Below are 115,343 nucleotides of genomic sequence, written 5' to 3'. Positions count from 1 at the left end.
ACTTTGCTGAAAACGGCGTTCACCTTAAAATCACCGAAGAAGATAAGCGGATTTTGAAGAAACACACGATGGATTATCTGGCGATTTCCTACTATTATTCGCAAATGGTAGACTCTTCGAAAAATGATATGAATCTGTTATCACTGACGCCGAATCCGAACCTTAAGGCGAACCCATGGGGCTGGGCGGTCGATCCATTAGGCTTGTACAATTCCTTGTCACAATATTGGGATCGCTACCACAAGTCGATTATTATCGCTGAAAACGGCTTTGGGATGTATGACAAGCTAGAAGACGGTAAGGTGCATGATGATTACCGCATTTCCTATCTGTCCGAGCATATTGCACAGATGAAACACGCAATGTATGACGGGGTAGATGTGATTGCCTATTGTGCATGGGGACCCATCGATATCATCAGCTGCTCTTCCGCTCAAATGGAAAAACGCTACGGCTTCATCTATGTCGATTTAGACAATGAAGGCAACGGCTCTGGCAAACGGATTAAAAAGGACAGCTTTGACTGGTACAAAGAAGTCATTGCCACTAATGGTGAGAAGCTATAAAATCTGGAAAAGTTGGTCCTCGTGATCAACTTTTCTTGGGGGTGAAAATGTGCTGACGGAAAAGGAACAGGAGCTAGTGGATTTTCTGAGCAAAAAGCAGGCTAAGTGGGTCACTTCCAAGGAGCTGGCTGAATATTGCCAGTGCACGACACGAACGATTCGTAATCGGGCAGCCAAGATTAACCAGCAACAGCCAGACCTGATAGTAACGAGTCATTTAGGCTATCAAATCAATCCAGAGGTCAAGCTGACGAAAGAGGGTGTCGAGGATCGCAAGTCCCGGATTTTTTTGGAGCTGTTGAAGCACTCATCTCAGGGGGTGGATGTCTACGACTTGGCTGATAAACTGTTCATCTCTGAATCAACGTTAAAAAACGATATTCAACAGCTGAAAAAAGAGATCACCAATGATGCCATCCAGATCGTCTTTGAACAGGATTTGGTCAAATTAACCGGACCAGAGCGGGCCAAACGCCGCTATTTGATTTCGCTACTGTACAACGAGAGTGATTTGCAAGAGAAACTAAAAAGCAGCATCCAGCAGATGATCGGCTATATTTCACTGGCTGAGTTGCAGCAGACCATCCAGCAGGTATTGGCAGCTCACGCGATACAGATTAATCAGTATTCTTTGAACAATATTGTCCTGCACTATGCGATTAGTATCGAACGCATTCGTCAAGGACACAGTTTAAACAAAGGACCCACTGTCTCCAAGCTTCAGGGAGAAAAGGAGTTTTTGCTAGCAGAGGAAATTAGTGATGCCTTGGCAGACCAATACGATATTCACTTTTCACAAGCCGAGCTGGAGCAATTATCTTTACTCTTTATCGGCATGCAAAATGAGACCCTAACCAACCAAAAAAATCAGGATCTGGCTGCTTTTGTTGATCCTAAAATTATTACTAACTTGCACGATGTTTTAGCAGAGGTTGAGCAGACGTACTTAGTTGAACTGCATGAGGAGGCCTTTTTCAACAAATTGGCGATTCACGTGCAAAGTCTCTATTACCGCTCTCATTATGAATCCTTTACTCGTAATAGCAGTTTGTTAGATATCAAGACCGCCTATCCCTTGACCTATGATTTGGCTGTCTACATTTCTTCGCGAATTCAAGAACGCTTGGCTATTTGGTTTAACGACGATGAAATATCATTTATTGCGTTGCATATTGGTGCTTTTCTGGAAACCAAGAAGCAGGATCGCAGCCAGTTCTTGATACGTTTGGTGGTCAATGATTATCATGACATTGGCGAGACCTTGAAAGAACAGCTGCAAGAAAAGTTTGGCGAGGGTGTCACTATCGTAATGGATCAAAGACAGGCTGCAGACCTAGGAGCTTGTGACCTACTGCTGACAACTGATCGTAAAATCGCTTCTGATCATGCCGGCTCAGTCTTCATTCATCCTTTTTTAACTGCCAAGGATTTGAAAAAGATCGAAAAGCGGATGGAGGCCTTGAAGTCGCAACGGGAGAAGCAGCAGATGTACCAGTCGATTGACTCTTTCATTTTACCAGAACTATTTTTCAATCAGATTGATCCCTCGGCTTTATCACCGGAAGAAATTCGCCAGCAGCTTTGCCAGCGTATGGTGGATCAAGGGTTCGTAGAAGAGTCTTTTCTGCAGCAGGTGGAAAAACGGGAAAAAATGTCACCTACCAGTTTTCCTTCTGGGATTGCTGTGCCCCATTCAGTGGAATTGGAAGCACAACGTAGCGGCGTGGCGATTATGACTCTGCAGGAGCCTTTAATGTGGGCCAATTATCCGATTAAGCTGGTAGCCTTTATTGCCATTAACAAGGAAGAAGCTAATGCCTTCAATGATTTCTTTGAGAAATTTATTGAGATTGTCTCGGAACCAATCAATACAAAACAGCTAAGTATGAGTGAGAATCACGCAGAATTTATCGGAAAGTTGAGAACAATGGTGGAAGCCGATGAGTAAGGTGAGACGGATTATCCAGGTATGTATCGGCACGATGCTGATGGGAATTGGGATTCAAGTGATTGTCACTGCTAATTGTGGAATGGATTCGGTGAGTACGCTGATTGTCGGATTGATGCAGCATACAGCACTGCCTTTTGGTCGTTGGAGTCAGATTATCAGTTTGATATTTTTAGGGATCAGCTTTTTGTATAGCCGGAAAATGCTGGGGATTGGCAGTGTGATTAATACCTTGTTAGTCGGTGAGACAATTCGCTGGGTCGAGCCGGTTATTCAACCGATTCACTGGCTGCAGGATCAGCTGATCGCCTCATTTTTCGGTTTTGTCGTGATGGCTCTTGGCACGGCGCTGTATCTATCCGCAGATTTAGGTTCAGGACCTTTAGAAGGGATGATGTTTTGTGTTTGTAATTTGTTAAAGATTTCACTGCAGCGGGGAAGAGTCCTATTGGATTTCTTGATTGTTTTAGCTGGTGTCTTGTTAGGCAGCTTTATTGGCTGGGGCACGTTGTTTGCCGTCTTTTTGTTGGGGCCGATGATTCAATTGTTTCTGAGTCTAGGCTCGAAAGTTAATCTAAAAATGAACGCAGGCGAACTGTCTTGAGCAGTTCGTCTGTTGGTGGTTCTATTGATTGTAATTGGCTCTTCCATTATCGAATACCGAAAAAAACAGACGAGCAGCCTTCTTAACTTGAAGGTGACTCGTCTGTTAGCATTTATTTACTGTTTGTAATCGAAGCAGGTCACAATGATCTCTTTCAATTCACTGATTAGTGGTTCTTTAGGGTTAGCAGTTGTACATTGGTCTTCGTACGCCAATTCAGCCATGCGGTCTACAGTTGAGTCTAAGACTTCCTGTGTTACGCCTTGTGCTTTCAGATTCATGTCGATGCCTACGCGTACTCCTAGATCGTAAACCGCTGAAATCAATGCTTCAACCAATTCAGCCGTTGTATTACCTTTCAGGCCTAAGAACTTCGCAATGTCAGCGTAGTCAGTATCTGCCCGGAAGAAGTCGTATTTAGGGAACATCGCATGTTTTTGTGGATCTTTGGCATTGTAACGGATGATATGCGGCAATAAAATTGCGTTGGTCCGTCCGTGAGGAATGCCATATTCTCCACCAATCTTATGGGCGACTGAGTGACAAATTCCCAAGAAGGCATTGGCAAACGCCATCCCTGCCATAGCAGATGCGTTGTGCATTTTTTCTCTAGCTTCTGGATCAGCCGTTTTCACGGATGTTTCCAAGTAGTCAAAGACGATCTTGATCGCTTGCAAGCTTAGTCCACGCGTGTAGTCAGATGCCATTACAGATACATAAGACTCAATTGCGTGAGTTAATACATCCATACCAGTATCCGCTGTAATAGAAGCCGGAACAGTTACAACGAATTGTGGGTCAATGATTGCCACATCCGGAGTTAACGCATAATCAGCCAATGGATATTTCACGTGTGTTTCACTGTCGGTGATAACGGCGAATGGTGTAACTTCAGCACCTGTACCAGAAGTGGTTGGGATACAAACCAGATGTGATTTCTCAGGTTTTTGAATACCGTATGTCCGTTTGCGGATATCCAAGAATTTTTGTTTCGCGCCAAAGAAGGAAGTATCTGGGTGCTCGTAGAACATCCACATTCCCTTAGCCGCATCCATTGCCGAACCACCACCGAGACCGATGATTGTATCTGGTTGGAAGTCAACGATGCGTTCTAAACCTTTATAAACAGTATTAGTAGAAGGGTTCGGTTCAACATCTGAGAAGACTTCCACTTTCACGTCGTTGCTGCGGCGATTTAAGACTTCAGTCACGATATCAGCATAACCGAATTGAACCATACCTGGGTCACAGACGATCATTACCCGTGAAACATTTTCCATCTTTGTTAGGTATAATAGTGAGTTCTTTTCAAAGAAAACTTTCGGTGGTAATCTAAACCATTGCATATTTTTTCTCCGTTTCGCGATTGTTTTGACGTTCAACAAATCAAGGGCAGACACGTTATGAGAAACTGAATTCTTACCGTATGATCCACAACCAAGTGTTAATGATGGAACTAATTCGTTGTAGATATCCCCAATACCACCTTCAGAAGATGGGGTATTTACTAAGATACGGCAAGCCTTCATGCGCATACCAAATTGTAATTGTAAATCTTCATCCTCAGAATGAATCACCGCTGTATGGCCTAAACCACCTAAGTCTAACATTGCTTCACATAAGTCAAAGCCATGTTCGGTGCTAGTGGATTTCACCATTGCTAAGACTGGTGATAGTTTTTCACGAGATAAAGGATAATCTGGCCCAACACCGTCTAATTCAGCAATTAACATCTTCGTACCTGCTGGCACTTTAATCCCTGCTTGTTCCGCAATTGCAATTGCTGAGAAACCAACAATCGCTGGATTTACCGCATATTTTCCTTCGTTCATCACCACAGCTTCTAGTTTGCTAAGCTCTGATTTTTTCACGATATAGGCTTGATGTGCTTCAAATTCTTTTTTCACTTCTTCGTAGACTTCTTTATCAACAATTACGGCTTGTTCAGAAGCACAAATCATGCCGCTGTCGAAGGTTTTAGATAAGAACAAATCATTGACTGCGCGCTTAATCATCGCTGTCTTTTCAATATAAGCGGGTACGTTACCTGGTCCTACTCCTAAAGCAGGTTTACCAGTAGAGTAAGCGGATTTCACCATCGCGCCGCCACCAGTCGCAAGGACGATTGCTACACCTGGGTGATTCATCAAGCCTTGGGTTGCATCTAAGGATGGCTGTTCAATCCATTGGATACAGTTTTCCGGTGCGCCCGCTGCTACTGCTGCGTCACGAACAATGCGTGCCGCTTCTGCAGAACATTTTTGTGCAGATGGATGGAAGGCGAAAATAATTGGATTACGTGTTTTGATAGCAATTAAGGATTTGAAAACGGTGGTTGAAGTTGGATTGGTCGTAGGTGTTACCCCGCAAATGACGCCGACTGGCTCTGCCACTTGAATTAAGTGTCTTTGCTTGTCTTCGTGAACAACGCCTACGGTTTTGTCGTGTTTGATATTGTTCCAAATGTACTCTGAAGCATACATGTTTTTGATCGCTTTATCTTCGACGATCCCGCGACCTGTTTCTTCAACAGCCATTTTTGCCAATAACATATGTTTGTCTAATGCTGCCATGGCCATTTCATGAACAATGTGATCGACTTGCTCTTGATCGAAGCTCAACATAGTCTTTAATGCGGCGTTACCCTTTGATGCCAAGTCGTCGATCATTTGTTCCACGTTGATTGTTTCTTTCTTAGCCTTTTCCGTTGATTTAACCATTTGTTTCCTCCTACTTAATATTTTATACAAGCTAATCATAGGGTAAAATAAATGCTTTGTAAACGCTTTCTGAATATATTTTTCTTTTCACAATCGAGTTGAATTTATGAAATAACAGCCAAAAACCCATCTTTTTGTAATCGTTTTCTTATGTATCCCCGTTGAAACGAGCAATAGCAAGGCTTGTTGAGACTTGCTACGCGAGTCTTTGAGTTAAGATAATGAAAATGAGAATTGCTCTCATACAATATTTTTGAATTTCGTCCAAGTTTATGAAAAAGGTAACAAGCTGTTCGATTTAAACTTAATGGTATTTATTAAAATTTAAATGAATCGTTCTTTAGGTTTTACGACAGGGTCTTGAAGAGATGCATAAAAGGTAAACGAGAAGTAAAGAGTGTGATAGAAAGTTGCAAAACCACCTTAAAACCAGTATGATGATACATGTTGTAAATCCATACATATCAAGGAAAGTAGGAAGATAAATGACACAACCTGCGATTTCTTATCGTTTAATAAAAAAAGAAAAACACACTGGGGCACGCCTTGGTGAAATTATTACACCTCATGGCACATTTCCGACGCCCATGTTTATGCCGGTAGGTACATTAGCGACTGTTAAAACAATGTCGCCAGAGGAATTAAAGGAAATGGGTGCTGGTATTATTTTGAGTAATACCTACCATCTATGGCTGCGCCCAGGCGAAGACCTAGTGGCAGAAGCAGGCGGCTTGCACAAATTCATGAACTGGGATCAACCGATTCTAACCGATTCTGGCGGTTTCCAAGTATTCTCTTTAGCCGATATGCGTAATATCGTGGAAGAAGGGGTACATTTTAAAAACCATTTAAATGGATCGAAAATGTTCTTGTCTCCGGAAAAAGCGATTGATATTCAAAATAAATTAGGCTCGGACATCATGATGAGCTTTGACGAATGCCCACCATTTGATGAAAGCTACGATTATGTAAAAAAATCAGTGGAACGTACGTCTCGTTGGGCAGAGCGGGGCTTGAAGGCACATGCTAATCCGGATACGCAGGGTTTATTTGGAATCATTCAAGGGGCTGGCTTTGAAGATTTACGCCGTCAAAGTGCCAAAGATCTTGTCAGCATGGATTTCCCAGGCTACTCTATCGGTGGTTTATCTGTTGGTGAACCTAAGTCTGAAATGAACCGAGTGCTGGAATTCACTACGCCGTTAATTCCAGAAAACAAACCACGTTACTTAATGGGTGTTGGTGCAGCAGATTCTCTAATTGATGGTGTTATTCGCGGTGTTGACATGTTTGACTGCGTCTTGCCAACTCGCATCGCTCGTAACGGTACTACTATGACCTCACAAGGTCGTTTGGTTGTTAAAAATGCCAAATTTGCTCGTGACTTCCGTCCATTGGATGAAAATTGCGATTGCTACACTTGCCGCAACTACAGCCGTGCGTATATTCGTCACTTGATTCACTGTGACGAAACATTTGGGATTCGTTTGACTTCTTATCATAACCTGTACTTCTTGATCAATTTAATGAAGCAAGTTCGTCAGGCAATTATGGATGACAATCTATTGGACTTCCGTGAAGCATTCTTTGAAGCCTATGGTTTTAACAAAGAAAACGCAAAAAGTTTTTAAAAATTGATGTAAACTACTAGTTTAAGTTTGTTATCTTTGTTACAGTAGCTAGTGACTATTAGAATGTGAGGGGAATAAAACATGGGAAACTTTCCAATGATTATCTTGTTGGTGGTTATGATCGGTATGTTCTTTATGATGAACCGTGGCCAAAAGAAAGAACAACAAAAACGTCAAAACTTGTTAGATTCAATGAAGCCAGGTGATAGTGTGGTTACTATCGGCGGTTTACATGGTGTGGTATCTGAAATGAACAGTGCTGAGAAGACAGTAACCTTAGACTGTGAAGGGATTTTCTTGGTCTTTGACCGTGCGTCTATTCGTACAGTAAAGCCAGCAACTCCAGTGAATCCAGCACCCGTTGAAGAAGCTGAAGTAGTAGAACCAGAAATGATTGATCCAGAACCAACTGAAAAAGAAGACTAATTTGTTGATTTTATAAGCAACGAGTAGGCGTAAAAGCCCACTTGCTGCTTATTTTTTTCACCATTTATGGAGGTTGATCAGCTAATGTTGTGAAACATTGAATTAAATAAGACTTGCCATTTTAGTAGAAATATGCTCTCGCCATTTTTGGTAAATGCCACAAAATAGCGCTAAACAGGCACATATGTCAAAGAATAAAAAGGTGTGAAAAAAATCACAAAAAAGTATTTACAAACTCTTGCACCTGTTGTATGATGTGAATGTGAATAAATTAACAAATAATTTTAGGTTATTAGGAGGACTCACATGGCAAAAGCAGTTGAGAAAGAAACAAAGGACACGATCAATGTTGAGCAAATGATCGATGACATGGCAACGAAAGCCAATGTAGCTTTAGATGCAATGGCAGATTTCGACCAAGAAAAAGTTGACCATATCGTTCATGAAATGGCAATGGCAGCCCTAGACAAACACATGATGTTGGCAAAAATGGCAGTTGAAGAAACTGGCCGTGGGATTGTCGAAGATAAAGCAATCAAAAATATGTATGCTTCAGAGTACATCTGGAACAGCATCAAACATGACAAAACTGTTGGTATTATCGGCGAAGACAAACAAAAAGGTTTGATCGAAGTTGCTGGACCTGTCGGTGTTATCTGTGGGGTTGTACCTACAACTAACCCAACTTCAACAACTATTTTTAAAGCGATGATTGCTTTAAAAACAGCAAACCCAATTGTATTCTCATTCCATCCATCTGCACAAAAATGTTCAGTGGAAGCTGCACGTATCGTTCGTGACGCTGCGATTGCTGCTGGAGCTCCTGAAAACTGTATCCAATGGATTGAAACACCATCAATTGAAGCAACTCAAGGCTTGATGAATCACCCAGGCGTTGCGATTGTTTTAGCAACTGGTGGACCAGGCATGGTTAAATCTGCTTACTCTACTGGTAAACCTGCGCTAGGTGTAGGTGCTGGTAATGCGCCTGCTTATATTGAAAAAACAGCGAAAATCAAACGTGCAGTTAACGACTTGTTCGTGTCTAAAACGTTCGATAACGGTATGATTTGTGCCTCTGAACAAGGAATCATCGTTGATAAAGAAATTTACGACGAAGTGAAACGCGAATTCGAAGCACACCAAGCATATGTTGTGAAGAAAAATGAATTGCAAAAATTAGAAGATGCTGTAATGAATGAAGGCAAATATGCAGTAAATCCTGCAATTGTTGGACATTCAGCAATGGATATCGCACAACGTGCTGGCATCCAAGTTCCAGAAGGCACAAAAATGCTGATTGCGGAACTAGATGGCGTTGGCGCAGATTACCCATTATCTCGCGAAAAACTTTCTCCAGTTTTAGCAATGGTTAAAGCAAACAGTCAAGCAGAAGCACTAGATATGTGTCAAGGCATGTTAGAGCTAGGTGGTCTAGGACATACTGCAGTTATCCATACTGAAGATGAAGACTTGCAAGTGAAATTTGGTTTGCGTATGAAAGCTTGCCGTATCTTAGTAAACACTCCTTCTGCTGAAGGTGGTATTGGTGATATCTACAATGAAATGATCCCATCATTGACACTTGGTTGTGGTTCATACGGTAAGAACTCTGTATCTAAGAACGTATCTGCTATTAACTTAATCAATGTTAAAACTATAGCGAAACGGAGAAATAATATGCAATGGTTTAAATTACCACCAAAAATCTTCTTTGAAAAGAACTCTTTATTGTACCTAACTAAAATGCAAAACGTTGAACGCGTTATGTTGGTTTGTGACCCAGGTATGGTTCAATTCGGCTACGCTGACATCGTTCGCGAAGTATTAGGTCGTCGTAAAAATGATGTGAAAGTAGAAGTGTTCTCAGATGTTGAGCCTAACCCTTCAACTAACACAGTTTACAAAGGTCTAGAAATGTTTAACGATTTCCAACCAGATACAGTTATCGCACTAGGCGGCGGTTCTGCAATGGATGCGGCTAAGGGCATGTGGATGTTCTTTGAACACCCAGATACTTCATTCTTTGGCGCAAAACAAAAATTCTTGGATATCCGCAAACGTACGTACAAGATTGCTGATCCTAAGAAAACCCAATTTGTATGTATCCCAACTACTTCTGGTACTGGTTCTGAGGTTACACCGTTTGCCGTTATCACTGATAGCGACACACACGTGAAATACCCATTAGCAGACTACGCATTGACGCCAGATGTAGCAATTGTTGACCCTCAATTTGTTATGACAGTACCACCTTCAGTAACTGCTGATACTGGTATGGACGTATTAACTCACGCAATCGAGTCTTATGTATCTGTAATGGCATCTGACTACACGCGTGGATTGAGCTTGCAAGCAATCAAGATCGTCTTTGAAAATCTTGAAAAATCAGTTAAAACAGCTGATCCAGAAGCTCGGGAAAAAATGCATAACGCATCTGCAATGGCAGGTATGGCGTTTGCCAATGCATTCTTAGGAATTTGTCACTCAATCGCTCATAAGATCGGTGGAGAATACGGCATTCCTCACGGACGTACGAACGCAATTCTATTGACTCATATCATCCGTTACAATGCCAAAGATCCACAAAAACATGCAATGTTCCCTAAATATGACTACTTCCGTGCTGATACAGATTACGCTGACATCGCGAAGTTCTTAGGTCTTAAAGGTAACACAACTGCAGAATTAGTGGATGCATTGATCAAAGCGGTTTACGACTTAGGTACAACAGTTGGTATCGATATGAACTTGAAAGCACAAGGTGTGACTCAAGAAACATTAGATTCAACAGTGGATCGTATGGCTGAATTAGCTTACGAAGACCAATGTACAACTGCTAACCCTAAAGAACCATTAATCAGCGAGCTGAAAGAAATCATCGTGACAGCTTACGATTACAAAGCATAATAAAGTCAGTAAGAAACCGGTCTGAAAAATCAGATCGGTTTCTTTATTTTTTTAAAATTTGATCGCTTCGATTGTCCTAGGACACAAAAAAAGATAGACTGGTGTTAAGAGAAGAAAAGAGGGACAGACGCCAGTGGAAAAGCTAACGCGGGAGATTCGAGAACTCAGCCAAACAAATGCCGAACTAACTTCATTAGGCGAGTTTTTAACCAGTCAAAAACAATTAATGAACAAAAAAGCTGCGCAAATTTTTATCTTAGATTTGCGGGATTATGTAGAAGCAATAGAAGTCGTTACTCAATTAGTGCCAGTGGCCGATGCTGAGGAGCGCGATCCTAGGAAAATCAATAGCTTGCTTACACGAGAATATGAGTTGATTAAGCTAATTCAACGAGATTTCAATCGATTATTGAAAGCGCAGGGTGAAGAGGTACAGCTTTTTGAACGAAATGAAGAAGAAATTAAAGAGCTGGTCCAAAAGTTAGACAAGCTGCACATTTTGAATCAATTTCTTTTACATGATAACTTAGTTTTTCAAGGAATGATTAACACGAAAGAAGCTGCGGGCAACGTGCGTGTAGGAGCAAAAAAGAAAACATTGTGGCAGAAATTGCTACGCAGATAGTATAGTGGTAGGCGTGAATTAAAACGAAGTGAGGGAAAAAATGAAAACAATTGGGTTGTTAGGCGGTATGAGCTGGGAAAGTACGGTAACTTACTATACATTAATCAATCAAGGGATTAATCAGAAGCTAGGTGGGCTGCATTCAGCTAAAATTTTGCTAGCAAGTGTTGAGTTTCAAGAAATTGAAACTTGTCAAGCGCAGGGAGATTGGGAGAAAAGCGGTGAAATTTTAACTGAATATGCGAAAGGATTAGAAGTGGCTGGTGCCGACTTTTTATTGATTTGTACCAATACCATGCACAAGGTGGCACCGCAGATACAGGCGCAGCTAAGTATTCCTATACTGCACATTGCTGATGCAACTATTGAACGGCTGCAGCAAGAGGGGATCACCAAGGTTGGTCTATTAGGTACCAAGTACACGATGACGCAGGAGTTTTATAAAGAACGAATTATTAAACAGGGGATTACAGTCTTAATTCCTGATAAAGAAGATGTCGAGGTGGTTAATAGCATCATCTTTGATGAACTATGCTTAGGTGAGATCAAGGAAGCTTCGAAAGAGCAGTATATAGCGGTGATCGAGAAGCTGCAGGCAGCCGGTGCCCAAGGGATTATTCTTGGCTGTACGGAGATTGGCTTGCTAATCCAGCAGTCAGATGTGAAATTGCCATTATTTGATACCACCGAGATTCATTCTGCGGTAGCGGTGGAAAAAGCTTTAGATGAATAAAAGAGGAAAAACCAATGCTTTGATGAAGCAGCGGTTTTTCCTCTTTTTGAATGGTAAGATTATTACAACTAAAGCGAAAACTGGAAGAAACTTGAAGAGTACTAAGTAAGGACCAGTCAAAATTAGCGCCTACGATCGCTGTATTTTTTGGCAATTTAGCCTAATTTTAATGCTTCAAGCTGAACGAATTTGTTTAGCGTATCGCTAATTTTTGTAAATCAATGCCTCGTAGTTCTGCCCATTCTTTAGGCTTACCAGTGATGATTAGTTGGTTTTTTTGGACATCCTTAGTCGTTGCTTTGCCGGTTAAAGCATACAGCAGTCGCAACTGAGCTTTCCAGTCTTCCACCAGCTCGATCGTTGCGTCGACACCATCAGACATCAGTGTGTTCAGGAGGGTTCCAGAGATTCCTACAGCGTTGGCGCCTAAGCTGATTGCCTTGAAAATATCAAAGGCATTGCGGATGCCGCCCGAAGCCAATAATGTAAGGTCGTTTACAAAAGGTTGTGCTTCCAATAAAGAAATCACAGTTGACTGGCCCCAGTTGTCCAAATAAGATAGCTCATGGTGTTTTCGGCGTGAATTTTCAATTTGGGTAAAGCTGGTACCACCGCGACCGGAGACATCCACCGCTTGGACTCCTAAGTCTATTAGTTTTTGAATCGTCTCATGAGCCATCCCAAAGCCAACTTCCTTCACAATCACCGGTACATCCACTGCTTGAATTGTTGTGCGAATATTGTCTTCCCAAAGTTCAAAGTCATGTTCTCCTTCAGGCATGACCAGTTCTTGGGGCACATTAATATGAATTTGAAAGGCATCCGCCTGCAGTAAATCGATCATTTTTTTGGCATCCGTTGCCGAACGACCAGCGCCCATATTCGCAAGAATCAATCCATCTGGGTTTGTTTCTCGGACAATCGTATATGAATCAGCCACTGACGGATCTTTCAAGGCCGCCGACACTGAACCAGTTGCCATCATTAAGCCAGTTGCTTTGGCAACCATCGCCAACTGCTGGTTAAAGATTTTGGTTTTTTCGCTGCCGCCAGTCATGGCATTAATATAAAAGGGTACCTCTAGCTTAAGTCCTAAAATAGAAGTCGATAAATCAATCTGGTCATCGGAAATCGACACTAACGATTGATGAACGAAGGAGACAGCATCAAAATCGTTTTCTTTTGGTTCGTTTTGCTGTGCTTTGGCTAACAGCAGATGTTCATCTTTGCGATTCATTAATTGATTTCCTCCGTATAATGATAGACGTGTAATGGCAGTGGGGTGATTCCTGCTTTTTCCCAAGAGCTCATTAAAGGTAAAATGCCTGCGCGTTTATCAACAATCACGATTCCGCAATCGCCACCGCCAGCACCTGAAGATTTTGCTGCGCCTTCATATTTTTCTGCCAAGTCATTTAAGATCTTCAGTTGTTGTGTTTCAATTGATACATTGCTAAAAGTAGTCAGCTGATTTAAGAGCGCTCGATTTCTGCGAATCATCGCTTGAATTTCAGCAATGTTTTCCTGTTTGAAGCCGTCAATCATTTGATCGACACAGGCTTTGCTGTCGGCTAAGAATTTTTCGTAGGCGGCCGCTTTTTCTTCTCGTGACTGGTGTACTTGATCCACCAAATCAGAAGTGGAAGCAGGGCTGCCAGTCCAACCGATCAATAAACGCAAATCGTCTGGCGCCTTTAAAGATTCGATCCGCAGACTAGGCCAATCGCTTTCGATGATGGTAGCTAAATTTTCCTGCTCCAACTTTTCCAGCAGCCAGTCATGGTCAAAAGTAGAAAAGGCAATCCAGCCACCATAACAGCTAGCTGCAATATCGCCACATGATCCGTTGCCTTGGACATTCAAGTGAGCTAATGTGGCTAGTTTGAACAGCTCCAACTGAGTTAGCTGCAAATTGTAAAAAGCATTCAAAGCCTTTACGGTAGCTACTGTAACGGCACCGCTGGAACCTAAGCCGTATTTGCGACCGTTGGAATTATCCAATTCACTGGTAACCTTCAAATCGAAGAAAGCCAGTTTTTCCCCTTTTTCCTGAGCATAGCGTTCGGTAAAATGAATAGCTGCTAAGATGTAATGAAAGGGATTATCTCGTATATTTAAGACCAATTCGTTGTTTTGACGCGTCCAACGAACCGGCATATCACTGTATTGAGCCGATTGGATACTGCCGCTTTTTTTAGCAGTTTCAATCGAGACATTAATAAACTGGTCAATTGCTACAATAATGGCGGGATGACCAGCTTCAACTACGGCGTATTCGCCGGCGATATATAATTTGCCAGGAGCTGAAACTTCAATCATGCGTCTTCTTCCTTCATCATTATTTTGATCCCAGGACCCGCATGAGCGGTGATCAATTGTTCGGATGAAAAATAGTCCTGTAATTGCTTAACTAAAGCTACTTCATGTTTTCGTTCCACCAGAATTTTAACATTTGGGCCAGCATCCATGGTGAAGTAACAAGGCAAACCTTCATTACGGAGTTGCCGTACTAAATTCATTGCCCGCATACTCTCAGCTGACCAATAAGTAAAGGGAGGAACTGCTGCTAATGTCGTACCGTGCATTTTTAGAGCGCTGGCTTCGGTAACTTCCCCTAACGCTTGAAAATCTTTTGCTTGGATGGCTGCCCGTGCTTTCGCTAAATCTTGCGGTACAGTTGCTAACCAACCATCATAAAAGGCAGAGGTCTCGACAGTTCGTTGCATGCCATCACGGCTGGAAACATCTTTTTGATGATCGTTTACGACAACAAATACCATGCTTAAGTCTTCTTCAAAGCCGTCTGAAGTGATCGGGACTGCATAAGAGGTTTCATCTGAATCGCCTTTTACCCATTCTGCAAAACCACCATAGACACTGCGACTGGCTGATCCAGATCCACGTCGTGCGAGACGCGATAGTTCTCGTTTATCTAAAGGCAAACCTAAAGCGGCACTAGCTGCACCTGCTAAGGCTGCCAGACCGCTCGCTGAAGAAGCCAGACCAGCTGCTGTCGGGACAAAATTTTGACTGACCACTTTGGCAAATAGCTGACTTTGTGCTCTATTGCGAATTAGATCCAAAAAACGACTAACTTTAGCTGTCGCCTTTTGGTCTTGTAATTGCTGATCTAAGTAAAATTGATCCTCGGTGTATTCCGAAGAAAAAGTAACAGATGTTTCGGTGTAAAAAGCATCCAGTGTTAATGACAAACTATTATTCATTGGTAAGATCAGCTCTTGATCAGCTTTTCCCCAATATTTAATCAATGCGATGTTGGTGTACGCTCGCGCGTGACCCTTATACATGTGCATATACCCCTAACCCTTCGATCCACGTATCTTGTGCACCTGCATCTAGTAAAATCTGCTGCAAGCGCCGACCGCTTTCTTCATTTTCTGCTAATGCAATCATGCACCCGCCACGACCGCCACCAGTCAACTTCGCACCCAACGCGTGATTGATTAAGGCAGTTTCAATTAAGTGGTCCAAGGCATAATTACTTGTTCCTAATGCTTGTAAATGTTCCTGTGCTTGGTTCATGCAAGAACCGAGCATTTCTGGTTGATTCAATAAAATAGCCTGCTGCGCCTGCTTAGTTAATTGTCCTAGCTGACGAATTCGTCGCCCGGTTTCTAGTCGATCCGTATCCATTAAATGGGCCACGTCTTTTACGGCTTTGCGGGTTTGCCCCTTGTGACCAGTATCGGCCACCACTAAAAAGGCGTCCATGTTCAATTGGAAAGGTTGAAAATCCAAGCCTTTTTGATACAGCAGCGGTTCGGTTCCGCTAATCGTTGCAGCATCAATGCCGCTAGGATTACCGTGTGCTACTTTTTCCGCTTGATTTACAAATAATAAGATATCTTCTTGATTTGCAGGTAATTCCAGCCAGTCAAAAAATGCTCGTGTAATCGACACAGCAACGGCCGCACTGGACCCCATCCCTCGTTCAGCCGGAACTGTACTTTCAATTGTTACGTAAAATGGCTTCGAAATGGCAAATTGGCGAATCAGCTGCCATAGCAAAACAGTCACATTTTTCATCGAGTGAGGAGCTTTGGTTAATGGACCATGATAGAAGCTCGATTCAATCCATGATTCATTTCCTTGATGAAAGTGGACGGTAGTAGTGATACCAGTGCCGGAAAAAGGAAAAGCGATCGCCGGTTCACCGTAAACGACAGCATGTTCTCCCATTAAGATGATCTTTCCGCTGGCATGTCCTTGACCAATGGTTTTCATTCGAAAAACTCCTTTTTTACCCTAAAAAAGATTTGACCCTCTGTATTAATCTCTTCCATTTTACTCAGAGTAAACAAACAAGTAAATGAATCCGTCGAAAAGTTTTATAAATTCAACTTTTTTTTAAACATTCATTGACATGTATTACGATGTGTGAGTGAAGCTTTTTTTGTTGACGACACTAGATATTGGGGGTATATTAATGAATGTTGAAAAAAAGTACCACATTTTGTATAAAGTGAGTTGGAGGTAAATGAGTGTGATTGTATTAGCAGGTACCATTGGAGCTGGAAAATCCAGCTTGACTGCGATGTTATCCGAACATCTAGGCAGCCAAGCTTTTTATGAATCAATTGAAGATAACGAGGTATTGCCATTATTTTATGCGAATCCTGAGCAGTATGCCTTTTTACTGCAAATTTATTTTCTAAATAAACGATTTGAAAGTATAAAAAAAGCAATGCAAGATGACAACAACGTGTTAGATCGTTCAATTTATGAAGATTCACTGTTGTTTCATTTGAATGCCGATTTAGGTCGAGCAACTGACACCGAAGTAAAAGTTTATGATGAATTATTAGGCAACATGATGGAAGAATTGCCTTATGCGGCCCACAAGAAACATCCGGATTTATTGGTTCATATCAAAGTTTCTTTTGAAACAATGCTGGATCGAATCGAAAAACGTGGTCGGGAGTATGAACAATTAAGCTTTGATCCAACCCTTTATGATTATTACAAAGAGTTGAATTACCGCTATGATCAATGGTACGAAGACTACAACGAAAGCCCCAAGATTCAAATCGACGGAGACAAACTAAACTTTGTCGAAGATGCCGAAGCACGGGATATTGTACTGCAACTGATTGATGAAAAAATCGCAGAAGTGCAGGCAATTTCAGTGATCTAATTTCGATAATAAAATAGAAGCTCAAAATGCTCGGATAGTATGAGTATTTTGAGCTTTTTGTTTTCAACATGTTTAGGCCATGAATTTTTTCAGCCTTTTTTGTGCAAACTATTTTTGTCTCATTTATAATAGAGATGATAAGGAGGAGAATGCATGGAAGCGCAACAAATATTTAACCAAGGACTGTGTACTTGGATCAATATTGATTCACAGGAACCACAGGAAATTGCCCATCTAAAAGAAACATATCAAATTAGCGATGAAATGCTGACGTACTCTCTGGATAAGAACGAACGTGCTCGGGTAGAATACGACCCGTTGGATCAGGCATTGCTGGTCATCTATAATGTCGCACATTTAGAAAAGATTGATAATCACTACGAAACCAGTCCGATGGCGTTTATTTTGAAGGATCATCATATCTTTACCTTCATTTCTGATAAAACCGAGTATGTAGTTGAGCTAATGAACAATGTGCTAAAGCGCGATTCTCAGCAAAGCACTGCTAGTCTGCTTTTCCATACGCTTTTTTTGGTATCTGACTATTATTTTCCTAATATTGAAGAAGTAAACAGTCAGCGGATTCGGTTGAATAAAAGGCTGCGGGAAAAAACGACCAACAAGAACTTGTTGGAGCTTTCAGATTTGGAGATTGGATTGGTTTATCTTGTAACTGCTACGAAACAAAATGTAGTTCTGTTAGAGCAGATTAAAGCACAGGGCTTATTTTCCAGTTTTACCGACAAGGAAAAAGAAGAACTGGATGATGCCTTGATTGAAGCCAAGCAGGCGGTGGAAATGACACAGCTAGCCAGCGAGATTTTGGATCAGCTTTCCGGTACGTATAACAACCTGTTGAACAATAACCTAAATGATACCATGAAGATTTTGACAATTTGGTCCTTGCTGCTGACGATTCCCACTATTGTGACCGGCTTCTTTGGGATGAATATGCCACTGCCCTTTGAACATTCCGAAGTAGGCTGGATTATTTCGTTGTTTATCAGTCTAGGCTTATCTGTTTGGCTGATCGTGGTGCTTTGGAGAAGAATACGCTAAAAAACCGAGTAGCTGCCTACTCGGTTTCTTTGTCGAAATTTTCATGTAAATCGAACTTTTGATTGTAAAATTTCAAGCCAGTGGTCATCACCCACGCCGCTGCCAATCCCAATAGGCTGCCTAAAACGATTCCTAAGAAGCGGTACTGAATCAGTGAATACAAATATTGCTGCCGTACCAACATGGAAAGCATCAAAGCCATCGGTGTGGTGAAAAATTGGGCAATCGCATAATTGCGCTTAACGAAAAATTCCACGGTTACAAACAAGGCAGTAATCACCAGCAAGGTTTGAAAAACAGTTAAAGGTAGATTCAGCAGTCCGGCTGCAATAACTAGCCCCACCATTGTGCCAAAAATCCGCTGAATATTGCGATGCATCATCGCCCGCAGGTTATCTCCTTGTAGAATAGCTGCACAAGACACCACTAGCCAATAAGGATTCTTCAGCTGGAGTCCCATACTCAAATAAACCGCAAAGAACAAGACACTACTATAGAATAGACTGTCAATAATCACAGCTGGATCATCGTTCAGTCGTTCCTTTAAGCTTCGTTTGGGTTCAATCAATGGTGTCCGTTTATCGAAGAAATGAAGTAGTACGCCCACGGCAACTGCAATACTTACACCAATTAAGAAGTATACGCTCATGACCGGAATTCTATGTAGTGGGATCTGGGTGCTGGCTCCCATAGCAGAAACCATGACGATAAAAAAAGCACCGGGCTTGGCTATGCCGTATAACCGGAAGAAAAGACGGCCGATTAAGCCGACCAAGGCCACAAATAAAGGAGCAGTCCAATGCCAATGGGTAGAAAGCATACCGACAAGGTTGCCGACAGTTAGGAAAGTACCAATTAAGCTTAAGCGAATCAGCAGTTGCTTCAAAGGTAAAGGTTGGTAGTACAAAAAGGTGAAAATCCCTAGCGATCCGAAGCTAGCAATGGCAAGCTGGTCGGTAAAGTAGCCAATAAACAGGACGCTAAGCATACTAAGTCCAGCTCCAATCAGCCGTATGTAGGAATCTTTTGCTTGGTTGTAATGAATCAATTCTCGAAAAAATGGATGTTCCATTCGATCACTTCTTTCTATTTGTATCTATTCAGTTTTACAGGAACATTTTTAGACTTATTCAGTCTTCCTGAGTTAGCTTAGCATAAAAAAGTAAAGAAAACCAAGCGATGTTTTCTGAAAACCAGTATTTTTATAAAAAATGTTTGACTTCTACAGTAATTTTCTGTATACTATAAAAGTTGAGAAATGAAAGCAGAAGCACCCGCTTCTCGCCTTAGTTGATAGATATCACTGGGCTAGATAGTTAATGACTTGTCTATTAGATAAGTACGGCTAAGTTGCGGGTTCATTACGAACTCGTTTTTTTTGTGCCAACTGCGGCTTTTATTTTCTCTCAAAAATCATGGAGGTGAATGACCATAGCAAAGGATATGATGGTTAACGACGGCATTCGTGCTCACGAAGTACGATTGATCGGACAAGATGGCGAACAATTAGGTGTGAAGTCTAAAGCAGAAGCGTTAAGAATTGCTGAACAAGCAAACCTTGATGTTGTTCTTGTAGCTCCCGGTGCTAAACCACCAGTAGCGAAAATTATGGACCACGGTAAGTATCGTTTTGAGATGCAAAAGAAAAATCGTGAAGCTCGTAAAAAGCAAAAAGTTATTAACATTAAAGAAGTCCGCTTAAGCCCGACAATCGACATCAATGACTTTAATACCAAACTTCGTAATGCACGTAAATTCCTAGAAAAAGGCGATAAAGTGAAAGCTTCTATCCGTTTCAAGGGCCGTGCCATTACCCACAAAGAGATTGGTCAGAAAGTTCTTAATCGTTTAGCTGAGGAAACAGATGATATTGCAACTGTTGAACAGAAAGCGAAGATGGACGGACGTAGCATGTTCTTAGTGCTTGCACCGAAAGAGAAGAAAGACTAATAGTCAGCAAAATATTTTGAGGATGCTTGTTCAACTTTTACATTTCATGTAGTTGAACAGTAGGCCAAATGAAATGTAGGAGGAAATTAAAATGCCAAAACAAAAAACACACCGCGGATTAGCAAAACGCGTTAAACGTACTGGTGGTGGCGGATTGAAACGCTTCCGTGCCTTTACAAGTCACCGTTTCCACGGAAAAACTAAAAAACAACGTCGTCAATTGCGTAAAGCACGTATGGTGTCATCAGGCGATTACAAACGTATCCGTCAACAATTAGCTCGCATGAAATAATTGCAGCACCTAGCTTTACAACATTTATTTTAAAATTCAACAGAAACATTAGGAGGAAATATACATGGCACGTGTTAAAGGTGGAACAGTAACTCGTAAACGTCGTAAAAAGACATTAAAACTAGCTAAAGGTTACTACGGTTCTAAACACACTCTATTTAAAACAGCTAAAGAACAAGTAATGAATTCATACAACTACGCATATCGCGATCGTCGTCAGAAAAAACGCGACTTCCGCAAATTGTGGATTGCACGAATCAACGCTGCTGCTCGTATGAACGGTTTAAGCTACTCAAAATTAATGCATGGCTTGAAACTTGCTGGAATCGAAATCAACCGCAAAATGTTAGCTGACTTAGCAGTTAACGATGCGACTGCTTTCACAGCTCTTGCTGACCAAGCGAAAGATTCATTAGCAAAATAGTCTTTCAAAACTTTCATCCCCGCTCAAGTGAGCGGGGATTTTTTGTGTTCGTCTCAAAATACCAGTATAAGTTATCCTTAAATTAACCTTTGAGGTAAATATTAGTATTGTTAGATACTGCAAATAGAGGTATAATTAATTAACCTAAGAGGTAAAGCAGAGGTGGAGACTACTGGAAATTGATTACAAGAACAATAAGTTAAAACGGCAGTGCACTGAGTATTCGGTTTCAGTTCGTGAATTTGGCAAAGATATGGCCACTAAAATTGCTATGAGAATTAATGAAATCGAAGCGGCTGATTCAGTGGAGATGCTGGTACAGTTTTCAATTGGTCGTTGCCATGCTTTGAAAGGTAACCGTAGCGGAGAATTCGCTATGGATCTAGTCCATCCTCATCGTTTAGTTTTCGAAAAGAAAGATGAAACATTGCAAATTGTGCGAATTACATCTATTGAAGACTATCATTAAGGAGGTATTTAGAATGTTGAACAGTAAGAATAATATAGCGATTCCTCCTGGAGCTACAATCAAAGAACAGCTTGAGTATCGAGGAATGGCTCAAAAAGAGTTTGCCGTACGCATGGATATGAGTGAAAAACACATTAGCCGCTTAATAAATGGAAAAGTTGAATTAACATCGGATGTCGCACTGAGATTAGAAAGTGTCTTGGGAGTTCCAGCGAAATTTTGGATTAATTTGGAAGCAAAGTACCGAGAGCAGATCACGCGTGTTGAGGCTGATCTTGAAGCAGAGCAGGAGATAGAAACTGCAGCAAAATTTCCCTATAGCAAATTAGCTTCTTTAGGCTGGGTTCCCAAGACTAGAAGCCCACAGGAAAAAGTGCTTAATTTAAGAGCCTTTTTTGAAGTTGCGAAGCTAACAGCTATTGATAAATTATGTATTCCTGGCATCGCCTATCGAAAAACAGGTGAAAATTCTGTCAGCAACTATTCTTTGGCTGCCTGGGGACAAAAGGCTCGATTGGAAGGTAGAAAAGTTGAAACAGCGCCTATCAATATCGCTAGACTGGAAGCATTCATCCCGCAGATTAGATCTTTCACTGTCTTAGATCCGGCCTTATTTTATGAGGAACTAGTCAGTACGTTAGCTGACTGTGGGATTTCTTTAGTAATATTGCCGCATATTGATGGATCTTTTTTGCACGGTGCATCTTTTGTTGATGGTAAAAAGATTATACTGGGCTTGACTGTTCGTGGAAAAGACGCTGATAAGTTTTGGTTTAGTTTATTTCACGAGTTATTTCATATAATTGATGGACATATAAATCTTCCTGGATATTGTACTCAAGAGGAGGAAGCTGCAGCAGACTTATATGCCACTAATGTTTTGATTGATCCTAAAGAGTTTGAAAAATTCATTGAGGAATCTGATTTTAGCAAAACTAGTATTGTTCATTTTTCTGAAAAAATAGAGATTCTACCAGGAATTGTTTTAGGAAGACTGCAAAAGGAAAATTATGTAAAATACAATCAATACCATGAACTAAAGGTGAAATACGAGATAGCATAATAACTTTTATAAACTTTCATCCCCACTCACTTGAGCGGGGATTTTTTGTATTCTTTTCAAAAGGCTAAGTTAAAAATTGAACAAGAAAGCGTTGACACGTAAAATGGATGATGCTATTATCTTGTTGTAAGTAAGGAAAAAAACTAAGGATGACATCGTAGTCATTTTTAGAGTTATGTGACTGGTCATGCAGGCAGAACTCAGATTGTATACTAAACGTACCGAAAACATCGGTTTGTTTAGTATGTAATCTGAGTTTTTTTTCTGGAAAGGAGTAACTGATGAAAGTAGTCAAAATTTTAAATAATAATATCGCAATAGTTGATAAGGGTGGACATGAATCAATTGTTTACTCACCAGGAATCGCTTTTAAGAAAAAAGCTGGCCAGCGAATCAGTGATTCCGAAGTCGAGAAGACGTACGTCTTGGATTCGAAAGACCGCCTGGAGCATTTCAGCTATTTATTGACGAATTCAGATGACCAAACGATCCATTTGCTAAATGACGTCGTAGCCTATGGAGAATTTGTCACAAAACAAAAAGCCAATGATTATTTGTATTTAGCACTGCTTGATCATCTTACTTTTGCGATTAAACGGGGAGAGAAGGAGCAGTTTATACGTAGTCCGTTAACTTGGGAGGTTCAAAAATTTTATCCTAAGTTTTACGATATCGGCTTGTATGCGATGAAATTAATGCGTAAAACCTTCGACATCGACTTTCCTGACGAGGAAGCCGTTTCGATTGCCTTACACTTTGTCAATATACAAGAAAGTCAGTCATTGCTGGATGAGACACTGGAAAGCATGGAAATATTGCGAGATATTTTGAATATTATCAAGTATCATTTCAATATTTCCTTAGACGAAACATCGATGAATTATATGCGTTTAGTCACTCATTTACAATATTTTATCGAGCGGTTAAGAAAACATGAGGTTTACAGTCAAGATAGTGCTGGACTGTATGACCAAGTAAAGCTTCTATATCCTGAAGCATTCAAAGCAACAGAAAAAATTGATATTTATGTAAAAGGTCGCTTTAATCAATATTTGACTAAAGACGAGTATACCTATTTGATGATCCACATTAATCGTGTAACCGAGAGAAAGGACGAAAAAACATGAAATACCAAGCATTTAACCAACAGATCATTGAGTTAGTTGGTGGAAAAGAGAATATCCAAGCAGTTGTTCACTGCATGACTAGGCTGCGTTTTACATTAAAAGATCGCTCAAAAGCCCAAACGGAAGCGTTGAAAGAAATGGACGGGGTCATTGATGTGGTAAGTAATCAAGTGGCTTACCAAGTGATTGTAGGAACTCATGTAAATGATGTTTATAAAGAATTAGTTAGTATGATTGGGCTGAATCCAGAAAATCAAATAACTGAAAAGAAAGAAAAGAAGAATTTTGTTAAATCTGCTTTAGACGTCGTATCAGAATCGATGACGCCTATCCTCGAACCAATTATCTGTGCGGGATTATTGGCAGCAGTTCTATCAATTGTTTCGTTGACAGGAATTATTTCGCCTGAAAGCTCTACTTATATTATTTTCGATACTTTAAGAGGAGCTGTATTTTATTTCTTACCAATATTTATGGCGATGAGCTGTGCCAAACGTTTGGGAGCAAATCCATATCTGGCAGTGGCTTTAGCAGTAACGATTTTGTCGGATTCGATTAATGGTGCTTCGGGACTGACGATGTTTGGTATTCCATTACCAGAAATTACTTACTCAAATAGTTTTATTCCAATCCTATTTGCTGTTTGGGTAATGGGGTATGTGACCAAATTTGTAAAAGGAATCGTTCCTAGTTCTATGCAATTGTTTCTAACACCAGTATTGGTAATGATTGTAATGCTGCCAGCGACCTTATTAGTTTTTGGCCCGTTAGGTTTTTATCTAGGTGAAGGAATCATCGGCGTGTTCAACTGGTTATTGAATACAGTAGGCAGCTGGTTTGTAATGATGCTATACTCTGCTTTGCAGCCGTTCTTGATTATGCTGGGTGCTGGAAACTTCATCATGCCAGTCGTAGCTTCCTTGATTGCTTCTAACGGATACGATCCTGCCTTTATCACATCATGTACGATTTCTGATATTGCCGTAGGTGGCGCTATGTTAGGTTACTTCTTGCGTACCAAGAACAATAAGCAAAAGCAGTTGTTTGGTACAGTGACTGTGTCTGCGATTTTAGGAATTACTGAACCGGCGATTTATGGGGTGTTTGTCAAATATCGTCGACCGTTCGTAGCTGTAATGATCGGCGGTGGCTTGGGTGGTTTGTTTGCCGGAATTACTGGGGTAAAAGCTTACTCAGTTGCTTGGGGATTGTTTGGACTACCATCTTATATTGGTGAAGGTGACTTTGCCAACCTGTGGTTCATGGTCGCAGCCGTAGCTATTAGTTTCCTTGGTGCGGCAATCGCAGCCTACATGCTAGGGGTGCCAGCAGAAGATGGGGAATCTGTTCAAGAAGTCAAAGAAGTCGACGGAGAAAACAGCAAAATTAGTTTACGATCAATCCCGTTAAAAAGTGTCGTTAAAGGGCAATTAATTCAGTTGTCTGAACTAGATGATAAAGCCTTCTCAAGTGGTGCTTTAGGAAAAGGTGTGGGGATTGTTCCAGAATCAAACGATATTTATTCACCGGTCGATGGTGAGATTACGGTTGTCTTCCCAACCAAACATGCAATTGGAATCAAAGGAAAAAATAATGAAGAAGTTCTGATCCATATTGGGATTAATACGGTAGAATTAGACGGAGCTGGTTTTGACATCTTAGTCGCAGCTGGTGACAAAGTGAGTGCGGGCCAAAAAATAGGAACAGTCGATTTTGCCAGTGTAAAAGAAGCAGGTTACGATCCGACAACAATTGTAGTGGTAACCAATACCAACGAATATTTGGATGTTATTCCTGAAGCCAACAAAGCCGTTTGTGACAGTGATTTAGCTATGAATATCATATTTGAATAGAAACTGAGGTAGAGTATGAAATTAGACGATAATTTTTTATGGGGCGGCAGTATTGCTGCCCATCAATGTGAGGGTGCTTTTCAAGAAGGCGGCAAAGGAATCGGCATCATGGATTTGGTTACTGTGGGAGCATATGGCAAGCCGCGGGAAATTCATCAGCACATGCAAGAAAACAGCCGTTATCCTTCTCATCAAGGGATTGATTTTTACCATCGCTTTAAAGAAGATATTGCATTATTTGCGGAAATGGGATTTAAAGCGTTAAGGATTTCCATCGACTGGTCAAGAATCTATCCAATGGGGGATGAAGCAGAGCCTAACCAAGAGGGTCTAGATTTTTATACTGCTGTGGTAGATGAACTTTTAACGTATGGTATTGAACCAATTGTGACCTTGTATCATTTTGAAATGCCGATTCATTTAGTGACTAAGTACGGTTCGTGGAAGAATCGTAAAGTGGTGGATTTTTATCTGAAATTCTGTGAGACGATGTTTCAAGCATTAAAAGGCAAAGTGAAATATTGGGTGACTTTTAACGAGATGAACCATATTGATCCCCAAACGGAAGCCAGTGACATATTCACTTATATTATTGCTGGCTTGAAGTATTCAGAAATTGAGGATAAAAAGCAGACTTTGGCCGTGATTGGCTACAATATGACCGTTGCTAGTTGTTTAGCAGTAGAAGTGGCTCATCAAGTAGACCCCAACAATCTAGTAGGTTGTGTATTTGGTATTGAACCGGTTTATCCAGTAGATTGTAATCCAGAGAATGTCTTGAGAGCATTCCAGCAAATGGATCGTGATTTTTATCAAATCGATGCCATGTGTAACGGCGAATTTCCTAAGTACAAACTGCAGGAATACCAAGTGATGGGGATTGATTTAACAATTGATGAAGCCGATCAAGCAGCCTTTCGAAATGGCAAATTGGATTTTATCGGAATGAACTACTATGCTTCTTCCGTGGCTGAGTACGAAGGAGCCGAAGATGGCGCCAGCGCTTTATTTGGCGGCCTGCAAAATCCATTCCTGAAAACTAGTAAATGGGGCTGGACGATTGATCCAATCGGCTTGCGCTATCTGCTAAACTACACCTATCGAAAATACGGTTTACCAATCATTATTACAGAAAATGGCTTAGGCGCTGTCGATGAAATCGGTCAAGACGGTCAGATTCATGATGATTACCGGATTGATTATTTAAAAGACCATATTATTGAATTGAAAAAAGCAGTAGAAATTGATCAAGTAGACTGTTTTGGTTACCTATCTTGGGGACCTATCGACTTAGTCAGTGCTACTACTGGCCAAATGAGCAAACGCTATGGCTTTATTCATGTTGATTTAGATGATGAAGGGAAAGGAACTCTTGATCGAAAAAGAAAAGATTCCTTTAACTGGTATCAACAAACGATTAATGAAAATGCTGAAAAATTGGTTTAGAAACCTGTCCCCACTCACTTGAGCGGGGATTTTTTTGTTCATCTATCAAAAATACTGATAACCATGTATCAATAAAAGCTATTATCCAGCAAAAATTTGGCGTGATACAATGTCTTCAATATAAACCTACTATTATATAGAAGAAAAGAGGCGTAGTATGGCAAAAATTGTGAATAATATTCTAGAATTAACTGGAAATACCCCGATTGTAAAATTGAATCATGTCGTGCCGGAAGGAGCCGCTGAGATCTATGCGAAACTGGAATTTTTTAATCCGGCAGGTTCGGTTAAAGACCGTATTGCTCTAGCAATGATCGAGCAAGCCGAAAAAGATGGGCAATTAAAACCCGGTGGAACAATTGTCGAACCAACTTCTGGAAACACAGGTGTGGGCTTAGCTTTTGTGGGAGCCGCTAAAGGATATCATGTAGTGATCGTTTTACCGGATACTTTTTCCATTGAACGCCGCAAGCTGATCCAAGCCTATGGTGCAGAGCTAGTATTGACGCCAGGAGCGGATGGAATGAAAGGGGCTATTGCTAAAGCAAAATCTCTAGCTGAAGAGAATAATTGGTTCTTGCCGCTACAGTTCGATAATGCAGCGAATCCTGCAGTTCATGCAGCCACTACTGGAAAAGAAATCATTGGTGCTTTTGAATCAGAACCTGTGGATGCTTTTGTTGCGGGGGTTGGTACGGGTGGAACGATTACCGGTGCGGGTGCAGCACTCAAAGAAGTTTATCCTGAAATTGGCATTTTTGCCGTCGAGTCGGCTGAATCACCGGTTTTATCTGGTGGTGATCCTAGTCCTCATAAAATTCAAGGCATTTCAGCTGGTTTTATTCCAAGTGTATTGGATACAGACATCTACCAGGAAATCGTTCAAGTATCTAGTGAGGACGCCATCCAAACAGCTCGAACTGTGGGACAAAAAGAAGGGATTTTAGTCGGGATTTCCAGTGGTGCGGCAATTTATGGTGCGATTGAAATAGCGAAACGATTAGGGGCAGGAAAAAAAGTAGTCGTTGTCGTACCAGATAATGGTGAACGTTACCTATCTACGGTTCTTTACGACTTTCCAACTGAATAAAAAAATGCGATGAAAAGAAAAGTACAGTTAAACAATGCAAACAGAGAGCTCTGGTACGCTGGAAAGGAGCAGCATCATTTAATTGGAAAATGGTCTTTGAGCAAGGACAGATGAGAGCAATCAAGTTTGTCACGGGAGTGCCCGTTAGTGCACCTTGGAATGCGCTTTAAGCAAGTTCCAGCAGAGGTTATTGTAGTGATGCAATAATGAAGTTAGGTGGTAACATGGAAGCAAAGCTTTCGTCCTAAGTGTAATGTATACATTTGGGACGAAAGCTTTTTTATTTACCAAAAATTGGAGGATGAAGAAAATGAAAAAAAGAGTTTGGGTAGTATTAGCAGCAATTGTAACGTTAGGTTTGGCTGGTTGTAGTGAAGGCAATAGTACAGAAAACTCAGAAACTTTAGTGGTAGGAACGATGCCTACGCCCCATGGGGAAATCCTAGAACATGTAAAGCCGTTGTTAGCTGAAGAAGGAATAAACTTGGAAATTACCAATTTTGATGACTAAATTTTACCAAATAAAGCCTTAGCTGCAGGGGAAGTGGATGCGAACTATTTCCAACACGTGCCGTTTCTTAATGAAGCAATTGCCGAAAATGATTATGATTTTACTAGTTTAGGTGCAATTCATGTCGAGCCGATGGGACTATATTCTAAGAAAATCCAAGACATGAAAGAATTGTCTGATGGTGCGACAATTATCACATCTAACTCAATACCAGACTGGGGAAGAATCCTGACCATTTTGCAAGACGCTCAGTTGATTACTTTGAAAGAAGGTGTCGATCCAGAAGTAGCGACCTTTGAAGATATCGATCAAAATCCAAAGAATCTGAAATTCAATCACTCGATTGATCCAGCACTTTTAGCAACTACTTATAACAACGAAGAAGGAGATCTAGTAGCGATCAATGCCAATTTTGCTTATGGGATCGGTCTAAATCCAGTGAAGGATGCCCTGTTGTTAGAAGCAGATAACTCGCCTTATGGCAATATCATCGCCGTTCGTTCAGAAGACGCTGAAGATGCCCGAGTGCAAAAGCTAGTAGAAGTTTTACATGAAAAGGAAGTACAAGACTGGATTTTAGAAAAGTGGGACGGTTCTGTGAAGCCAGTAGCAAAATAGCGGAGTGGCACAATGTTTCTTACCGAGACAAAATAGTGCTAAAATTTCTCGAATTATAAACGATTCAGCTGAAATAACTAGTTTAATCCTTAAATCACTAAAAATAACCGACGTTTACGCTGCATAAACGTCGGTTATTTTTATTTTTTTGATCGTTTATGTGCTCATTTTGCTGTTCATGAACAAAGCTTAGATTAGTTTATTTATTATTTTATAATATTTTTGGGAAGTTATGATTTTAGAGTAAAAGGAGGAGGACGTAAATGTGAAAAAGAATAGGATAAAAGTTCTTTCCATGATTGTGCTCATCCTCAGCACTTATTTAATAGGAATTTTTAGTGTAATGCCTGAAAAAGTCTCTGCAGCTGATTCGTTAGATGAATATGTGATTATTAAAAATTTTCGTGCAGAGAAGCATCCAGATGGTGGAACAGAATTAGCAATTTTGGAGGAAATGAAACTTAGCTTTAAATTTGAAATTGATCTGGTGAAAATGGGAGAGAATACACCTAATCTAGGGGACCAATTTAGGGTTAGTATACCTAGTGAAGATTATTTTGATTACTATGATAAAGTAGGAACTCTAAAAAATGAGCAAGGAATATCCGTCTTTAACTATGAAGTAATAGGGAATGAAATAATCTTTACAGTAGCAGAAGGAGGAGACGGAGCCTCAGATTTTCTTAGAGGGGAAATTGAATTAACGGCAAGAGCAAAACGTGCAGGTGAGAAAATTGATAATGGTCAAGGCGGTACAATAACCATCACACCGCCACCAATTCCGCCTGATAATACTACTGGGAACGACGAATACAAAGATTCTGACAAAGACTTTCATAAAGATGGCCGACCAACAGGTACCAATAAAATGTCTTGGTCTGCCAGAGTTAATTATGACAAGTATGGCATCGCGTTCGACGATTTTGGGAAAGATCCCAGTACTGCCGAAGTAGTGGATAGAGAAAATGGTCTTTTAGTAGATCACCTTACAGAAGGTACGCATTTCACTCCAGAATCACTTTATGTAACTGTACCAGTATACATTATTACCTACCCTGAAGAGAAGCCAGCAGGTAGTGGTGATTTTACACCAAAACGAATGGGCGATCGTCAAATAGGAGCCAATTACTTTCTGGATGGTGCTCCCCTAGATCCAATACCGCAAGAAATTCCTTTTTTTGACTTCATTATCGAAGCTGAAGGTGGAAAAAATCCAGATCGCGCGCAGTTTCTACTGTTGGAACAAGAAGAGAACGAGACCTATGAAGCATTTAAAACGAGAGTTCAAAATCACCCCGAGGATTATGGGCGTAGAGCCTACGGAGTCTATAAACATGAAGATAATACCGAAACGGTTCTGATTGCGTTTGGCACCCTGCCAGGAAATAAGTTCTATTACGAAGACTTGAGAGAAACTTATGCAGGCCATCCTAATGCTGATATTCATCTAGCGATTGAACTAGATGCAACGCTGACTCCAAGTCAAAGGACGGATCTTCATAGATTCTACAGCAAGGATGGTCCTTCTAAAGGTGCAATCATGGCGTATGACATTGGTTTTATTGTAGATGTGGATGTACCAGCATATGGTGATGGTTGGTATCACAATGACATAACGTTTGAATTCGATGGCAAGGAGCAACAAGAAGCAGGTGCCGATGTTGATTTTAGAGCTAACTGGGGAGAGGCGGAAGCAGGATTTCTAAACACCAAGAAAATCGTAGAAGGTGAAGAAAACACTGAATTAGCAGAGCCCAGAATCTTTAAGTTCAATATCGTTGATAAAGTCGGAAACATAGTTGCTTATGGTAGAACGGAAGAAGAAGTTACCGTAAAAGGCAAGCCATTCAATACAAAGTTTTACAAAGACGAGAATTATATGCAGCCAATAAATAATATAGATAAAGATTCTCCCGATCATTGGAGTAGTATATTGACGGAGAATGAATGGTACTACATTAAAGAAGTTGATTTAGATGGCTATGAAGTAAGTATTTTGAACTCTAAGGGCGAACAGACCGACCGAATACAATATGTTAAAGGGAAAGAACAGCGTTGGAATTTTGTAGTTAGAAACATCGAGCCATTTAGAGTGGAAGCAGTAAAGAAAATTGTTGGCGAAGGTAAGTTATCCGGTAAAAAGGAATTCAAGTTTGAACTGAGAGACAATCGAACGAACCCACCAACGGTAGCTGCTTATGGAAAAACGACGGTTACGGATAAAAATGTTGAGACGCCAATTAAGTTTTATCTTGATCAAGATTGTACAAAAGAAATTACTAATTGGAAAAAGATGGAAGTTGACGGTCAAGAGCGAACGATATTAGAGAACGGTATCGCTTATGAATTGGTAGAAATAGACGATCAAGGTTATGAAGTTACTTACTCGAATAAAGAACTTCCAAATGGGAGCTACGTTTCGGGAGCTACTGTTACAGCAAATCATACAGATGGCGGAAAGATCGCTTTTCTAGTCGAAAACAAAGACACCTTCCACTTTGGAGCCAATAAAAAAATCGAAGGTACAGGTGATTTGCCAGAAGCGCTAACGTTCGAATTTGAGTTGAAAGATGTTGCAACAGGCAGCATAGTGGCCTATGGCAAAGTAGATGTCGGTGCAAAAGGTACAGATGCGCCCATCGAATTTTTCACCTCAGCAGATTACGCTGCTGCCAATAAAATTACCGACTGGACGGCTGTACTAACTGAAGGAAAGAAATACCGCCTAGAAGAAACCGAGACACACAACTATGCTCCAATTTATTCAGGCGGCAGTGGGGCAGATAAAAATGAATTTACTGTTTCATTTAACAATGATCCGGCAATCACAATTAATACAGAGAATCGAGATACGCTGGATTTCCGTGCTACTAAAGAAGTAACAGGCGAGGGTGTTTTCAAAGAGGAGACCTTCAAATTTGAGCTGCTAGACGGCGAAGATGTAGTCGCGCATGGACGTGCCGAAGTTACTGAGAAAAATTCGGAAGTCGAGATTGACTTCTATACCGATCCAGAGAATGTAGCTACTAAAATCACCGATTGGACTAAGGTTTTGACAGCTGGAAAAACTTATACGTTGAAGGAAGTCGACGATTCCGGTTATGCAGTTTCCTATACCAATCAGGATAGTGAATCAACTAATCAATTTGTTGCTGAGTACACCACTGGAAAAGTTTTCAAGATCAAAGTAACTAATAAACGAGATAAGGTTCCGTTGCCACAAACAGGTGGCGAAGGTTATCAGCAGCAACTCATGCTTGCCAGTGGAATTCTCCTCTTGATTATCTTGACTGCGGGAATTCTCGAATACCGTCGCAGAAAGGTAGGTGCTTAAATTGAAAAAAACATCTATCTTCATGGCAGGACTAGCCATGCTTCTGATGATTGTTGGGCAATGTATTTTTCCTAGCAACGCTTCAGCTGCTGAGATGCAAACTGTTTATCTCCATAAGCAGGTAACCAAAGGTGAAATAACTACAGAAGCAGCAACCGAAGTGAACCAGAACATGTTAACAGAAAAACAAGGGGTTAACGGAGTCGAGTTTACAGTTATTGATATTACTCAGTATGTCCGCAACCATTCTTCGTTTAATGATGCGTTAGAAGAAGCGAAATCGTTAACGAAAGCGGACATAGCGGGGCTTAACCTTGGTGGCTTAGTTCCAGACTATGCAGGGATGATGGTCGCAGCCAAAGGAACAACGCAACGAATGGCTGTACCTGATGCACAAGGACAAACAACCGATATGGATGGTGTTTTGAAATTAAGTCTGGCAAAAAGAACAGCAAATTACGATGCCAGCTACCTAGTTATTGAAACAAACTCTATTGAGTCAGCAAGAGCTAGTGATAATTTGATTTTCCATTTTCCAACTGAGAATGAAGAAGAGGTTATTCATGTCTATTCGAAAAACGATACGACGCTTGAGTTACCTTCGATTGAAAAAACGTTAGCAGAAGATCACCAAGATTTTGCTTATGAAGAATCCATCAATTATGAAGTCAAGGTAAAAGTACCGACACTAATAAGCATGTATCAATCTTTTCAAGTAGTGGATGTGCCTGACCCAGCGTTAACTGTTGATTTAGACTCGTTACAAGTAACTGCCGAAGGAACAACCGTGGCTTCTTCTTGGTATCAAATTGAATCAAAAGATAATGGGTTTGTTCTAAACTTCATTCCTAGCCGACTTGCTCCTTTGAATGGGAAAGAGTTGAAAATTACTTACCGATTAAAACTGTTAGAAGGTGCTTTGCCTGATACGCCATTTTACAACAAGGTGTACCTAAGATATCACAATTCCATTCAGGATGGAGAGCTAGAAAGTACTTCACGTGAAATACTGACAGGCGGCTATCGATTTATCAAAGTCGATGCAAGTAATCAGGATCAACCATTGAAGGATGCGTCATTTGTAATCAAAAATGAGGATGACGAGTACCTCACCACCGATTATGCTTGGAAACAGACCGATACACCAAATGATCAAGAACTATTTAGAATCACCTCTAACCAAGAGGGGACTTTTGAGATAAAAGGATTGGCTTATGGCACTTATTATTTAGAAGAGGTAGTTGCACCAAGCGGCTATCGACTGTTGAATGAGTCAGTCAGTTTCAAAGTTGAAAAAAACACGTATCTAGCAGGAGAACAGCCTGCACCGATGCTGGAGGTTCTAAATAGTAAACTTCCAAACACTGGAACCCCTACACCGGGAACGCCTAAGACAAATGTTGTGAAGACCACGCCAACATCAAAAGTTTCTAGAACGTTACCAACTACGGGAGAACAAGTATCTATCAAAGGAGTGATCGCAGGGAGTCTTATTGTACTATTCGTTCTTATACTTGTTTGGTTTAGGAGAAACAGACAACAAAAAAATACATGATAATGGAGGAGAGAAAAAATAATGAAAAAGAAAATAATGTTGTTTATAGCAACGATTGTAATGGTATTACCGTTAGCGTTAGGATTGGGATCGTCGTTAAAATCAGAAGCGGCTACAGATGGGAATATTGATATCATTTTGCACAAAAAACGTTTCAGCAGTGATCCATCATTAGTTCAGAATACAGGGGAAAGAATCCCGACAATGGATACACAGCCAGGATTTGGTGGCGTAACATTCAATGTTTATGATGCAACAGAAGCATTTTATACAGCATTAAATGGTGGTAGCTCAATGGAAGATGCGTTGACTGCTGTAAAAAACGCTGACTATTCTTCAGCAACAGTAGCAAAAACAGGCGTAACTGCAACAACTGGTTCAGTCGGGGATGTAACATTAGAAAATCTTCCTGCTAAATCAGGTGGAAAAAATGCAGTTTATGTTATTGTCGAAACTGAAATGGCTGGTGTAACAAAAGCTGATAATATGGTAGTCGCATTACCAGTAAAAAACGTAGCTGAAACAGCCGATCTTACTGAAATCCATTTATATCCGAAAAACGTGGTAGCTACAGCTGGCATTGAAGTAGAAAAAGTTTCTAATTTAGACAATGCAACTAAATTGGAAGGTGTAATATTTAATATTCACCGAGGCGGTAAATACAATGAGCCAGGTACAGAATACTTAAGTGGCTTTGACGCTTCTGGAACACCTACATGGTCTACAGTAGCAAGTGAAGCTCACCCATTCGACACAGATGAAAATGGTAAATTTAAAGAAGAACGTTTATTGTACGGCACCTATTATTTAACCGAAATATCATCAGTATCTGGTTATGTGATTCAAAATGGCGCAGTTAACAAACCATTTACTTTGAGCGCTGCTAACACATCTGTATCATTTACCGGCGACGATAATGCCATCAGAAATGATAAACTCGAAGTTACAAAGACTAATACTGGTGGATCAGTAAATGTTGGCGATAAGATCGACTATAAAGTAACATCACAGATTCCAGATGGTATTAGAGACGAAATTGATACTGATGCAGATGGTGTGAATGATGCTCCACGTTATACCAAATATGTGATAACAGATACTCATGGAGTGCACTTGAAATTAGGCAATTTTGCTATAACAGATGGAGCAACACCACCTTTAACGTCACCAGAACATTACACTCTTGATTCAACGAATGTTCCTGGGCAATTTACTGTGACTTTTACACCAGACGGAATTAAAAGATTGACTCCAGGTGCTACTTTGACAATGACTTACCAAATGGAACTATTAAAATCAGTAGCTCCCGGTGAAGAAGTAAACAATACGGCGAAAATCGAAACAGACCATGACACTGACGAAGGTCCTGGTAGCAAAGTCTACACTGGTGGTTATAACTTCATCAAGGTAGATGGTTCAAATGATAAAGCAGCTTTAAAGGGTGCTGAATTCGTTGTCCGCGATGGCAGCGATAAAGCTACTGCGAAATATCTAGTTATAGGTACAAATGGCGAAGTATCTTGGACAACAGTTGCAGATGATGCAACGCCATTTACTTCAAATGAAGATGGTTATGTAACAGTGAGAGGCTTGGCAGATGGCATTTACTACTTACAAGAAACTAAAACACCAACTGACAAGTATGTATTGCTAGAAGAAATGACAAAATTTGAAGTTACTCAAAATTCTTTCAACACAACTAATCCTTTAGCAAATGTTCCTGGAACTACTGAACTTGGAAAACCAGCTGAAGTAATAAACTTACAAGAAGGTAGTCTTCCTTCAACTGGGGGCACTGGTATTTATGTAATGGTAGCTCTTGGATTGGCAGTAATGTCAATTGCTGGCGTATGGTATGTACGTTCACAACGTAAAGAAGCATAATTTATAATTAAATAAACAAGAAGCTTAAGCTTCGATAAGGCAGTAGCGAAGGCAAGCACCATTCGTTACTGCCTTTCTTATTTACTTAAATAAAGAGAAACGAGGAAAGATATGATGGCAAATTCTAAAAAAAAGAAAGAAAAGAAACCTAATTCACTGGCGGTTATGATACAGCGGATCATTATGCTGCTAGTCTTTCTTTTTGGTCTTTCCTTGTTGCTCTATCCTTTCGTCAGCCAAGGCATTGTTGATTACTTGGATCAAAGAACAGTGCAAAAGTATCAGCGGGAAGCCTCTGAGAAAAACGAAGCTGAGATCCAAAAGCTGCAACAAGAAATGGAAGCTCGTAATGAAAAAGCCCGCAAAGAAAATAATCCTGGTGCAGATGGGGAAGCATTTTCAGAAGAACGACGCCAGAAAGAAAAAAAGGCTAAACCGACACTTTCTTACGTGGAAGAACATACAGCAGGAACGATTATTATTCCTGAGATCGATGTAAAACTACCCGTATATGACATAACCAATGATTTCTTTCTATCTAAAGGCGCAACTATTCTTGATGGCACCTCGTCATTAACGGGAGGACCAAGCACTCATTCGGTCATATCTTCCCATCGGGGATTAAAAAAAGCTAAACTGTTTACTGATTTATCTAAACTGAAGGTAAAGGATCAATTTTTCATTGAGGTATTGAATGATACACATGCGTATGAAGTAGATCAAGTGAAGGTGATTGAGCCCACCGAAACGAAGGACCTGTTGATAGTAGACGGGATGGATTACGTCACACTTCTCACCTGCACACCGTATGGGATTAATTCTCACCGCTTATTGGTAAGAGGTCATCGGATACCTTACGTTGAAAGCATGAAAAAAGAAATAGAAAAAGTGGACAAGAATAAAACACGCAATTTTATTTTGCTTGTTACAGGTATCGTTTTAGGAATTCTAGGACTCCTGTATACAATCCATCAAATTATTCGCTTAGGAATGATTGGTCGAAGAAAGTACAAGCTTTCCTTCTATTTAAAAGATATGCAGAATCAACCACTGAAAAATATAACTGTTGAGCTGTTAGGTAAGCGTGGAAAGAATCCAGTCATCCTTGATGGAGAAAAAGTAGTGGCTGTTTCTGATGAAGAGGGGAAAGTCGAGTTTCCACTCCTTTACGGAAAAGTTTACACGTTAGGCGTTATGGATAAAAAACATTTACGGTTTGCCCGTACTAGGGTCAAGCGCATAAAAGACAATTCATTTATTCTAAAGAAACTAATAAAAGGAAGCATCATAGATAAGCATGAAGTAAAGATCCCAGGAGACTTAATAAAATGAAGAATATGTTTAGCAAGCTAGACAGTAAAAAATTCAAACAATGGATGACGAGCAAAAAAGGAAAGTGCATTTTTGTCGGTACTTTCCTTATCATCGGCTGTTTGCTTTTTTTTCGCCCACAATGGGTTTTAAAAGTAAATGGACAAGCTATAACAACAGAAGAATACACTTTTTTTCAGGAAATGTATCCTCTGCTAAGTGAAGAAGAGCTGCAAGCTCGGATTGTTGAAGACAAGGTACAGCTGCAAGAAGCGAAAAAGCTCAAGCTGGAAGTCGTTGATAATCACAAAACGTTAATGAAAGAATTGGAAACGATTAATAAAGAAAACAAAGAAAAGATCAAAAATCAAGAAGTAGTTTACGGACTGAGAGAATACGATCCAGAAACTTTTTACGCCTACTCGTTAAGTAATACCATTAACAAAGTGAAGGAAACAATGCGTAAAGAAATTACTAATAAATCAGTTAAAAACTATTACGAAGAAAATGAAGAGCAGTTTAAAAGTGTCGATTCCAAAGAAATCTACCAAATCCAAGCACCAAAAGAAACCTTGGAAACATTAATGCAAAGTGAATTGAACTTAGAACAACTGGATTCAATCGAAGGGGTTGCCTACAAAGCAATGCCGATCAACGAATCAACGATGAGGGATTGGATTAAGTATCGAAACGAAGAGCTAGGCAGTGTAATGGACCTGTCTGCAAAATCATGGAGTACTATTTTCAGCAGTGAAACTAAAGATTGGGTCTATTACTGCACGGAAACCAAAGAAGGCGAGCTGCAGCCTTTAACTGACGTGGAAGAAAGTATCCGCATTCAGCTGGAAAAAGATTACTACCAAGCGCAATTAACAAAATGGGTGCAAGGAGCAAAAATTGAGCGAAAGGAGTAAAGATGGGGATATGAAAAATAGGGTAATACTATCAATAGTAGGGATATTGTTATTACTTTTTCCACTAATTATCGGACCGTTTCAACAACCTGTGTATGCAGCGGGGATGGTTTATTACGTTGATGCTAATAATGGCGATGATGAGAATCCCGGAACTTCACCGAGTAGTCCGTGGAAAACATTGGATAAACTAGAACAAACAAAATTCCAACCAGGCGACACCATTCGTCTACATGAAGACAGTGTCTTTTCAGATACTTTGTTTTTAGAGGGCCAGGTGAACGGGGAAGGTTCAGAGGATGCCTCGATTATTTTAGAAAGTTACGGGGAAAATGGTGGTAGAGCTACGATAAATGGTGAAGGCAAAGGCTATGTCGAACAAATGGAAGACATGGGAAAGGAATATTACTCGGCAGTAACCTTGTACAATGCCAGCAATTGGACAATTCGAGATTTGGCAATTACGAATCATGGGGATTACGATATGCCTGAGGCGGGCACGCCCAAAACACCGGAAGGTCGGATTGGTGTGTACGTTTTAGCCAAAAATAATGGACTGACTAAAAATATTCATTTAGATAATTTAAAAGTAACTGATGTGAATGGCAGTACTCAAGCCAAAGACTTTGGAAATGGAGGCATCTATTTTACCGTTGGAGGTACAACAGAAGGTGAAATTACGCGCTTTGACAATATTTCAGTAACCAATTGTCATGTAGAAGACGTTACACGAACGGGTATATCTGTAGGGTGTACCGTTTACGAAGGGCTGATGACTGACGAAAGTTTACCAACCACGATTGAACCTGATATGATTCAAAAGTATGGTCATACCAATGTACGGATTGAAAACAACTATGTAAAGGATACCGGCGGAGATGGCATCGTTCCCTTTGATGCGTACAAACCGTTGATTCAGTACAATGTGATAGACGGAGCCAGTAAAAGCCACGAAGATCCTCGCTTAAGTCAGATACCTAAGAATGAATATTGGCAAGTGAATGCGGGAATTTGGCCTTGGTTATGTTATTATCCAACGTTTCAATTTAACGAAGTTGCAAATACAGTCGATAATTATGATGGTGAAGCCTTAGATAGTGATTCAGGAACCGGGACTATCTATCAGTATAACTATACCCATGATAATGAGGGTGGATTTGTGATGATTTGTTCGAACAAGAATTTCGATACGGTTGTTCGTTACAATATCAGTCAAAATGATCGCAAGCATCTGTTCTTGGCATCCAATAATTTAGATCCAAACTACACTCCTAAACCAGAGGAACACGGTATCTCCGAAGAAGAGGTAGCAAAGGTTTACAATAATACGATGTATACAGGTCCGGGGCTAAATGTAACGGTTATGAGTCAAGAAGAACCGGGACAAGTCAGAATGAAAAATAATATTTTCTATAATGAAGGAGATAATGTGACTCCATACTGGCAACCGGCTAACTATGGGGTAGCACATACCGCGACAGTCAAATACGACCATAATTTATATTACGGGTATACCAATGTACCGAATAACGAGGAAAATCCGATTATCGTTAAAAATCCAAATGTGGAATTAACAGGAGCGATTAATAACAATGGTCTTCCTGAACAACCCCCGCATGAGCGACCAGTGAAAGAAGAAGAGTTGGTGGATAAACAAGTAATGGCAGCACCTGGTAACGGTGGTATCGGATTAGCTAGTGTTTCCGGCTATCAGTTAGTAGAAAATTCACCTGCAATTAATCAGGGGATCAGTATTGCTGACAACGGTGGACGTGATTATTTTGGTAATATTTTGTCAGATGGGTACCTAGATATCGGCGCCCATGAATATAGTGGTGAAACACCACCGTTACCGAGTGAGAGTAGTACCTCTTCCACAAGCTCAGGCAAACCAGAAGAAAGCAGTACCTCTTCAACAAGTTCAAGCAAACCGGAAGAAAGCAGCACTTCTTCCACAAGTTCAAGCAAACCAGAAGAAAGCAGTACTTCTTCCACAAGCTCAAGCAAACCAGAGGAAAGTAGTACTTCTTCAACAAGCACAAGCAAGCCAGAGGAAAGTAGTACTTCTTCAACAAGCACAAGCAAGCCAGAGGAAAGCAGCACTTCTTCAACTAGCTCAAGCAAGCCAGAGGAAAGCAGCACTTCTTCCACAAGCTCAAGCAAACCAGAAGAAAGCAGTACCTCTTCCACAAGCACAAGCAAGCCAGAAGAAAGCAGCACTTCTTCCACAAGTTCAAGCAAACCAGAGGAAAGCAGTACTTCTTCCACAAGCACAAGCAAACCAGAAGAAAGCAGTACTTCTTCCACAAGCTCAAGCAAACCAGAGGAAAGTAGTACTTCTTCAACAAGCACAAGCAAGCCAGAGGAAAGTAGTACTTCTTCAACAAGCACAAGCAAGCCAGAGGAAAGCAGCACTTCTTCAACTAGCTCAAGCAAGCCAGAGGAAAGCAGCACTTCTTCCACAAGCTCAAGCAAACCAGAAGAAAGCAGTACCTCTTCCACAAGCACAAGCAAGCCAGAAGAAAGCAGCACTTCTTCCACAAGTTCAAGCAAACCAGAGGAAAGCAGTACTTCTTCCACAAGCACAAGCAAGCCAGAGGAAAGCAGCACTTCTTCCACAAGCACAAGCAAACCGGAAGAAAGCAGTACTTCTTCAACAAGCTCAAGCAAACCAGAGGAAAGTAGTACTTCTTCAACAAGCACAAGCAAACCAGAGGAAAGCAGCACCTCTTCCACTAGTTCAAGCAAACCAGAGGAAAGCAGCACTTCTTCGACAAGCACAAGCAAACCAGAAGAAAGCAGTACTTCTTCAACAAGCACAAGCAAACCAGAGGAAAGCAGTACCTCTTCCACAAGCACAAGCAAGCCAGAAGAAAGCAGCACTTCTTCAACAAGCACAAGCAAGCCAGAGGAAAGCAGTACCTCTTCCACAAGTTCAAGCAAACCAGAGGAAAGCAGCACTTCTTCCACAAGCACAAGCAAACCGGAAGAAAGCAGTACTTCTTCAACAAGCTCAAGCAAACCAGAGGAAAGTAGTACTTCTTCAACAAGCACAAGCAAACCAGAGGAAAGCAGCACCTCTTCCACTAGTTCAAGCAAACCAGAGGAAAGCAGCACTTCTTCGACAAGCACAAGCAAACCAGAAGAAAGCAGTACTTCTTCAACAAGCACAAGCAAACCAGAGGAAAGCAGTACCTCTTCCACAAGCACAAGCAAGCCAGAAGAAAGCAGCACTTCTTCAACAAGCACAAGCAAGCCAGAGGAAAGCAGTACCTCTTCCACAAGTTCAAGCAAACCAGAGGAAAGCAGCACTTCTTCAACAAGCACAAGCAAGCCAGAGGAAAGCAGCACTTCTTCGACAAGCACAAGCAAACCAGAAGAAAGCAGTACTTCTTCAACAAGCACAAGCAAACCAGAGGAAAGCAGTACCTCTTCCACAAGCACAAGCAAGCCAGAAGAAAGCAGCACTTCTTCGACAAGCACAAGCAAGCCAGAAGAAAGCAGCACTTCTTCGACAAGCACAAGCAAGCCAGAAGAAAGCAGCACTTCTTCGACAAGCACAAGCAAGCCAGAGGAAAACAGTACCTCTTCGACAAGCACAAGCAAGCCAGAGGAAAACAGTACCTCTTCGACAAGCACAAGCAAGCCAGAGGAAAACAGCACTTCTTCGACAAGCACAAGCAAGCCAGAAGAAAGCAGCACTTCTTCGACAAGCACAAGCAAGCCAGAAGAAAGCAGCACTTCTTCGACAAGCACAAGCAAGCCAGAAGAAAGCAGCACTTCTTCGACAAGCACAAGCAAGCCAGAAGAAAGCAGCACTTCTTCGACAAGCACAAGCAAGCCAGAGGAAAACAGTACCTCTTCGACAAGCACAAGCAAGCCAGAGGAAAACAGTACCTCTTCGACAAGCACAAGCAAGCCAGAAGAAAGCAGCACTTCTTCGACAAGCACAAGCAAGCCAGAGGAAAACAGTACCTCTTCCACAAGCTCAAGTGAGCCAGAAAAAAGTAATTCTTCAAGTACTGATGTTGAAAATAACAGTTCCAAAGATCAAGTACCAGGTTATCCTAGCGGAAGTTCCGCAGGAGGACCAAACCGACCAAACGGATCAGCAATTGGAGGTCCTAATAGGAATCAAACTAACCAAAACGTAGGAAAAGTACAGACAACTAACAAACAATTACCGAAAACCGGAAACGATGTAAATAGTTTCTTTGTTTGGTTAGGCTTCCTATTGCTGGGTATTAGTGTGTTTATAATGAAAAAAGCAAATAAGGTCAAAATGTAAAATGTGTTTTTTTAATAGCTTAATATGGTATGTACAAACGAACCCCTGCTCAATTTGAGCAGGGTTTTTTTATGTGCCTTGCTTAAGTGTTTTGGATTAATTTTATCAAAAAACCAGATAAACATTATTTGTTGCGTTAAAAAATCTACTATAAAAAAGCTTTATTCAGGAAAAAAAATAATTTTGCAGTCAAAAGAAAGCAGATTTTTTGCCAAAATTTAAGGAAGCGTCTAAGCTGTAAGTAAGCATGCATGTTATCAAAAGTGATGAATTGATAAGAAATGAAACAAAACCGGTTTGTAAATAATTTAGCAAGTGGACTTTTCTGATCAGAAGTTATTGCTGGCAAATGTACAACTGCAGGGTTAGTTCAATAGTTAATGAATTGTTAGAATTTGTAAGTAGTGTTTTATATTGAAGAAAGTGAGTGATAAATATGATTTGGTCATTAATAGTAGGTGGCGTAATTGGAGCAATTGCCGGAGCTATCACTAGTAAAGGAGCTTCAATGGGCATCATCGCAAATGTAGTAGCTGGATTAGTAGGTGCGTGGTTAGGGCAAGCCTTATTTGGGACATGGGGACCTGCTCTAGCGGGAATGGCAATTGTCCCATCGATTATTGGTGCAGTTATTTTAGTAGCCATTGTTTCCTTCTTATTTGGAAGAAACAGATAAGCTTAGTACAAAATTAAATCAGCACGATTACTCAGAGGAGGAATTTTAGGATGTTTTTGCATAAAAAAGAGTTACAGTTTGAGGCAAAACCCGACAAACCAAATCCCATGATTGCCAAATATTTACAAGAATTAATTGGCGGGCAATATGGAGAAATGAGTGTAGCGATGCAATATCTTTTCCAAGGTTGGAGCTGTCGCGGCGAAGAGAAATATAAAGACATGCTAATGGATATTGCTACAGAAGAAATCGGACACGTGGAAATGCTGGCAACTATGGTAGCTCGTCTGTTAGAAGGAGCACCTGTGGAAGACCAAGAAGAAGCAATGAAAAAAGATCCAGCAATCGGAGCAATGATTGCTGGGATGAATCCGCAACAGGCAATCGTAGCTGGGTTGGGACCACGTCCGGCAGATAGTGTTGGCAATCCTTGGAGCGGTGCGTATATTATCGCTAGTGGAAATTTGCTGGCTGATTTTCGTGCCAATCTAAATGCAGAATCACAAGGACGTCTGCAAGTAGCTCGCATTTATGAAATGATTGATGATAAAGGCGTAAAAGATCTTTTGGCAGTCTTATTAGCTCGCGATAGTTATCATCAAAATTTATGGGCAAGTGCGGTCAAAGAACTAGAAGAAAAAGAAGGATCAATTTTAGTCCCTAGTACGTTCCCACGGGAAAAAGAAAGAATGGACATCGCCTATGATTTCTATAATTTCTCTGAGGGTGAAGAAAGTAAAAAAGGCCCATGGGCAAAAGGTGAAGCTTTAGATGGCGAAGGTGAGTACCAATACCACGAAGAGCCAAAAGTGGAAGGGAAAGCACCAAAATTATCTGAAGTGACACCTAGAATGTACGGTACACCGAAAAAATAGAAAAAAAGGCACGAAAATCTGAGCAATTGTTCAAATTCTCGTGCCTTTTTTTTAGAAATTATCTGGTCATCAGAAAGCTGTCATGAAGCAACTGTAGGATCTTATTCTTTTCGACGGTTCCGTCAAGTTTAATTGTTACCCAGTGCTCTTTGTTCATATGATAAGCAGGGAGATAACCATCCAGGTGTTTTAACATAGCAACTAACTCTGGTGGAGCCTTAGCCACTAAAATGTCTACTTTCCCTGTTCCTTTCAAGCCTAGCTGATTGTAATTCACCGACATCACCAAGCCATACCACTTGTTGTTTCTTTTATGACGCAGAACAGCATATTCAGGAAACTTTTCAAAGAGATAGTCAGCCGTCGTGTTAAAGGTAGTAAACGCGTAACTCAAAATCTCTTCTTTTAAAGACATTTAATTACTCCTTTCGATAACTCTAATAGGGGGGCTACAAAAGTTGATTCAGAACATGAGCGATCCCGTCTTCATTATGGGATAGCGTGATTTGATCTGCCGCAGTTTTTAATTCTGGTACGGCATTTTCCATTGCAACGCCAATTCCAGCATAATGGATTAATGAGATGTCATTGTGTCCATCACCAAAAGCAATAACATTCTCTGCCGAAATACCCAAGGGGCTTAAAACAGTATCTAAAGCTTTGGCTTTATCAATCCCTTGAGCAGTGAACTCAAAATAAAAATCAGCAGTAAAGACACAATTTAATGAGTCTTTAAATGGCGCCATCATATGCTGGTGATTGTCCAATAAATAGTCGGGTTCGCCAGCTGTAAGTATTTTACTGATGTCGCTGTCTAAAAAAGCTGCTAGATCATCCATCTCGCACAATTTATAATTGCCGCCGCGAGATTCGTATTCAATGATGTTGATCTTGCTTCCTTTATAAGTAATATCACAGTCATATACGTTGTTAACATACATATAGTCATCTTTATCAATCATTACTTTTACGTCAAATTTTTTCATATGTTCAAGTACGGCTTTACCTTCTTCTAAGGTCATGGATTGGTTGAATAGCTCGTTCTTTGTCTGGCAGTCGATCACCTTCGCACCATTGTAAGATACAAGCAAACCGTTGTATTTTTCCATTTCTAGTTGTTTTGCAAAAGCTAGCATACTGGCTGTTGGGCGACCTGAAGCTAGAATCACTGTGATTCCTCTTTCTTGAGCCTGCATTAAGGCTCTCTTTGTTGCAGGAGTAATTTCTTTTTGATCATTTAGTAAAGTGCCATCGATATCTAGAACAATTGCTTGAATCGTCATGGGTAGTTCTCCTTTTTGCTAAAAGTATAACAAGTAGAAAGAAGAAAATAATAGAAAAAATCTATTTTGAGAAAAGTTTTTCAAAGAGTCTGAGAACAAGCAGAAACCTGAAAAAATTATCTCAATTCCTTATTCATTTTTTGATAGTTTTTGAGTTTGAAGTCGATATTTTTTTCATAGTTGTGATTGAAATAGACAGCGTATAAGGTATCAAACAACATTAATAACGACATCCTAGTGGAAAACGAAGAGACTTTATCATAATGATTTTCAATGGACGCCATAAATAGCTTGTAAGTAGCATGTTTTGCCAAAGGATTGTCTTGAGTAGAGGTAATCAAAATAATGGGTACTTGATTCTCATAAAGGATTTTGACGACAGCATTAAGTGTTTGTCCTCTACCACCGTACGATACGACAATTGCTGCATGGTCTTGCGTACTGTTAGCTGCAGAAAGTCGTTGAATGTAATCCTCTTCAGGAACATTGACCAGTATACCGATTTCCTGCATTTGGAATTTAAAGTTCTGGGCAAAGAAAAGATTGGCAGAAGCCGCATAGATATCAATAGTTTTGGCTTTTAATAATACTTGGCTCACGGTTGCTAAGATATCGGGATCGGAAAAGCGAAGAGTCTCATCAATTGTATGTTGATAGGTTCTACCCAAACTTTCTGTAATTTGAAAAGGCGTGTCTGATTCTAAAATGGGGTAGTCATAGTCAATTTCTTCAAACGATTCAGTATCCCTTAAGGTGGAAGCTAGCTCTAATTTCATTTCACCCATACCATTGAGGTCCAGTTTATTAATTAAGCGATAAACGGTAGCCACCGATACAAAAGCGGCAGCAGCAAGTTCTTTAGGCTTATAGGAAAGTGTCTTTTTAGGGTTTGCTGATATGTAGTCTGCCAAAGCTTTTTCGTTAGTAGTTAAATCTTTGAGCTCAGTTATTCTTGTAAAAAAACTCATCGTTTATTCCCTCCTAATGAGCGATTGTTGAAACATCATTTTTAACAAGTATAGCACGTACTAGTTACGATTTTTATAGAAGCTAAATCTAATGATTAGTCAAATTGAAATGTTTGAATATTCAGTCGATTATGATCCAATACATTCCTTTTCTGAAATTTAACTTTAAACTAGAAAAGCTGCCTTTAAAATTACGGGCTTAGGAGGTGAAAGTTGTTTGTACCGTGCTAAATTTAATACAATTAATAATAAAAAAATGATCATCGGAAAAGGTGCAAACAAAGTACGAGTATGAAAAATATTCACAAAGTTGTTCAGAATTATGGATGGAAGTTGGAAGTGAGTTGGTATCCTTTTGAAGGCGGGTATTTCGTTTATGTAACCCCTTATAAAAGTCAGCCTAGCGACTTCACTGGATTGACTCATTTGCCCAATACTTTGTCATTAGAAGCAAAACAAATGCATCAGTTTATTCAAAAAGAAGGTGCTTGGTTACCAGTTGTGTATGCGGAAACATTAGATGAAGGTGTTCGTAAGCTAGAAAAGAAATTAGAAGGTGTCATTACTAAAGAGTGGCTGGATCATGTCCAACAGGCGTACGATGATATACTGATTCTCTTCAAGAAATCATCAGAAGCTCGTAACAGTATGCAAAAGAAAAATCTTTAGATTAAAACTATATTCTAAAAGACTTGTTAGTAATCGTCTCTTTAGAGGATTGCTAACAAGTCTTTTTCAAAGTGCATTTGCTTAGTCCAGCACCCCATGTTCTGACTCTTGGTATTGGATTAACTTTGGCAACATTACAAGTTGGCAATACTTGGTATCAGTTCATATATGATTATTCAATGATAGCTACAAGGATCCGTACACGAAAACTTTTCAAAAGATGACTGAAAAGTTTTGTCTTATTCAATTATTAATCAAATTAAGCTTTTATTTATTAATATTCTAGGTTTCTCCTTGAATTCTTAGTAGTTGCGTAATTTTTGCGATCTATAGTAGGTACATAAGCAATTTATGTATCTTAGTACAGCTTAAGTTAGTTTATACTTTTGTGGTAAGCGAGCGCGATTGCTGCTATCTGTTTATTCAAATAGAGAGGAAGGGTTTTATGAAACATATTATGTTAAGTTCGAGTCTGCTTGCAACTATCTTTTTCTTTTGGTTAATTCGTAAAGAGATGCACCACGAATTAGCCATATGTGCAATCGATCAGGGAAAAAAGAATCGCTATTATCCGGATTAGTTTTATGAAATGATAATGCCAATAGTTTTCTTTTATAGCAAAAACCGAAATTGACCAATGGTCGATTTCGGTTTTTTGAATACTAATGAAAGTAGTATTTTTAGCGTTATAAAAGCTATTAAAATAATGTTAGGAAACTAGGCTATATAAAACAATTAGCCTAATCCAAAGTTGAGTCGATTTTTTGAAGGCTTTATTGGTAGCAAGACAAAATAATATGAACTGGACAGTCATTTTTTTATAGATAAAAAGTTATCATTTTTAAAATAATTGATTTTTTTCAAGCGTTTAATATACTAATTACATAGAATGTGTCGCTTTTTGAGATGTGTAAGAGGTTTCGATGAGATTGGATAAATTTTTTTTGTTTATTATATTATTTATTTCTTTTAGATGTAACTAGTTGGCAAAAGTATCTATATTCTCCAGTATATTAACTTTTTAGTTTAGACATCTATTTTCTTTGAAGGAAGAAAAACAAGAACGATTGCTCATTGGATAATCAGAAAATAGCTAGATAAAAGATCATTTTCTTAAATGTAAATATCACATTCTTATAATTATTCTATTTTATTAAAGTTTGATTGTCAATTAGAATTCTAAAAAATATTCTTTTATCGATAGTTTTTTTGAAAAATGAGCTTTATGTCTAAAAAAATATGAAAGTACATGGCAGGCGGATAATCGTTTATTTTTTATTCGCCGTCAATTAAGCCGTCAAAATATAAAAGGAGAGAGATCACTTATGGCTCGCAGAGGAGAAAATATTTACAAACGAAAAGATGGACGTTGGGAAGGTCGCTACATAAAAGGACGAACACCAGAAGGGAAAATTCGATATGGCTATGTATATGATCGTTTTTTCAAAAAGTTAAGAAAAAAATTATTATACTATAAAGCACTCTATGCAAATCAAAGTTTAAGAGCAGACTCATTCGAAGGCACCTTGAAAGAATGGCTGAACCAGTGGTTTAAAGAATTGGAAAGTGAACCCATAAAACTAGCTACTCAAGCTAGTTATCAATACAAACTTGAACACTATGTTATACCTTATTTAGGAAACAAAAAATTGGCACAGTTAAACCAAGAAGACATACAACTATTAATTAAGCAATTAAAGCAAAGAAAGTTGTCTATTTCTTCAATTCGTTTAGTCTTACAAATTTTCAAAAGATCACTCCGAGAAGCGGTAGATCTGACTTGGTTAAAAAATTTATTCGATAGTCTTAGATTGCCTAAAGTAGCAAGAAATAAAGTCGCTGCGTTGCCTAAAAAGGAACAAAAAAAAGTTGAACATTCTCTTTTAGAAAAAAAGGTCGAGTTACCAGTGATGATTGCATTAAATACAGGTATGCGGATCGGAGAAATATGCGCATTAAAATGGGAAGACATTGATTTTTCAACGAAAGAAATCGCAGTCAAGCGTACATTACAAAGAATTCCAATCAAAGGGGGTTCATGTAAAACAAAAGTTATCGAAGGATCAGTTAAAAGTGAATCCTCACTACGAGTAATCCCAATTAATCCGACTCTTTTTGCTTTACTGAAAAAAGCAGCTATAGCTAAAAATAGTCCCTATGTTATTGGCAGGAAGCAGCACTATATTGAACCTAGAACATTAAGTTATCAGTTCAAAAAATTCATGAAAAACATGGAACTAAGTAACATTCACTTTCATCAATTACGGCATACCTTTGCGACACGCTTGTTGGAAATAGGAGCAGATGTGGCAACAGTTAGCGCATTATTAGGGCATCGGTCTGCGAAAATGACGTTGGATATTTATGTAGATTCAACGATTGAACAAAGGAAAAAGTGGATTAACGCATTGAGTAAATAATTTAAAAAAAAGAGATATATCCGAAAAAAATCAGCAACAGAAATATGCAAGCGCTTACTTTTTTAGGTAGGCTTTTTTTATTCCCCACTTGTTTCAGTCTTTAAAAATTTTAAGCCGTCACTGTCGCCGTCAAAATCAGAAATTAAGCCCATTATATGAATAGTAGATAAGTTTTTTCTTGGACTTCTTCCTTCAAAGAAAATTGAGTAGCAATATGAACGATAAAGCAGCGTTGCATAGGCGGTCGCTGCTCTAGAGTAGGGGGTGTATATTTTTTGAAGAAAGAAGTTCAGCACTTGATTAAGAAGGCAAGTGTGACCAAAAAACTAAATATTACTTTATGTCTATGGATGCTAGCAGGTTCTAGCATGCCACTTTTTCAAAATTCTGCCTTTGCCGAGACAGAGTCTAGTTCCCAAGCAGAAAATGCTTCGTTGTCAACAATTCAAAGCAATGTCGTAGAAAATGAATTACCTAATTATAACCAATCCGCAGGAATAAAGGAAGAAAAGCCAACTTCTACCACTGAGAAAAGCGAAGAGTCCACATCATTTGTACCTGCAAATAGTGAACCAGATAGGACAACTGAAGAACCAGAAAAGAAAACGCGTGGCTTGACTAGAGCGGCTGCTGACAAGATAACTATCGTTGATACAGGAATTGTTTTAACTAACGACGGAAAATACTTATTAATGGACAACCCAGAAGACTATGTCTCAAACATTTATAACCCTGCAACCGATGTTAAAGAAGAGGGCGAATATGATGCTGACACGATTATTGAAATAGCTAATATAAAAGAATATGGACTAAACCGGTTGTATTCTGAACGTAATCCTTCGGGAAATAATAAAATCCAACAAATTAGAGTAGCTGATGGAACGTTCAGTGAACTAACTATTTTGAGTGATTCAGCTTTGGATATCCAGACTGACTTAGATTATGGGATTAACGTTACTAAACTAATTATTGGTGAATTTGAAGAGCTTGTTTGGAATCCGGTAGATCTGAAAGTCCGCTCGGCGAATATTGGTATTTATACTCGAAATGGAACACGTAATGTTACTGGTAATGTGGATACAGCAGCAAGCCAAGCAGGCATCAGTATAACCAAAGAACAGCCGCCTGCACGGGAAAACTATACAGAAATGGTAGCATTTTACAAAAAACTTGAACTTGAAGATAGCTATGGAGCTTATGAAGCGGAATCAGGTACGAGAATACTCGCTGAAGGCACAAGTTCAACAGGATCAGGAGCAATATTTTACAATTATGAATTAAAAGGTTCAGAATTGATTGCCAAAGCCGGCGATAAGGGGTACGGAATTTTTTCTGGAGAAATGGGGATAGTTGCAAGAAGCGTAGCAGATAGTCACGGGCAAGAAGAGGAGCAATTTTTTGAAGCTCAGTTAAGCGGTACAAGTTCAAGTGGGATTGGTTTATTTGCGGATGGAGTCATTTCAAACTATGGCGGAAAAATTAGTGGAGTTTCCAATACCTCAAATGGAATAGAGGCGCACATGTATGATTCTCATAACGTTTCATATAATGTGAATCATTATCCTTCTGAACTAAGCGGATCAACAAATGCTGGCTTTGGCATTCTCATGAGATATGTTAGTGAGTATAACGGGAGCCTAGAAACGACTCCTGGAGGTATGGAATTGACCTCGGGGAAAGTTGAAGGGCAGTCAGCAGATGGTACAGGTATTTTTTCTGGACAAATTTCTGTAAATGAAAATAGTCAAGAAATTAATATAAGTGGAGCTGCTGCAAGTGGACAAGGGATAGTAACAGGAGCGATGTTTGTTTATTCTTATCAACAGCCGAAACCAAAAGTCTCTATAAGTGGAACTTCAACAGGTGAGTCAGATCGAACGCTTACGACTATTTTAGGGTTGTTAAACTCGGAAGGGACTGAACCAATTGACAAAACACCTGTTTCAGCAGGTATAGTGGCTGTCGGAGGAATTCAAGATGAGGGCCATGATATTTATCTGAGAGGGACAGCTCCGATTGATATTGATGGATCTTACGGAATATACACCCTTGATGGTGTAGAATCAGGGATCCATATTAAAGGTGAAAAAAACGCGGTAATTGAGGCTGAAGGCGATTATGGTATTTATTCTAGCATCTTTAACGTCTCACTTGAACATCCTCTTACAGATATTGAGGGGCTACTAACTATGAATGTGGACGCTCGTTCAGTAGGAGTAAAAACTGAACGTGAATTTTCGGTGTCTAGTAGCCTTGAAGCTGGAACCAATCAAGATTCTAGAATAGACATAAAAGCTTCAGAAGGAAATGGAGTAGATTCCCCAGCTGGTATTAAACTATCATTTATGCAATATAGTGGTGCGGGAATTTATAAAGTACCAGTCAATATTACTGCAGGAAATACAGCAGTAAATACAGCGTTTGATATTGGTTCTAGCTATTATCCTAATGGGATAGAAATTGAAGGGATAGAACTGACAATTTTAGGTGCAAATGTCGGTATCAATGGGAAAAACCACACTAACTACAGTTTCAGAAACAGTAGTTTATCAATTAGCACTGTTAATAATGGAATGGTACTTGAAGCATTAGAAGGTGAAGGGTATATCACTTTTTCAGGAGTTTCTGCAAAAATCGATAGTGGCGAGTATGGATTAAAAATAAAGGCTCTTGAGACATACTTCGACTCGAGTAGCTCACCTGGAGAAACAAGGATTGATGTAACCGCAGAACAATATCCAATTTGGTTGGTTAGCAATGTCGAAGTTAGAAATTCAGAAAAATATGATGAAACAACCTGGGATTCTTACTATGAAGATTTTTTGATTATTGCAACCTCGAAAAGTATTCAGCCAGACAAAGAAAATCATCCATCTTTTTATGTTCAAGATCATGCGATTAATATCGATGGCTATCCGGAAAAAATAAAAATTATCGAAAACTATGAAGCACCAGTATTAACACCATTTAATGCAACACCATCAACACCTTATTCAATCGTGAATAATTTTAATGTAGAGGAGTATGGAAATTACAATTGGGAAGCACTAAGAACGGATACTAATGCACCAGTAGTGATTAATACTAGCCAAATTGCTCAGAATAAATTATTTACAGAAGATCAGGAATACGAGGAAGCAAAACTAACTGCTAAACGTACGAGTCACTTGGCGGATGAACGAATTTTTACTGACGTAGCTAATGTTCAAAATGCTGATCAAATTTTGCATGAAATCAATATGATTGTCCGGCGTGAACAGCAGTATCGAGTTACTTATGAACCAAATGGTGCGGACGGTGGCAACGTACCAATAGATGCAACTCTTTATACGCAAGGGGAATCCGTAAATGTAGCACCTCAGGGTAATTTAAGTAAAACCGATCATCGTTTTATTGGGTGGTTGAACAGTGTAGACCATCAAATCTATCAAAATCCGTTTCTCCCAAGCTCACCAGCTACGTATACGATGGGGCAGTCGGATGTTGTATTCACGGCACAATGGCAATCTGATAGTGTAGTGGAAGAATTGGAGCTGCTGACAAGTCAAATACCAGACAACATAAAATTTGGAAGTCACGAAATCCAACATGGAGCAGATAAAGTTTATTATGCAACAAACAGCGGAGATGATACAGAGAACGCTTCAGCCACCGATTTGACAACCGGAATAATCGGTGTGAAAGACACACGTCTGTCCACAGAGGGGTGGCGTTTAACAATCCAGCAAAAGGAACAATTCAAAACGACGAACAATCAATTGCTGGCAGGAACACAATTAGTGCTTGATGTCGGAATTCCAGATGTTAGTCAAATTACTAGTGGTTCTCCAACTGGGGTGAGTAATCAAGAAGTTGCTTTGACGCCGGGACAATCGCAAGAATTGCTGAGAGCAACCAATGGCCAAGGCAAAGGAATCGTTGAATTGCCAATTAGAAAGTTCGTATTGAAAGTGCCAGGTGCAACTAAAAAATATACCAGTGAATACACAACTCAGATTGAGTGGTTAGTGTCTAATGTACCTTAAACAGCGGAGAGGAGAATTACAAATGAAAAAGTGGCTGCCGAGAGTGTTTGCCTGCCTATTCTTAAGCATATTTGTACTTCTGAATGTTACCTCTGTCGGGTACGCTGCTCAAGAAACGGAAGAGAATAAAAACAGTATGACTGGTAATGTTGGTTTCTATGAGGAAGAGACAACTTCGATTACGAATGAAGATTCTAAGGGCTCGGATCAATCGCCTATATCAAGAGGAGAAACCAAAGATAATCGTAGACTTCCACAAACCGGAAGTATTTTAAAATGGTCCACTGTCGGTTTAGGTCTAGGTGTACTTGCATTTTGTATCATGCTTTATCTAACTAAGTTAGTAAGACATTTAATGTTTTATTATAAAAAAAAATAAGGGAGAGAAAATTATGAAGAAAAGAACATTAGGTTATGTATGCGGAGTTGCGGGAATTTCATTATTAACACTTAGCATAGGTGCGCAATCAGCAAGTGCTGCCCCAACTGCAACGAAAACCACGAATGGAACCATTACGTACACTGAGGGTGGTGTAGTTATCGATGGGGCTAAATTGCCAGATGACTTGAACTTCGGTTCTCATGCAATTCGTAATGATATCGCACAAACTTTCTATGCAACTGATGATGGAACTGATACTGAAAATGCGAATGCTTCAAATTTAACTACTGGAACAGTTGAAGTCACAGATAACCGTAATGCAACAACACATGGTTGGACAGTAAATGTTCAGCAAACAGGACAATTTGCGAATGGATCAAATGTATTAACGGGTTCAGTATTAAGTATGTATGGTGACCCAACCACAGCAATGACACAAGCCGGAGGTGCTAATGGGTTTAATTCTGGTAAATTAGACGTTGCTGTCGGAGCAGATACTGCGGTATTATCAGCACGAACTACTGATACAAATGCAAAACATGTTAGTCTAGATTTAAGCAAATTCAGCTTGATGGTACCAGCAAATGCGCCGAAAACAAATACTACGTACACGTCAGAAATTGTTTGGACGACTTCTAATACACCAGGAGTATAACAGGAAAATAAAGTAAAACTGGCTCAAACATTTCCGTTTTTCAGGTCAATGTTTGAGCCAGTTTTTACGAGAAAAGTAAAAGTGAGGGCAGAGCATGCAAGGAAATAAGTTGACTATTTTTATTGTTACAATCGGGTTACTTTTTTTAGGACTTGTGAATTCGACAGTATCTGAAGCAGCCGAGGGATTGAAATTTGATGTAAAAGCCAATATACCGGAGAATCAATATAATCCAGAGGTGACCTATTTTGATCTCTTAATGCCTACTGGACAAGCACAAGAAATTTCTGTAGCTCTAAAAAATAATACAGATGAAAATGTGACGATTATCCCGCAAATAAATTCTGCTATGACAAATTTTAATGGTGTAGTAGAATACTCGAATTTTAACAACAAGGAGCGGATATATGATGATTCGCTGAAAACAAATATTGAGGATATTATCCAATTAGAAGCCGAAGAAATTTTTTTAGCTCCCCAAGAGGAACGTGATTTAAAAATGACGATTCAAATGCCTGTTGAAGAAGTAGATGGAGTAATCGCAGGAGGTATTTATTTATCCCAAAGAGATGAAACTAGTGAAACAAGTGATAAAGTAGCTGCAGACGAAACATCAACAAATTTAAAGAATCTTTTTGGCTATCAAATTGCTATATTGTTGAGAAACAATGAAAAATTAGTAACACCTGAAGTGGTTTATGAAGGTGCTGAAGCAAATCAAATAAATGCGCGAAATGCAATCTCGCTGAAGACCCGTAATATTTCTCCTACATACATTAATCAAGCAACCTTTAAAGCTGAGGTAAGGCGTGCAGGGTCAGACGAGTCAATAACAAAGGTGAATCAAGAAGATATGCAATTTGCGCCAAATACGATTTTTGATCTATTTGTTCCATTACAAGGTCGCCAGTATGAAGCAGGTGACTACGTATTGACTGGAGCAATCACTTCCGGAAATAACGAGTGGCCAATCAATGAAGAATTCACAGTAACACGTGAGCAAGCGGAAGAATTTAATGAAGCGGACCCAGATGTGGAACCTGAAGACTATACAATGATTATTATTCTGGGTGCTCTAGTAGCGGTGTTTGCCTTAGCAGCTATTTATCTAATCCGAAAAAACAAGCAACAAAAGGCATTATTGAAACAGCTTAGCAACGATAAGGAAGAAGAGTAACTAGAAATGAACGGATATTTGTAAAGGGATAGGTGAGTATGGGAAAAATATTGGTATTAACGAACAATGTTTACGCAGAACAAAGCTTCCAAAGTATGTTACAAGTTTTGAGCCATGAAGTTTATTGTTCAAAAAGTGCGCTAAAAGGATTACCTGCTGAACTGATTACTTATTTCGATATTCTTTTATTAAGTGAAACAATCCCTGATCTAGATGTTCTAGACATACTTTCAACAATGAAAAGTAAAAACAAGTTGATTATACGTAAAATCGATATCCCACTTCCACCAGATGAAAAGGAAGAATGGGTAAAAAATGGAATTGCTGGCTGGCTCTCTCAAAATACGACAATTGAGAAGCTGCGGGAGGAATTGGATGTAATCATTCGTTCAAACAAAAATTACTTTACTAGTATTTCAGCAGTTAAAACAACTTTACCAGGGAAAGTAAAATTTTCTAAAATCGAATACCGGATTATCTGTGCTTTGCTTGAACAGGAAGGATATTTTATGACCAGACCGCAGCTTTGCTTACATTTATGGAATGAACAACCATCAAATTCCCGTCTAGTACAATTATCTACGATGGTGAACAATATTCGGCGGAAAGTTCGTTTAGAAGGAATAGAAGATGATGCAATTAAGACGCTTTGGAACAAAGGCTATCAGCTCTCACCAACGCTAGATTGGGCATCACTTTATCAAAAAATATAAAAAAATGCTGCTAACAGATTTTTAGTTAGCAGCATTTTTCTATTTTAGTATTTCTTTAGTTCAACTTTATCCCGCAAGTGAATGTTTTGTTCATTGTCTTCAATCATTTCAATAACCATTGGTTTGTCCGTTGCGTAAGCTTCAGCCAAGGCTGCATCCAATGCTTCTTTGGAACGAACGCGAGTTGCTTTGATACCGTAGCTTTCGGCCATTTCTTTGTAGCCGATGTAGTCAATATCGACACCTTCTTCTTGTCCGTTATAATCAAGTTCTTGTTGGAATTCAACCATGTTGTATTCCTTATCAACCCAGATTACTTGAACAATGTTTAAGTTGTAGTGAGCAACTGTAGCCAATTCTTGTGAGGAGAACATGAAGCTTCCGTCACCACCAGAAGACAAAATCTTTTCATCTGGACGAAGGAACGCAGCAGAGATTGCCCATGGAAGACCGACACCTAAGGTTTGTTCACCATCAGACATTAAGAAATGTTTAGGTTGGTAAACATTTAGGTAAGAACCCATCCAAACTTCGTGGCTACCACCATCCATTACGACAGTTGTATCAGGATGTTTGTCGATGACCTTTTGCAATGAATCGACAATTTCTAATGGGTGCAATGCATCATCAGAAGTTGTTTCAGGGACTTGTTTCTTCGCCATCAATTTTTCTTGTAATGTGCGAATCACAGCTTTCCATTCATCGGTAACATCTTGTTCAGACATTGCTTTGGTAATGTTATTTAAGTTTTTGGCAATGTTACCAAGTACTAGTGTGTCAGGGATGTATGTTTCATCCAAGTGATCCACTACTGTATCAATGTCAATCACGGTTTTCTTATCAGCATTCCACACAGAAGCCCAATATTCAACCAAGTTCAAACCTAAAGTAACGACTAAATCACTGTTGTAAACCAGTTCATCGCCGGGTAGATTGTTAAACAAACCGACACGACCAACATAGTTTTCGTTAAATTCACGAGTCAACAGGCCGGTAGCTTCAAAAGTTTCAACAACTGGAATACCTGTTTTTCTTACAAAAGCTTGGATTGCTTCAGCAGCAAGTTCATCCATTGCACGAGCGCCAATGATAATTACTGGGCGTTTAGCTTGTTTGATTTTGTCTACAGCTGTCGAAATGGTTGTTTCATCACTGATTGTGTTGGTTAATTGATCTGCGATTGTGGTAAATTCAAGACCTTCTTTTTCAGTTTCAGCCAACAAAACATTACCAGGAACATCCATAAATACAGCACCAGGATTTCCATTAATACTTGCGATGTAGGCATTGGCTACTTCATCAGCTAGAGCATTTGTGTCTTCAATTTCTTTTGCGTATTTTGTTACAGTTGAATCATTCATGACTCCGGCGATATTAGGGTTTTGTGGATAAGGTGTTAACAATTTTGCTTGAGGCACTTGTCCCGAAATTGCTAAAACAGGATCACCGTCAGAGGTTGCAGTTGCTAACGCTGTCACCAAGTTCAAAGCACCTGGTCCAGAAGTGGTCATTACTACACCAGGTTTCCCTGTGATGCGACCAATCCCTTGTGCCATAAAGCCCGCATTTTGCTCGTGTCTTACAGTCACAACTTCAATTTCATTTTCACGGTTCTTTAAAGCCATCAATAAAGGACCAAGTTTACCACCAGGTAATTGGAAAACATATTTGACGCCATTCTTTATTAATGTATCTACAATTAAATCTGCACCATTCATACTCATAATAAATCTCTCCTAAAATTTTTTTAGCAAGTTTTATTTATTAGGATTACAGATACGCAAAGGAAATAAATTTGACTTACGAGAAGCAATATAATCTCATTTCGGTAATTTGTAAAATAATAACTCTCGCGAATTTTTTCTTGTAATGTTTAGCGAAGAAAATTTAAGCTTCAGGAGTGTGAAGGTAAGTCATATCAAGCGTAACGACGCGGAATTTTCCGAATGAGTTTTCTCACTATTAGATGAAAGCTTAGTAAAATGAGGCATATTTTTATCAAAATTCTAGCCTGGTAGCTTTACAGCAAAGGGGGGCTGTATCAGCTTTTTTAGAAGCCAGGAGCAAATAGTTTACTTTTTGTAAGTAAGAGACTAAGATAACTCCATACCTATCAGGGAGGCGAAATTCTTTGGTAAGAAAAATATACAACTGTAAGGAAGGCTGTTCGGTGGAATCCACCTTGCAAATCATCTCGGGCCGTTGGAAAAGCGTACTGCTGTACCATTTAATCTTTGATGGTGAATTGCGCTACAGTGAACTGCAACGAATGATTCCGGGCATTACCCGCCGCATGCTTTCATTACAATTAAAAGATTTAGAAGCAGATGAACTGGTTGAACGGGAAGTTGTTCAGGAAAAACCGTTAATGGTGGTTTATCGAGTGACTGACTATGGTTACTCCTTGAAGCCGGTCATTGAAATGCTGAATAACTGGGGCGAAGCCTATAATCAGCGCTACGCTGGTCAATTAGAAGAGGAATGCTTAAGCTGCTATTAAGAATTCCACAGGTGAGCGTTCTGATGTATGGAACTGACTATTTTTGTTAAGCTTGTCTGTGAGGAGTGGGTAGCGATGATCGAAAATATCGATAAATTGTATGAACGGTTAGAAGCGAATATGGACAATCGTGTCTGGTGGGATACGGAGAACCCTTGGGAAATTGTCGTAGGGGCAATCTTAGTTCAAAATACCAACTGGAAAAATGTGGATTATTCTTTAGATAATATAAGAGAAGCTATCGGCTTTATTCCAGAGAAGCTTGCAGCTATCGACATACTGGAGCTGCAGGAATTGATTCGTCCTAGCGGTTTTTATAAAAATAAATCGCGAGCGTTAAAGGAAATATTCGCTTGGTTTGAAACCTACAATTTTGACATCACTGCTATCGAGCAAAAAGATTTACCGTCTCTTCGGGATGAACTGTTAAGCATTCGCGGGATCGGTCAAGAAACAGCGGATGTGCTGCTGATATTTGTCTTCAATAAAGTTATTTTTATTGCCGATCGTTATGCGCAGCGAATATTCAATCAGTTAGGTTTAGAGGAAACGCTCAATTATTCAAAGCTGCAAGCCATGATTAAGCTGCCGAATGATTTTACCAATCAACAAGCCCAAAATTTTCACGGGTGGCTGGTTGATTATGGTCAGATTCATTTGAAATCAGAAGAAGCATGGGAAGCTGGTTTTTTAAGTGATTTTGAATTAGAGCTGGTGTAGGCAAGGAAGTATAAATAATTTCCCTAATTTACTTTTTTGTCAGGAAGGTTTAGTCTGTGATCGTTAATGAAACATAACATTAGTTTTTTATAGGAGGATGTACAATGAATAACCCATTTTTAGGTTTACAAGATGTGCCGTCTTTTGATGTCACAAGTAAAGATATTGTTGATGGCGGACTTTCAGATGTAAAATTTATGTCTGGTGATTTCGGTATCGAAGGTGGACAAGATATTTCTCCAGAAGTTAGCTGGTCAGGCGCACCAAGTGATACAAAGAGCTTCGTTGTAACTTTGTATGACCCTGATGCTCCAACTGGTTCAGGTTTCTGGCACTGGGCAGTCTCTAACATCCCTGCTTCAGTCAATGAATTACCACAAGATGCTGGTAACAAAGACAATTCAAAATTGCCTTCAGGTGCGATCCAATTACCAAATGACGCACGTGCGAAAAAATATATCGGTGCTGCTCCTCCCAAAGGACATGGTGTACACCACTACTTCTTAACTGTTTGGGCATTAGATGTTGAAACAGTGGATATTCCTGAAGATTCTACGCCCGCTTTCTTAGGCTTTAACATGTTTGGTCATGTATTGGCTCGCGGCGTATTGAACTTCGAAGTAGAAGTAAAATAAGCTTTATCTCAATTAGAAAGGAAGATGTATGATGAATTATCCTACAGAGAAATTTTTCGGTGAATTAGAACAAGTCCACGCTTTTTACGGCGAAATGCCAACTGGCGTTAGCGTAACAGAAACAGGTCGCATTTTCATCAACTTCCCTGAATGGGGCGACGATGTAAAAGCAACCGTTGCTGAAATCGTTGATGGTGAATTAGTTCCTTACCCAAGCCAAGAAATCAACACCTTTGACCCTGAAAACCCTGAAAAAGGCTTCTTAAGTGTTCAAAGTATCGTTGCTGACGGCGAAGGTACACTATGGGTACTAGATACAGCTGCGCCAAATTTTGATGTTCCTATTAAGGGCGGTGCAAAATTAGTTGCTGTCGATTTAGAAAGCAATTCAATCCGTAAAGTCTATACTTTTTCTAACGATGTGGTACTAGATTCTACCTATTTAAATGATGTACGTATTGACTTGCGTCGTGGTTCTGAAGGAGTCGCTTATATTACTGACTCTTCTATTACTGGACCTGGTGCGTTGATCGTTGTTGATCTTGGCACTGGCGATGCTTTCCGTATTTTAGATGGGACACATTCTACTGCTGTTGATCCTGACTTCGTTTCTAAAGTAGAAGGCGAAATCTTGATGAACCGTGAAGCAGATGGTTCTACTTCTCCGTGGCAAGTAGCTGCTGACGGAATTGCCATCTCACCAGATGGTAAAACCTTGTACTTCAGCCCATTATCAAGTCGTCATCTTTACTCTATCGATACCGATTTGATTTTCGATAAAGACATTGAAGATGAAGAACTTGAAAAACATGTCAAAGACTGGGGCGAAAAGGGTGCTTCAGATGGTATGATTACAGCAGCAGATGGTACTATCTATGCTGGCGACTATGAAAACAATAGTATTCGTGTCATTAATACTGATGGTTCAATGGAAACATTGACTCATGACCCTCGTATTTTATGGCCTGATACTTTATCTATTGGACCAGACGAATACTTGTACTTCAATGCGAACCAATTGCAACGCCAAGCTGGTTTCCATAAAGGTGAAGACTTACGGGAAAAACCTTACAGCTTATTCCGTATTTTCATTGGCAAAGGACCTGCTAAAGTAAAATAATTTTTGAAAATCTTTGACATAAGCTAATTAACTAATGAAATATCCGAACTATAAGATATTGCTCCTACGGTTCCGTAGGTCCTAGTCGCAAAGCTGCGACAATTTGGAGCTTTCATCACTTGTAGTTCGGGTATTTTTATCTAAAATTACCTATGCCACCGATTATTAACGAAGGAGAAGAAAATATGACAGACCAAGCAGAATTACGCAATGAAATTTTGAATGTTTATCAAAAACGTTTTGCTACAAAAGCTTTTGATCCAACTAAGAAAATTGCTGAAGAAGACTGGATGACCATCATGGAAGCAGCTCGGTTATCACCAAGTTCTTTCGGTTATGAACCTTGGAAATTTTTATTAGTGGAAAGTCAAAAAGTTAAAGATGACCTACAAGAAATTGCTTGGGGCGCCCGCAACAGTTTAAATGGTGCCAGTCACTTTTTAATTGTCTTAGCTAGAAAGAATTTGACAGGTAACAGCTCACACGTTAAACATATGGTGGAAGACGTATTTGGAGTTCCTTACTCAGAAACATCACCACAAACGATCTTCTTTAACAACTTCCAAAAAGATGATTTTGGTTTGACAGATGAACGTTCATTATTTGATTGGGCTTCAAAGCAAACTTACATTCCTTTAGCTAACATGATGACTACGGCTGCCTATCTTGGAATTGACAGTGTACCGATTGAAGGCTTCAATAAAGAAGCAGTCGAAAACTATTTATCAGAGAAGAACATCATCGATTTGGATGAATTTGGTGTTTCTTATATGGCAGGTTTCGGCTACCGTGCTCAAGAAGTTCCTGAAAAGAAACGTCAAAACATGTCTGATATATACGATGTGATTAAATAAAAGGCAAAATCTTTTAAAAAAGACCGATTTTGCTTCATAATTAGTACAAAGACAAGGAGGAATTCAGATGTCAGAGAAGAAGTTTATGCACGCAGTTGGATTTTTTGAAGGACTGCCAATTGATGAAGCACAAAGTTTTATGGATGAAAAAGAAATGGTTCCTAATCCTGGACCAAGAGATGTATTAGTAAAAGTAAAGGCAGTTTCGGTGAACCCGGTTGATACTAAATTACGTCAAGATACCATAAAGAGAAATGCTTTACGAGTTTTAGGTTTCGATGCAGTCGGTGAAGTTGTCGGTATCGGAAAAGAAGTTGAAAAGTTTAAAGTTGGCGATCGCGTATTTTATGCCGGAACAACCACACGTGCCGGTAGTAATCAGGAATATCAAGCAGTTGATGAACGGATTGTAGCATTGGCGCCTGAAAACTTATCTGATGAAGAAGCTGCGGCTTTGCCATTAACTTCTTTAACAGCATATGAATTACTTTTTGAAAAGTTCGGTTTGATTCCCGAAGAAAATGCCAACAAAGGTAAAAAAATTCTAGTTATTAATGGAGCTGGTGGTGTTGGTTCAATCTTAAACCAACTAGCACATTGGGCTGGATTAGAAGTCTATGCTACAGCAAGTCCTAAAAACTTCGAATGGTTGGAAAAATTAGGAGTAGATCATCCTATTGACTATCATGATGATTTGAAGGCTAGTTTGCGTGAATTAGGTGTTCATGAAGTTGAGTATATTGCCGTGCTATTCAATATTACTCGTTACCTAGATCAAATTAAACACATGGTAAAACCATTTGGTCATGTTGGGACTATCGTAGGCATTCATGAACCAATTGATATCAGTGACTGGAAAAACTTATCAGTCAGCTTTGATTGGGAGTACATGTTTGCTAAAACAGATCATGATTATAAAATCGAAACCCAAGGTGATGCATTGAAGTTGATTGCTAATTTGGCTAATGAAGGTAAGTTAGTAACGACTTTAAGCAAAGTCTACTCTGATGGCATCAACGCTGCTAATTTGAAACTAGCTACAAAAGATGTTGAAACAGGGCATATGCTTGGTAAAGTCGTCATCAGTGGACCATTTAACGGCGGCGAATAAGTAAAAAAGTTTGCTATTTATTTTACAATTGTAAAATAGATGGCAAACTTTTTTTCTATCTAATTCCTTCAGTCATGATCGAATCGATACATACTTTGATTGCAGTGTTTTTAAAGCACTTCTTTTTCTGACTGATACAGGCACTGTGGTACCATCTTCAAGTATCAGGTTACTGAAATCACGTGATATATGACGAATTGCTTTAGTATTAATTAAAAACCCACGGTGGCAGCGTATAAATCGCTCTTCTAGTTGCTCTTCTAAATGATTCAAGGTTTCTTGATAAATTTGATATTCTTTTTGTTTTGTATGCAGTGAAAGAATATGTCCTTTGTTGGAAGCGATATAAAGAATGTCTTCTATTATAAAAGAAGTTATTTCATTACCTGTATTCAACTTAATTGTTTGACTAGTATCCAATACGCTTAATCGCTGTTCTACTGTTTTTAGACAAGTGTGTACTCGTTCTTGAATATTCACAGCTGGATCTTTAATGATAAAATCTAAAGCTTGCACACGGTACTGGAAGGTCAAAAAACTAAGTTCTGAACGGACAGTGATAAATACAATAAAACCGAAAGGATCAAAATTTCGAATTTCCTGTGCGACAACAAATCCATTACTTATTTCTGCTTCTGCCGCTAAATTGATGTCTAAGAAGTAGATATTCCATTGGTTTTCGCGATCAATACTGGCTAATAATTCTTCTCCAGAAGCAGCTACACTCGCTATTTCTAACTCCCAGTCGGAAAATAAACGATAATTTTTGATTGACTGTACAATTTGATTTCGTTGTTCCAAATGATCTTCTGCAATATAAACTTTAATAGCCATTGATTTACCCCTTCTTGAAAATTAGTGTTTGGCGTACTTCATTTTCCTGTTGTGTTGTTTTCATAGTTACCCAATTACTATGTTTTTGAATGATAGAGCGAACAATCGATAAACCTAAACCACGATTGTCTCCTTTAGTTGAAAAATTATCTTGTTCTAACATCAGATGAATATCTTTGAATTTTGTTGAATTAATAAGAACAAGTACGATAGTCGTTTCATCTTCGATCACAGCTAATCGAACATAAGGATCTGCACTCTCCGCAGCTGCTTCTAAAGCGTTGTCCATCAAAATCCCACAGATACGTGACAAGGATAACTGATCTAGAGGTAGTTCTTGGATCGGTTGTTCAATTTCAATATTAAAAGGAATTCCTTTTTTTGTAGCATCCATAATTTTAGTGAAAATGAGTGTTTTTAATTCTGGAACAGCAATATTTTTTAGTTTAGATACTTCAAGAAAATAATGATAGTCATCCTCGAAGGTTTTTGTGACTGATTCATAGTATTTTTTTAATTCTCGTTCATTGACAGGAGATTGATAAATATAGCCACCTAACGAGATCAGAATATTACTAAAGTCATGGTGGTTTTTTCGAATATTTTTTGTCATGTCTTCTAAGGTATTAATATATTGCGTTAGCTCATATTTCAACTGTTCCTGTTGTGCCAATTTTTGTTTGTTGTAATTGTTTAAAAAGAGTAAGAAAAAAAATAAGCTTACTAGAATGGTCACAGTTACCATTAATGAGGTTCCAAATGGATACATATCATTGACTGGCTCAATAATAAATCGTGCTTGTGGAGCAAGCCACTGAATAAAAGGAATTCCTAAATAGCTTGACGATAAAAAGATGACAGAATTATAACTGAGATGTTCACTTGCCTGTGTTAATGAACTTACCTGTATAAAGATCTGAAATAGCCCTAGAGTAATCAGTGATATCCAAGTAATTAATAAAACTGAAGAAGGTGACTGTTCCATAAATTGACGAGTCCATTGGATAAAACGACGCATCAAAGGAAGAAACAACAAGAAGAATAAAAAATACCAATTTATTACATAAATTGAAAAAATGGGTATATCTGAAAAATTAAGTAAATAGATTCGAATATACTCAAAGAGACTAGCACAAAAAATTGTTATTATTGTAATAACCAACAACTGAAAATGAAGCCAATGATTCCCTCGGTAAAAAATCATGTACACAATGCAAAGCATAACAAATTGAGCTAAAATACTAAAAATATTGTGAACAACCAAAACTTCTTGAAAATATCGTCGAATTAATAAATTAAAAACTAAGCCAAGTAAAAAAGGTGACAGCGTAGCTAGTAGAATGAAGGAACGCGAAATCTGCAATGACAAGCTATATTTAACGGCAACCAAGTAGACAATTAATGCAGGCAATGTTTGTGAAAAGTAAATAATTAGTGCAGTATTCCTTGAAAATAGTTCGGGATAAAAATAGATCATAGTTAACTCCTCGGACGTCTTTTATTGGTAATCGCAGGTTATGATTAAAAAATGACAATATAAGATTAAAAAAAATTCTTTAAAGAACATTATTAAAAGGAGTAGAACTCCATGTTTTTTTCTGAAAACGTTAGCAATTTCAGAAATGAATACTAAAAAATCTTAAATTAACTTTAGATGCAAAGAAATTTAGGTGGAGTTCCTCGGGAAAACGACTTGTTAGTTATTAAAAATGACTGAAATAATCTCCATACATTATATTATAGCAGGTATTTCGATAGAAAATGAGAAAAAAATATTTAAAAAACAACGCTTGTGTAAAATAATCGTAGCTTTTTGATAAAACGGACTACTTTTATGCTGATATAAAGCTATTCGTGCAAGTTATCAGAAAAGTATTTTTGATAATATATAATAAGTTAGAAATAAAAATAATCTTAAAAATTTAAAGAGGTGTCATTATGAAAAATGAAAAGTTACCCCGTTGGTTTTTAGACCTAAAAGAAGAAGAAGTAGTTTTTGTGAAGAATTTTGTTTTATCTTCAGGATCGATTAAGGACTTAGCAGAAATATATTCCATGAGTTATCCCACAATTCGTAAGAGACTAGATAAACTGATTCAAAAAATTCAAGTCAGTGATCGAAAAGACAATGATCACGTGGTACAGCTAATCAATCAGCTAGAAAAAGAAGGGAAAATAGATCAAAAAATAGCACAAGCAGTGGTGACTGAATACAGCAAGTCGTTGAATTGTTTGATTGTTGAATAAAATGATCCGTTAGAATCTCTCAATAAAAGGCTGCCAGTCTAAGACTCGTCAAATGACGAGTCTTTTTATTTGTATTTCAACAAAAAAATCCATAAAAGATGTACTATTTTGAAAAAAATAGAGGTGTTTTAGTCGTTTATGGCAAAAAAACTTAGCAAATTCTTCTTAAAATGAGAAAAAGCGAGCGTTTTATTAGTGAAATTTATCAGAAAAATCTGATAAAAGTTGCGTCTTTGATTGTGAAAAAAATAACTATTTCTATTTTATATTAAATTAACTAGATTAGTGATTTAAAGCTATTTAAAGGACCTGTGCTAACTGTTAGAAATCTATATTGTGAAAATAGATTTCTAACAATTAGCAATGATAGTTGTCTTGCAATACGTATATCATCGTATTTTTTTAGTATAAGAGACTATTGGTGGGAAAAAGATAAATAAGAATACTTTGGTTAAATTTAGTTATTTATTATAATTCGAAAAGTTCAAGTGCAAGAATGTTGTAAGCGGTAGCATCGAAGATATATACTACGATTGTAGGTTATAGAAAACGTTTTCTTTAAGCTTGGTGTTATCTAAATTACTTTAAATAAAGAAGAAAGATAACGGAATATTCAGAAAACGATGACCAGAAAATAGTAATGGAGGAATTAGAATGAGTTCAAAAGTATTGGATCAGTTTCTTGAAACTAATTTGAGGGAACTAAAGGAAAAAGGTTTGTTTAATACCATTGACGTAATTGAGGGCAGTAACGGGCCTGAGATCGTAGTCAACAGACAAAAACTAATAAATTTGGCTTCAAATAACTACTTAGGTTTTGCGACAAGACCAGAATTAATAGCGGCCGATGTAAAGGCTACAGAAGAGTACGGAGCAGGTGCAGGAGCGGTACGTACCATTAACGGCACCTTAGATATTCACCGGCAGTTAGAAGAAAAGATCGCTGAATTCAAAGGAACAGAAGCAGCAATTGCCTTTCAATCAGGCTTTAACTGCAACATGGGTGCTATCTCAGCAGTTATGAAAAAAGGTGATGCAATTCTTTCTGATGAATTAAATCATGCTTCAATTATTGATGGTTGTCGTTTGTCCGGTGCTAAGATCATTCGTGTTAACCATCAAGATATGGAGGATTTAGAAAAGAAAGCGAAGGAAGCAACTGAAAGCGGCGAGTATAGCAAAGTTATGTACATTACTGATGGCGTCTTTTCAATGGATGGGGATGTAGCAAAAATTCCGGAAATCGTTGAAATTTGTGAAAAGTACAATGTCATTACTTACGTAGATGATGCCCATGGTACGGGCGTTATGGGTAAAGGTGCTGGAACTGTCAAACAATTCGGTATGCAGGATCATATTGATTTCCAAATGGGTACGTTATCTAAAGGGATTGGAGTTGTCGGCGGTTATGTCGCTGGAAGTAATGAATTGATTACTTGGTTGAAATCACAAGCCCGCCCATTCCTTTTCTCAACTTCTTTAACACCAGGGGCGGCTGGCGCAGCAATTAAGGCGATTGAGCTGATCCAGACACATCCTGAATATGTAGAAAAACTTTGGGACAATGCCAATTACTTCAAGCAAGAATTAAAACGAATTGGCTATGACATTGGTAAATCTGAAACACCAATTACACCAGTTATTGTGGGAGATGAAAAATTAGCCCAAGAATTTTCTAAGAAATTAATTGAAAACGGTGTCTATGCAAAACCAATTGTTTTCCCAACAGTCCCATTAGGAACTGGTCGGGTACGCAATATGCCTAATGCAGGTCACACAAAAGAAATGCTTGACGATGCCATCAAGATCTATGAAAAAGTCGGCAAAGAACTAGACATTATCAAATAAAAATTACTCAACTATAGAAGGGAAGTTTTTTAGATGGAAAAAGTATTAATCACAGGTGCCTTAGGACAAATTGGATCAGAGTTAACTGAACGTTTACGCCGCGATTTAGGGGGGGAAAATGTCATTGCTACAGATATTCGTAGACCTAATGATAATCCAACGGTGGAAAACGGACAGTTTGAAACTTTAGATGTGCAAGATTACGATAGTTTCTTAGATTTGGCAAAACGTTACGACGTTGATACTATAATTCATCTTGCTGCTTTATTGTCAGCGACCGCAGAACAACGACCTGCCTTTGCTTGGCAGCTGAATATGGGTGGCTTAATGAATGGATTGGAAGTTGCTCGTGAATTGGGTGACGGGATTAAATTCTTCGCACCATCTTCTATTGCAGCTTATGGGCCAGATGCTGAACCTGATAGTACGCCTCAAGATACAGTGATGCATCCTACCACCATGTATGGGGTGACTAAAGTTGCTGGCGAACTATTGGAAAATTATTATCACGATAAATATGGTGTTGATACTCGCTCAGTCCGCTTCCCAGGATTGATTTCCTACAAAGTGGAACCTGGCGGGGGAACAACAGACTACGCAGTTGATATTTTCTATGAAGCATTGAAAAATAAATCTTATACTTCTTTCATCGCTGAAGGAACTTATATGGACATGATGTATATGGATGATGCAATTGATGCGATTATTGATTTAATGAATGCGGATTCAGATCGTTTGGAACACCGCAATGCCTTTAACATAACGGCAATGTCGTTTGCTCCAGAAGAAATTGCAGCGGCCATCCAAAAACGTATCCCTGAGTTTGAAATGAATTATGAAGTTGATCCAGTTCGTCAAAGTATTGCAGAGTCTTGGCCAAACGCTATTGATTGCCAATGTGCTGTTGATGAATGGAACTTTACGCCAAGCTATGATTTAGAACGTATGACCGATGAAATGTTAATGCGTTTGGAGAAAAAGTTTGAGACTGAAGGAATGGTCGCAAAATAGCAAGTAAACGACAAGTAAGAAATGTATTAGGCGGTGATAAGAAAAAGGTAAGTGTTGAGAGATAACACAAACCTTTTTCTGTTCTCCGTGATAAAATGTCTATCCAAGTGAAAAAGCCGCTTTTTAGTTTAGACCGTGCAAGCATTTATTTAATACATAAACAACGGCTTACTTGTTAGAATAATAAAATCTTATGTAAGGGGGAAAAAGCATGGCAACGAATGAACAGGATGTTGTCGCTTCAAAAACAACCCAAGAAGGCGAATTAAAACGAACGATGACCTTCTTCCCAGCGCTATCTACTGTTATGGGAACAGTAATTGGTGCAGGAGTATTCTTCAAAGCAGCCAGCGTTGCTGCAGTAACTGGATCAACCAGCATGCACATGCTGTCCTGGTTCTTAGGAGGACTAATCAGTGTCTGTGCCGGATTAACTGGAGCAGAGCTAGCGGCAGCGATTCCTGAAACAGGGGGAATGCTGCGCTATATTGAACGAGCTTATGGAAAATTTCCAAGTTTCTTACTAGGTTGGGCGCAAGTAATTATTTATTTTCCAGCCAATGTAGCAGCCTTATCCATTATTTTCGCTACTCAGTTTAAAAACCTGTTTGGCTTAGACAATGGAATGATCGTACCAATTGCGATTGTCGCAGCGGCTTCGATTATGTTGATTAACTTCTTAGGCTCTAAAGCCGGCGGTATGTTCCAATCTGTTACGTTAGTTTTCAAACTAATTCCATTAGCCTTAATCGTTATCTTCGGTTTAATGCGAGAAGGCGCAGTGGAAGTCAGCCTGTTCCCAGTTCAAGCGGGTCCTAATGTCGGCGGATTTGCCTCAGCGTTAGGTGCAGGACTATTAGCGACGATGTTTGCTTATGATGGTTGGATTCACGTTGGGAACTTAGCTGGTGAGTTGAAGAAACCAGCCCGAGACTTACCTCGTGCGATTGCTGGTGGTATTCTGGGCATTATGGTGGTTTATTTATTGGTAAACTGGGCTTACTTAAAGACTATGGCGATTCCTGAATTAGCTGGAAACGAAAACGCAGCAATGGAAGTTGCCGGACGAATCTTCGGTGGTATAGGTGGTAAATTAGTTACGATCGGCATTTTGGTTTCCGTTTATGGAACAATTAATGGCTACACCATGACTGGTATGCGTCTGCCTTATACAATGGGGATTGAAAAACAATTACCATTTTCTAAGCAATTAGCAAAACTGAACAAAAACTCGGTTCCTTATATTGCCGGTATTTTGGAGTTAGTGATTGCTGTGGCGATGATGATGGTTGGCGGCTTTGACATGTTAACAGATATGTTAGTCTTTGTAATTTGGATTTTTTATACCTTAGTCTTTATTGCGGTTATTAAGCTAAGAAAAACCGAACCAGATTTGCATCGTCCATATAAGGTTCCGCTGTATCCAGTTATTCCAGCAGTTGCGATTGTCGGAGGCGTGTTTATTTTAGTCATGACCTTGATTAACCAATTCTCGTTAGCAATGGTTGGTTTATTGATTACAGCACTAGGCATTCCTGTTTACTTCTATATGATGAAACGTAATCCACGGTAATAAATACTTTGACATCAGCGGCTGCGGTTGCTGGTGTTTTTTTTTGCCAGTTCCACTTTTCGCAGTGTAAAAAGGGAGAAAGAAATGTTATAAGTAATCACCAAACTATGATTCATGCTGTGTAGTGGAATGGTAAGCGTATGAAGATAAGACTCATTTTTCCTGATTCTGGAAAAATAAATTCCATACTATGAGTTAGCTGCCAGTTCCACTTTTCGCAGTTTATCAAGATAGAAGACAATCCACCAATTATTCCAACTACAAAATGATACGAAATGTCTAGTAGGATGATAGACGTACGAGGATAAAGCCAATTTTCCCAGGCTTGGAAAAATGCTTCCTAAATATGGAGGTAGTTGTAGACATTTATTTCTAGCTGAAAGATAATGAAAGGGGGGCATAAAATGATTTGTCTAAAAGAGTTAGCTGAAGAAATGGATACGCAATTTGAGGAAATTGACACGTTTGTCCATAAGAAAACGGGAGAATTTCTTTATTTGGACACAAATTACTATGATTTAGCTGAAGAAGTAGATATAAAAGAAGCGAATTTAGACAATGAGATGGTTGGGAAAAAGAAACAGTCGTTAAAATTATTGACTATTGGGCGCATTCTGAGGAATAAGCTTCGTTGCCAGATCGCTATGAGATCAATGAGTACGGCACAATGGAGGATTTTATTTACCAATTATCCAGTTCATCCATGTAAAATCGCTTGGAACGAGCAATTTCAGGTAGAGGTGCATTCCGCTATTTTAAGGATACGATTGCTGATTTAGGAATCACTCAAGACTGGTATGATTTTAAAGGACAGGTCTTATTAGAAATTGCCAAGAAATGGTGTGAGGATCAAAAAATACCTTATCAAATGGAAAAAGGTAAATAACAGTAGCATCTTGTTGCGAGAGGGGAGATTTTCTTAAAAAGACAAAAAAGATTGTCGGAACAATCCTAGTCCCAACAACCTTAACTTACTTGTATTCATTTTTAAATGTTTGGATTTGATTCTCTTACTTCAGCTGCACGCGAGATAAGCGGGAAAAAGCGTAAGCAATAGATGGCACAGATACCAACAACTACGTAAATGACTTTAGCAAAAGCTGTTGCTGGACCGCCGGCAATCGCTGCTACTAAATCATACTCGAACAAACCAACTAATAACCAGTTCAAGCCGCCGACAATTAGTAAGCCAAGAGCGATATAGTCTAATGTTTTCATGGATTTTTCCTCCTTTTTCTTAAGATATTTTATATGTTATAGGTTTTATGTAGAGCTTACAAAGATATAGACTCGCCATTTTCTAGTATGAGGAAAGTCTAATTCTAAAATTGCTTTTTATCCAAATGCTAGATGTGAATCGCTATTTCTGATTTGATCTAGGGAAAAAAATCGCCGAATTAAGACTAAAATCAGTAATTCACGAATATTTTAGTGAATTCTCACAAAAATCAGTTGCTTTTTTTGGTTGTAAATTATAAGATATTTCAGAAAGTTATGAAATATTGTTAAGCGGAGGCTGTTATGGGAAATTATTTAGTATTGCAAACGGATTTTGGTTTAGGAGATGGCGCAGTTAGCGCAATGTATGGGGTTGCTCATATGGTAAGTCCAGATATCACCATCAGTGATTTAACCCACGATATCCCTCCATATGATATTTGGGTGGCTTCTTATCGTCTGTATCAAACAGTGAAATATTGGCCGCAAGGGACTGTCTTTGTTTCGGTGGTTGATCCTGGAGTTGGTAGTACGCGACGTAGTATCGTATGTAAAACAAGCTCTGGTCATTACGTGATTACACCAGACAATGGCTCGTTGACTCATATTAAGCACTATGAAGGTATTGAAGAAGTAAGAGCAATCGATGAAGTAAAAAGTCGCTTACCACATTCTGAAGAAAGCCATACGTTCCATGGTCGGGATATTTATGCTTATAATGGTGCACGTTTGGCTAGCGGTGAAATTACCTTTGAAGAACTAGGTAGTGTAGTTTCCAACGATAGTATAGCGGAATTAGAAATTGTCGAAGCTAAGCATGAAGGTCACATTTTAAGTGGAAGTATCGATGTATTGGACGTACGTTTTGGCTCTCTATGGACAAACATACCACTAGACAACTTTAAAGACGAAGGTATTCAGCATGGTGACATGTTGCAAGTATCAATTTTCCATCAAGGTAAAAAGGTTTATCAGAATATCATGCAATTCGCTAAATCGTTTGCGGATGTGAACGTTGGAGAACCGCTAGTATACATCAATTCATTGGTGAATATAGGGGTAGCGGTGAATCAGGATTCTTTTTCTGATTTATACCATATCGGTACGGGAACTGATTGGAAGATTGAATTACGGAAGGCACCAAGGATTATTTTTGAGGAGGAATAAAGTATGAAAAGAGAGTTTTCAGTAAAAACGATTGTAGCCATCGGGATAGGTTCAGCAGTATTTGTAATTCTAGGACGTTTTGTAGTGATTCCGACGGGGATTCCTAATACTAATTTAGAAACGGCATATCCATTTTTAGCCTTAATGTCAGTTATTTACGGACCGATTGCTGGTGCGTTGATTGGTTTGATCGGCCACACTTTAAAAGACTTTACTACTTATGGTAGTGCATGGTGGAGCTGGATCATTTGTTCTGGGGTTATTGGATTAATATTTGGTTTTGTAGGACGGAAAATTGATTTACAGCACGGGATTTTTGGTAAAAAAGAAATTATTTATTTCAATATTTTCCAAGTTTTTTCTAACGCAGTGGTATGGGGATTACTAGCACCAACACTAGATGTTATTATTTACAGTGAACCTGCTAACAAAGTGTATACACAAGGTGTCGTATCTGTAGTTGTAAATGCTTTAGCAGTGGGAATTATTGGTACATTATTAATGAAAGCTTACGCAGCGACACAAACCAAACAGGGAAGTTTGAAAAAAGACTAGCTGTCGCTAGCCGGGTGCCTGGCACTCGGCTTTTCTGCGTTTTATTGCCTAAGGAGAAAAAACATGACAAAACCGATGATTACATTTAAGGATTTTACTTTTCAATACCATAGTCAATCGGAACCAACCTTAAAACAGTTAAATGTCACTATCAATGAGGGCGAAAAAATCTTAGTGGTGGGTCCTTCTGGCAGTGGGAAATCTACGTTTGCGCATTGTATTAATGGGTTGATCCCGAATCAGTATGAGGGATCAATTGAAGGAGAAGTTCTAGTTGATGGCAAGAATATCGCTGGAAGTTCACTTTTTGAATTGTCCTTTAGTACAGGAACTGTTTTACAGGACACGGATGGACAATTTATTGGTTTAACAGTAGCTGAAGATATTGCCTTTGTACTGGAAAACGACGCAGTTTCTCAGTCTGAGATGAAAGAACAGGTAGCACGTTGGGCTGAGGTCGTGGACATTGATGGTCATTTGGACAAACGGCCACAGGATTTATCTGGCGGGCAAAAGCAGCGGGTGTCAATGGCGGGTGTGCTGATTAATGAAGCGCCGATTCTACTGTTTGATGAACCATTGGCTAACCTAGATCCGGCTGCTGGTAAAGAAGCGATCGCGTTGATCGATCGTTTGCACCGAGAATCAAAGGCTACGGTGGTGATTATTGAGCATCGCTTGGAAGATGTTTTGGATCAGCCTGTGGATCGCGTGATTGTTTTTAACGAAGGAGAAATTGTTGCTGATCTAGCCCCCGATGCATTGCTCCGTTCTTCTATTTTGGCAGAAAACGGCATTCGTGAACCCTTGTATGTAACTGCGATGAAATATGCAGAGGTCGACTTGGAGAGAGTCGCTAACCTAGCTAATTTGACTACACTAAGCGGCGCCAATATCAAAGAGAAAATGGTGACTTGGGAGGCGGAGCACTTTGACCTAGCTGCCTCTAAACAAGGTGAACCATTGCTAGAATTATCTGACTTGACCTATCGGTATCGCAAACAAGATCCCTTAGTAATCGATCATTTATCAACGACCATCCATAAGGGGGAACGGATTAGCATAGTTGGCAAAAATGGTGCGGGAAAATCAACCTTGTTCAAAGCGATCTGCGGCTTCATTTCCCCAGATGGCCAAATGCTGTGGAATGGCCAAGATATAACCAAAGAATCGATCAAAGAACGAGCGGACAAGATCGGCTATGTAATGCAAAACCCGAATCAAATGATTTCGAAAAAAATGATTTTTGATGAAGTTGCTTTGGGCTTAGTTTTACGAGGAGTCTCTGAAGCAGCAATCAAGGAAAGAGTAGAACACGCTTTAAAGGTTTGTGGGCTGTATCCTTTTAGAAACTGGCCAATCGCTGCTTTAAGCTATGGTCAGAAGAAACGAGTGACCATTGCCGCTATTCTAGTTTTGGAACCGGAAATGATTATTTTAGATGAACCAACGGCGGGTCAAGATTTCCGCAATTATACGGAAATGATGCGCTTTGTTGAAGAGCTGAACAAATTAGGGAAAACGGTCGTAATGATTACTCACGATATGCATCTAATGCTGGAGTATACGGATCGGGCGTTAGTTATTGGTAAAGGGAATGTATTGATGGATACTACACCGATCGATGTGTTAACTTCACACGAACTGGTTGAACAGTCTTCATTAAAGGAAACTAGCTTATTTACCTTTGCGGAAAAAATCGGCTTGGATGATCCCATTGCGTTTACCCGTAAATTTATTCACTATGATCGGGAGGTGCGTCAAGGATGAACGAACATCAAACGTTAGGGTATCATCCCGATAATACGGTGATCCATCGCTTAAATGCGACCGCCAAGTTAGTTTTCTTATTGCTGGTTTCAATCGCTTGTATGACCACGTACGATACGCGGTATCTGCTAGTCATTAGCATCTTCTCGCTGTTTTTGTTTAAATTAGCCAATATTAAGTGGCACCAAATTTCCTTTGTCATGAAGTTCATTTTCTTCTTCTCTGTCTTGAACTTACTGGCTGTTTATATTTTTGAACCAGAATATGGCGTTCAACTATACGGCAGCCGTCATGTCATTTTAGAAGGTATCGGTCGCTTCACGTTAACTCAAGAGCAGCTTTTCTATTTGTTCAATTTAGTATTGAAATATTTCTGTACGATTCCGTTGGCGTTAGTTTTCTTATTGACTACGAATCCTAGTTCTTTTGCGGCCAGTTTGAACAAGATCGGTTTAAGCTACAAGATCAGCTATGCGGTTTCTTTAGCTCTGCGATATATCCCAGACATTCAAGAGGATTTCTTTAGTATCTCCCAAGCCCAGCAAGCACGGGGCTTCGAAATGTCGAAAAAAGGCAAGCTGACTCAGCGATTAAGAGGAACTGCTCAGATCGTCCTACCGTTGATTTTTTCTAGTTTGGATCGGATTGAAACGATTAGTACCGCAATGGAATTACGACGTTTTGGTCAAAAGAAAAAGCGAACCTGGTATGTCGATCAGCCGTTTTTGGGAAAAGATTATGTATTGATGCTAAGCAGCATAGCATTGTTTGTGGTAAGTTTGCTGTTGTTTAAAGTAAATGGCGGCAGGTTTTATAATCCGTTTTAAAATGAACCTGAAAGTTCAGCTCTGAAAAATAATCCGGATAATTCGAAAATAGCTTCTCATATTTTTCTGACTATCCGGCTCATTTCCAAAAGAGCTGCTTCAGTTACACCGGTGATGCGGTTTTCAGTGGCTGTGCCGTTTTTATGTCACAGCCACAGTTTTCTACTAACTACTAATAGGTACTAAAAAACAGATGAAACGCCTATTTAGCGTCTTCATCTGTTTTTGTCGTGTAGTAGGACATAAATAATTCATGTAAGTCGGGATGCTGCCGTTTTAATTGAATCAAGCGATTGGTTTCGCTGGACATAAAGCAATGCTCGCTGGTTCCGGTAGTAGCGATAGCACCGGTGGCCTGATTGATAAGTTGATACTCAAAGTTTAGGCGTGTACCGGTGTAATTACTAATAGTAGGATGGATAATAATTTCATCACCAAAACGGACCATTTCTTTATACGTGCTGCTGACAGCTAGAACGGGAACCATTACACCAATTTCTTCGATTTTTTCAAAGGGATAACCTAAAAATTCCAACAGATCCACTCGGGCTTCTTCAAACCAGCGGATGTAATTCGAGTGGTGAATAATCCCCATTTTGTCCGTTTCGTAATAAAAAGGTTTCCGAATATACCCTGGATAACGTTTCATGATTCTTTCCTTTCGTTTAGCGCATATTTTTTCATGTAGCGGGGAATCTCGCTGCTGATGGCTGTTGGTAACACGACATAGCGCTCCGCTGCGAGATCGTCACCGATTTTACTATGGAGATAGGCTGCGGCGCCGATAGTCTCGCTGCTGCCGCCGAATTGAGCGACAAACCCAGCGATCATTCCGGCTAACGTATCGCCCATACCGCCAGTAGCCATCGCTGCATTGCCGACTGTATTACGCCAGATAGTTTTCCCGTCATAGATTTCTGTCCGGTGGCTTTTTAGAACAATGGTAGCCCCTAGCTCTTTTTGCTTTTCTTGATTGTTTTCAAGTGTTTGATTCGCTATTTCAAGACCGCTTAGTCGTTGCCATTCCATTTGATGTGGTGTGAAAACAACTTTTTCTGGATAGTTCAAAGTCAGTTTATGGTTAGCAAATGAGGTAATCGCAGAACCATCAATGATGAACCATTGGTGTTTTTGCTGGGCCTTTAGGAGCTGTTTTAAGACCGATAAGAGTGTAACGCTTAGGCCAAAACCGGGGCCAATCAAGACGACATCCGCACTTTTTACTAAGTTAGTTACTAACTCAATATCGGAAAAATCAGCTACCATTGCTTCTGGCAAGCGAGCGTGCAGCGGTGCGTGGTTTTTTTCAAGTGTAACCACGGTAGTTAATCCGGCACCGCTGTTAACACAAGCTTCAGCACTCATCAGAATAGCTCCGCCGTATTGGTTGTTGCCGCCTAGTAAAATAGCCCGTCCGAATGTTCCTTTATGTGAGTTGTCAGGACGGCGCGTAATTACGTCAGTTAAAATGTCTTCGGTTAGATGGTTCAAATAGCTCACCTGCTTTGGTTTTTCTTCTATTATAAAACAACATGAGTCATCTGTGTTAAATAGTCGATTCATTTTGTTTTCAATTTTTAGTCAGAGTGCTATCATAAATAGTATAAACAAGGAGGATGAACGGCCATGACCATCGATTGGAAAAAAGAAGTTACAGCACGAAAAGACGACTTGTTAAAGGATTTAAATGACTTATTACGTATAAATAGTGAGCGTGATGATAGTCAAGCGACCAAAGAAGCTCCTTTTGGTCCAGGTCCAAAGGAAGCCTTAGAAAAAATGTTAGCCATTGCTGAACGTGACGGATTTGCCACAAAGAACGTTGACAATTATGCTGGACACATTGACTTTGGTGAAGGAGACGAGACATTAGGTATTTTTGGACACTTAGACGTAGTACCTGCTGGTGAAGGGTGGGACACTGATCCTTACGAACCAGTTGTGAAGGATGGAAAACTATATGCTCGCGGATCTAGTGATGACAAAGGACCCACTGTTGCAGCTTATTATGCAATGAAAATGATTAAAGAATTGGATCTGCCGGTATCTAAAAAAATCCGCTTCGTTATCGGAACCGATGAAGAAAGCGGCTGGGCCGATATGGATTACTATTTTGAACACGAAGAAAAACCAGACTTTGGTTTCTCACCAGATGCTGAATTCCCGATGATTAACGGGGAAAAAGGAAATGTTACCTTCATTCCTCATTTTGGCGGAACCAATGGTGTTGATTATGTATTAAGCAGCTTCAACGCTGGCTTGCGTGCCAATATGGTACCTGGAAACGCGAAAGCAGTTGTTCAAACACCAGATGAAGCAGCAGCGCAATCTTTGGCCAATGACTTTGCGGATTATGTAGAAAACAATCCGATTGGCGGAACAGCTGAAGTGAACGGCAACGAAGTAACCTTGGAGCTTGTAGGGAAAGCCGCTCACGGTGCCAGCCCACAATCAGGAACCAACGCTGGAACTTTCTTGGCAGTCTTTTTGAACAACTACGAATTTGACGGCGCAGCCAGAGCCTTCATTGACTATTCTGCTACTTACATTCACGAAGATGTTTATGGCAAAAAACTTGGTGTGGCTTACGAAGATGAAGTCATGGGTGAATTAACCATGAATGCTGGGGTATTCCAATTTGAAAACGGCCAAGACGAAGGCAATCAAATCGTCCTGAACTTCCGTTATCCGAAAGGAATTACTGCGGAAGAAATTGAAAAAGCCTTAACGGAGCTGTTCGCTGATAATGCTAAAGTTGTTTTAGATGGTCATCATATGCTTCCTCATTATGTGCCAATGGATGATGAGCTGGTTTCAACCTTAATGAACGTATTTGAAGAGCATACTGGTCTTAAAGGTGAAGAAAAAGTCATCGGTGGTGGAACATTTGGACGCTTATTGGAACGTGGAGTCGCTTATGGGGCACAGTTCCCAGGTTATACTGATACTATGCACCAAGCAAATGAATATATGCCTGTTGAAGATATTCTTAGAGCCACTGCAATTTATGCGGATGCTATCTATCGCTTAGCAAAATAAAAAAAAGACTACGAAAATTCTTTAAAAAGATTTTCGTAGTCTTTTTACATTTTACATAGCTAGACGATCAATCGTCAGGACTGAACCAGTTTTGACATCTGCTAAGAATTCATAAGCAACCAGCTTTCCATCCTCTAACCGAGTAATCCCGCCTTCAACGCCATTCATACGGATGGCAAATTTTCTTAATGGTTTTGTTTCGAAAGAAATCCATGAGCCTTCAATCGGTCCTTCTTCTAGAAAGGACTTTTTAATCTGATTTAGGATTTCATCTGGTGATAAATTTTGCTTTTTCTGATACAAATGACTTCCAGCAATACCCCCAACTAATCCGATCGCTGAACCTATGACTATTCCTCGTGAGAAATCTGTTAGCTTGCTCATATGTGTAACCTCCTTAACGTACATTTCCAGTCAATTTTAACATAGATTCTTGAAAAAGGTCTGAATAAATGACAAAATACTTTCTTTCGCAAAACAATTGGAAACGTGTATAATTAAAGTAACTAAAGAAAAGGTCGTGACGCAAATGATTATTCCAAAAAGTATTGAGGAACTAGCAGGCTATGCCGAAAGAGGAAAAAATGTCTTCTTTTTTACTGCAGATTGGTGTGGTGATTGCAGCTTTATTAAACCGCAAATGCCAGAGATTGAGACGGCATTTCCTCAATTTCAATTCATTTTGGTTGATCGAGATAAGTACATAGATGTAGCAGCTGAATGGAATATTTTTGGGATTCCTAGTTTTGTAGTAATTAATGATGGAGAAGAATTAGGTCGTCTAGTGAATAAAAATCGTAAAACAAAAGAGGAGATTATAGGCTTTTTAGAAAAAGTAGAAGGGTAGTGTGTAAAATGATAACACAAAATTATCAACGTATCTTAGTAGGAACTGATGGAAGTGAGCAAGCGATGGAAGCCTTTAAAAAAGCATTAGCGGTAGCTAAGCGTAACAATGGAAAAGTCTATGTGGCTCACGTGTTAGACAATCAAGCTTATAATATCATGGGATATTCTTCTTTAAATGAGAATATTGTTGAGCAACAGACGGCAGACGCAAAGCAGTTGATCACCGACTATCGCAAACAAGCTAAAGAATTGGGTTATGAAGAGGTAGAAGGAATATTAGCGTATGGATCTGCTAAAGAAGCGATGGCTCATAAACTTCCTGAGAAATATGCTATTGATTTGATTATGGTAGGGCAATCTGGTTTGAATGCAGTAGAGCGATTCATGACGGGGAGTGTTGCTAGTTACATTATTAAAGAAGCACCTTGTGATGTGTTAATTGTCCATCCAAGTAAAGAAAAAGCTGGTAACTAGCCAGCTTTTCTTTTTGCCAGTTCCTCTTTTCGCAGTTTATTAAAATTAGTTCGCCAGATTATCAAGCTTTAACTAATAGTGGATCAGAAATGTTTAGGGGAATGGTATGCGTAGGAAGATCAAGTCATTTTTTGGTTCACAAAAAATGACTCCCAATATCGTGAGTTAGCTGCCAGTTCTGTTTTCCCAGTTTATTAAAAAAATTAGTTCGCCAGATTATCAAGCTTTAACTAATAGTGGATCAGAAATGTTTAGGGGAATGGTATGCGCACGAAGATCAAGTCATTTTTTGCGGTTCACAAAAAATGCCCCCCACAATATCGTGAGTTAGCTGCCAGTTCTGTTTTCGCAGTTTATAAGGAAATGACTGTTAAATAAATTTTATACTATGAAAAAAATCTCATGCATTTTTTTGCATTTTTTGTTAAGATACCTAAGGATTAAAGGGAGGTCACAGCATGATTTTTGCTTACAATAAACAAACCATTGGTGATACTTTACTTGTTATTGTTGCCAATGATGAGAACAAAGAAAATCAATCAGAACGTAAAAAGAATGTCGCACGGATTAAAACTGAGGATGGCAAAACCGTTGCTTGGAATTTCTTTGATGTTTCACAGTATGTAACAATCGAAGGAAATGGCCAAGTAGCATTAAGTGACGAGGATATTGAAGTGCTGAATAAGCAATTAGAAATAGCAGGATTCGAAGAACGTTTGGTACCGGACCATGAGCCTAAAATCGTGGTAGGATATGTCAAAACCTGCGTAGACCATCCAGATTCGGATCATTTGCATATTACAGAAACTGAAGTAGACAATGGTGAAGTGTTGCAAATTGTTTGTGGTGCTAGCAATATTACAGCCGGACAAAAAGTCGTTGTAGCAAAACCAGGCGCCATGATGCCAGATGGGTTGATGATTTGGCCAGGCAAGCTGCGGGGTGTAGAAAGTTATGGCATGATTTGTTCAGCCAAGGAATTGCATTTACCAAATGCACCAGAGAAGAAAGGTATTTTAGTTTTAGACGATGATGCAGTTGTCGGTAAAGCATTTTCAGTTGGAAAATAGAAAGTAGCTGGATGAGGGATATTTATTGCCCTTAATTCAGCTACTTTTTTTTGAAGAACTTTTTGTAACAAATCAGCCGTAAGTCTTTTGACAGAAATTCAGATAATCGCTATCCTTGGTAAGAAGAAAGTAAAATTTCAGAAAAATTTTGTATCAAGGAGGGTGAAATGACAACTAAAAAAGTTCTACGTGGACTAGGAAGCTTTTTTGTACCATTCAGTATCATGCTTTTAATCTGGTATTCGCTAGCGATTGCTCCATTTGGTAACAACAATTTATTAGTTAGTGACATCGGCACACAGTATCTAGAGTTCATGAGTTTATTTAAACGTTTTTTCGATGAAGGAATTAGTTTATATTCCTTTTCTAATGGGATTGGTGGTTCGATTGAAGCGCTGAGTGGTTATTATTTAATTAGTCCTTATAATTTGATTTGTCTTTTTTTTAAAGATGAAAATCTTCCAATTGCCCTGATTTGGATCATCACAGCTAAGATTGCTACAATGGGTAGCACAATGTATTTTTATTTAGGTAAGCACTTTAAACAGATCCGTTTTTCAACTATTATTTTTTCGACTTCCTATAGTTTATGCGGCTTTGTAGTAGCTTATAGTTTAAACTTCATGTGGTTGGACGCCTTGATTTTACTGCCATTAGTTACATTAGGGTTAGAGAAACTGTGGCGTAAAGAAACCGGTTCTTTATATGGTATTACTTTGTTTGCGACAATTGGTACTAATTACTATTTAGGATATATGGTCTGCTTATATGCAGTGATCTATAGTATTTATCTTTATTGGCTGGCGAACCCTACTAGAGATGCTTGGCGACTAAAAATATTATGGCAAGAATGGCGTAAATTTTTGATTGTTTCCTTTTTAGCAGGAATTGCAACGAGCTTTATTTTACTACCGTCTTTAGTAGGGATGCTACGAACTGCCAAAACTAATTTCGATCCTCAAAGCTTTGTTTTGGCACCACGTTTTGCTTTCTCAGCATTTGGCGAATTGGGAATTGGTACCTATCAGTTTGAGGCACGGTTGCAACATCTGCCAACTATGTATTCTGGTATTTTGATGATCTTGTTATTTATCAGTTATTTCTTCTGTCAACGAATTAGTATACGTGAGAGAAGAGGTACCATAGTATTAATGTTGGCGCTGTTTCTATCCTTTATTATTCAGCTAGTTAATACAGTCTGGCATATGTTTCAAAGTCCTGCGGGGTTTCCGTATCGGAATGTGTTTATTTTCAGCTTTTTAATTATTCGGTTTGCTTATGCTGCGTGGCTTCAATTGCTGGAACATTCAAATACGGGTGTAATTATTAGAAGATCAGCTTTTTTATTTAGTATTGTACTGTTAGTGGCTCAGGCAAGCTTGAATATGGAAAAGAGCTTAACAGGTCAATGGTTTATCAAAAATGAACTACCCAAGAATTTCACGTATCTTTGGTACAGTATCGCTTTGATTTGGACATACACTGTATTGATTTATTTCCTACAAAAAAGAAATTATCGTTGGTTGCTAGTTCTGATAGCTGGGATTACGTTCTGTGAGTTGGGATTTAATTATCAGCAAGCGCTAAAGGCAGTACCTTTTGGTAGCCAAAAGAACTTTGCTGAATTTTATGATAATCAGAGTGCGCTGATTGATGAGCTTAATGCTTCACCAACTTTATGGCGAATTAACGAAAAAACTGATCAGAAAAGTTCTGGTTTTTCAATTGCTTACAATAGCTATAATGACTCGTTCCTATATAATTTTGCAGATATATCTAGCTATACATCAACTTTGGAAAAAGACGTATTGGATACTTTAGTCGATTTAGGAATTTATTCTCGGAATGTTCGTCGCTTTACTTATGTGGATGAAAACTCAGTGTTAAACCTACTGTTAAATGTTCGTTATTCGATTAAACCACAAGCTATACCGAATCATGTTCTCTTAAAAGAAGCACATGGTATGTATGTATATGAAAACCCTGAAGCATTAGGTATGGGACTGCTCATCGAAAATGATCAAGTGAGACTAAAAAAAGGTAAAGTAATTGAGAATCAAGAAAATATTTTACAATCATTGAAAAAACAAGAAAAGCATTACTTCCAACCGGCAAAAACCGAACCTAGTACAAATTCAAATACACTAAAACTTCAAACCAGTGAAACGGGTGAATTATTTATGTATTTACCTAAAGTTCAATGGAAGAATGTCGATCAATTATTGATTAACGGTAAAAAACACAGCGCAGCAATTGGAATTCAGACCAACCAATTATTTAACTTAGGACATTTCAACGCTGGTGAAACAGTGAAGGTAGAATTAAAAGGTACGAAAGAATTTAACTTCGAGCAAGCAGAGATTGCAACGCTTGAAGATGCAACCTTTAATCAGTTGTTGATAGATAAAAATACTTTAGCTATTGATTTAAAGAGTTACCGTGATGATCAGTTATATGGTGAAGTTACTGTGGATAAGGATAGTCAATCTTTGTACTTATCTATCCCTTATGACAATGCCTGGCAAGTCTATATCGATCAAGAAAAAGTACCAACTCAAAAAGTTTTTGGCAGTTTCTTATCGGTTCGAGTACCAAAAGGTAAGCACCAATTGAGGCTAGTCTATCAACCACAGTCTACAGTTGTTGGTGGAACTGTATCGATCGTAGTCATGATTGGCGTTATCGGGTATTACGTGATTTACAAACCGATAAAGAATAAAAAAGGCAAAGCATCCGACTAAAAGGGTGTTTTGCCTTTTTTTAGGGTCTAATTTTCAGTATAAACTAGCACGAAAAAATGACTGTGACGTTTTACGTCACAGTCACTAAAAACCGCATAATCGGAGCTGAACACTTCTATCACAAGACTATTCAGCTTGTTGTGTGTTGCTGTTGGATTGCTGTAAAGAACTTGCATCTAGTGATAATTCTACATCTACAGTATGTTCTTGATCTTCGCGATAGTAAGTAATTTTTACTGTATCTCCAACTTTATGTTTGTATAACGCAGATTGTAATTCAACACCAGTTGTTACTTCAGTGTCGTCAATTTTAGTAATAACATCATATTGCTGTAAACCAGCACGTTCTGCAGGCGTTGCTGTTTCAACTCTTGCTACAACAACACCTTGTGTTACTGAGCTAGGTACTTTCAAAATTTGCTCTTGCTGTTGGCTTGTTAAGTCAGACAAGTTACGCATAGAGATACCTAGTGCAGGACGGGTTACTTGACCGTTACTTTCTAGCTGGTTGATAACGTTCACTACGTCGTTACTTGGAATTGCAAAGCCAATCCCTTCCACACTCACATTAGATTGTGTCTGAACAATTTTACTAGAGTTGATACCAATTACTTGGCCAGCAATATTCACCAACGGACCACCAGAGTTACCAGGATTAATCGCTGCATCTGTTTGAATAGCATTAATATTTACCGATTGTCCTTCACTTGTTTGACTAACTACTTGACGACCAAGGGATGAAATGATCCCAGCAGTTACGGAGTTAGCATATTGTGAACCAAGTGGAGAACCTAAAGCAATCGCCGGTTCACCAGCCTTCAAACTATCAGAATCACCAAAAGTTGCAGGTGTAATATCTGCTACCTTATCTGATTCAATTCTTAAAACTGCAAGGTCAGTATATGTATCTGTACCAACCAATTCAGCTGTAACTCTCGTTCCATCTGTTAAAAGCACTTCTAAGCCGCTTTGTCCTTCTACTACATGGTTGTTTGTGACAACATAAGCTGTATTGCCTTCACGTTTGTAGATAACGCCAGAACCTTCAGAAGCTTCGACCAAACTACCATCTGTACCGCTCTCTTCTTGTGAGCTGTCACTTCCGCCACCGAAAATATCGGACCAGCTTCCTAAGCCACTTTGTTGTTGCTGTCTCTGTAAATTAACGACTGATACGACTGCTCCTTGAACTTTATCTACTGCTTCAGTGATGTCAGAGTTGGCATCCACTTTCATATTACTCACTTGTGTTTCACCTGCGCTTGGTGATCCGCTGGCTGATTGGCTTGATCCAGCACTAGTTGCTGCATAATAAACACCAAAAACTAAGCCCGCACCTACTATGCCGCCTAACACTCCAACCGCAAATCGTTTAACAAAACTATTCGATTTTTTAGGAGTGGGTTTCATATTGTTTCTTTCCATCATTATTCCTCCATCTTAACTTGAATTTACGTTATATTAAGTATAGTATTTTTATCTAAGGTTAGTCTACTATGCTGTTTTGACTTTTTTATGAAGAAGTTGAGTAATTATTTTTTTAAAAGTGAAAAAACATTGATATTTTTTCCACAGAACCCAAGAAAAAATCGGGGATAACTATGTATAAAACTTTCTAAATGTTATCCACAGCCTTGTGGATAAAGGGGATAACTTTCGATGAAACATATGTTTGTAATTAGAAATATTGCTAAAACAAGCTTTTTACACACAATTTTTGTGGATAAACCTGTGATTAATGTGGATAACTAAGTGGAAAAGAGGGGGAGAAAATGAATATCAAAATTATTACTGTGGGAAAACTTAAGGAAAAGTACTTGGTTCAAGGAATTGCGGAATATACTAAACGTTTGTCAAAGTATGCCAAGATGACAGCTATAGAAGTCCCAGATGAAAAAGCTCCTGAAAAACTAAGCGAAGCCGAAATGGTACAAGTGAAGCAAAAAGAAGGGGAACGCATCTTGGCGAAAATCAAGGAGGGCGAATATGTCTTTGCATTAGCGATTGAAGGAAAAAATCCTACTAGCGAAGAATTTGCCGCTCAATTGGAGCGATTACAAGTGTCTGGTAACAGTCAATTTGTGTTTGTGATTGGTGGGTCTCTGGGATTAAGCAATGAAGTCATGCAACGAAGCAATGCTCAGATTTCCTTTGGGAGGATGACCTACCCACACCAGCTGATGCGCTTGATTTTGGTAGAGCAAATTTACCGGGCGTTTCGGATAAATAAGGGGGAACCTTATCATAAGTGATGCGGTTCTAAAAATTGTAGATTAGGACTTGTTTACAATACCCTTTTGAAATTTGAGAAATAATATCAACGTCTGATATGATAGGGAGAGAATATCTTACGTTGCATTGAAAGAATCGATTGAAAATAAGGAGAAAATTGATGAATAATAATGACCGATTACTACGCTTGAGATATGCGATAGATATCAAGGACACCGATCTTATTAAAGCTTTTGATTTAGGTGGAATCCCGATTACTAAGGATGAGTTGCGAGAAATATTAACCAAAACAGGTCCTTCTGCTCATGATGAAGATAACACTTACTTAAAACCGATCGACAACCTAGAGTTAGATGCATTTTTAAATGGCTTTATCATTCTCAAACGCGGCCCAAAAAAAGATAAGCCAGCAGAAACAACGCAGCCTAAAAACAATGAGGTTAAATATATCAATAATATTTTATTGAAAAAACTGAAGATTGCTTTATTTCTGACTAGTGATGACATGTTAGCAATTCTCGCAGAAGCAGAAGTTTATCCTTCAAAAGGAGAAATGGGCGCTATTTTGCGAAAAGAAGGACATCGAAACTTTAAACCTTGTGGCGATAACTATGCACGAAACTTTTTAAAGGGTTTGGGTTTAGTTTACCGCAAGGAAGAGAATACTAAAATGCGCTAATATTTTTAGCAGGTCTAGCTATATTTGTATGCGATCATTCAGATTACCAAAGTACTTATCGCAATACCGCATCAACTTTAGTTGGATATCATGACATTTACTTTATGGTGAGCATTATTTTTATCCTACAGTTAAATAAAAAAATAGTAGACGGTATGTCAAGATGAACAGCTTCTTGTCATACCGTCTACTTATTACAATAGAAAGATCACATAAAAATCTTTGAACCCAAAGTCTATGAACGCAATTGTTGCAAGGACTGCCAAATTAAGATCAATGTTTATTGGATGTCTGTATCAGGATCGCTTTTTAACAACGGATGATTTAATTGGTCGACTTATGTTCCTATTTCAACGGCAGTAGTTTAAACTATTTCGGTTAAGTGAAGAAAATGACTTTTTTTTGTCCTTTGCTGGATTTTTTTTAATATATCCGTGATTGATTAAGGCATTTATTGCTCAGGTGAAGGTGCTTTGATCTAATTTGACTAGGTCAGAAAAATCACTTTGAGTAATACCAAGATTTGCGTAAAGTTTCAAGGGATAGAAGTGATTGTTTACATTGATATGTGGGAAAGTTAGTTGCTTGTTTAAGTGACTGGTGATTTCGTGATTTAAAAGTGCCAGTTGTTGGATGTATCCAGTGTTTATCAGTATTTTGTAAGATGATCCAACGTTGAATGCAATCATTACTTCTTAATACGTCTTATTCATGAAATATCTCTTCTAAGTCCACAACGAGTTGTAAACGTTCTGCCGGTTTTCCTAAATACTTTCACTGAGGTTTTTTTCTAAGATTACTTTTGAGCAGCCAATAAAGGATTTAATTTCAAACGGCAATGACCATTATCTAGTATGTACTATCGTTAATAATGTTTAATCGTAGCTTAAGTATTAACGGTGTTTTTCTATTGAGAGGGTTAGACGTTTGAGGCACCAAGTCATTTTAACTTGTGGATTGAGTAAAAGTTAACGGCAGGTCCATTATTACAAAGAATGCAATGATGAAATATATTTGTAATGTTTCTTTTATATGGGTGATACATCTCTATGGTAAAATTGCTACTGTTGTTATACCTATATATTTTATAAAATCAGAGCGATAACCGGAGGAATAATTAGTGAAAAAGAGTTTATTATCAGCAGTACTGGTATGTGCGGTAACATTATCCGCAGCACCAAATGTTGCTTTAGCCGATAACTATGATCAACAGATCCAAGAAAAAGACCAAAAGATTAGTGAATTACAAGGGAAACAATCAGGTGTTCAATCACAAATTGATGAGTTAGCAGCTGAGATTGCAACTGTTAGCGCACAAGTGAAAGACTTGGAAGCAAAACAAGAACAATTAAACCAAGATACAATGCAATTACAAGATAAAATTGCAACCTTGAAGGTTCGTATTGCAAAACGTGAAGCTCTTATTGAAGAACAAGCCCGTGACGCACAAGTAAAAGGTCAAGCTACTAACTACGTAAATGCTGTATTAGAAGCTGAGTCTTTATCTGATGTAGTAGGTCGTGTCCAAGCAATGAATACGATGGTTCAAGCAAACAAAACATTAATGGAACAACAAAAAGAAGACAAGCAAGCAGTAGAAGCAAAAGTGAAAGAAAATGAACAAAAGGTTGCGGAACTTGTCGAAAACCAAAAAGAATTAGAAACACAAAAAAATTCAATTGCTAACAAACAAGCTGATTTGAATGTTCTAAAAGCGAATTACGCAGCTGAACAAGCAACAGCTGAACAAGATAAAGCTAAATTGAAAGAACAACAAGAAGCAGCGAAAGCTGAACAAGCACGTATCTTGAAAGAACAACAAGAAGCAGAACAAGCTCGTCAAGCTGAAGAAAAACGTCAAGCTGAAGAAGCAGCAAAAGCTCAAAAAGCTTTTGAAGAATCTCAAGCAAAAGCGGCAGCACAACAAGCCACTGAATCAGCTAGTGCAACCGAAGAAAGTGTAGCTACACCTACTCAGCCAGTGGTTGAGGCACCTGTTGATACAAATTCAACACCAGATACAAATCAAAATAATTCAACACCTGCACCAACACCAACACCAGTTGCAACACCTAGCACTGGTAACAAGGTGAACCATACTGGATCAGGCAACATGTATTCACCTGGCCAATGTACTTGGTATGTGAAATCAGTTGCTCCATGGGCTGGTACTTACTGGGGAAATGGTTGTCAATGGGGAGCATCAGCCGCAGCTGATGGATTCCAAGTAGACGGCTCTCCTGCAGCTGGTTCAATCGTAGTCTTTGCACAAGGCCAATCAGTTGGTACTTGGAATGCAGACGGTGCTTATGGACATGTAGCTTACGTACAATCTTATGATGCTGGTAGCAATACAATCACTATCACTCAAGGTGGAATGGGCTTCTCAACACCAATGGGACCAAATACTGCTACTTTAAGTGCTTCAGGTTTAACTTATATTCATCCATAAAAACAATTACTAAAGCCTTCGAATTCTTCGGAGGCTTTTTTTGCTAGTGCAACTTTTCGCAGTTTGCTAAGTTAGAAAGTAAGAATTAGATTCGTGGCATTTAGTTGGAAGCGTACGAGAATAAAACTTATTCTTCCTGCACTTGAAAAAATGAATCCTTCGTAAAGGGTCAGCTGCCTCAAAATATTTCAACTTGATGACAAAAAGAACATCCTGAAGTATTTTCCATTTGGAAAAAATCCCTTTGTTGATAAAAATTTGCTGATAAGTGGCAGCTATAGTAAAGTGAATGGGTAGACAATTGTATTTTTCTAACAAGAAGGAGGAATTTACTATGAAATTCACCCAATTATCCATCGATACGTTAAAAAGAGCCCAAGAGCGTTTGGAAGAAACGCTGGATCAGATGAGTGTCGAAGAAGCTAATACGATGCCGGCACCTTTGATCAAATCAGTAACTTGGCTGATTTGGCATACGGCCCGCGAGCTGGATTTGCAAATTTCCGATTTGAACAAAACAGAACCCTTGTGGCTGACAGACGGCTGGAGTGGCCGCTTTGCTTTGGATTTGCCAGATGATACCGAAGATTGGCACCACACGCCAGAAGAGGCGGGAAAAGTTGTAGTTACGCACAAAGATATACTGACCGACTACTTAGCTGCCTGCGTAAATCTTACAGTAACCTATTTAGAAGCAGTGGCGGAAGAAAGTATGATGGACATTGTAGATGATCAATGGACACCACCGGTTACCCGACAAGTACGAATTGCCTCTGTGATTGACGATGCCGTGATGCACTCGGGACAGGCAGTTTATACAAGAAGAATGGTGATCGGGAAATAGAGTGAAGACTCACCACCGAAAGATGATAAATTAAAAAACTATTTCAAAACATAGAGGAGCAAATTACAGCAAATGAGAAATATTAAACTGACCATCGAATACGATGGCAAGCGCTACCTGGGCTGGCAACGGCTGGGAGATTCAGATAAGACGATTCAAGGGAAAATTGAGAAGGTTATCAAGCTAATGACCGGAGAAACTATTGAAATCATCGGCTCGGGCAGGACAGATGGCGGCACTCATGCCAGAGGTCAAGTGGCCAATTTCAAGACCACCAGCGAAATGTCCTTAGCTGAAATGCTGGCTTTTTTCAATCGCTATTTACCCCAGGATATTGTGGTTAAAAAGGTGGAGGACGCAGCCGAACGTTTCCATGCTCGCTACAACGCCACCGGAAAACAGTACAGCTATTATGTTTGGAATGCTGAGATTCCTTCAGCTTTTCAGCGTGCGTACAGCTTTTATTATCCGCAGCAGCTGGACCTGGATCGGATGGAGGAAGCCTGCAGCAAACTGATTGGCAAGCATGACTTTATCGGGTTTTCGGCTCTTAAAAAATCAAAAAAGTCAACCGTGCGTACGATTGAAAGCATCAGTATTGAACAAGAAGGCGACCTGCTGCACTTTACTTTTGTGGGAGATGGTTTCCTGCATAAAATGGTGCGTATTATTGTAGGAACCTTGCTGGAAATCGGGGCTGGAGAGATGGACGTCTCGGTGATTGATGAAATATTTGAGAACAAAGTTCGGGAACACGCTGGCGAGACGGTTCCAGCACAGGGCCTGTTCCTGGATGAAGTGTATTATCGTTAATAACAGAAAAAAGATGCCCACGTGAAGTCACGCAGGCATCTTTTTTAACGTAGAGTTGGTTGTGGAACAACGGTGTTTTCTTGTTCACCCGATGACTCTAGAGTTGCATCAGCCGCTCGTTCTTCTGGCGTAGGATTTAAGTTTCTGCGGTTTCTGAAGAATTTTGTTAAAGTCGGCCAAACATAGATGATTGTCAGCAAAATTGCCATCAAAGCAACATCGGGCCAGCCGATACTGTAGCCTGACATGGATTCCCCGGTGAAATCACCGCTGAAAATCAGCGACAAATTATTATTTAAATAGTGGATCACCACAGCGATCCAAATATTGTCGGTTTTCATGTAGACAAAACCAATGAAAATACCCATGGTGATACAAACTACGATTTGATTGGTTACCGAAATCAATCCGTCGGCCGGTGAAGTATAGAAAAAGAAATTCAGCGGCAAATGCCAAATTCCCCAGCCGATCCCCAATAGTAGAACCCCTTTGATCATACCAAACTTTTTCTGTAAAATTGGCTGCAGGAAGTAGCGCCAGCCATATTCTTCACCTAAGTAAGGGGTGAAAACTAAAAAGTAATTTGCCAAAGTGACAAACAGCATTAGCCACGTTTGACCCTGCGAAAAGTTCTCAACTAACGCTGAGAAAGTACCTCCAAGGACAGCGCTGCTTGTCATCAATAAGGTATATAATGCAGCGAATAGAAGAATTAAGCCAAAGGTCAGCTTCCAATTTTTTCCCCGTAAACCAAAGGCAGCTCTACGGTCTTTTTTCGTGACAAAAAAGGCGATCCACAATGCGATAGTACCAACAATCATCACCCAATTTCCGATCATCACTAAACTATCTCCGACAATAAACAATCCCGACAGACTAAGCGCCATCATAATCACTGTCTGAATCAGATAAATCAGGAAAAAAGCTGTCGGAATCAGCTTTTTATGTTGACTGCTGGTTAGCAAAGCAATCATGGCTCCAGCGGCCGGATAATACATATGCGTCAGCGAAAATAGATTCAGGTCTTTATCATTACTATAGCCGTACCACATAAACAGCCCCATAATCACCGGTAAGCCAAATGCAATAGTCAGGAAAATCTTTAACTGTCTGTTCTCGATGCGTGTGTCCATGTTACTCACTCCTTTTTGATTTCTTACTAAAATTTTAGCGGATGTGAGCGGTCTATAGCTGGTTTTGTCTTAAATGACTTGAATTTTGACCTGAACAGAAAAAAGGAGATACATCCTTAACAGACGTATCTCCTTAACATCAACTTGCTTGTACACTGCTGGTAACAACGACATTGACTCCGGTGTCCAGCAGATTTTCAATGGCAACATCGCCGGTCTTAACCGGTGCCTTCAAGCGAACCTGATTGATCTCTTTCATCGCATCTCGCACGAACTGTTTGGGAATTCCGTCAGCGGTTTTCACCGAGCAGCGGACAGATTCGCCGTTTCTGACTACTACAGTAGAAGTTACCACCCGAACAGGATTAGTCGCTTCGGCTTTTCCGTATTTGACACCTTTGTTGCAGCTGTAGCCGGTCACTGCGTAATCGTTGTCTTCATCCACAGTTAGATGACAGCCTTTAGGGCACATAATGCAAATAAAATTTTTCATTACTTTACAACCTCCTCAATTGAGATTTCAATTTCGCCATTTTTGACTTTATCCATGACTTTTTTCGAGAGCTTCATTTTTTCCATCTCACCAGGAACGATGTAGCTTTTCTTCTGTTTGGCGATGACTTCTCCTTGCGAGGTGACGGTGATTTGACTTTCATCAAACACTTTGTTTACCCGGAAGAAGACTTCCACCCGTTTATCGACATTTTCTTGCCGAATTTTTTGGGGTACGACATAGGTTACGTAATTGCCGTTTTTAATTGTCAAGAAATCATCTTGCTCCAGTTCTTGCTGCTGCAGGATGTAGTCAGCTGCGGCAGTTCCGGCGCGGGTACTTTCGGCTGTTACGAAATCGACTAAGTCATGAACGTGAACCACATTGCCACAGGCAAAAATACCCGGAATTGAGGTTTCCATATTTTCATAAACAAAAGCGCCATTAGTCCGGCGATCTAGTTCAATCCCAGCACTGCGGCTAAGCTCGTTTTCCGGCACCAAACCGACAGAAAGCAAGACAGTGTCACATTCAAAGGTTTGTTCTGTACCTGGGATCGGCTGGCGTTTTTCATCAACTTCAGAAACGACAACTTCTTCTACCCGGGTTTTCCCGCGAACTTCGGTAATAGTATGAGAAAGCAACAATGGAATATCATAGTCGTCTAGACATTGAACGATATTTCTCGTCAATCCACCAGAATAAGGCATTACTTCCACACAGGCCAATACTTCAGCACCTTCTAATACCATTCGGCGTGCCATAATCAAACCGATATCACCGGAGCCTAAAATCACCACTTTTTTACCTACCATGTAGCCTTCCATATTCACATAACGCTGAGCAGTTCCAGCGGTGAAGACACCGGCCGGTCGACTGCCGGGGATTCCGATAGCCCCACGAGTCCGCTCGCGACAGCCCATGGCAAAAACAATCGCTTTGCCTTTTAGAATCTGATAACCTTGTTCTTTGTTGACAATATGGACTTCTTTTTCTTCTGTAACATCTAAAACCATCGTGTCCAAATAAACTTTGATAGTGGTGTCTTTCACCATTTCGATAAAACGTCCGGCGTATTCTGGTCCGGTTAATTCTTCTTTAAAATAATGCAGGCCGAAGCCATTGTGGATACATTGATTCAAAATCCCGCCCATTTGGTGATCCCGTTCAATAATCAAGATGTCTTCAACACCTGCTTTATAAGCCGCCATGGCTGCTGCAAGGCCAGCCGGTCCGCCGCCAATCACGATCAAATCATGCATGTTAGATTCCTCCCTTAGTAGCTTCTGCCAAAATATAACTGCCTTCGCGATCCTGTAAAATATCCAGTGGCGACACGCCTAATTCCTCGGATAAAATTTCCACTACCCGTGGGCCACAAAAGCCGCCCTGACAGCGTCCCATCCCAGCATTACATCTGCGCTTAATTCCATCCAGGGAAGCGTTAGGAATAGGAGAATGCACGGCAGCTTTAATTTCACCTTCCGTGATGGTTTCACAGCGGCAAATCACTCGGCCGTAGCTAGGATCTTTTTTGATCAATTCATTTTTTTCTTCAATACTCAGCTCTTGGAAAGTAATTTTTTCCCGAGTCTCGATTGTGTCTTCCTTTTTAGTAAATTTCTGTCCTGCTGATTTCTCCAGCAGCTCAACACCATGAAGCGCAATAGCTGGTGCTGAGGTCAATCCTGGTGACTTGATGCCAGCTAGATCTATAAAACCTGGCGCTGCTTCTTGAATCACAAAATCGTGATTGCTGTTGTTAGCCCGCACACCAGAGAAGTTGCGGATGGATTGACGCAAATTAAGATCAGGCACAGATTTTGCTGCCAGCTCAGCGACTTCTTTTAATCCATCGGGTGTATTACCAATATCCAGACCTGTATCCAGATCAGATTTCAAAACAGCGTGAGAGTTCGGTCCGACAATTAGATTACCGTGGACGGTTGGGCTGATTAATACTCCTTTACCAGCGCTAGAAGGACATTGGAAAATCGTGTGATGAACTACATTGCCTTCTGATTTATCCAACAAATAGTATTCCCCACGCTTCGGTGTAATCTCAAAGTTTGGTTCAGCCACCATGTTGTGGATGTCATCTGAATGAACCCCGGCAGCGTTAAAAACGTATTTGGTTTGGTAAACGCCTTGATTGGTTTCGATCTCATAGCCATCGGTGATTTTGGTGATATTAGCCACGCGATTGTTAAGGGCGATTTCCACGCCGTTTTTCACCGCTGTTTCTGCTAAGGCTAAGCAAAATTCCCACGGATTGACGATCGCCGAACTTGGGGCATGTAGTGCGCCGACTGCTTCGTCTGAAAGGTTTGGTTCCATTGTGGCTAGCTCTTCTTTGTTCAATAGCGCTAAATCAGGTACATTGTTTTGCACGCCACGGTCGTACAGGCTTTTAATGGTGGCTAAGTCTTCTTCAGAAAAGGCGACAACTAATGAACCTACCTGATTGTAGTGAACGTCCAGCTTCTCGCACAGTTCCTTAGCGTAGGCTGCGCCTTCCACATTTAACTTCGCCATCAGGCTACCGGGTGTCGGGTCAAAGCCGGCGTGCAAAATCGCACTGTTAGCTTTGGTTGCTCCTTCGCTGACATCGTTTTCGGCTTCTAAGACTAGGGTTTTTAGTTGATATTTGCTTAATTCATAGGCAGTTGCGGCTCCAACAATTCCGCAACCGATGATAATTACATCGTACATAAAGGTTCCTCCTCGTATCAATCTGACAAACTAGGGCACAAAAAAAGAGTATAGTGAACAGACGCCAATGTTTGTTGACGTTTGCTGCTATACTCTTTTGGTCTCTAGCACATGTTTAGTTAACTGTATTATAACACCTTTGTAAGCGCCTAACAATGACTAAATGGACCAAACTTCTTCTTTTGTGGTAGATACTGCTAAACTGCCGGCTCCCAAAGCCCCCATGACGTCTTCTTTGTCACGAATCAAGCCGCCAACAATCAAAGGTTTCCGGGATTGCTTAATCAGGTCCTTGATGATTTTGGGCGAAACACTAGGCAGCACCTCCACTATATCTGCCTCGGTATGGTTTAATTGGCGCTCAACATTTTCTAAAGCCGAAGAGTCCAGCAGGAAAAAACGCTGGATCGCCAGCAAGTGGTGCCTTTTCGCATGACGAACAATCGCAGATTTGGTAGAAATAATGCCGTCAAAGGAAGTGCAAGTCTTGATATAATCAATCGCCGTTTCATCTGAGGACAGTCCTTTAACCAAATCAGCATGCAAAATGGCGATTTTACCGCTTTTTTTTATTTTCTCCGACAGCTCGGCCAGCTGCATGAGATGGGATTGCAGAACAAAAACAACCTCCACGTCGGTCAGCAGCGCCTTGGCTAGCTCAGCTTCACTTTTAACAGCAGCAATCACTGGTGCCAGCTCTAATTTTTCATACAAGTCATGGGTATTCATAATCAACACTCGCTTTTTTCCCTAAGTATTTGTGATCTCATCTAATTTTATCATAGATTGATAATAGGAAAGAGCGGAGTTTTTGTTAAGGCAAAATCTTGCAATCGACAACTATATGAAAATTAGATTAAAAATCTCGGACAATTTTTCCTTCTATTATAGTATAATCGTACTAACAAAGAATGAGGAGTGGTATGAATGGCAAAAGTAGCAATTGTAGGTTATGGAAATTTAGGACGTGGTGTAGAACGTTCATTAAAACAAAATTCAGATATGGAATTAATTGGAGTTTTTACCAGACGCTCTCCTGAAAGCGTTTCGACTGAAGGTGCGACTGCTTATCATATGGATGATCTGTTAAGTAAAAAGTCTGAGATTGATGTGTGTATTTTATGTGGCGGTTCAGCAACTGATTTGCCAGTCCAAACACCAGAAATCACTAAAAACTTTAATACGATCGACAGCTTTGACACCCATGCAAAGATTCCAGAACATTTTGCAAATGTAGATCAGGTAGCTAAGGAAAATCAGACCGTTTCAATTATTTCTACTGGCTGGGACCCAGGTTTGTTCAGCTTGAACCGCTTGTACGCCCAAAGTATTTTACCAACTGGAGAAACTACTACTTTTTGGGGTAAAGGAGTTAGTCAAGGCCATTCGGATGCTTTACGCAGAATCGAGGGCGTGGCGGATGCGACACAATATACAATTCCAAACACTGAAATAATCGAGAAACTAAAAGCTGGCGAAAAGCTGGAATTAAGCACGCGGGACAAACACTTTCGTCAATGTTTCGTTGTACTAGAAGAAGGCGCTGACGAAGCAGCTATCAAAGAAGAAATTGTTACCATGCCTAATTACTTCTCAGATTACGATACCGAAGTGAATTTTATCTCCCAAGATGAATTGAACCGCGACCACAAAGCAATGCCTCATGGTGGAACAGTTCTGCATACAGGAACCACTGGGGAAGATACCAATCAAGTGATTGAGTACAGTTTACAATTAGAAAGTAATCCAGAATTCACGGCCAGTGTGCTGGTTGCTTATGCTAGAGCGTGTGTTCGTTTGGCGGCTGAAAAGCAGTTTGGTGCCTTTACCGTATTAGACATTGCACCGAAATACTTATCGCCATTAGATGATGCAACGTTGCGAAAAGAATTGCTTTAAACTAAAAAGTTCGACTTTTCGAAAGAGGGAAGAGTCGAACTTTTTTCTATACACACCAATCGACAATAAAGCCGCCAATTACTTTGCAATAATCTACAAGCTGCTGGTAAGCAACACTTTCATTTGTGCTGTGGGCTTGCAGCAATTCACCAGGACCGTAGATGACTGCTGGGATGTTGTAATAATCAAACCAGCCGCCATCAGTTACAGTAGTCGACATATTCACCACTGGCAACTGGCCTAAATGAGCTGCGTGGTTCTCCGATAATAATTCCATAGCCGAGTGCTCTGCATCTAATTCTAATGGTGGGAAAACTTCCCCTTTGTCTTCCAGCATAGATTCACCACCCCATTTAAAAGAAGGTAGGTTATCTTTTAGCCAAGGATCAGCCTTAGCAGTAGCGATAATATGTTCTTCAATTTCTTGAATCACTTCTTCAACTGTTTCGTTGGGATAAAAATGAACGGTGATCCATAGTTTGGCTTCGTTAGCAATAAATGCCGGGTGGATCCCACCTTCAATATACGCCGGATTAATCGTATTAGTACCAGGCGGGAAACCTGGATACGATTTAGTAATTCCCCAATAGCGTTCCAATTTTTGTAGCGACTCGATGATCAGAGCCATTTTTTCTACCATGCTAGCCGCCTTTAATCCGCCACCAGTATGCACCATAGAGATACGATTGCCATCATGATAAGTTTCAGGACTTTCCAAAATGATCCAGCCAGTAATTACCCCGCCTTGCCCTTGGAAATGCAAATCTGTCGTATCGCCGACGATTGCAAAGTCAGCTGTCGTACCATCTTTAAGCAGCTGCTTAGTACCTGCTTCACCTGCCTCTTCGCCAACGACCGATTGGAAACATAGACCACCGTTCAGTTGGGCGTCTAGGCGATTTAGTAAACGGAATAAATAAAGAAAACAAGCAACGGCACCTTTCATGTCACTAACGCCGCGACCATAAAGTCGATCTTCTTTTTTCTCCAGCATGAAAGGATCGGTATCCCATTTATCGCCGTCATCGACAGACGCCACATCCACATGGCCATTTAGTATTAGTCGATGCGTGTCATTTTTAAGGGGGGCTTTTTCCTTGCGGATCCCATAGATCAAAAGGTCGTTTTCGTAAAAGGTTTTTTGAGTGACCTCAAAACCAGAACTGACTAATTCACTGCTGATGAATTCTTGCAAGGCAACTGTGTTGCGGGCCGGTGGCGAAATGGTTTTGAATGCGATCAGATCACTTAGCAATTTAATCAATTCGTCTTGATGTTGATCAATTGCCGCTAATAAACGCTTCTTTAAATACTCCATAATGTCCTCTTTTCTTCTTTTTTATTTTAATCATTTTATCATAAAATTACTTCTTGCCGGATATTTGTCGAGAAGCATTTATTTTGCTAATTTTACAATCCTTCATTAGAATTTAAAATAAGATAACATTTGTTATTTATAGTTGGAAGGAAGCGAATGCAGAGAAGAAAGGAAGATTACATGATTGATTTGAAAGAAAAAGTAGTTGTCATTACCGGAGCAACCGGCGGTATCGGCGCAGCCACCGCAAAGCTTTTAGCTAAAGAAGGGGCTAAAATTGTGCTAAGCGACATCAATGAGGATGCCTTAAAGGAAGAAGAACAGACCTTGAAAGATGAAGGCGGAGAAGTTAGTTACATCGTAGCCGACGTCACAAAAATAAGTGAGTTAGAAAGCTTAGTCCAAGAAACCTTGTCCAGACATGACAAGATTGACGTGTTCTTTAGTAACGCTGGGCTGCTGCTGTCTGAAGATAAGGTCCACGAAAGTGACAGCGAGGAGATTAGCGATCTGATCGATGTGAATGTTAAAGGTGTGATCAACGGCGTGTTGGCTATTTTGCCATATTTCAAAGAGCAAGATGCCGGGCATATCGTTTCAACCGCCTCGATTGCTTCGCATATGGTGCAGCCACAAACTGTCGCCTACTCAGCCACTAAACATGCGGTACGCATTATGATGGAAGGCTTAAAGAAGGAAGAAGCCGAAACGAAAATCCGTTTTACTACCATTTCACCGGGCGTTGTCGACACGGATATGGGTGAAGGCCTGGTTGATGACACGACCGATCGTTTCACCGCATTAGATCCCAAATCAATTGCCGAAGGGATTTTGTTTGCCCTCACGCGAGATGAAGAAGTCAATATACGGGAAATGATCATCAGTCCAACGAAGTCGCCTGATTAATTGAAAACTAGCTAACCAGTTTGTCTTAAGGATAAGCTGGTTTTTCCCGTTTAGGAAGCAAAACAAACCAGTTGGGAAATCCCGCAATAATCCGCTTCTTTATTTAGTATGCTTAATCCATAGAAAACAACAACAAATAAGGGAGCGATTAATCATGGCAAAAGTGACAAAAGTATTGGAATCATTAAGAAAATTAGGCGTGGAGCCGCTGGATGACAGCTGTATCGTTGTACAATATGCCGCACCAAACTTAAGCGAAAAAGTCGCCCGTTTTTTAATTAAAGCAGAACCTTATTATGTATTGCAGATTTGTGAAGAAGATGTAGTTTTAGCACCAATAAGCTGGACTGGAATGGTGAAGGAGCAACAAGAACCTTTGAAAATCCCCATCAGCACGATCCAATCAGTGAAGGTTGAAGAATCAGGCTTTAACTATCTGATTTCTCTTAAATTAGAAGATGGAAATGTGGATCTGATGGCTCAACAAAAAGAATTATCAATCTTTAGATATAGCGGGGCTGTTTCAGTGGAGAATTTCTGGGGAACTAAAAACTGGCATTCCAACAATTTGGATGGCACCTTGAAACAATTGGAAAGTTTAGGAGCAAAATAAATACACAGAAAGCACGGCTGAAAAAAGCTGTGCTTTTTTAGCGTTTAAGCTTCCCACCACATTGACATAAGTAGATAATCTACCTATAAAAAGAGGTGATCCAGATGATTGATAAAGGACTTGTGTCAGGCAGTACCACGTTGTTACTTTTGAGTTTGTTGGCAGACAAAGACATGTACGGCTACGAAATGATCGAAACCTTGGCTCGACGCTCGGAAAATGTATTCGAACTAAAAACCGGCACTCTCTATCCCTTACTCCACCAGCTAGTGAAGGCGGGGCATCTCACTAGCTACGAAACCGAAGTCAACGGTAAAAAGCGCAAATACTACCAACTCACATCCAGCGGACGCGTTTTTCTAGCAGATAAAGTACAAGAATGGGAGACCTACTCCCAGACGGTTTCCGGCATCATTGGAGGTGTCAGCTATGGACACTAAAGACTACTTAAAAAAACTATCCAAACAAATCAGTGTCACCAGCGCTCTCAAAGAAATTCTCCAAGAATACGCTGATCACATTGAGGATCACAAAGAAGCGTTAATGAAACGCGGCCTAAGTGAAGAGGCTGCATTAACCGAAGTCCTGCAGCAGCTAGGCAATCCTGTCAGCACCGGCCGGCAATTAAACAAAATCCATCGACGGGGAATTGAGTGGCGCATGACCGGCTACTTTCTGCTCTGTGCCTCCTTAATCAACCTAGTGCCTTATGCTTTCGGCTATGGTCGAACCGGCGCTTCTGCACCTGATTTTATCCTGTATGCCATTTTCGGTATTCTCGCTGCCAGCGGCTTTTTCCTTTCCTTCATTGAAAAATACACCGACTCTGATTTGTTTTACGCCTGGGCGGAAAATTGGGACGGCGGCGGACTGTCAAACAGCGGGCTGATTCTAGCCATTGCGATTTTCCCAATCACCGGGTCGTTTCAGTTCAAGCTTTTCTGGATTGGACTGATTGCCGTTCTTTTGACGATACAGCGCTACATTATCGCGGTATTTCGTGACCGTAAAGAGCAAAGACTGCTCTGGGAAATCGGAGTAGCTGTCTCGGATATATCATATAAAGGAACAGGTGTAGTAGGTGGCAAGAAGATTCGTCTGAAAAGCAATAGCGATGTAATCAAAAAAGATGCCCCTTTTATCATCGTAGGCCTAGATGGATTTAAACCAATCGCTATAGCTATATAGAAAATGAGCAGACTGCTTAATAAAAGTAGTCTGTTTTTTAGACGTCTACAAACAGTAAATTTAACGTATTACCAGAATCGTGGTAAGGTGAAAAATAGAAGGATGTAAGGAGGAATAATGAATGACAATACCAACAAAAACATTAAATGACGGACACATTTTACCAACTTTAGGTTTGGGAACAGTCGCAATCCGTGGGGACAAGGGCATGGATAAGATTGTTACTGCCATTCAAAATGGTTATCGTCTGATTGACTCATCAACTAATTATGATAATGAAGGGATCGTGGGAGAAGCTATTCGACGCTCGGGTGTACCGCGTGCCGATCTTTTTGTTACTTCAAAATTACCAGGGAAATACCACAAATATGATGATGCGTTACTAATGATTCAAGAATCACTGCGTCGTATGGGCTTAGAGTATTTCGACTTGTACTTGATTCATTGGCCATTACCAAAACGCGATCATTACGTGGAAGCTTGGGAAGCCTTGATTACAGCACAAAAAATGGGCTTGATCCGTTCAATTGGTGTATCCAACTTTGAACCAGACCATCTGGACCGCATTATCAAAGAAACAGGTGTCACTCCTGCTGTTAATCAAATTGAAATTCATCCTTATTGGGTCCAAGAGGAACGTTTGGCTGAAAATAAAAAACGCGGCATCGTTACCGAAGCTTGGAGTCCTTTAGGTAGGGGCACTGTGTCATTAGAAGAAGATGTCCTGCAAAAACTAGCGGAAAAATACGATAAGACACCCGGTCAAATTGTTGTACGTTGGCATTTGGACCGTGGGATTTTACCGGTTGTAAAATCCAGCAATCCGCAGCATCAACGAGATAATCTAGATGTTTTTGACTTCCACTTAACTGAAGATGAAATTGCTTCAATTAACCAATTGAACAAACCAGACGGTCGTGTTGATGGACAAGACCCCAACGAATACGAAGAGTTTGAATAGAAGACAAACCAAACCCGCTCAATATTACATTGAGCGGGTTTTGAATTAGCCATTCATCAAGAAATCAAAGATATTCCAGCCTTCAGATGTCTGACCTTTATACATTTCTGTAAAGCCGCATTGGGAGCAGCTGATAGTATAGAATTTTTTGTTTTGCACATCAAAGATTTTGGCAAAGTTCCCACCCGTTGCCTGGAATTGGTCCATTTCATAATGTTGATTCCCACATTTTTCACATACATATTGTTTCTTTTCCATTTTATTTATCCCCTTTTTTAACTAATGTTTACTACTCCTATAGCATAGCAATTTTTTGGCGGAAAAACATACTCCTAAAGCCGGATTTTTAGCTGTATCTGGGGATTATCTTTGGGGGAAATTGCTGGATTAGCAGTCTACTTGTCCTGTTTGATATATAATATTCTTAAAGACATACCATAGGAGGGCAGCCAATGAACTATTTAGCTAAACGTACTAAAATAGAAGAAGTAAGTCCTTATCTAGAAGCTGGCGAATATATGATGGATAATCAGGAAGCTCGCGTCGCCTTTCAACCAACAGAAAAAAATCATCCCATTGTTGCTGGAATGTATGACAGCAATACAATCGATCGAGCACAGCCGATTATAATTAAAGACGATTCACCTAAAAAATTCCCAGGAAGAATTCTGTGGTTTTGCAGCAATGGCGACATCAAAATTTTTTCAGATAAACAGGTATTGATTCTTTGTAGCGCCAAAGAACATTACCAACAAAAATTCCAGCATTACAAAACCTTTTCACCATTTTTCCAGATGCCAAAATTGTTGAGCCATGACGTAGAAAAATACATATTAACTGAGGAATTGATTGAGTTTCGTAGTAAAAGGGAGCAAGATGACACTCTTATCCTAAGCACCATTTATCGGGATTACCGGAATTATTTCACGAACAAACAAGCAACGGTTGTATTCCGTTCAATTAATGAATTGTTAACTACCAGCACAAATGCGAGTCATAAACCGGATTTTGAGGATTTGTTAAACCGGATTGATTCCAGGTTTCTTGAGATGGAATTCCCGTTTTTGCCACTCCACGGAGACTTGTGGACTGACAATCTGCTGTTAGCAAAATCAGATGACCAAGTTTGGTACATTGACTGGGATACTGCGGGGGAATATTTTTTTCTATTCGATTTCTTCAAATTCATGTGGAATGAGTTGGATGTCCATGATAATCGCAGCTATTATGAACACTATTTAAATGGGATTTTCGATGACCAGTTCACCGGGTTGTTCGCTATCTTCAACTTAGAATTTCAACCAGCTCATAAGCAAGACTATCTGTTACTTTTCTTTTTGAACTTTATGCTAGACGAAGGCGCAGTTCCTTATGAAGTGAAATTGATGGAATTGGCTGATTTCCAATGTAAAATCCTAGATTATTACGGAGCAGCGAAATAATCTAGCAGAGCAATAAGATTTTTTTGTGAGCCTAGCGCCAATCCCTGAATACTTATTCAGGGGGTTTTTCTTTTATCCCAAAATAGCTTTGTATATAAAATCAACCAACATGCGACAAAGTCAACTATCACTCTATTTCATATCCTATCACAGACATGATACACTTAATAGTAACAACTATAATGCAAAGGAAGATTACTATGAAAGCTGTGGAGATAGAACACCTAACCAAAAAATTTGGCACCAATCAATTAGCTGTTAGCGATGTGACACTCTCCATCAAGGAGGGGGAAGTCTTCGGTTTTTTAGGCCCAAACGGAGCGGGGAAAACGACTACCATTAAACTGCTAAATGGTATGCTGCAGCCGACTTCTGGACAAATGCACGTTTTCGGAAAAGACCCTACCAAAGATCCGGCGTTAATTCATCAATTCGCAGGTGTGTTGACTGAACGTGCAGCGATGTATGACCAGTTAACTGGTATGGAGAATCTGCTGTTCTATGGAGAAGTCTTTGGTCTGTCTAAAGAAGACAGTCGCAGGCGAGGAATGGACTTATTGGATCGGTTGGAATTAAGCTATGCAGCGGATCGGAAATTGACTTCTTATTCTACTGGGATGCGTCAGCGGTTATCTTTGGCACGAGCGATGATTCATCAGCCAAAAGTTCTTTTTTTGGATGAACCTACCAGTGGCTTAGACCCTGAAAGTGTCTTAAACGTAAATCAACTGATTCAAGATTTAGCCAAGAACCAAGGTGTTACCATCTTCCTATGCACTCACCAGCTACGTTACGCTCAAGAAATCTGCACCAGTTATGGCTTGATGGATCAGGGGAAATTGTTAGCAACCGGGACACTGGAAAGTTTACGTCAACGAGTTTCTAAAGGTTTAATAGTAGAAATCAAAGCCAATAAAATCACCTCAGGCTTGCCATCTAAGCTAATGGGTAACGGACGCTTTCAATTTACCCTGTCAGATATACAAGAAATTCCTGAATTAGTACGAAAAATTGTCCAATCCGGTTCTGATATCTACGGCGTAACCGCTAAACAACTTTCACTGGAAGAAATATACTTTGCGTTGTTAGAAGAAGGAGGAGCGGATTATGATTAATTCTAAGCAAAAAGCCATCGTTAAAAAAGACGTGCAAGGAATTATTGCGAATAAACGCTATTTTTATATGCTCTTGCTGATGCCGCTCCTATTTTCTGTGGTACTTCCTAGTATATTTATCCTAATTTCCTTGCTGGCACCAGATAGTTCACGGGATTTTGAGCAGTTGTTGACTATGCTGCCGGAGGAATTAAAGACAGGAGACGTTGCTGTCAGTATTGTCCAATTGATTTTTACTTCGATCCTGCCGATATTTTTCTTGATGATACCGATTATGACCTCATCGGTGATGGCAGCTAGTTCATTTGTCGGTGAAAAGGAAAAGAATACGCTGGAAACACTTTTTTATTCACCACTAACTGTGAAACAAATTTTTCAAGCGAAGGTTTATTCGTCGTTACTAATGAGTCTAGTAATTACTGGCGTTTCTTTTTTGATCATGCTGCTAACCGTTCAACTGGAAGTCTTTTTCTTCAAAGGAACTTTGTTGTCGGTGGAGCTGACCTGGTTGTTCGTCTTAGTTCTACTAGTGCCAGCGATTACCTTGATTTCCATCACGCTGATTGTCAAAGGCTCAGCCAAATCGCAGACGATGGAGGAAGCGCAGCAGAAATCGGCTTTCCTAATCTTGCCGTTGGTTGTTTTTATGATTGGTCAGTTTACAGGGTTATTTCTTTTGAATGCCTGGATCATGCTAGCTGTGGGGGTTGCTCTTGGCGGTGCCGCCATTGCTTTATTGCAGGGATCTATGCGCAGTTTTACTTACGAAATGCTGTTAAAATGAAGTAGCTTGGTTTGGGATTTTCATCCTGAATCAGGCTTCTTTTGTAATAGCAGAGTTTTTTATTTTACTTGATTGATAAAAGTTCATGATATATCAAGCCAGTCATAACAAAATTTTTATCCGAATCTTGATTAAATTTTTTCTTTTGGATTCTCTCTATTTTTTAATCTTTCCCTTCTGTATAATAGGGTTGGAAATAAAGGAGTGGTATGGTGTCTAAGATTTTAATTATAGAAGACAATAGCGATATTAATGAAATTTTACAAGGCTTATTGCGGGAGGAGCATGAGGTGTTTCCGGCTTTTTCCGGCACGGAGGGTTTGATGGTGTTTCGCTATGAGGCGATTGATTTGGTGCTGCTGGATATTATGCTGCCGGGGAAAAGCGGGGATCAGGTGTTAGCAGAGATTCGTCAAACCAGCAGTGTGCCAGTGATCATCATCACGGCACTGGGAGATAAGAAAACTGTCAGTGATTACTTGATGAATGGAGCCAATGATTATATTACCAAACCTTTTGACTTGGATGAGGTCCATGCTCGTGTTATGGTACAACTGCGAAATCGGTCGGCAGTGGAGCCTGAAAAAAGTAAGCTGACCTATAAGAACATTAGATTAGATGCAGACAGCTTTACCATTAACTCTGCGGAGAATTCGTTGCGTTTAGGAAAAAAGGAATTTGATATTTTGAAGACTTTAATGAGCCGACCTAAACAGATTTTTACCAAAGAACAATTGTATGAGCAGGTTTGGCAGGAAAGTTATCTACCCGGGGACAATACCTTGAACACTCACCTAAGTAATTTGCGGAAGAAAATCAATCAGTTGGATAGTGAGAATGAATATATCGAAACAATCTGGTCGGTGGGTGTGAAGCTGGCAGGTGATCAATGATTTACCTAGCAATATTCAGTATGCTAGCTGCACTTTTTTTAGCTTACCGCTACTTGGCTTTGCGATTAAGCCTGCGTAAGTTGGTAAAAGAGATTGAAGCAAAGCGAATCAGTCAAACTAATGTAGTGCTAACCAATCCGGAGCATCAAGTGGCTTTGAACCCTTTGATCCACGGGGTGAATCAAGTCTTTAACGAGTTGCAGGAGATTCGAATTATGAGCCAGCAGGAGAAGAATACCTTAGATCTGGCGATTCACAATATTACCCACGATATTCGGACACCATTGACGATTGCTAGTGGTTTTACTCAAAATTTACTGAAGGAAGTTCCAGAGCAACAAGAGAAACTGACGAAAATCCAAAAGAACCTAACTACTGTTTCCCAGCGAGTGGAAGTTTTGCTGGAGTATCAAGATTTGTTGGAGTCCAATGTACAGCCGCAATTCCAGCAGTTAGATCTTTCTTTGATTTTGAAAGAGAATTTGCTTCACTATTACAGCAGCTTAACGGAGCAAAACTTTGAAGCTGAGGTGGATATTGAAGAAGGCGTGCTGATCGATAGCGATCCTGAGATATTACAGCGAATCTTCCAAAATATTTTCAGCAATATTCTAAAGCACGGGGAAAAGCAGCTATCGGTGAAGCTTTCCAACGATGATAAGTGGGTCTACGTGCAGATTCAAAACCAGAGTCAGCAAGAAATTAAGAATCTGGATAAGCTGACCAGCCGGTTCTACTCGGAGAACATGTCAGAGACTGAGAAGTCTTCCGGGTTAGGGCTTTATATTACCAAGGAACTAGTGGAGCTGACGCAAGGCTATTTGACGATGGCGTATCAGAGCCAGCAGTTTTGCTTGGAGATCAGCTGGCGTTTGGCCAGAGGCTAAAAACGATCGACTCCGTAACGGGAATCGATCATTTTTTCTAAATGTCTCTTTTTCTAAAAGTCGCCACCGATACGGTGCAACAAATGAAGATAACCACAAAACAAGTCACCGCCACTTTTACCCAATAGTAGTCGGGAACGTTCAACCAAGCTGCATCGATATTTCCCTGGAAGCTAAGGTAACGGAAGACTTCCACTTCATTGTTAATGATACTTACGATCGAGATAACAACCGGCAGCAGAACCACCGTCAGAACCGCTGAAATATTGGAGAAGGTTAGGAACAATACTAGTAAGCCAAAGGCGAAGATCCCTTGTACAGAGATAAACTGGATGAGTATTGCTCGGAACAAATTCTCAAAATAGTCAGATCCAAATGTGCCGACACCACTTTTAAGAGAAGCAGAGATGAAGGTGCTACCGTAATAAAAGACAAACTGCATCAGCGACATAACCAAGAAGACAACATATTTTGAGAAGAAAAACTTCCCTCTGGATACACCTGATGTGATCAGATTCTTTAGGGTTTTGCGGGATAAGTCATAGCCGATGGTCATGACAAAAATTGGTAGACAGAAATAGATTAAGAAACTGGCCATGGTGGACATTGAGACCACCGTATTAGCACCGGACCATTGTGCTTGCTTGACTTGATCCTGCAAGCTATTTAGCATTTCATTGTTGCTGCCGACTGTTGCTAATCCTTCTGTTAGTACGGATAAAACGACTACGGTAATTAAAACAAATTGTGTGATGTAAAAACCTTTTGAATGAAATAAACGATAAAAGTCTGCTCGAATAGTGTTAACCATGATGAATGTCCTCCTTGTTTCCACCGACTAATTCAGTGAAATAATCCTCTAAGTTTTGTTTTGCGTGATAAATGCCGTCAATGCCAATCCGTTCTTCCACTAAAGCTTGAACGATATGATTCACTTGATTGGAATCGCCGAAAATATGCATGGTGTCGTTATCGACAACCTTCAAGACATATTGCAGGCTATCCTGCAGCAGCTGGCTGGCTTGTGCGATTTGTTTGGTTTGCAGGACGATGTACTCGTCATTGATCTGATCGAATTCTTCCTTGGAAATTTCCTTAACCAGCTGGCCGTTATTGATAATGCCAAAGCGAGTGGCAACATAATAAAGCTCAGTCAAGATATGACTGGAAATGATAATCGTCATGCCCCGTTCTTCGTTTAAGCGTTTGACTAAGCGACGAAATTCTACAATTGCGATTGGATCTAAGCCGTTGATGGGCTCATCTAGGATTAAGAAATCTGGACGAGTCAGGATAGCAATCCCGATTCCCAGCTTTTGCTTCATCCCTAGTGAGAAGTTTTTGTATTTCTTTTTGCCAGTATCTTTCAAATCTACCAGCTCCAAGGTTTCTTCAACGACTTGTTTGGCATTTACGATGCCCCGTAATTTACAATAGTAGGTTAAGTTTTGTTTGGCAGTCAGCTGATCGTAAGCTGAAGGTGTCTCAATCACAGCCCCGGTCCGTTTTAGGCCGTTGGTCCATTCCTTGTCAGTAGAAGAACCGAACAAAGCGATGGTTCCATTTGTTGGTGCAATCAGGCGAGTGATGGATTTTAGCAGCGTGGTTTTCCCAGCGCCGTTTCGTCCGATCAAGCCGTAAATTTCCCCTTTGCAAATTTCTAGTGAAACATTTTTTAAAGCAAATTGTTGTTTGTACTTTTTATTTAAACGATTAACAGTTAAGATGGTTTCCATGATTTACAGCTCCTTTTTTGTGTTTGTCAGTCGGTTGATTTTTTCGTTATGTTTTGCTGACTTACTATATTTACTACTTTACCCCTTCTTCTTCAGATAACTCTCAACCAATTCTAAAATGTTTCTAAAGTTATTGAGAACATGAAAAAAGACTAGCAATACACTAGTCTTTAGTGAGGCTGATTTAGTTTGCAAGCAGTTTCTCTAACAAAATACGATGCAATCAAGTGCAATCCTAGGCTTAATGCTAACATTCCTGGCACCCATGGAAGGATTAACGTTAGCATTGCTGGAATGACTAAGCCGATGATGACACAGCCGGCTGCGATATTGATAATGGCTGAGGCAGCGACTTTGCTCAAACGGTTTAGCTTGGGATTGTTCCAAATACAAGGATAAAAGATCGTGAAGACGGCTGCGATGATAGCGGCACTGGCTAAAGCAACGGCCACATAAGAGAAGCGAAGATTTTTTCTTTCTATTAAAACGAAGATACCCATCAACCAACCGAAAGCTCCTAAAACGGATTTTGTGAATGCTGTTTGATGTATTTTCATGTTTGATTCCTCCAAATTTGTTTGTTGTTTTTCTATAAACTGACTATAGCACGGGAAAAACAACCGGAATATCAAATTTGGCTTTGTTGCAAGAAAAGTAGGTTTGTTGCAGTATCACTTGAAAATTAAACATCCGCAATCAAAACCAGCAGCGAAAATTCGTCGTCGGTTTGAGTAATCTCCAGGGTGCCATCGTAGTTCTCTACAATTTCCCGGACGTTGGCCAGACCGAAGCCGTGATTCTTTTTATCAGGCTTGGTGGTGAGGATTTTGCCATCGTTCATCACCAGTCGTTCTTCGGTAGAGTTGACAATCTCATAGCTGAAGTAGCCTTTGTGGTAGCGGGCCTTCACGGAGAGCTTGCGCTGAGCGACTTCTGGAATTTTCACGGCTGCTTCGATGGCATTGTCTAAAGTATTGGCAAAAATGGTACATAGACTGATGTCATCAATACCTACCCAGTCGCTGATGTCGATGTTAAAGAAGCAGTCGATCTCATTTTGCAGAGCCAGCTGATACTTGGAATTCAGCACATTGTTCACCAGTGAATTTTTACAAAATGCGCGGGTCTGACCGGTATAGACGGTGGAAAGATCGGCAAAATATTCCTTAGCTTGATCCACCTGATTGCCCTCCAGATAATTTCCCACCACACTTAAGTGATTGTTTAGATCATGCTTCAGCTTGCGAACCTCCAGCTGGTTTTTTTCCAGTTGGGTGTAATAATCCTCCTGCAGCCGCAAGTTTTTATTTTCCAGGTCCTTTTTAACCGAATCGGTTAAATAACCGGTTAAATATTGAATGCCGATACTAGTGAGGGCAATGGCCAGCATCGCCGGAAAGGTCTGCCAACCATCATTGTTGGGTGCAAAAATGACCACAAAGATGATTCCCACTAACGGTCCTAATGAAACAAGATTAATAATGCTCCACATGGAAGGAGCCAGCACCTTCTTGGCATCGGTTATCCTTTTTTTAAACTGGTGATAAACGGTATACCACAGAGGAATCCGCAAGAAATTAAAAAAGAGATGCAGTCCGGCATCGATGAGCAGGGTCTGGCTAGTTAGATGGAAAATCCGTAAGCCCAGCTCCTCAAAGACAAAATTGCTGGAAATAACCAGCGGCAGCAAAATAAAAATAGCTCCCAGCTTCCGTTGATACGAGCCCTTAAAGCCCAGTAAAACCGTCAATGAAAACAGGATCAGGAGCCCTAATACATTAACTATGTCCTTAGGAAAAATGACCGTCAGCATTACCCCATACAGCATAAAATAAACCACCAGCTTGAGAACAAGATGGTTCCGTACTGGCGCAAAGCAGGAAACAGTTTGATAAAAGAAATAGGTAGGTACAATAATGACGAGATTATTTAAAATGGTTGCAAGGGTTTTAAGTGTAAACATAAGGTTACTCCAATAGTAGTTTGGCAAAGGCGACTTGCAAAGTTTGTTTATGGGTCCGGCTTAAGGGCAGCATTTGTCCGGTACATAAGACATGCTCTGAACTAACTTCATCTACAAAATTAATGTTGACCAAATAGCGGTTGTGGATGCGAATAAAGCACTCGGGCATTTCCTCCTCGATCTCATTCAGCTTGCCGTAAAAGGTAAAAGTCTCCTCTTCAGTTTGCACATGAATCTTCCGGCGCTCACTCCAAAAGTAGCGAATATCCCGCAGCAGCAGACGTTTTTGACTGCCTTTATGCTTCACTGAAAAGGATTGCTCGGCCTCTTCCGACAGTTCAGCCAGGGCTGAATCCAGCACTTCCAGAATTTTTTGTTCTTTGTAAGGCTTCAAAATATAGTTTAAGGCCTTCACTTCATAGCCTTGGAAAACATAATCAGGGTGCGAAGTCACGAAAATCAGCAGCGTCTCCGGTGCGTGTTTCCGCAACAATCGGGCGGTTTCCATGCCGTTCAATTGACCCATTTCAATATCCATAAATAAGATGTCAATACTGACAGCACTAAGTCCAGCTAGCAAGGCTTCGCCGTTCTCAAATTCCTGCAGCTGATACTCCAGCCCCTTTAATTGCAGCGAACGTTCAACGACTCTGCGCAATTCGTTCCGCTGTTTTTGTTCATCATCGCAAATCGTTACTCGAATCATCGAACCCCTCCTTTTTGGGTGAGACTTCACAACGCCGGCATGTTCGCTGGTTTGTGAGTTCTTTCTTATTATTCTATCATAAAACACTAACAAAACTTTACAAAAATCAGGTCAAAGTTTACATCTGAGTGTCTGTTTTGCTGATGCAAATTCTTCTATCATTAAGGTAAAGATAGAGCTGCAAAAATGAGGAGGAGTTATTATGTTACAAGTTAAGCACTTATATAAAAGCTACCAAAGCGGGAATGTCACTTATGAAGTGTTAAAGGATGTTTCGTTCACGATTCGTAAAGGGGAATTTGTTGGGATTATGGGATCGTCCGGTAGCGGGAAAACGACCTTACTGAATTGTATTTCTTGTTTTATTCCTTATGAAAAAGGCGAGATTTTGTTAAATGGTACGAAGATCGCAGCACTAAAAGAGGAACAGATGGCCGAAGTTCGTAATGAAAAACTGGGCTTTGTCTTCCAAGACTTTATGTTGCTAGATGGTTTAACAATTTTTGAAAATGTTTGTCTACCAAAAATCATTAAAAATGCTCCATATAAGAAAATGGAAACTCGGGCAAAGAAGCTGCTAGATATGTTTGGGATTAGTGAAGTTGGTGACAAATATCCGGTAGAAATATCAGGTGGTCAAAAACAGCGGACGGCAGTTGCCAGAGCATTAATGAACAATCCATTGTTGATTTTGGCCGATGAGCCAACTGGGAATCTGGACAGCAAATCAAGTGCAGCAGTTATTAACGCTTTTTCCGAGGCAAAGCTAGAACTGGGCGCAACCATCTGTATGGTTACCCATGATAGTTTTTCAGCCAGCTATTGCGATCGGGTAATCGTGATGAAAGACGGCAATATTTTTAAGGAAATGGTACGCTCGGGTGAACCGACAGTCTTTCATGATGAGCTGTTGTTAGTATTGAAAGAGTTGAATGGGGGCGAAAACCATGAACATGGATAAAGTTTTCAATAAGCTGCGACGTTATAATCGCAGCAACTACGTTCAGTTAGTTTTTTGTTTAGGCTTTGCGGTCCTTTTGATTACCTCCTATGCGGCAACCCTTTTTAGTCCCACCGTTCAAAAGGTCTTACCGCCGGGCGGAGATTCTCGCAAGCAGATTTATATGATTTTTGCGATTGCCTTAATCGGCTGTTTGATGTTCGCAATTTATGCGACCGGATTATTTTTTAAATACAAAAGTCGTGAGACGGGCGTATTCTTAGCGTTGGGTGCTTCTAAAAGAGTATTGGCGAAAACTTTTTATAAAGAGCTGGCAAAAATATGGGCAGCTTGCAGCTTTTGTGGAATTATTTTAGGGAATATTACCTCATTTGTTGTGTGGCAGTTGTTCCGTTTATTAGTTATTGATACGGAGCAGATGGCGTATCAGTTTGCCCTAACAGGTTCGATTATTGGCGTACTATTTGCTTTAGCGCTTGGGCTTTGCATCTTGGTAATGGCTTGTGTATTTATGAAACGCAGTAATCTAATGGATATCTTAAATGATCAGCGGAAAAACGAACCAATTCAAGAGGTGACGAAGTTTTACGGTTTAACTGGATTGGTTATGACAGTCGTTGGGCTCTTGCTAGGTTATGTTGTTCCATCGATTACAGCCAATAACTTCAACATGCAAATGCCGGCGATTTGGAGTGCTACTTACTTGATTTCGATTGTGGGGATTTATCGTCTAGTGACTTATTTGATTTCTCATCACGAACGAGGGAGACGACCGCAAAAATACTACAAAAACATTATTCCCTTCAGTATGATGAAGTCGCAGGGGAAACAAACAGTGCGCAACATGTGTGTCATGGCTTTACTAGTATTGGCAAGTCTCTTCGCATTATTTTATGTGCCGATGAATTCCACTATGTTCTGGGATATTGACGACAGCCCGGTGGATTTTTCCATACCTTATCCAGCTTCAATCAATCAAGTGGACCAAGCGGATATCCAGCGTTTAGCCGATGAGCATGATGTGGAGGTAACGAATTATACGGAAGTGAATTTTCCTCAGCTGCTTATCAGTGGGATCGAACGTGACTGGACGGACGATGGCGAATTAATCGAAGACTATCACGAAAAATTCAAATACGGTGAATTCATTAGTGCTACCGAGTATGAAAAAATTACAGGGGAGAAGCTGACTGTGCCACAAGGTGGTTATTACACTGTGGTTAATGGTCCAGAAGGTTTTTGGTCAAAGTTCGATGACATGGATCAAGTGACTAATCCGGTGACCGATGAAACCTTCAAGCTTAGTTTTGCTGGATCGCAACTGAATAGACAACTGTATTTTGCGGGTGCGCCCCGTTATGTTTTAAACGATACTGATTTTGCTCAAATTGCAGCGGATTTGCCGGTGGAACATCAATTAAAGCAAGTAATGTTCAATGTAACAGAATCTGATGCAAAACAGGCTTTTGCTCAAGCTGTTTTCAGTGAATTTATTGCTAAGGCACCGGCAGAAATGGCTCGAGTAACTGGGTATGATGACTACCAAGCGGAACAAGCACAGCTTACTAATGAATCTCACGATGGGGATATGCCGATCGAACTTTATCCCGATAATCCCGACTTGATGAGTTATTGGAAATACTATCCAACCATCAAAACGATTGTTAAGCAAAACTTTTTGCGGGATCAGGCAGTGTTCTTCTTACTATTTATCTACGTTGCGACGATTTGTCTGGCAGCTGTGGGTATTATTGCTTACACCCGCAGTATTACGATTGCCATTAATAACCGACAGCTCTTTGATGATTTAACCAAGCTGGGGGCAAATAACCAGTACATTCGTAGAACGATTAACTCTCAATTGACGAAGATTTTTGTTTATCCGACCGTGATTGGAGCGGTGGCGATGCTGCTGTTCACTGTATTGATTTTCTGGGGCAATGACCGGACAATTGTTGGTTCAGAAAGGATCGCTTTTGGAATTGATGTCTTGATAACGGGTGTAGTGTGCATCTACATTTTCCTTATCTATCGCTACTCTTATAAGCGAATGAGGAAGCTTCTGCAAGTATAAATAAAGGAAAATTTTGGTTGGCCGCCG

General features: G+C 39.8%; 103 protein-coding genes, 1 pseudogene and 2 other annotated features (1 of these 106 only partly in view). Of the genes and pseudogenes, 74 read left to right on the top strand and 30 right to left on the bottom strand.

All coding sequences use genetic code 11. The features are described 5' to 3' along the window. The 3 genes in view from IGI42_RS07365 to IGI42_RS07355 are tightly spaced (at most 49 nt apart) and all read left to right on the top strand, a layout consistent with a single transcriptional unit that may run on beyond the window. Positions 1 to 566: the end of a glycoside hydrolase family 1 protein gene (locus IGI42_RS07365; protein ID WP_438715183.1), read on the top strand. 877 nt of this gene lie to the left of the window's left edge; only the last 566 of its 1,443 coding nucleotides appear in the window; its start codon lies off the left edge, out of view; its stop codon occupies positions 564 to 566. A 49-nt stretch (positions 567 to 615) separates the two neighbouring features. After that, positions 616 to 2,514, top strand: a complete 1,899-nt coding sequence (locus tag IGI42_RS07360) for a BglG family transcription antiterminator (protein WP_438715182.1) — start codon at positions 616 to 618, stop codon at positions 2,512 to 2,514. Continuing rightward, positions 2,507 to 3,118 carry a YczE/YyaS/YitT family protein gene (locus IGI42_RS07355; RefSeq protein ID WP_438715181.1) on the top strand — a complete coding sequence of 204 codons (612 nt, stop codon included), beginning with the start codon at positions 2,507 to 2,509 and terminating at the stop codon, positions 3,116 to 3,118. Before IGI42_RS07360 ends, IGI42_RS07355 begins: the two co-directional genes overlap by 8 nt. A gap of 116 nt (positions 3,119 to 3,234) precedes the next feature. On the opposite strand, the gene adhE (IGI42_RS07350) is transcribed toward IGI42_RS07355, so the two are convergent. Then, positions 3,235 to 5,838, bottom strand: coding sequence for a bifunctional acetaldehyde-CoA/alcohol dehydrogenase (gene adhE / locus IGI42_RS07350; RefSeq protein WP_438715180.1), 2,604 nt, complete (start codon positions 5,836 to 5,838; stop codon positions 3,235 to 3,237). 485 nt (positions 5,839 to 6,323) lie between these two features. Between adhE (IGI42_RS07350) and tgt the strand changes: the two genes are divergently transcribed. The 5 genes from tgt to IGI42_RS07325 all read left to right on the top strand — a co-directional run bounded on the left by tgt (position 6,324) and on the right by IGI42_RS07325 (position 12,163). Continuing rightward, on the top strand, positions 6,324 to 7,469 hold the full coding sequence (gene tgt / locus IGI42_RS07345) for a tRNA guanosine(34) transglycosylase Tgt (protein ID WP_438715179.1): 1,146 nt from the start codon (positions 6,324 to 6,326) through the stop codon (positions 7,467 to 7,469). An 81-nt stretch (positions 7,470 to 7,550) separates the two neighbouring features. Beyond that, positions 7,551 to 7,895 (top strand): preprotein translocase subunit YajC, encoded by a 345-nt coding sequence (gene yajC / locus IGI42_RS07340; RefSeq protein ID WP_438715178.1) that lies wholly within the window; start codon positions 7,551 to 7,553, stop codon positions 7,893 to 7,895. Positions 7,896 to 8,201: 306 nt separating this feature from the next. Further along, the gene (gene adhE / locus IGI42_RS07335) at positions 8,202 to 10,805 is read left to right on the top strand and encodes a bifunctional acetaldehyde-CoA/alcohol dehydrogenase (RefSeq protein WP_438715176.1); all 2,604 of its coding nucleotides are present in this window, start codon (positions 8,202 to 8,204) and stop codon (positions 10,803 to 10,805) included. 133 nt (positions 10,806 to 10,938) lie between these two features. Next, positions 10,939 to 11,430, top strand: coding sequence for a hypothetical protein (locus IGI42_RS07330; protein WP_438715175.1), 492 nt, complete (start codon positions 10,939 to 10,941; stop codon positions 11,428 to 11,430). A 40-nt stretch (positions 11,431 to 11,470) separates the two neighbouring features. Then, positions 11,471 to 12,163 (top strand): aspartate/glutamate racemase family protein, encoded by a 693-nt coding sequence (locus tag IGI42_RS07325; protein ID WP_438715174.1) that lies wholly within the window; start codon positions 11,471 to 11,473, stop codon positions 12,161 to 12,163. Between the two features lie 193 nt (positions 12,164 to 12,356). On the opposite strand, the gene fni is transcribed toward IGI42_RS07325, so the two are convergent. From fni to mvk, 4 genes are read right to left on the bottom strand one after another with little or no spacing between them, the layout of a single operon-like run. After that, a complete protein-coding gene (gene fni, locus IGI42_RS07320; protein ID WP_438715173.1) occupies positions 12,357 to 13,400 on the bottom strand; it encodes a type 2 isopentenyl-diphosphate Delta-isomerase in 1,044 nt (347 codons plus the stop codon). Further along, positions 13,400 to 14,482 (bottom strand): phosphomevalonate kinase, encoded by a 1,083-nt coding sequence (locus IGI42_RS07315; RefSeq protein WP_438715172.1) that lies wholly within the window; start codon positions 14,480 to 14,482, stop codon positions 13,400 to 13,402. Before IGI42_RS07315 ends, fni begins: the two co-directional genes overlap by 1 nt. Next, a complete protein-coding gene (mvaD, locus tag IGI42_RS07310; RefSeq protein ID WP_438715171.1) occupies positions 14,479 to 15,471 on the bottom strand; it encodes a diphosphomevalonate decarboxylase in 993 nt (330 codons plus the stop codon). Before mvaD ends, IGI42_RS07315 begins: the two co-directional genes overlap by 4 nt. Next, the gene (mvk, locus tag IGI42_RS07305; protein ID WP_438715170.1) at positions 15,464 to 16,408 is read right to left on the bottom strand and encodes a mevalonate kinase; all 945 of its coding nucleotides are present in this window, start codon (positions 16,406 to 16,408) and stop codon (positions 15,464 to 15,466) included. The genes mvaD and mvk overlap by 8 nt, the downstream gene beginning before the upstream one ends. Positions 16,409 to 16,661: 253 nt before the next feature. Between mvk and IGI42_RS07300 the strand changes: the two genes are divergently transcribed. Further along, positions 16,662 to 17,318, top strand: coding sequence for a deoxynucleoside kinase (locus IGI42_RS07300; RefSeq protein ID WP_438715169.1), 657 nt, complete (start codon positions 16,662 to 16,664; stop codon positions 17,316 to 17,318). Positions 17,319 to 17,471: 153 nt separating this feature from the next. Continuing rightward, positions 17,472 to 18,377, top strand: coding sequence for a magnesium transporter CorA family protein (locus IGI42_RS07295; RefSeq protein ID WP_438715168.1), 906 nt, complete (start codon positions 17,472 to 17,474; stop codon positions 18,375 to 18,377). Between the two features lie 16 nt (positions 18,378 to 18,393). Here the strand turns inward: IGI42_RS07295 and IGI42_RS07290 are convergent, their stop codons facing one another. Beyond that, positions 18,394 to 19,449 carry an FUSC family protein gene (locus IGI42_RS07290; protein WP_438715167.1) on the bottom strand — a complete coding sequence of 352 codons (1,056 nt, stop codon included), beginning with the start codon at positions 19,447 to 19,449 and terminating at the stop codon, positions 18,394 to 18,396. A gap of 184 nt (positions 19,450 to 19,633) precedes the next feature. Continuing rightward, positions 19,634 to 19,764: a sequence feature (ribosomal protein L20 leader region), on the top strand. A 38-nt stretch (positions 19,765 to 19,802) separates the two neighbouring features. On the opposite strand from IGI42_RS07290, the gene infC reads away from it, so the two are divergent. From infC to IGI42_RS07215, 15 genes and pseudogenes are all read left to right on the top strand, one after another. Next, the gene (gene infC / locus IGI42_RS07285) at positions 19,803 to 20,327 is read left to right on the top strand and encodes a translation initiation factor IF-3 (RefSeq protein ID WP_438715166.1); all 525 of its coding nucleotides are present in this window, start codon (positions 19,803 to 19,805) and stop codon (positions 20,325 to 20,327) included. Positions 20,328 to 20,418: 91 nt separating this feature from the next. Further along, positions 20,419 to 20,619 (top strand): 50S ribosomal protein L35, encoded by a 201-nt coding sequence (gene rpmI, locus IGI42_RS07280; RefSeq protein ID WP_207674852.1) that lies wholly within the window; start codon positions 20,419 to 20,421, stop codon positions 20,617 to 20,619. Positions 20,620 to 20,683: 64 nt separating this feature from the next. Further along, positions 20,684 to 21,043, top strand: coding sequence for a 50S ribosomal protein L20 (rplT, locus tag IGI42_RS07275; protein ID WP_438715165.1), 360 nt, complete (start codon positions 20,684 to 20,686; stop codon positions 21,041 to 21,043). 253 nt (positions 21,044 to 21,296) lie between these two features. After that, the gene (locus IGI42_RS07270) at positions 21,297 to 21,512 is read left to right on the top strand and encodes a plasmid maintenance system killer protein (RefSeq protein WP_438715164.1); all 216 of its coding nucleotides are present in this window, start codon (positions 21,297 to 21,299) and stop codon (positions 21,510 to 21,512) included. A 13-nt stretch (positions 21,513 to 21,525) separates the two neighbouring features. Beyond that, positions 21,526 to 22,575 (top strand): HigA family addiction module antitoxin, encoded by a 1,050-nt coding sequence (locus IGI42_RS07265; RefSeq protein ID WP_438715163.1) that lies wholly within the window; start codon positions 21,526 to 21,528, stop codon positions 22,573 to 22,575. Positions 22,576 to 22,856: 281 nt separating this feature from the next. Next, complete coding sequence (locus IGI42_RS07260; RefSeq protein WP_438715162.1) at positions 22,857 to 23,702, top strand: PRD domain-containing protein; 846 nt, start codon at positions 22,857 to 22,859, stop codon at positions 23,700 to 23,702. Then, entirely contained in the window at positions 23,699 to 25,555 is a 1,857-nt protein-coding gene (locus IGI42_RS07255; protein ID WP_438715161.1) for a beta-glucoside-specific PTS transporter subunit IIABC, read from the top strand. The genes IGI42_RS07260 and IGI42_RS07255 overlap by 4 nt, the downstream gene beginning before the upstream one ends. Positions 25,556 to 25,570: 15 nt before the next feature. Next, a complete protein-coding gene (locus IGI42_RS07250) occupies positions 25,571 to 27,001 on the top strand; it encodes a family 1 glycosylhydrolase (RefSeq protein ID WP_438715160.1) in 1,431 nt (476 codons plus the stop codon). A gap of 157 nt (positions 27,002 to 27,158) precedes the next feature. After that, on the top strand, positions 27,159 to 28,091 hold the full coding sequence (gene cysK, locus IGI42_RS07245) for a cysteine synthase A (protein WP_438715159.1): 933 nt from the start codon (positions 27,159 to 27,161) through the stop codon (positions 28,089 to 28,091). Continuing rightward, positions 28,092 to 28,341: a binding site (T-box leader), on the top strand. It begins immediately after the preceding gene. Positions 28,342 to 28,401: 60 nt separating this feature from the next. Then, positions 28,402 to 29,220 (top strand): annotated as a pseudogene (locus tag IGI42_RS07240) (MetQ/NlpA family ABC transporter substrate-binding protein). Positions 29,221 to 29,485: 265 nt separating this feature from the next. Continuing rightward, entirely contained in the window at positions 29,486 to 32,554 is a 3,069-nt protein-coding gene (locus IGI42_RS07235) for a hypothetical protein (RefSeq protein WP_438715158.1), read from the top strand. Between the two features lies 1 nt (position 32,555). Further along, on the top strand, positions 32,556 to 34,109 hold the full coding sequence (locus IGI42_RS07230) for a SpaH/EbpB family LPXTG-anchored major pilin (RefSeq protein WP_438715157.1): 1,554 nt from the start codon (positions 32,556 to 32,558) through the stop codon (positions 34,107 to 34,109). 36 nt (positions 34,110 to 34,145) lie between these two features. Then, positions 34,146 to 35,993 (top strand): SpaH/EbpB family LPXTG-anchored major pilin, encoded by a 1,848-nt coding sequence (locus IGI42_RS07225; protein WP_438715156.1) that lies wholly within the window; start codon positions 34,146 to 34,148, stop codon positions 35,991 to 35,993. Between the two features lie 114 nt (positions 35,994 to 36,107). Further along, complete coding sequence (locus IGI42_RS07220) at positions 36,108 to 37,325, top strand: class C sortase (RefSeq protein WP_438715154.1); 1,218 nt, start codon at positions 36,108 to 36,110, stop codon at positions 37,323 to 37,325. Continuing rightward, positions 37,322 to 38,218: a hypothetical protein gene (locus IGI42_RS07215; protein ID WP_438715153.1), complete on the top strand. Its 897-nt coding sequence runs from the start codon at positions 37,322 to 37,324 to the stop codon at positions 38,216 to 38,218. The genes IGI42_RS07220 and IGI42_RS07215 overlap by 4 nt, the downstream gene beginning before the upstream one ends. A 1,776-nt stretch (positions 38,219 to 39,994) precedes the next feature. On the opposite strand, the gene IGI42_RS07210 is transcribed toward IGI42_RS07215, so the two are convergent. Continuing rightward, a complete protein-coding gene (locus tag IGI42_RS07210; protein ID WP_438717068.1) occupies positions 39,995 to 42,265 on the bottom strand; it encodes a hypothetical protein in 2,271 nt (756 codons plus the stop codon). Positions 42,266 to 42,332: 67 nt separating this feature from the next. On the opposite strand from IGI42_RS07210, the gene IGI42_RS07205 reads away from it, so the two are divergent. The 3 genes from IGI42_RS07205 (at position 42,333) to IGI42_RS07195 (ending at position 44,057) form a co-directional block, all read left to right on the top strand. Then, positions 42,333 to 42,506, top strand: a complete 174-nt coding sequence (locus IGI42_RS07205; protein ID WP_438717025.1) for an LPXTG cell wall anchor domain-containing protein — start codon at positions 42,333 to 42,335, stop codon at positions 42,504 to 42,506. A gap of 430 nt (positions 42,507 to 42,936) precedes the next feature. After that, on the top strand, positions 42,937 to 43,182 hold the full coding sequence (locus IGI42_RS07200; RefSeq protein WP_438717024.1) for a GlsB/YeaQ/YmgE family stress response membrane protein: 246 nt from the start codon (positions 42,937 to 42,939) through the stop codon (positions 43,180 to 43,182). Between the two features lie 50 nt (positions 43,183 to 43,232). Beyond that, positions 43,233 to 44,057 (top strand): manganese catalase family protein, encoded by an 825-nt coding sequence (locus tag IGI42_RS07195; protein ID WP_438715152.1) that lies wholly within the window; start codon positions 43,233 to 43,235, stop codon positions 44,055 to 44,057. A 58-nt stretch (positions 44,058 to 44,115) separates the two neighbouring features. Here the strand turns inward: IGI42_RS07195 and IGI42_RS07190 are convergent, their stop codons facing one another. From IGI42_RS07190 to IGI42_RS07180, 3 genes are all read right to left on the bottom strand, one after another. Then, positions 44,116 to 44,472 carry an MmcQ/YjbR family DNA-binding protein gene (locus IGI42_RS07190; protein ID WP_438715151.1) on the bottom strand — a complete coding sequence of 119 codons (357 nt, stop codon included), beginning with the start codon at positions 44,470 to 44,472 and terminating at the stop codon, positions 44,116 to 44,118. Between the two features lie 34 nt (positions 44,473 to 44,506). After that, positions 44,507 to 45,340 carry a Cof-type HAD-IIB family hydrolase gene (locus IGI42_RS07185; RefSeq protein ID WP_438715150.1) on the bottom strand — a complete coding sequence of 278 codons (834 nt, stop codon included), beginning with the start codon at positions 45,338 to 45,340 and terminating at the stop codon, positions 44,507 to 44,509. A 116-nt stretch (positions 45,341 to 45,456) separates the two neighbouring features. Then, positions 45,457 to 46,308 carry a MurR/RpiR family transcriptional regulator gene (locus IGI42_RS07180; protein WP_438715149.1) on the bottom strand — a complete coding sequence of 284 codons (852 nt, stop codon included), beginning with the start codon at positions 46,306 to 46,308 and terminating at the stop codon, positions 45,457 to 45,459. Between the two features lie 339 nt (positions 46,309 to 46,647). On the opposite strand from IGI42_RS07180, the gene IGI42_RS07175 reads away from it, so the two are divergent. From IGI42_RS07175 to IGI42_RS07140, 8 genes are all read left to right on the top strand, one after another. Beyond that, positions 46,648 to 46,977, top strand: coding sequence for a hypothetical protein (locus IGI42_RS07175; RefSeq protein ID WP_438715148.1), 330 nt, complete (start codon positions 46,648 to 46,650; stop codon positions 46,975 to 46,977). Positions 46,978 to 47,422: 445 nt separating this feature from the next. Continuing rightward, on the top strand, positions 47,423 to 47,557 hold the full coding sequence (locus tag IGI42_RS07170; RefSeq protein ID WP_438715147.1) for a hypothetical protein: 135 nt from the start codon (positions 47,423 to 47,425) through the stop codon (positions 47,555 to 47,557). A 745-nt stretch (positions 47,558 to 48,302) separates the two neighbouring features. Continuing rightward, complete coding sequence (locus IGI42_RS07165; RefSeq protein WP_438715146.1) at positions 48,303 to 49,397, top strand: tyrosine-type recombinase/integrase; 1,095 nt, start codon at positions 48,303 to 48,305, stop codon at positions 49,395 to 49,397. Between the two features lie 275 nt (positions 49,398 to 49,672). Beyond that, positions 49,673 to 53,422, top strand: coding sequence for a WxL domain-containing protein (locus IGI42_RS07160; protein ID WP_438715145.1), 3,750 nt, complete (start codon positions 49,673 to 49,675; stop codon positions 53,420 to 53,422). A 22-nt stretch (positions 53,423 to 53,444) separates the two neighbouring features. Continuing rightward, a complete protein-coding gene (locus IGI42_RS07155; protein ID WP_438715144.1) occupies positions 53,445 to 53,801 on the top strand; it encodes a hypothetical protein in 357 nt (118 codons plus the stop codon). A 13-nt stretch (positions 53,802 to 53,814) separates the two neighbouring features. Further along, positions 53,815 to 54,459: a WxL domain-containing protein gene (locus tag IGI42_RS07150; RefSeq protein WP_438715143.1), complete on the top strand. Its 645-nt coding sequence runs from the start codon at positions 53,815 to 53,817 to the stop codon at positions 54,457 to 54,459. A gap of 187 nt (positions 54,460 to 54,646) precedes the next feature. Next, complete coding sequence (locus IGI42_RS07145) at positions 54,647 to 55,636, top strand: DUF916 and DUF3324 domain-containing protein (RefSeq protein WP_438715142.1); 990 nt, start codon at positions 54,647 to 54,649, stop codon at positions 55,634 to 55,636. Positions 55,637 to 55,674: 38 nt separating this feature from the next. After that, the gene (locus IGI42_RS07140; protein ID WP_438715140.1) at positions 55,675 to 56,349 is read left to right on the top strand and encodes a winged helix-turn-helix domain-containing protein; all 675 of its coding nucleotides are present in this window, start codon (positions 55,675 to 55,677) and stop codon (positions 56,347 to 56,349) included. 44 nt (positions 56,350 to 56,393) lie between these two features. On the opposite strand, the gene alsS is transcribed toward IGI42_RS07140, so the two are convergent. Beyond that, entirely contained in the window at positions 56,394 to 58,073 is a 1,680-nt protein-coding gene (gene alsS / locus IGI42_RS07135; RefSeq protein WP_438715139.1) for an acetolactate synthase AlsS, read from the bottom strand. A gap of 407 nt (positions 58,074 to 58,480) precedes the next feature. Here alsS and IGI42_RS07130 point away from each other — a divergent pair, with 407 nt between their 5' ends. The 6 genes from IGI42_RS07130 (at position 58,481) to IGI42_RS07105 (ending at position 63,289) form a co-directional block, all read left to right on the top strand. Beyond that, positions 58,481 to 58,849, top strand: a complete 369-nt coding sequence (locus IGI42_RS07130; protein ID WP_207674866.1) for a winged helix-turn-helix transcriptional regulator — start codon at positions 58,481 to 58,483, stop codon at positions 58,847 to 58,849. A 75-nt stretch (positions 58,850 to 58,924) separates the two neighbouring features. Then, a complete protein-coding gene (locus IGI42_RS07125; protein WP_438715138.1) occupies positions 58,925 to 59,569 on the top strand; it encodes an endonuclease III domain-containing protein in 645 nt (214 codons plus the stop codon). Between the two features lie 104 nt (positions 59,570 to 59,673). After that, positions 59,674 to 60,204 (top strand): YbhB/YbcL family Raf kinase inhibitor-like protein, encoded by a 531-nt coding sequence (locus tag IGI42_RS07120; protein WP_438715137.1) that lies wholly within the window; start codon positions 59,674 to 59,676, stop codon positions 60,202 to 60,204. Positions 60,205 to 60,235: 31 nt separating this feature from the next. Beyond that, complete coding sequence (locus IGI42_RS07115) at positions 60,236 to 61,324, top strand: L-dopachrome tautomerase-related protein (RefSeq protein ID WP_438715136.1); 1,089 nt, start codon at positions 60,236 to 60,238, stop codon at positions 61,322 to 61,324. 185 nt (positions 61,325 to 61,509) lie between these two features. Then, positions 61,510 to 62,178 carry an NAD(P)H-dependent oxidoreductase gene (locus IGI42_RS07110; RefSeq protein ID WP_438715135.1) on the top strand — a complete coding sequence of 223 codons (669 nt, stop codon included), beginning with the start codon at positions 61,510 to 61,512 and terminating at the stop codon, positions 62,176 to 62,178. Between the two features lie 67 nt (positions 62,179 to 62,245). After that, a complete protein-coding gene (locus tag IGI42_RS07105) occupies positions 62,246 to 63,289 on the top strand; it encodes a zinc-binding alcohol dehydrogenase family protein (RefSeq protein ID WP_438715133.1) in 1,044 nt (347 codons plus the stop codon). Positions 63,290 to 63,361: 72 nt separating this feature from the next. Here IGI42_RS07105 and IGI42_RS07100 read toward each other — a convergent pair whose 3' ends face one another. Further along, the gene (locus tag IGI42_RS07100; RefSeq protein WP_438715132.1) at positions 63,362 to 64,123 is read right to left on the bottom strand and encodes a LytR/AlgR family response regulator transcription factor; all 762 of its coding nucleotides are present in this window, start codon (positions 64,121 to 64,123) and stop codon (positions 63,362 to 63,364) included. A 4-nt stretch (positions 64,124 to 64,127) separates the two neighbouring features. Further along, the gene (locus tag IGI42_RS07095; RefSeq protein ID WP_438715131.1) at positions 64,128 to 65,600 is read right to left on the bottom strand and encodes a GHKL domain-containing protein; all 1,473 of its coding nucleotides are present in this window, start codon (positions 65,598 to 65,600) and stop codon (positions 64,128 to 64,130) included. Positions 65,601 to 66,061: 461 nt separating this feature from the next. On the opposite strand from IGI42_RS07095, the gene IGI42_RS07090 reads away from it, so the two are divergent. From IGI42_RS07090 to IGI42_RS07070, 5 genes are all read left to right on the top strand, one after another. Further along, positions 66,062 to 66,370, top strand: coding sequence for a DUF2089 family protein (locus IGI42_RS07090; protein WP_438715130.1), 309 nt, complete (start codon positions 66,062 to 66,064; stop codon positions 66,368 to 66,370). A 654-nt stretch (positions 66,371 to 67,024) separates the two neighbouring features. Beyond that, positions 67,025 to 68,218, top strand: a complete 1,194-nt coding sequence (locus tag IGI42_RS07085) for a glycine C-acetyltransferase (RefSeq protein ID WP_438715129.1) — start codon at positions 67,025 to 67,027, stop codon at positions 68,216 to 68,218. Between the two features lie 33 nt (positions 68,219 to 68,251). Further along, on the top strand, positions 68,252 to 69,229 hold the full coding sequence (locus tag IGI42_RS07080; protein ID WP_438715128.1) for an NAD-dependent epimerase/dehydratase family protein: 978 nt from the start codon (positions 68,252 to 68,254) through the stop codon (positions 69,227 to 69,229). A gap of 211 nt (positions 69,230 to 69,440) precedes the next feature. Next, positions 69,441 to 70,802, top strand: coding sequence for an APC family permease (locus IGI42_RS07075; RefSeq protein WP_438715127.1), 1,362 nt, complete (start codon positions 69,441 to 69,443; stop codon positions 70,800 to 70,802). 404 nt (positions 70,803 to 71,206) lie between these two features. Continuing rightward, positions 71,207 to 71,581 carry a hypothetical protein gene (locus tag IGI42_RS07070; protein WP_438715126.1) on the top strand — a complete coding sequence of 125 codons (375 nt, stop codon included), beginning with the start codon at positions 71,207 to 71,209 and terminating at the stop codon, positions 71,579 to 71,581. Between the two features lie 208 nt (positions 71,582 to 71,789). Here the strand turns inward: IGI42_RS07070 and IGI42_RS07065 are convergent, their stop codons facing one another. Continuing rightward, positions 71,790 to 72,020, bottom strand: coding sequence for a DUF378 domain-containing protein (locus tag IGI42_RS07065; protein WP_438715125.1), 231 nt, complete (start codon positions 72,018 to 72,020; stop codon positions 71,790 to 71,792). A 303-nt stretch (positions 72,021 to 72,323) separates the two neighbouring features. Between IGI42_RS07065 and IGI42_RS07060 the strand changes: the two genes are divergently transcribed. The 4 genes from IGI42_RS07060 to IGI42_RS07045 all read left to right on the top strand — a co-directional run bounded on the left by IGI42_RS07060 (position 72,324) and on the right by IGI42_RS07045 (position 76,339). Next, on the top strand, positions 72,324 to 73,187 hold the full coding sequence (locus IGI42_RS07060; protein WP_438715124.1) for an SAM hydrolase/SAM-dependent halogenase family protein: 864 nt from the start codon (positions 72,324 to 72,326) through the stop codon (positions 73,185 to 73,187). Positions 73,188 to 73,190: 3 nt separating this feature from the next. Next, the gene (locus IGI42_RS07055; protein ID WP_438715123.1) at positions 73,191 to 73,742 is read left to right on the top strand and encodes an ECF-type riboflavin transporter substrate-binding protein; all 552 of its coding nucleotides are present in this window, start codon (positions 73,191 to 73,193) and stop codon (positions 73,740 to 73,742) included. A 63-nt stretch (positions 73,743 to 73,805) separates the two neighbouring features. Beyond that, positions 73,806 to 75,512, top strand: coding sequence for an ABC transporter ATP-binding protein (locus IGI42_RS07050; protein WP_438715122.1), 1,707 nt, complete (start codon positions 73,806 to 73,808; stop codon positions 75,510 to 75,512). After that, a complete protein-coding gene (locus tag IGI42_RS07045) occupies positions 75,509 to 76,339 on the top strand; it encodes an energy-coupling factor transporter transmembrane component T family protein (protein ID WP_438715121.1) in 831 nt (276 codons plus the stop codon). The genes IGI42_RS07050 and IGI42_RS07045 overlap by 4 nt, the downstream gene beginning before the upstream one ends. A 202-nt stretch (positions 76,340 to 76,541) precedes the next feature. On the opposite strand, the gene IGI42_RS07040 is transcribed toward IGI42_RS07045, so the two are convergent. Beyond that, complete coding sequence (locus tag IGI42_RS07040) at positions 76,542 to 76,988, bottom strand: acyl-CoA thioesterase (RefSeq protein ID WP_438715120.1); 447 nt, start codon at positions 76,986 to 76,988, stop codon at positions 76,542 to 76,544. Then, a complete protein-coding gene (locus IGI42_RS07035) occupies positions 76,985 to 77,830 on the bottom strand; it encodes an NAD(P)H-hydrate dehydratase (RefSeq protein ID WP_438715119.1) in 846 nt (281 codons plus the stop codon). The genes IGI42_RS07040 and IGI42_RS07035 overlap by 4 nt, the downstream gene beginning before the upstream one ends. A gap of 135 nt (positions 77,831 to 77,965) precedes the next feature. Between IGI42_RS07035 and pepV the strand changes: the two genes are divergently transcribed. After that, positions 77,966 to 79,378 carry a dipeptidase PepV gene (gene pepV, locus IGI42_RS07030; protein WP_438715118.1) on the top strand — a complete coding sequence of 471 codons (1,413 nt, stop codon included), beginning with the start codon at positions 77,966 to 77,968 and terminating at the stop codon, positions 79,376 to 79,378. 51 nt (positions 79,379 to 79,429) lie between these two features. Here the strand turns inward: pepV and IGI42_RS07025 are convergent, their stop codons facing one another. Further along, the gene (locus tag IGI42_RS07025; protein ID WP_438715117.1) at positions 79,430 to 79,762 is read right to left on the bottom strand and encodes a hypothetical protein; all 333 of its coding nucleotides are present in this window, start codon (positions 79,760 to 79,762) and stop codon (positions 79,430 to 79,432) included. 136 nt (positions 79,763 to 79,898) lie between these two features. Here IGI42_RS07025 and IGI42_RS07020 point away from each other — a divergent pair, with 136 nt between their 5' ends. The 4 genes from IGI42_RS07020 to IGI42_RS07005 all read left to right on the top strand — a co-directional run bounded on the left by IGI42_RS07020 (position 79,899) and on the right by IGI42_RS07005 (position 84,512). Further along, entirely contained in the window at positions 79,899 to 80,225 is a 327-nt protein-coding gene (locus IGI42_RS07020; protein WP_438715116.1) for a thioredoxin family protein, read from the top strand. An 11-nt stretch (positions 80,226 to 80,236) separates the two neighbouring features. Beyond that, positions 80,237 to 80,701, top strand: a complete 465-nt coding sequence (locus IGI42_RS07015; protein ID WP_438717023.1) for a universal stress protein — start codon at positions 80,237 to 80,239, stop codon at positions 80,699 to 80,701. A gap of 458 nt (positions 80,702 to 81,159) precedes the next feature. After that, complete coding sequence (gene ytpR, locus IGI42_RS07010; RefSeq protein ID WP_438715115.1) at positions 81,160 to 81,771, top strand: YtpR family tRNA-binding protein; 612 nt, start codon at positions 81,160 to 81,162, stop codon at positions 81,769 to 81,771. A gap of 167 nt (positions 81,772 to 81,938) precedes the next feature. After that, complete coding sequence (locus tag IGI42_RS07005) at positions 81,939 to 84,512, top strand: YfhO family protein (RefSeq protein ID WP_438715114.1); 2,574 nt, start codon at positions 81,939 to 81,941, stop codon at positions 84,510 to 84,512. Between the two features lie 126 nt (positions 84,513 to 84,638). Here IGI42_RS07005 and IGI42_RS07000 read toward each other — a convergent pair whose 3' ends face one another. Beyond that, the gene (locus IGI42_RS07000) at positions 84,639 to 85,937 is read right to left on the bottom strand and encodes a S1C family serine protease (protein ID WP_438715113.1); all 1,299 of its coding nucleotides are present in this window, start codon (positions 85,935 to 85,937) and stop codon (positions 84,639 to 84,641) included. A 347-nt stretch (positions 85,938 to 86,284) separates the two neighbouring features. Here IGI42_RS07000 and rlmH point away from each other — a divergent pair, with 347 nt between their 5' ends. The 5 genes from rlmH (at position 86,285) to truA (ending at position 91,532) form a co-directional block, all read left to right on the top strand. Further along, complete coding sequence (gene rlmH, locus IGI42_RS06995; RefSeq protein WP_438715112.1) at positions 86,285 to 86,764, top strand: 23S rRNA (pseudouridine(1915)-N(3))-methyltransferase RlmH; 480 nt, start codon at positions 86,285 to 86,287, stop codon at positions 86,762 to 86,764. 140 nt (positions 86,765 to 86,904) lie between these two features. Next, positions 86,905 to 87,423: a DUF1456 family protein gene (locus IGI42_RS06990; RefSeq protein WP_438715111.1), complete on the top strand. Its 519-nt coding sequence runs from the start codon at positions 86,905 to 86,907 to the stop codon at positions 87,421 to 87,423. A gap of 1,120 nt (positions 87,424 to 88,543) precedes the next feature. Then, positions 88,544 to 89,875: a PcsB-like coiled-coil domain-containing protein gene (locus IGI42_RS06985; RefSeq protein ID WP_438715110.1), complete on the top strand. Its 1,332-nt coding sequence runs from the start codon at positions 88,544 to 88,546 to the stop codon at positions 89,873 to 89,875. Positions 89,876 to 90,209: 334 nt separating this feature from the next. Further along, positions 90,210 to 90,719, top strand: a complete 510-nt coding sequence (locus IGI42_RS06980; protein WP_438715109.1) for a DinB family protein — start codon at positions 90,210 to 90,212, stop codon at positions 90,717 to 90,719. Positions 90,720 to 90,791: 72 nt separating this feature from the next. Then, positions 90,792 to 91,532: a tRNA pseudouridine(38-40) synthase TruA gene (truA, locus tag IGI42_RS06975; RefSeq protein WP_438715108.1), complete on the top strand. Its 741-nt coding sequence runs from the start codon at positions 90,792 to 90,794 to the stop codon at positions 91,530 to 91,532. 44 nt (positions 91,533 to 91,576) lie between these two features. On the opposite strand, the gene IGI42_RS06970 is transcribed toward truA, so the two are convergent. From IGI42_RS06970 to IGI42_RS06950, 5 genes are all read right to left on the bottom strand, one after another. Next, complete coding sequence (locus tag IGI42_RS06970) at positions 91,577 to 92,665, bottom strand: lysostaphin resistance A-like protein (protein ID WP_438715107.1); 1,089 nt, start codon at positions 92,663 to 92,665, stop codon at positions 91,577 to 91,579. Between the two features lie 139 nt (positions 92,666 to 92,804). Then, positions 92,805 to 93,158 (bottom strand): DUF1667 domain-containing protein, encoded by a 354-nt coding sequence (locus IGI42_RS06965; protein WP_438715106.1) that lies wholly within the window; start codon positions 93,156 to 93,158, stop codon positions 92,805 to 92,807. Further along, positions 93,158 to 94,420, bottom strand: a complete 1,263-nt coding sequence (locus IGI42_RS06960) for an NAD(P)/FAD-dependent oxidoreductase (RefSeq protein WP_438715105.1) — start codon at positions 94,418 to 94,420, stop codon at positions 93,158 to 93,160. The genes IGI42_RS06965 and IGI42_RS06960 overlap by 1 nt, the downstream gene beginning before the upstream one ends. A gap of 1 nt (position 94,421) precedes the next feature. Then, the gene (locus IGI42_RS06955) at positions 94,422 to 95,870 is read right to left on the bottom strand and encodes an NAD(P)/FAD-dependent oxidoreductase (protein WP_438715104.1); all 1,449 of its coding nucleotides are present in this window, start codon (positions 95,868 to 95,870) and stop codon (positions 94,422 to 94,424) included. Between the two features lie 159 nt (positions 95,871 to 96,029). Further along, positions 96,030 to 96,599, bottom strand: a complete 570-nt coding sequence (locus IGI42_RS06950; protein WP_438717022.1) for a glycerol-3-phosphate responsive antiterminator — start codon at positions 96,597 to 96,599, stop codon at positions 96,030 to 96,032. A gap of 198 nt (positions 96,600 to 96,797) precedes the next feature. Here IGI42_RS06950 and IGI42_RS06945 point away from each other — a divergent pair, with 198 nt between their 5' ends. Continuing rightward, entirely contained in the window at positions 96,798 to 97,769 is a 972-nt protein-coding gene (locus IGI42_RS06945) for a diaminopimelate dehydrogenase (protein ID WP_438715103.1), read from the top strand. 46 nt (positions 97,770 to 97,815) lie between these two features. On the opposite strand, the gene IGI42_RS06940 is transcribed toward IGI42_RS06945, so the two are convergent. Continuing rightward, positions 97,816 to 99,087, bottom strand: a complete 1,272-nt coding sequence (locus IGI42_RS06940) for an acetylornithine deacetylase (RefSeq protein WP_438715102.1) — start codon at positions 99,085 to 99,087, stop codon at positions 97,816 to 97,818. A 156-nt stretch (positions 99,088 to 99,243) separates the two neighbouring features. On the opposite strand from IGI42_RS06940, the gene IGI42_RS06935 reads away from it, so the two are divergent. The 5 genes from IGI42_RS06935 to IGI42_RS06915 all read left to right on the top strand — a co-directional run bounded on the left by IGI42_RS06935 (position 99,244) and on the right by IGI42_RS06915 (position 102,755). Further along, positions 99,244 to 99,993, top strand: a complete 750-nt coding sequence (locus IGI42_RS06935) for an SDR family oxidoreductase (RefSeq protein WP_438715101.1) — start codon at positions 99,244 to 99,246, stop codon at positions 99,991 to 99,993. Positions 99,994 to 100,147: 154 nt separating this feature from the next. Beyond that, positions 100,148 to 100,606, top strand: coding sequence for a hypothetical protein (locus IGI42_RS06930; protein ID WP_438715100.1), 459 nt, complete (start codon positions 100,148 to 100,150; stop codon positions 100,604 to 100,606). A 140-nt stretch (positions 100,607 to 100,746) separates the two neighbouring features. Further along, positions 100,747 to 101,046 carry a PadR family transcriptional regulator gene (locus IGI42_RS06925; protein WP_438715099.1) on the top strand — a complete coding sequence of 100 codons (300 nt, stop codon included), beginning with the start codon at positions 100,747 to 100,749 and terminating at the stop codon, positions 101,044 to 101,046. After that, entirely contained in the window at positions 101,036 to 101,794 is a 759-nt protein-coding gene (locus IGI42_RS06920; protein WP_438715098.1) for a permease prefix domain 1-containing protein, read from the top strand. The genes IGI42_RS06925 and IGI42_RS06920 overlap by 11 nt, the downstream gene beginning before the upstream one ends. A 121-nt stretch (positions 101,795 to 101,915) precedes the next feature. After that, complete coding sequence (locus IGI42_RS06915) at positions 101,916 to 102,755, top strand: aldo/keto reductase (protein WP_438715097.1); 840 nt, start codon at positions 101,916 to 101,918, stop codon at positions 102,753 to 102,755. A gap of 45 nt (positions 102,756 to 102,800) precedes the next feature. Here the strand turns inward: IGI42_RS06915 and IGI42_RS06910 are convergent, their stop codons facing one another. Beyond that, entirely contained in the window at positions 102,801 to 103,013 is a 213-nt protein-coding gene (locus IGI42_RS06910) for a zinc ribbon domain-containing protein (RefSeq protein WP_438715095.1), read from the bottom strand. Positions 103,014 to 103,207: 194 nt separating this feature from the next. Here IGI42_RS06910 and IGI42_RS06905 point away from each other — a divergent pair, with 194 nt between their 5' ends. The 5 genes from IGI42_RS06905 (at position 103,208) to IGI42_RS06885 (ending at position 107,876) form a co-directional block, all read left to right on the top strand. Further along, positions 103,208 to 104,197: a phosphotransferase gene (locus IGI42_RS06905; RefSeq protein WP_438715094.1), complete on the top strand. Its 990-nt coding sequence runs from the start codon at positions 103,208 to 103,210 to the stop codon at positions 104,195 to 104,197. Between the two features lie 200 nt (positions 104,198 to 104,397). Next, a complete protein-coding gene (locus IGI42_RS06900; protein ID WP_438715093.1) occupies positions 104,398 to 105,312 on the top strand; it encodes an ABC transporter ATP-binding protein in 915 nt (304 codons plus the stop codon). Further along, complete coding sequence (locus tag IGI42_RS06895) at positions 105,305 to 106,096, top strand: ABC transporter permease (RefSeq protein ID WP_438715092.1); 792 nt, start codon at positions 105,305 to 105,307, stop codon at positions 106,094 to 106,096. Before IGI42_RS06900 ends, IGI42_RS06895 begins: the two co-directional genes overlap by 8 nt. Positions 106,097 to 106,308: 212 nt before the next feature. Beyond that, positions 106,309 to 106,989: a response regulator transcription factor gene (locus IGI42_RS06890; protein ID WP_438715091.1), complete on the top strand. Its 681-nt coding sequence runs from the start codon at positions 106,309 to 106,311 to the stop codon at positions 106,987 to 106,989. Then, positions 106,986 to 107,876, top strand: a complete 891-nt coding sequence (locus IGI42_RS06885; RefSeq protein ID WP_438715090.1) for a sensor histidine kinase — start codon at positions 106,986 to 106,988, stop codon at positions 107,874 to 107,876. Before IGI42_RS06890 ends, IGI42_RS06885 begins: the two co-directional genes overlap by 4 nt. 37 nt (positions 107,877 to 107,913) lie before the next feature. Here the strand turns inward: IGI42_RS06885 and IGI42_RS06880 are convergent, their stop codons facing one another. The 5 genes from IGI42_RS06880 to IGI42_RS06860 all read right to left on the bottom strand — a co-directional run bounded on the left by IGI42_RS06880 (position 107,914) and on the right by IGI42_RS06860 (position 112,281). Further along, positions 107,914 to 108,687 (bottom strand): ABC transporter permease, encoded by a 774-nt coding sequence (locus tag IGI42_RS06880; protein WP_438715089.1) that lies wholly within the window; start codon positions 108,685 to 108,687, stop codon positions 107,914 to 107,916. Next, on the bottom strand, positions 108,680 to 109,612 hold the full coding sequence (locus IGI42_RS06875) for an ABC transporter ATP-binding protein (RefSeq protein WP_438715088.1): 933 nt from the start codon (positions 109,610 to 109,612) through the stop codon (positions 108,680 to 108,682). The genes IGI42_RS06880 and IGI42_RS06875 overlap by 8 nt, the downstream gene beginning before the upstream one ends. Before the next feature lie 170 nt (positions 109,613 to 109,782). Continuing rightward, the gene (locus IGI42_RS06870; protein WP_438715087.1) at positions 109,783 to 110,169 is read right to left on the bottom strand and encodes a hypothetical protein; all 387 of its coding nucleotides are present in this window, start codon (positions 110,167 to 110,169) and stop codon (positions 109,783 to 109,785) included. Between the two features lie 125 nt (positions 110,170 to 110,294). Continuing rightward, complete coding sequence (locus IGI42_RS06865; RefSeq protein WP_438715086.1) at positions 110,295 to 111,575, bottom strand: GHKL domain-containing protein; 1,281 nt, start codon at positions 111,573 to 111,575, stop codon at positions 110,295 to 110,297. Between the two features lie 4 nt (positions 111,576 to 111,579). Then, the gene (locus IGI42_RS06860; protein WP_438715085.1) at positions 111,580 to 112,281 is read right to left on the bottom strand and encodes a LytR/AlgR family response regulator transcription factor; all 702 of its coding nucleotides are present in this window, start codon (positions 112,279 to 112,281) and stop codon (positions 111,580 to 111,582) included. A gap of 202 nt (positions 112,282 to 112,483) precedes the next feature. Here IGI42_RS06860 and IGI42_RS06855 point away from each other — a divergent pair, with 202 nt between their 5' ends. Together IGI42_RS06855 and IGI42_RS06850 are read left to right on the top strand one after the other, a co-directional pair. Beyond that, positions 112,484 to 113,242, top strand: coding sequence for an ABC transporter ATP-binding protein (locus tag IGI42_RS06855; RefSeq protein WP_438715084.1), 759 nt, complete (start codon positions 112,484 to 112,486; stop codon positions 113,240 to 113,242). Continuing rightward, entirely contained in the window at positions 113,229 to 115,316 is a 2,088-nt protein-coding gene (locus IGI42_RS06850; RefSeq protein ID WP_438715083.1) for an FtsX-like permease family protein, read from the top strand. The genes IGI42_RS06855 and IGI42_RS06850 overlap by 14 nt, the downstream gene beginning before the upstream one ends. Positions 115,317 to 115,343: the final 27 nt, after the last annotated feature.

It is taken from the genome of Enterococcus sp. AZ109 (genome assembly GCF_051714625.1).
Classification (GTDB): domain Bacteria; phylum Bacillota; class Bacilli; order Lactobacillales; family Enterococcaceae; genus Enterococcus_A.
This window is presented reverse-complemented; position numbering and strand designations above follow the sequence as displayed.

Excerpts from the sequence above, each read along its gene's own strand:
- IGI42_RS07355 (WP_438715181.1), top strand. The coding sequence starts at position 2,507 with ATGAGTAAGGTGAGACGGATTATCCAGGTATGTATCGGCACGATGCTG.
- adhE (WP_438715180.1), bottom strand. The coding sequence starts at position 5,838 with ATGGTTAAATCAACGGAAAAGGCTAAGAAAGAAACAATCAACGTGGAA.
- tgt (WP_438715179.1), top strand. The coding sequence starts at position 6,324 with ATGACACAACCTGCGATTTCTTATCGTTTAATAAAAAAAGAAAAACAC.
- yajC (WP_438715178.1), top strand. The coding sequence starts at position 7,551 with ATGGGAAACTTTCCAATGATTATCTTGTTGGTGGTTATGATCGGTATG.
- adhE (WP_438715176.1), top strand. The coding sequence starts at position 8,202 with ATGGCAAAAGCAGTTGAGAAAGAAACAAAGGACACGATCAATGTTGAG.
- IGI42_RS07325 (WP_438715174.1), top strand. The coding sequence starts at position 11,471 with ATGAAAACAATTGGGTTGTTAGGCGGTATGAGCTGGGAAAGTACGGTA.
- fni (WP_438715173.1), bottom strand. The coding sequence starts at position 13,400 with ATGAATCGCAAAGATGAACATCTGCTGTTAGCCAAAGCACAGCAAAAC.
- IGI42_RS07315 (WP_438715172.1), bottom strand. The coding sequence starts at position 14,482 with ATGATTGAAGTTTCAGCTCCTGGCAAATTATATATCGCCGGCGAATAC.
- mvaD (WP_438715171.1), bottom strand. The coding sequence starts at position 15,471 with ATGTATAAGGGTCACGCGCGAGCGTACACCAACATCGCATTGATTAAA.
- mvk (WP_438715170.1), bottom strand. The coding sequence starts at position 16,408 with ATGAAAACCATTGGTCAAGGACATGCCAGCGGAAAGATCATCTTAATG.
- IGI42_RS07300 (WP_438715169.1), top strand. The coding sequence starts at position 16,662 with ATGAGTGTGATTGTATTAGCAGGTACCATTGGAGCTGGAAAATCCAGC.
- IGI42_RS07295 (WP_438715168.1), top strand. The coding sequence starts at position 17,472 with ATGGAAGCGCAACAAATATTTAACCAAGGACTGTGTACTTGGATCAAT.
- IGI42_RS07290 (WP_438715167.1), bottom strand. The coding sequence starts at position 19,449 with ATGGAACATCCATTTTTTCGAGAATTGATTCATTACAACCAAGCAAAA.
- infC (WP_438715166.1), top strand. The coding sequence starts at position 19,803 with ATGACCATAGCAAAGGATATGATGGTTAACGACGGCATTCGTGCTCAC.
- rpmI (WP_207674852.1), top strand. The coding sequence starts at position 20,419 with ATGCCAAAACAAAAAACACACCGCGGATTAGCAAAACGCGTTAAACGT.
- rplT (WP_438715165.1), top strand. The coding sequence starts at position 20,684 with ATGGCACGTGTTAAAGGTGGAACAGTAACTCGTAAACGTCGTAAAAAG.
- IGI42_RS07270 (WP_438715164.1), top strand. The coding sequence starts at position 21,297 with ATGGCCACTAAAATTGCTATGAGAATTAATGAAATCGAAGCGGCTGAT.
- IGI42_RS07265 (WP_438715163.1), top strand. The coding sequence starts at position 21,526 with ATGTTGAACAGTAAGAATAATATAGCGATTCCTCCTGGAGCTACAATC.
- IGI42_RS07260 (WP_438715162.1), top strand. The coding sequence starts at position 22,857 with ATGAAAGTAGTCAAAATTTTAAATAATAATATCGCAATAGTTGATAAG.
- IGI42_RS07255 (WP_438715161.1), top strand. The coding sequence starts at position 23,699 with ATGAAATACCAAGCATTTAACCAACAGATCATTGAGTTAGTTGGTGGA.
- IGI42_RS07250 (WP_438715160.1), top strand. The coding sequence starts at position 25,571 with ATGAAATTAGACGATAATTTTTTATGGGGCGGCAGTATTGCTGCCCAT.
- cysK (WP_438715159.1), top strand. The coding sequence starts at position 27,159 with ATGGCAAAAATTGTGAATAATATTCTAGAATTAACTGGAAATACCCCG.
- IGI42_RS07225 (WP_438715156.1), top strand. The coding sequence starts at position 34,146 with ATGTTGTTTATAGCAACGATTGTAATGGTATTACCGTTAGCGTTAGGA.
- IGI42_RS07220 (WP_438715154.1), top strand. The coding sequence starts at position 36,108 with ATGGCAAATTCTAAAAAAAAGAAAGAAAAGAAACCTAATTCACTGGCG.
- IGI42_RS07215 (WP_438715153.1), top strand. The coding sequence starts at position 37,322 with ATGAAGAATATGTTTAGCAAGCTAGACAGTAAAAAATTCAAACAATGG.
- IGI42_RS07195 (WP_438715152.1), top strand. The coding sequence starts at position 43,233 with ATGTTTTTGCATAAAAAAGAGTTACAGTTTGAGGCAAAACCCGACAAA.
- IGI42_RS07190 (WP_438715151.1), bottom strand. The coding sequence starts at position 44,472 with ATGTCTTTAAAAGAAGAGATTTTGAGTTACGCGTTTACTACCTTTAAC.
- IGI42_RS07185 (WP_438715150.1), bottom strand. The coding sequence starts at position 45,340 with ATGACGATTCAAGCAATTGTTCTAGATATCGATGGCACTTTACTAAAT.
- IGI42_RS07180 (WP_438715149.1), bottom strand. The coding sequence starts at position 46,308 with ATGAGTTTTTTTACAAGAATAACTGAGCTCAAAGATTTAACTACTAAC.
- IGI42_RS07170 (WP_438715147.1), top strand. The coding sequence starts at position 47,423 with ATGAAACATATTATGTTAAGTTCGAGTCTGCTTGCAACTATCTTTTTC.
- IGI42_RS07165 (WP_438715146.1), top strand. The coding sequence starts at position 48,303 with ATGGCTCGCAGAGGAGAAAATATTTACAAACGAAAAGATGGACGTTGG.
- IGI42_RS07155 (WP_438715144.1), top strand. The coding sequence starts at position 53,445 with ATGAAAAAGTGGCTGCCGAGAGTGTTTGCCTGCCTATTCTTAAGCATA.
- IGI42_RS07150 (WP_438715143.1), top strand. The coding sequence starts at position 53,815 with ATGAAGAAAAGAACATTAGGTTATGTATGCGGAGTTGCGGGAATTTCA.
- IGI42_RS07140 (WP_438715140.1), top strand. The coding sequence starts at position 55,675 with ATGGGAAAAATATTGGTATTAACGAACAATGTTTACGCAGAACAAAGC.
- alsS (WP_438715139.1), bottom strand. The coding sequence starts at position 58,073 with ATGAGTATGAATGGTGCAGATTTAATTGTAGATACATTAATAAAGAAT.
- IGI42_RS07125 (WP_438715138.1), top strand. The coding sequence starts at position 58,925 with ATGATCGAAAATATCGATAAATTGTATGAACGGTTAGAAGCGAATATG.
- IGI42_RS07120 (WP_438715137.1), top strand. The coding sequence starts at position 59,674 with ATGAATAACCCATTTTTAGGTTTACAAGATGTGCCGTCTTTTGATGTC.
- IGI42_RS07115 (WP_438715136.1), top strand. The coding sequence starts at position 60,236 with ATGAATTATCCTACAGAGAAATTTTTCGGTGAATTAGAACAAGTCCAC.
- IGI42_RS07110 (WP_438715135.1), top strand. The coding sequence starts at position 61,510 with ATGACAGACCAAGCAGAATTACGCAATGAAATTTTGAATGTTTATCAA.
- IGI42_RS07105 (WP_438715133.1), top strand. The coding sequence starts at position 62,246 with ATGTCAGAGAAGAAGTTTATGCACGCAGTTGGATTTTTTGAAGGACTG.
- IGI42_RS07100 (WP_438715132.1), bottom strand. The coding sequence starts at position 64,123 with ATGGCTATTAAAGTTTATATTGCAGAAGATCATTTGGAACAACGAAAT.
- IGI42_RS07095 (WP_438715131.1), bottom strand. The coding sequence starts at position 65,600 with ATGATCTATTTTTATCCCGAACTATTTTCAAGGAATACTGCACTAATT.
- IGI42_RS07090 (WP_438715130.1), top strand. The coding sequence starts at position 66,062 with ATGAAAAATGAAAAGTTACCCCGTTGGTTTTTAGACCTAAAAGAAGAA.
- IGI42_RS07085 (WP_438715129.1), top strand. The coding sequence starts at position 67,025 with ATGAGTTCAAAAGTATTGGATCAGTTTCTTGAAACTAATTTGAGGGAA.
- IGI42_RS07080 (WP_438715128.1), top strand. The coding sequence starts at position 68,252 with ATGGAAAAAGTATTAATCACAGGTGCCTTAGGACAAATTGGATCAGAG.
- IGI42_RS07075 (WP_438715127.1), top strand. The coding sequence starts at position 69,441 with ATGGCAACGAATGAACAGGATGTTGTCGCTTCAAAAACAACCCAAGAA.
- IGI42_RS07070 (WP_438715126.1), top strand. The coding sequence starts at position 71,207 with ATGATTTGTCTAAAAGAGTTAGCTGAAGAAATGGATACGCAATTTGAG.
- IGI42_RS07065 (WP_438715125.1), bottom strand. The coding sequence starts at position 72,020 with ATGAAAACATTAGACTATATCGCTCTTGGCTTACTAATTGTCGGCGGC.
- IGI42_RS07060 (WP_438715124.1), top strand. The coding sequence starts at position 72,324 with ATGGGAAATTATTTAGTATTGCAAACGGATTTTGGTTTAGGAGATGGC.
- IGI42_RS07055 (WP_438715123.1), top strand. The coding sequence starts at position 73,191 with ATGAAAAGAGAGTTTTCAGTAAAAACGATTGTAGCCATCGGGATAGGT.
- IGI42_RS07050 (WP_438715122.1), top strand. The coding sequence starts at position 73,806 with ATGACAAAACCGATGATTACATTTAAGGATTTTACTTTTCAATACCAT.
- IGI42_RS07045 (WP_438715121.1), top strand. The coding sequence starts at position 75,509 with ATGAACGAACATCAAACGTTAGGGTATCATCCCGATAATACGGTGATC.
- IGI42_RS07040 (WP_438715120.1), bottom strand. The coding sequence starts at position 76,988 with ATGAAACGTTATCCAGGGTATATTCGGAAACCTTTTTATTACGAAACG.
- pepV (WP_438715118.1), top strand. The coding sequence starts at position 77,966 with ATGACCATCGATTGGAAAAAAGAAGTTACAGCACGAAAAGACGACTTG.
- IGI42_RS07025 (WP_438715117.1), bottom strand. The coding sequence starts at position 79,762 with ATGAGCAAGCTAACAGATTTCTCACGAGGAATAGTCATAGGTTCAGCG.
- ytpR (WP_438715115.1), top strand. The coding sequence starts at position 81,160 with ATGATTTTTGCTTACAATAAACAAACCATTGGTGATACTTTACTTGTT.
- IGI42_RS07005 (WP_438715114.1), top strand. The coding sequence starts at position 81,939 with ATGACAACTAAAAAAGTTCTACGTGGACTAGGAAGCTTTTTTGTACCA.
- IGI42_RS07000 (WP_438715113.1), bottom strand. The coding sequence starts at position 85,937 with ATGGAAAGAAACAATATGAAACCCACTCCTAAAAAATCGAATAGTTTT.
- rlmH (WP_438715112.1), top strand. The coding sequence starts at position 86,285 with ATGAATATCAAAATTATTACTGTGGGAAAACTTAAGGAAAAGTACTTG.
- IGI42_RS06990 (WP_438715111.1), top strand. The coding sequence starts at position 86,905 with ATGAATAATAATGACCGATTACTACGCTTGAGATATGCGATAGATATC.
- IGI42_RS06980 (WP_438715109.1), top strand. The coding sequence starts at position 90,210 with ATGAAATTCACCCAATTATCCATCGATACGTTAAAAAGAGCCCAAGAG.
- truA (WP_438715108.1), top strand. The coding sequence starts at position 90,792 with ATGAGAAATATTAAACTGACCATCGAATACGATGGCAAGCGCTACCTG.
- IGI42_RS06970 (WP_438715107.1), bottom strand. The coding sequence starts at position 92,665 with ATGGACACACGCATCGAGAACAGACAGTTAAAGATTTTCCTGACTATT.
- IGI42_RS06965 (WP_438715106.1), bottom strand. The coding sequence starts at position 93,158 with ATGAAAAATTTTATTTGCATTATGTGCCCTAAAGGCTGTCATCTAACT.
- IGI42_RS06960 (WP_438715105.1), bottom strand. The coding sequence starts at position 94,420 with ATGCATGATTTGATCGTGATTGGCGGCGGACCGGCTGGCCTTGCAGCA.
- IGI42_RS06955 (WP_438715104.1), bottom strand. The coding sequence starts at position 95,870 with ATGTACGATGTAATTATCATCGGTTGCGGAATTGTTGGAGCCGCAACT.
- IGI42_RS06950 (WP_438717022.1), bottom strand. The coding sequence starts at position 96,599 with ATGAATACCCATGACTTGTATGAAAAATTAGAGCTGGCACCAGTGATT.
- IGI42_RS06945 (WP_438715103.1), top strand. The coding sequence starts at position 96,798 with ATGGCAAAAGTAGCAATTGTAGGTTATGGAAATTTAGGACGTGGTGTA.
- IGI42_RS06940 (WP_438715102.1), bottom strand. The coding sequence starts at position 99,087 with ATGGAGTATTTAAAGAAGCGTTTATTAGCGGCAATTGATCAACATCAA.
- IGI42_RS06935 (WP_438715101.1), top strand. The coding sequence starts at position 99,244 with ATGCAGAGAAGAAAGGAAGATTACATGATTGATTTGAAAGAAAAAGTA.
- IGI42_RS06930 (WP_438715100.1), top strand. The coding sequence starts at position 100,148 with ATGGCAAAAGTGACAAAAGTATTGGAATCATTAAGAAAATTAGGCGTG.
- IGI42_RS06920 (WP_438715098.1), top strand. The coding sequence starts at position 101,036 with ATGGACACTAAAGACTACTTAAAAAAACTATCCAAACAAATCAGTGTC.
- IGI42_RS06915 (WP_438715097.1), top strand. The coding sequence starts at position 101,916 with ATGACAATACCAACAAAAACATTAAATGACGGACACATTTTACCAACT.
- IGI42_RS06910 (WP_438715095.1), bottom strand. The coding sequence starts at position 103,013 with ATGGAAAAGAAACAATATGTATGTGAAAAATGTGGGAATCAACATTAT.
- IGI42_RS06905 (WP_438715094.1), top strand. The coding sequence starts at position 103,208 with ATGAACTATTTAGCTAAACGTACTAAAATAGAAGAAGTAAGTCCTTAT.
- IGI42_RS06900 (WP_438715093.1), top strand. The coding sequence starts at position 104,398 with ATGAAAGCTGTGGAGATAGAACACCTAACCAAAAAATTTGGCACCAAT.
- IGI42_RS06895 (WP_438715092.1), top strand. The coding sequence starts at position 105,305 with ATGATTAATTCTAAGCAAAAAGCCATCGTTAAAAAAGACGTGCAAGGA.
- IGI42_RS06885 (WP_438715090.1), top strand. The coding sequence starts at position 106,986 with ATGATTTACCTAGCAATATTCAGTATGCTAGCTGCACTTTTTTTAGCT.
- IGI42_RS06880 (WP_438715089.1), bottom strand. The coding sequence starts at position 108,687 with ATGGTTAACACTATTCGAGCAGACTTTTATCGTTTATTTCATTCAAAA.
- IGI42_RS06875 (WP_438715088.1), bottom strand. The coding sequence starts at position 109,612 with ATGGAAACCATCTTAACTGTTAATCGTTTAAATAAAAAGTACAAACAA.
- IGI42_RS06870 (WP_438715087.1), bottom strand. The coding sequence starts at position 110,169 with ATGAAAATACATCAAACAGCATTCACAAAATCCGTTTTAGGAGCTTTC.
- IGI42_RS06865 (WP_438715086.1), bottom strand. The coding sequence starts at position 111,575 with ATGTTTACACTTAAAACCCTTGCAACCATTTTAAATAATCTCGTCATT.
- IGI42_RS06860 (WP_438715085.1), bottom strand. The coding sequence starts at position 112,281 with ATGATTCGAGTAACGATTTGCGATGATGAACAAAAACAGCGGAACGAA.
- IGI42_RS06855 (WP_438715084.1), top strand. The coding sequence starts at position 112,484 with ATGTTACAAGTTAAGCACTTATATAAAAGCTACCAAAGCGGGAATGTC.
- IGI42_RS06850 (WP_438715083.1), top strand. The coding sequence starts at position 113,229 with ATGAACATGGATAAAGTTTTCAATAAGCTGCGACGTTATAATCGCAGC.